Annotated in this window: 137 protein-coding genes and 4 tRNA genes (1 of these 141 cut by a window edge); 99 read left to right on the forward strand and 42 right to left on the reverse strand. The window is 39.6% G+C overall.

What is annotated here, in order from left to right; all coding sequences use genetic code 11:
* Positions 1-44 precede the first annotated feature (44 nt).
* The 5 genes from putP to BKK52_RS00700 form a co-directional block, all read right to left on the reverse strand.
* Entirely contained in the window at positions 45-1,535 is a 1,491-nt protein-coding gene (gene putP, locus BKK52_RS00680; protein ID WP_077420369.1) for a sodium/proline symporter PutP, read from the reverse strand.
* 130 nt (positions 1,536-1,665) lie between these two features.
* A complete protein-coding gene (gene putA / locus BKK52_RS00685) occupies positions 1,666-5,118 on the reverse strand; it encodes a bifunctional proline dehydrogenase/L-glutamate gamma-semialdehyde dehydrogenase PutA (protein WP_077420367.1) in 3,453 nt (1,150 codons plus the stop codon).
* Between the two features lie 204 nt (positions 5,119-5,322).
* The gene (trxA, locus tag BKK52_RS00690) at positions 5,323-5,646 is read right to left on the reverse strand and encodes a thioredoxin TrxA (RefSeq protein ID WP_077420365.1); all 324 of its coding nucleotides are present in this window, start codon (positions 5,644-5,646) and stop codon (positions 5,323-5,325) included.
* A gap of 118 nt (positions 5,647-5,764) precedes the next feature.
* Positions 5,765-6,760, reverse strand: a complete 996-nt coding sequence (locus BKK52_RS00695) for a 2-hydroxyacid dehydrogenase (protein ID WP_077420363.1) — start codon at positions 6,758-6,760, stop codon at positions 5,765-5,767.
* Positions 6,761-6,774: 14 nt separating this feature from the next.
* Positions 6,775-7,887 carry a methionine biosynthesis PLP-dependent protein gene (locus BKK52_RS00700; protein ID WP_077420361.1) on the reverse strand — a complete coding sequence of 371 codons (1,113 nt, stop codon included), beginning with the start codon at positions 7,885-7,887 and terminating at the stop codon, positions 6,775-6,777.
* 246 nt (positions 7,888-8,133) lie between these two features.
* Between BKK52_RS00700 and BKK52_RS00705 the strand changes: the two genes are divergently transcribed.
* The 4 genes from BKK52_RS00705 (at position 8,134) to BKK52_RS00720 (ending at position 8,523) form a co-directional block, all read left to right on the forward strand.
* Positions 8,134-8,209 (forward strand) — tRNA-Gly (locus BKK52_RS00705).
* A gap of 4 nt (positions 8,210-8,213) precedes the next feature.
* A tRNA-Cys gene (locus tag BKK52_RS00710) sits at positions 8,214-8,287 on the forward strand.
* Positions 8,288-8,311: 24 nt separating this feature from the next.
* A tRNA-Leu gene (locus BKK52_RS00715) sits at positions 8,312-8,398 on the forward strand.
* Positions 8,399-8,447: 49 nt separating this feature from the next.
* Positions 8,448-8,523: transfer RNA gene (locus BKK52_RS00720), tRNA-Lys, on the forward strand.
* Positions 8,524-8,563: 40 nt separating this feature from the next.
* Here the strand turns inward: BKK52_RS00720 and BKK52_RS00725 are convergent.
* The 4 genes from BKK52_RS00725 to BKK52_RS00735 form a co-directional block, all read right to left on the reverse strand.
* Positions 8,564-9,655: a tyrosine-type recombinase/integrase gene (locus BKK52_RS00725; protein WP_077420359.1), complete on the reverse strand. Its 1,092-nt coding sequence runs from the start codon at positions 9,653-9,655 to the stop codon at positions 8,564-8,566.
* On the reverse strand, positions 9,553-9,864 hold the full coding sequence (locus BKK52_RS00730) for a helix-turn-helix domain-containing protein (RefSeq protein ID WP_077420357.1): 312 nt from the start codon (positions 9,862-9,864) through the stop codon (positions 9,553-9,555). The genes BKK52_RS00725 and BKK52_RS00730 overlap by 103 nt, the downstream gene beginning before the upstream one ends.
* A 30-nt stretch (positions 9,865-9,894) precedes the next feature.
* Positions 9,895-10,026, reverse strand: a complete 132-nt coding sequence (locus BKK52_RS14035; protein ID WP_279626509.1) for a hypothetical protein — start codon at positions 10,024-10,026, stop codon at positions 9,895-9,897.
* An 85-nt stretch (positions 10,027-10,111) separates the two neighbouring features.
* Positions 10,112-10,726, reverse strand: coding sequence for a BRO-N domain-containing protein (locus tag BKK52_RS00735; RefSeq protein ID WP_077477486.1), 615 nt, complete (start codon positions 10,724-10,726; stop codon positions 10,112-10,114).
* A gap of 608 nt (positions 10,727-11,334) precedes the next feature.
* Between BKK52_RS00735 and BKK52_RS00740 the strand changes: the two genes are divergently transcribed.
* Positions 11,335-11,541: a ribbon-helix-helix protein, CopG family gene (locus BKK52_RS00740; protein WP_077477487.1), complete on the forward strand. Its 207-nt coding sequence runs from the start codon at positions 11,335-11,337 to the stop codon at positions 11,539-11,541.
* 165 nt (positions 11,542-11,706) lie between these two features.
* Here BKK52_RS00740 and BKK52_RS00745 read toward each other — a convergent pair whose 3' ends face one another.
* From BKK52_RS00745 to BKK52_RS00795, 11 genes are all read right to left on the reverse strand, one after another.
* A complete protein-coding gene (locus BKK52_RS00745; RefSeq protein ID WP_077477488.1) occupies positions 11,707-11,922 on the reverse strand; it encodes a DUF551 domain-containing protein in 216 nt (71 codons plus the stop codon).
* The gene (locus BKK52_RS00750; protein ID WP_077477489.1) at positions 11,915-12,427 is read right to left on the reverse strand and encodes a MazG-like family protein; all 513 of its coding nucleotides are present in this window, start codon (positions 12,425-12,427) and stop codon (positions 11,915-11,917) included. Before BKK52_RS00750 ends, BKK52_RS00745 begins: the two co-directional genes overlap by 8 nt.
* Before the next feature lie 45 nt (positions 12,428-12,472).
* Positions 12,473-13,384 (reverse strand): recombination-associated protein RdgC, encoded by a 912-nt coding sequence (gene rdgC / locus BKK52_RS00755; RefSeq protein WP_077477490.1) that lies wholly within the window; start codon positions 13,382-13,384, stop codon positions 12,473-12,475.
* A 2-nt stretch (positions 13,385-13,386) separates the two neighbouring features.
* Positions 13,387-13,707, reverse strand: a complete 321-nt coding sequence (locus tag BKK52_RS00760; RefSeq protein ID WP_077477491.1) for a hypothetical protein — start codon at positions 13,705-13,707, stop codon at positions 13,387-13,389.
* A 108-nt stretch (positions 13,708-13,815) separates the two neighbouring features.
* Positions 13,816-14,652, reverse strand: coding sequence for a hypothetical protein (locus tag BKK52_RS00765; RefSeq protein WP_077477492.1), 837 nt, complete (start codon positions 14,650-14,652; stop codon positions 13,816-13,818).
* Between the two features lie 10 nt (positions 14,653-14,662).
* Positions 14,663-15,451 (reverse strand): PD-(D/E)XK nuclease-like domain-containing protein, encoded by a 789-nt coding sequence (locus tag BKK52_RS00770; RefSeq protein WP_077477493.1) that lies wholly within the window; start codon positions 15,449-15,451, stop codon positions 14,663-14,665.
* 12 nt (positions 15,452-15,463) lie between these two features.
* Positions 15,464-15,757, reverse strand: coding sequence for a hypothetical protein (locus tag BKK52_RS00775; RefSeq protein ID WP_077477494.1), 294 nt, complete (start codon positions 15,755-15,757; stop codon positions 15,464-15,466).
* On the reverse strand, positions 15,754-15,939 hold the full coding sequence (locus tag BKK52_RS00780) for a hypothetical protein (RefSeq protein WP_077477495.1): 186 nt from the start codon (positions 15,937-15,939) through the stop codon (positions 15,754-15,756). The genes BKK52_RS00775 and BKK52_RS00780 overlap by 4 nt, the downstream gene beginning before the upstream one ends.
* A complete protein-coding gene (locus tag BKK52_RS13720) occupies positions 15,939-16,247 on the reverse strand; it encodes a hypothetical protein (RefSeq protein WP_077477673.1) in 309 nt (102 codons plus the stop codon). The genes BKK52_RS00780 and BKK52_RS13720 overlap by 1 nt, the downstream gene beginning before the upstream one ends.
* A 197-nt stretch (positions 16,248-16,444) precedes the next feature.
* Positions 16,445-17,134, reverse strand: a complete 690-nt coding sequence (locus tag BKK52_RS00790) for a BRO family protein (RefSeq protein ID WP_077477496.1) — start codon at positions 17,132-17,134, stop codon at positions 16,445-16,447.
* Between the two features lie 413 nt (positions 17,135-17,547).
* Positions 17,548-17,730, reverse strand: a complete 183-nt coding sequence (locus BKK52_RS00795) for a hypothetical protein (protein ID WP_077477497.1) — start codon at positions 17,728-17,730, stop codon at positions 17,548-17,550.
* Between the two features lies 1 nt (position 17,731).
* On the opposite strand from BKK52_RS00795, the gene BKK52_RS00800 reads away from it, so the two are divergent.
* On the forward strand, positions 17,732-18,421 hold the full coding sequence (locus BKK52_RS00800) for a DUF4145 domain-containing protein (protein WP_077477498.1): 690 nt from the start codon (positions 17,732-17,734) through the stop codon (positions 18,419-18,421).
* Positions 18,422-18,605: 184 nt separating this feature from the next.
* Here the strand turns inward: BKK52_RS00800 and BKK52_RS00805 are convergent, their stop codons facing one another.
* Positions 18,606-18,905, reverse strand: a complete 300-nt coding sequence (locus tag BKK52_RS00805) for a hypothetical protein (RefSeq protein WP_077477499.1) — start codon at positions 18,903-18,905, stop codon at positions 18,606-18,608.
* A gap of 552 nt (positions 18,906-19,457) precedes the next feature.
* Here BKK52_RS00805 and BKK52_RS00810 point away from each other — a divergent pair.
* Positions 19,458-19,667 carry a hypothetical protein gene (locus tag BKK52_RS00810; protein ID WP_077477500.1) on the forward strand — a complete coding sequence of 70 codons (210 nt, stop codon included), beginning with the start codon at positions 19,458-19,460 and terminating at the stop codon, positions 19,665-19,667.
* A gap of 36 nt (positions 19,668-19,703) precedes the next feature.
* Here BKK52_RS00810 and BKK52_RS00815 read toward each other — a convergent pair whose 3' ends face one another.
* The 3 genes from BKK52_RS00815 to BKK52_RS00825 all read right to left on the reverse strand — a co-directional run bounded on the left by BKK52_RS00815 (position 19,704) and on the right by BKK52_RS00825 (position 21,648).
* Positions 19,704-20,063, reverse strand: a complete 360-nt coding sequence (locus BKK52_RS00815; RefSeq protein WP_077477501.1) for a hypothetical protein — start codon at positions 20,061-20,063, stop codon at positions 19,704-19,706.
* Positions 20,063-20,842 carry a tetratricopeptide repeat protein gene (locus tag BKK52_RS00820; RefSeq protein ID WP_077477502.1) on the reverse strand — a complete coding sequence of 260 codons (780 nt, stop codon included), beginning with the start codon at positions 20,840-20,842 and terminating at the stop codon, positions 20,063-20,065. Before BKK52_RS00820 ends, BKK52_RS00815 begins: the two co-directional genes overlap by 1 nt.
* 62 nt (positions 20,843-20,904) lie before the next feature.
* Positions 20,905-21,648 carry a LexA family transcriptional regulator gene (locus BKK52_RS00825; RefSeq protein WP_077477503.1) on the reverse strand — a complete coding sequence of 248 codons (744 nt, stop codon included), beginning with the start codon at positions 21,646-21,648 and terminating at the stop codon, positions 20,905-20,907.
* Positions 21,649-21,766: 118 nt separating this feature from the next.
* On the opposite strand from BKK52_RS00825, the gene BKK52_RS00830 reads away from it, so the two are divergent.
* On the forward strand, positions 21,767-22,000 hold the full coding sequence (locus BKK52_RS00830; protein WP_077477504.1) for a helix-turn-helix domain-containing protein: 234 nt from the start codon (positions 21,767-21,769) through the stop codon (positions 21,998-22,000).
* Between the two features lie 20 nt (positions 22,001-22,020).
* Entirely contained in the window at positions 22,021-22,317 is a 297-nt protein-coding gene (locus BKK52_RS00835) for a hypothetical protein (RefSeq protein WP_077477505.1), read from the forward strand.
* A gap of 2 nt (positions 22,318-22,319) precedes the next feature.
* Here BKK52_RS00835 and BKK52_RS00840 read toward each other — a convergent pair whose 3' ends face one another.
* The gene (locus tag BKK52_RS00840; RefSeq protein ID WP_244160200.1) at positions 22,320-22,778 is read right to left on the reverse strand and encodes a hypothetical protein; all 459 of its coding nucleotides are present in this window, start codon (positions 22,776-22,778) and stop codon (positions 22,320-22,322) included.
* Between the two features lie 257 nt (positions 22,779-23,035).
* Here BKK52_RS00840 and BKK52_RS13805 point away from each other — a divergent pair, with 257 nt between their 5' ends.
* The 31 genes from BKK52_RS13805 to BKK52_RS13475 all read left to right on the forward strand — a co-directional run bounded on the left by BKK52_RS13805 (position 23,036) and on the right by BKK52_RS13475 (position 49,626).
* A complete protein-coding gene (locus BKK52_RS13805) occupies positions 23,036-24,190 on the forward strand; it encodes a replication protein (protein ID WP_244160201.1) in 1,155 nt (384 codons plus the stop codon).
* Positions 24,190-25,653, forward strand: coding sequence for a replicative DNA helicase (locus BKK52_RS00850; RefSeq protein ID WP_077477508.1), 1,464 nt, complete (start codon positions 24,190-24,192; stop codon positions 25,651-25,653). Before BKK52_RS13805 ends, BKK52_RS00850 begins: the two co-directional genes overlap by 1 nt.
* 2 nt (positions 25,654-25,655) lie before the next feature.
* Entirely contained in the window at positions 25,656-26,153 is a 498-nt protein-coding gene (locus BKK52_RS00855) for a phage N-6-adenine-methyltransferase (RefSeq protein WP_077477509.1), read from the forward strand.
* Positions 26,143-26,571, forward strand: a complete 429-nt coding sequence (locus BKK52_RS00860; RefSeq protein WP_244160202.1) for a recombination protein NinB — start codon at positions 26,143-26,145, stop codon at positions 26,569-26,571. The genes BKK52_RS00855 and BKK52_RS00860 overlap by 11 nt, the downstream gene beginning before the upstream one ends.
* Positions 26,568-27,125, forward strand: coding sequence for a recombination protein NinG (locus BKK52_RS00865; RefSeq protein ID WP_077477510.1), 558 nt, complete (start codon positions 26,568-26,570; stop codon positions 27,123-27,125). The genes BKK52_RS00860 and BKK52_RS00865 overlap by 4 nt, the downstream gene beginning before the upstream one ends.
* Positions 27,118-27,624, forward strand: coding sequence for an antiterminator Q family protein (locus tag BKK52_RS00870; RefSeq protein ID WP_077477511.1), 507 nt, complete (start codon positions 27,118-27,120; stop codon positions 27,622-27,624). The genes BKK52_RS00865 and BKK52_RS00870 overlap by 8 nt, the downstream gene beginning before the upstream one ends.
* A 189-nt stretch (positions 27,625-27,813) precedes the next feature.
* The gene (locus BKK52_RS00875) at positions 27,814-28,059 is read left to right on the forward strand and encodes a hypothetical protein (protein ID WP_077477512.1); all 246 of its coding nucleotides are present in this window, start codon (positions 27,814-27,816) and stop codon (positions 28,057-28,059) included.
* Complete coding sequence (locus BKK52_RS00880) at positions 28,052-28,594, forward strand: lysozyme (RefSeq protein ID WP_077477513.1); 543 nt, start codon at positions 28,052-28,054, stop codon at positions 28,592-28,594. The genes BKK52_RS00875 and BKK52_RS00880 overlap by 8 nt, the downstream gene beginning before the upstream one ends.
* A 112-nt stretch (positions 28,595-28,706) precedes the next feature.
* Entirely contained in the window at positions 28,707-29,066 is a 360-nt protein-coding gene (locus BKK52_RS00885; RefSeq protein ID WP_143531369.1) for a DUF2570 family protein, read from the forward strand.
* Entirely contained in the window at positions 28,969-29,253 is a 285-nt protein-coding gene (gene lysC, locus BKK52_RS14195) for an Rz1-like lysis system protein LysC (RefSeq protein WP_425272075.1), read from the forward strand. Before BKK52_RS00885 ends, lysC begins: the two co-directional genes overlap by 98 nt.
* Before the next feature lie 121 nt (positions 29,254-29,374).
* Positions 29,375-29,698: an HNH endonuclease gene (locus tag BKK52_RS00895; RefSeq protein ID WP_077477515.1), complete on the forward strand. Its 324-nt coding sequence runs from the start codon at positions 29,375-29,377 to the stop codon at positions 29,696-29,698.
* A gap of 98 nt (positions 29,699-29,796) precedes the next feature.
* Positions 29,797-30,261 (forward strand): hypothetical protein, encoded by a 465-nt coding sequence (locus BKK52_RS00900; protein WP_077477516.1) that lies wholly within the window; start codon positions 29,797-29,799, stop codon positions 30,259-30,261.
* The gene (locus tag BKK52_RS00905) at positions 30,261-31,772 is read left to right on the forward strand and encodes a terminase large subunit (RefSeq protein WP_077477517.1); all 1,512 of its coding nucleotides are present in this window, start codon (positions 30,261-30,263) and stop codon (positions 31,770-31,772) included. The genes BKK52_RS00900 and BKK52_RS00905 overlap by 1 nt, the downstream gene beginning before the upstream one ends.
* Positions 31,769-33,013, forward strand: coding sequence for a phage portal protein (locus BKK52_RS00910; protein ID WP_077477518.1), 1,245 nt, complete (start codon positions 31,769-31,771; stop codon positions 33,011-33,013). The genes BKK52_RS00905 and BKK52_RS00910 overlap by 4 nt, the downstream gene beginning before the upstream one ends.
* Positions 32,997-33,650 (forward strand): HK97 family phage prohead protease, encoded by a 654-nt coding sequence (locus tag BKK52_RS00915; protein WP_077477519.1) that lies wholly within the window; start codon positions 32,997-32,999, stop codon positions 33,648-33,650. The genes BKK52_RS00910 and BKK52_RS00915 overlap by 17 nt, the downstream gene beginning before the upstream one ends.
* A 2-nt stretch (positions 33,651-33,652) precedes the next feature.
* Positions 33,653-34,846 (forward strand): phage major capsid protein, encoded by a 1,194-nt coding sequence (locus BKK52_RS00920; protein ID WP_077477520.1) that lies wholly within the window; start codon positions 33,653-33,655, stop codon positions 34,844-34,846.
* 43 nt (positions 34,847-34,889) lie between these two features.
* Positions 34,890-35,204: a head-tail connector protein gene (locus tag BKK52_RS00925; protein WP_077477521.1), complete on the forward strand. Its 315-nt coding sequence runs from the start codon at positions 34,890-34,892 to the stop codon at positions 35,202-35,204.
* Positions 35,205-35,528 carry a phage head closure protein gene (locus BKK52_RS00930; protein WP_077477522.1) on the forward strand — a complete coding sequence of 108 codons (324 nt, stop codon included), beginning with the start codon at positions 35,205-35,207 and terminating at the stop codon, positions 35,526-35,528.
* Positions 35,521-36,003, forward strand: coding sequence for an HK97-gp10 family putative phage morphogenesis protein (locus tag BKK52_RS00935; protein ID WP_077477523.1), 483 nt, complete (start codon positions 35,521-35,523; stop codon positions 36,001-36,003). Before BKK52_RS00930 ends, BKK52_RS00935 begins: the two co-directional genes overlap by 8 nt.
* Positions 36,000-36,344, forward strand: coding sequence for a DUF3168 domain-containing protein (locus BKK52_RS00940; protein WP_077477524.1), 345 nt, complete (start codon positions 36,000-36,002; stop codon positions 36,342-36,344). Before BKK52_RS00935 ends, BKK52_RS00940 begins: the two co-directional genes overlap by 4 nt.
* A gap of 5 nt (positions 36,345-36,349) precedes the next feature.
* The gene (locus tag BKK52_RS00945) at positions 36,350-37,006 is read left to right on the forward strand and encodes a hypothetical protein (protein WP_077477525.1); all 657 of its coding nucleotides are present in this window, start codon (positions 36,350-36,352) and stop codon (positions 37,004-37,006) included.
* Between the two features lie 55 nt (positions 37,007-37,061).
* Positions 37,062-37,469, forward strand: a complete 408-nt coding sequence (locus tag BKK52_RS00950) for a hypothetical protein (RefSeq protein ID WP_077477526.1) — start codon at positions 37,062-37,064, stop codon at positions 37,467-37,469.
* Between the two features lie 44 nt (positions 37,470-37,513).
* Positions 37,514-37,741, forward strand: a complete 228-nt coding sequence (locus tag BKK52_RS00955; protein WP_077477527.1) for a DUF4035 domain-containing protein — start codon at positions 37,514-37,516, stop codon at positions 37,739-37,741.
* Positions 37,742-37,807: 66 nt separating this feature from the next.
* A complete protein-coding gene (locus tag BKK52_RS00960; protein ID WP_077477528.1) occupies positions 37,808-38,014 on the forward strand; it encodes a hypothetical protein in 207 nt (68 codons plus the stop codon).
* A gap of 55 nt (positions 38,015-38,069) precedes the next feature.
* Entirely contained in the window at positions 38,070-41,327 is a 3,258-nt protein-coding gene (locus BKK52_RS00965) for a tape measure protein (RefSeq protein ID WP_077477529.1), read from the forward strand.
* 249 nt (positions 41,328-41,576) lie between these two features.
* On the forward strand, positions 41,577-41,903 hold the full coding sequence (locus tag BKK52_RS00970) for a phage tail protein (protein WP_077477530.1): 327 nt from the start codon (positions 41,577-41,579) through the stop codon (positions 41,901-41,903).
* On the forward strand, positions 41,903-42,616 hold the full coding sequence (locus BKK52_RS00975; RefSeq protein WP_077477531.1) for a phage minor tail protein L: 714 nt from the start codon (positions 41,903-41,905) through the stop codon (positions 42,614-42,616). Before BKK52_RS00970 ends, BKK52_RS00975 begins: the two co-directional genes overlap by 1 nt.
* Before the next feature lie 5 nt (positions 42,617-42,621).
* Positions 42,622-43,371 carry a C40 family peptidase gene (locus BKK52_RS00980; protein ID WP_077477532.1) on the forward strand — a complete coding sequence of 250 codons (750 nt, stop codon included), beginning with the start codon at positions 42,622-42,624 and terminating at the stop codon, positions 43,369-43,371.
* Positions 43,314-43,982, forward strand: coding sequence for a tail assembly protein (locus tag BKK52_RS00985; RefSeq protein ID WP_077477678.1), 669 nt, complete (start codon positions 43,314-43,316; stop codon positions 43,980-43,982). Before BKK52_RS00980 ends, BKK52_RS00985 begins: the two co-directional genes overlap by 58 nt.
* The gene (locus BKK52_RS00990) at positions 43,982-49,444 is read left to right on the forward strand and encodes a TipJ family phage tail tip protein (RefSeq protein ID WP_077477533.1); all 5,463 of its coding nucleotides are present in this window, start codon (positions 43,982-43,984) and stop codon (positions 49,442-49,444) included. The genes BKK52_RS00985 and BKK52_RS00990 overlap by 1 nt, the downstream gene beginning before the upstream one ends.
* A gap of 17 nt (positions 49,445-49,461) precedes the next feature.
* A complete protein-coding gene (locus tag BKK52_RS13475; RefSeq protein WP_158074680.1) occupies positions 49,462-49,626 on the forward strand; it encodes a hypothetical protein in 165 nt (54 codons plus the stop codon).
* 29 nt (positions 49,627-49,655) lie between these two features.
* Here the strand turns inward: BKK52_RS13475 and BKK52_RS00995 are convergent, their stop codons facing one another.
* Both BKK52_RS00995 and BKK52_RS01000 read right to left on the reverse strand, forming a co-directional pair.
* The gene (locus BKK52_RS00995; RefSeq protein WP_077477680.1) at positions 49,656-49,952 is read right to left on the reverse strand and encodes a HigA family addiction module antitoxin; all 297 of its coding nucleotides are present in this window, start codon (positions 49,950-49,952) and stop codon (positions 49,656-49,658) included.
* A gap of 17 nt (positions 49,953-49,969) precedes the next feature.
* Positions 49,970-50,248: a type II toxin-antitoxin system RelE/ParE family toxin gene (locus BKK52_RS01000; RefSeq protein ID WP_077477534.1), complete on the reverse strand. Its 279-nt coding sequence runs from the start codon at positions 50,246-50,248 to the stop codon at positions 49,970-49,972.
* Between the two features lie 89 nt (positions 50,249-50,337).
* Here BKK52_RS01000 and BKK52_RS01005 point away from each other — a divergent pair, with 89 nt between their 5' ends.
* The 12 genes from BKK52_RS01005 to BKK52_RS01060 all read left to right on the forward strand — a co-directional run bounded on the left by BKK52_RS01005 (position 50,338) and on the right by BKK52_RS01060 (position 60,751).
* On the forward strand, positions 50,338-50,631 hold the full coding sequence (locus tag BKK52_RS01005) for a hypothetical protein (RefSeq protein WP_077477535.1): 294 nt from the start codon (positions 50,338-50,340) through the stop codon (positions 50,629-50,631).
* Positions 50,632-50,961: 330 nt separating this feature from the next.
* Positions 50,962-51,780, forward strand: a complete 819-nt coding sequence (locus tag BKK52_RS01010; protein WP_059366973.1) for a ParA family protein — start codon at positions 50,962-50,964, stop codon at positions 51,778-51,780.
* A gap of 13 nt (positions 51,781-51,793) precedes the next feature.
* The gene (gene dnaB, locus BKK52_RS01015) at positions 51,794-53,173 is read left to right on the forward strand and encodes a replicative DNA helicase (protein ID WP_077477536.1); all 1,380 of its coding nucleotides are present in this window, start codon (positions 51,794-51,796) and stop codon (positions 53,171-53,173) included.
* Positions 53,174-53,175: 2 nt separating this feature from the next.
* Positions 53,176-54,936, forward strand: coding sequence for a ParB family protein (locus tag BKK52_RS01020; protein WP_077477537.1), 1,761 nt, complete (start codon positions 53,176-53,178; stop codon positions 54,934-54,936).
* The gene (locus tag BKK52_RS01025) at positions 54,929-55,492 is read left to right on the forward strand and encodes a DUF2857 domain-containing protein (RefSeq protein ID WP_059366961.1); all 564 of its coding nucleotides are present in this window, start codon (positions 54,929-54,931) and stop codon (positions 55,490-55,492) included. Before BKK52_RS01020 ends, BKK52_RS01025 begins: the two co-directional genes overlap by 8 nt.
* Positions 55,493-55,660: 168 nt before the next feature.
* The gene (locus BKK52_RS13725; protein WP_208606133.1) at positions 55,661-56,893 is read left to right on the forward strand and encodes an STY4528 family pathogenicity island replication protein; all 1,233 of its coding nucleotides are present in this window, start codon (positions 55,661-55,663) and stop codon (positions 56,891-56,893) included.
* 275 nt (positions 56,894-57,168) lie between these two features.
* Complete coding sequence (locus tag BKK52_RS01035; RefSeq protein WP_077477538.1) at positions 57,169-57,915, forward strand: PFL_4669 family integrating conjugative element protein; 747 nt, start codon at positions 57,169-57,171, stop codon at positions 57,913-57,915.
* Positions 57,916-57,924: 9 nt separating this feature from the next.
* A complete protein-coding gene (locus BKK52_RS01040; protein WP_077477539.1) occupies positions 57,925-58,419 on the forward strand; it encodes a DUF3158 family protein in 495 nt (164 codons plus the stop codon).
* A gap of 207 nt (positions 58,420-58,626) precedes the next feature.
* Positions 58,627-59,184 (forward strand): hypothetical protein, encoded by a 558-nt coding sequence (locus tag BKK52_RS01045; protein ID WP_077476117.1) that lies wholly within the window; start codon positions 58,627-58,629, stop codon positions 59,182-59,184.
* Positions 59,185-59,265: 81 nt separating this feature from the next.
* A complete protein-coding gene (locus BKK52_RS01050; RefSeq protein WP_077477540.1) occupies positions 59,266-59,748 on the forward strand; it encodes a hypothetical protein in 483 nt (160 codons plus the stop codon).
* The gene (locus BKK52_RS01055; protein WP_077477541.1) at positions 59,738-60,532 is read left to right on the forward strand and encodes a hypothetical protein; all 795 of its coding nucleotides are present in this window, start codon (positions 59,738-59,740) and stop codon (positions 60,530-60,532) included. The genes BKK52_RS01050 and BKK52_RS01055 overlap by 11 nt, the downstream gene beginning before the upstream one ends.
* 3 nt (positions 60,533-60,535) lie before the next feature.
* Complete coding sequence (locus tag BKK52_RS01060; protein WP_077477542.1) at positions 60,536-60,751, forward strand: hypothetical protein; 216 nt, start codon at positions 60,536-60,538, stop codon at positions 60,749-60,751.
* A gap of 3 nt (positions 60,752-60,754) precedes the next feature.
* Here BKK52_RS01060 and BKK52_RS01065 read toward each other — a convergent pair whose 3' ends face one another.
* Positions 60,755-60,949 carry a hypothetical protein gene (locus BKK52_RS01065; protein ID WP_077477543.1) on the reverse strand — a complete coding sequence of 65 codons (195 nt, stop codon included), beginning with the start codon at positions 60,947-60,949 and terminating at the stop codon, positions 60,755-60,757.
* Between the two features lie 183 nt (positions 60,950-61,132).
* Between BKK52_RS01065 and BKK52_RS01070 the strand changes: the two genes are divergently transcribed.
* The 3 genes from BKK52_RS01070 to BKK52_RS01080 are packed head-to-tail and all read left to right on the forward strand — an operon-like array spanning position 61,133 to position 62,309.
* Complete coding sequence (locus BKK52_RS01070; RefSeq protein ID WP_059366941.1) at positions 61,133-61,324, forward strand: hypothetical protein; 192 nt, start codon at positions 61,133-61,135, stop codon at positions 61,322-61,324.
* A 22-nt stretch (positions 61,325-61,346) separates the two neighbouring features.
* A complete protein-coding gene (locus tag BKK52_RS01075) occupies positions 61,347-61,793 on the forward strand; it encodes a single-stranded DNA-binding protein (RefSeq protein ID WP_077477545.1) in 447 nt (148 codons plus the stop codon).
* Between the two features lie 45 nt (positions 61,794-61,838).
* Complete coding sequence (locus BKK52_RS01080; protein ID WP_077477547.1) at positions 61,839-62,309, forward strand: hypothetical protein; 471 nt, start codon at positions 61,839-61,841, stop codon at positions 62,307-62,309.
* A gap of 171 nt (positions 62,310-62,480) precedes the next feature.
* Here the strand turns inward: BKK52_RS01080 and BKK52_RS01085 are convergent, their stop codons facing one another.
* The gene (locus tag BKK52_RS01085; RefSeq protein ID WP_077477549.1) at positions 62,481-63,215 is read right to left on the reverse strand and encodes a hypothetical protein; all 735 of its coding nucleotides are present in this window, start codon (positions 63,213-63,215) and stop codon (positions 62,481-62,483) included.
* 93 nt (positions 63,216-63,308) lie between these two features.
* Here BKK52_RS01085 and BKK52_RS01090 point away from each other — a divergent pair, with 93 nt between their 5' ends.
* The 35 genes from BKK52_RS01090 (at position 63,309) to BKK52_RS01255 (ending at position 92,880) form a co-directional block, all read left to right on the forward strand.
* A complete protein-coding gene (locus BKK52_RS01090; RefSeq protein WP_077477551.1) occupies positions 63,309-63,629 on the forward strand; it encodes a hypothetical protein in 321 nt (106 codons plus the stop codon).
* 75 nt (positions 63,630-63,704) lie between these two features.
* Positions 63,705-65,714, forward strand: a complete 2,010-nt coding sequence (locus BKK52_RS01095; protein WP_077477553.1) for a DNA topoisomerase III — start codon at positions 63,705-63,707, stop codon at positions 65,712-65,714.
* Positions 65,715-66,314: 600 nt separating this feature from the next.
* Positions 66,315-66,446 carry a hypothetical protein gene (locus BKK52_RS14040; protein WP_255204587.1) on the forward strand — a complete coding sequence of 44 codons (132 nt, stop codon included), beginning with the start codon at positions 66,315-66,317 and terminating at the stop codon, positions 66,444-66,446.
* Between the two features lie 10 nt (positions 66,447-66,456).
* Positions 66,457-66,900 (forward strand): STY4534 family ICE replication protein, encoded by a 444-nt coding sequence (locus BKK52_RS01100; protein WP_077477555.1) that lies wholly within the window; start codon positions 66,457-66,459, stop codon positions 66,898-66,900.
* Between the two features lie 153 nt (positions 66,901-67,053).
* Positions 67,054-67,359, forward strand: coding sequence for a CCDC90 family protein (locus BKK52_RS01105; protein WP_077477557.1), 306 nt, complete (start codon positions 67,054-67,056; stop codon positions 67,357-67,359).
* A gap of 124 nt (positions 67,360-67,483) precedes the next feature.
* On the forward strand, positions 67,484-67,747 hold the full coding sequence (locus BKK52_RS01110) for a hypothetical protein (RefSeq protein ID WP_077477559.1): 264 nt from the start codon (positions 67,484-67,486) through the stop codon (positions 67,745-67,747).
* 128 nt (positions 67,748-67,875) lie between these two features.
* The gene (locus BKK52_RS01115; protein ID WP_077477561.1) at positions 67,876-68,313 is read left to right on the forward strand and encodes a hypothetical protein; all 438 of its coding nucleotides are present in this window, start codon (positions 67,876-67,878) and stop codon (positions 68,311-68,313) included.
* A gap of 93 nt (positions 68,314-68,406) precedes the next feature.
* Positions 68,407-69,054 carry a DUF3560 domain-containing protein gene (locus tag BKK52_RS01120; protein ID WP_077477564.1) on the forward strand — a complete coding sequence of 216 codons (648 nt, stop codon included), beginning with the start codon at positions 68,407-68,409 and terminating at the stop codon, positions 69,052-69,054.
* Positions 69,055-69,158: 104 nt separating this feature from the next.
* Positions 69,159-69,584, forward strand: a complete 426-nt coding sequence (locus BKK52_RS13730) for a hypothetical protein (RefSeq protein WP_077477566.1) — start codon at positions 69,159-69,161, stop codon at positions 69,582-69,584.
* A gap of 102 nt (positions 69,585-69,686) precedes the next feature.
* Positions 69,687-70,163, forward strand: coding sequence for a JAB domain-containing protein (locus BKK52_RS01130; protein ID WP_077477568.1), 477 nt, complete (start codon positions 69,687-69,689; stop codon positions 70,161-70,163).
* 84 nt (positions 70,164-70,247) lie between these two features.
* A complete protein-coding gene (locus BKK52_RS01135) occupies positions 70,248-70,832 on the forward strand; it encodes a hypothetical protein (RefSeq protein ID WP_077477570.1) in 585 nt (194 codons plus the stop codon).
* 85 nt (positions 70,833-70,917) lie between these two features.
* Entirely contained in the window at positions 70,918-71,721 is an 804-nt protein-coding gene (locus BKK52_RS01140) for a TraX family protein (protein WP_077477572.1), read from the forward strand.
* 118 nt (positions 71,722-71,839) lie between these two features.
* Positions 71,840-73,414, forward strand: a complete 1,575-nt coding sequence (locus BKK52_RS01145; protein WP_077477574.1) for a PcfJ domain-containing protein — start codon at positions 71,840-71,842, stop codon at positions 73,412-73,414.
* A gap of 94 nt (positions 73,415-73,508) precedes the next feature.
* Positions 73,509-74,180 carry a PFGI-1 class ICE element type IV pilus protein PilL2 gene (gene pilL2, locus BKK52_RS01150; RefSeq protein ID WP_059366900.1) on the forward strand — a complete coding sequence of 224 codons (672 nt, stop codon included), beginning with the start codon at positions 73,509-73,511 and terminating at the stop codon, positions 74,178-74,180.
* 89 nt (positions 74,181-74,269) lie between these two features.
* On the forward strand, positions 74,270-75,025 hold the full coding sequence (locus BKK52_RS01155; RefSeq protein ID WP_244160203.1) for a TIGR03759 family integrating conjugative element protein: 756 nt from the start codon (positions 74,270-74,272) through the stop codon (positions 75,023-75,025).
* Positions 75,025-75,789, forward strand: a complete 765-nt coding sequence (locus BKK52_RS01160; RefSeq protein ID WP_244160205.1) for a hypothetical protein — start codon at positions 75,025-75,027, stop codon at positions 75,787-75,789. Before BKK52_RS01155 ends, BKK52_RS01160 begins: the two co-directional genes overlap by 1 nt.
* An 8-nt stretch (positions 75,790-75,797) precedes the next feature.
* Complete coding sequence (locus BKK52_RS01165) at positions 75,798-76,802, forward strand: hypothetical protein (protein WP_077477580.1); 1,005 nt, start codon at positions 75,798-75,800, stop codon at positions 76,800-76,802.
* A complete protein-coding gene (locus tag BKK52_RS01170) occupies positions 76,802-77,308 on the forward strand; it encodes an integrating conjugative element protein (protein ID WP_077477582.1) in 507 nt (168 codons plus the stop codon). Before BKK52_RS01165 ends, BKK52_RS01170 begins: the two co-directional genes overlap by 1 nt.
* A 14-nt stretch (positions 77,309-77,322) precedes the next feature.
* Positions 77,323-79,482 (forward strand): type IV conjugative transfer system coupling protein TraD, encoded by a 2,160-nt coding sequence (gene traD, locus BKK52_RS01175; RefSeq protein WP_077477584.1) that lies wholly within the window; start codon positions 77,323-77,325, stop codon positions 79,480-79,482.
* Complete coding sequence (locus tag BKK52_RS01180; RefSeq protein ID WP_136122894.1) at positions 79,463-79,819, forward strand: hypothetical protein; 357 nt, start codon at positions 79,463-79,465, stop codon at positions 79,817-79,819. The genes traD and BKK52_RS01180 overlap by 20 nt, the downstream gene beginning before the upstream one ends.
* Positions 79,819-80,514: a TIGR03747 family integrating conjugative element membrane protein gene (locus BKK52_RS01185; protein WP_059366887.1), complete on the forward strand. Its 696-nt coding sequence runs from the start codon at positions 79,819-79,821 to the stop codon at positions 80,512-80,514. Before BKK52_RS01180 ends, BKK52_RS01185 begins: the two co-directional genes overlap by 1 nt.
* Positions 80,515-80,588: 74 nt before the next feature.
* Positions 80,589-81,971, forward strand: a complete 1,383-nt coding sequence (locus BKK52_RS01190) for an AAA family ATPase (protein WP_077474529.1) — start codon at positions 80,589-80,591, stop codon at positions 81,969-81,971.
* A complete protein-coding gene (locus BKK52_RS01195) occupies positions 81,971-82,762 on the forward strand; it encodes a hypothetical protein (RefSeq protein ID WP_077474528.1) in 792 nt (263 codons plus the stop codon). The genes BKK52_RS01190 and BKK52_RS01195 overlap by 1 nt, the downstream gene beginning before the upstream one ends.
* Positions 82,763-82,903: 141 nt before the next feature.
* Entirely contained in the window at positions 82,904-83,215 is a 312-nt protein-coding gene (locus tag BKK52_RS01200; RefSeq protein ID WP_077477588.1) for an integrative conjugative element protein, RAQPRD family, read from the forward strand.
* Positions 83,216-83,217: 2 nt separating this feature from the next.
* Positions 83,218-83,460 carry a TIGR03758 family integrating conjugative element protein gene (locus tag BKK52_RS01205; RefSeq protein ID WP_077477590.1) on the forward strand — a complete coding sequence of 81 codons (243 nt, stop codon included), beginning with the start codon at positions 83,218-83,220 and terminating at the stop codon, positions 83,458-83,460.
* Positions 83,461-83,488: 28 nt separating this feature from the next.
* Positions 83,489-83,863 (forward strand): TIGR03745 family integrating conjugative element membrane protein, encoded by a 375-nt coding sequence (locus BKK52_RS01210; protein ID WP_143531371.1) that lies wholly within the window; start codon positions 83,489-83,491, stop codon positions 83,861-83,863.
* 9 nt (positions 83,864-83,872) lie between these two features.
* Positions 83,873-84,241 carry a TIGR03750 family conjugal transfer protein gene (locus BKK52_RS01215; RefSeq protein WP_077477592.1) on the forward strand — a complete coding sequence of 123 codons (369 nt, stop codon included), beginning with the start codon at positions 83,873-83,875 and terminating at the stop codon, positions 84,239-84,241.
* Positions 84,241-84,888 carry a PFL_4703 family integrating conjugative element protein gene (locus BKK52_RS01220; protein ID WP_174435483.1) on the forward strand — a complete coding sequence of 216 codons (648 nt, stop codon included), beginning with the start codon at positions 84,241-84,243 and terminating at the stop codon, positions 84,886-84,888. The genes BKK52_RS01215 and BKK52_RS01220 overlap by 1 nt, the downstream gene beginning before the upstream one ends.
* A 7-nt stretch (positions 84,889-84,895) precedes the next feature.
* A complete protein-coding gene (locus tag BKK52_RS01225) occupies positions 84,896-85,780 on the forward strand; it encodes a TIGR03749 family integrating conjugative element protein (protein ID WP_077477594.1) in 885 nt (294 codons plus the stop codon).
* A 10-nt stretch (positions 85,781-85,790) separates the two neighbouring features.
* Positions 85,791-87,242 carry a TIGR03752 family integrating conjugative element protein gene (locus tag BKK52_RS01230; RefSeq protein WP_077477596.1) on the forward strand — a complete coding sequence of 484 codons (1,452 nt, stop codon included), beginning with the start codon at positions 85,791-85,793 and terminating at the stop codon, positions 87,240-87,242.
* Between the two features lie 9 nt (positions 87,243-87,251).
* The gene (locus BKK52_RS01235) at positions 87,252-87,662 is read left to right on the forward strand and encodes a TIGR03751 family conjugal transfer lipoprotein (protein WP_077477598.1); all 411 of its coding nucleotides are present in this window, start codon (positions 87,252-87,254) and stop codon (positions 87,660-87,662) included.
* A gap of 11 nt (positions 87,663-87,673) precedes the next feature.
* A complete protein-coding gene (locus tag BKK52_RS01240) occupies positions 87,674-90,562 on the forward strand; it encodes a conjugative transfer ATPase (protein ID WP_077477600.1) in 2,889 nt (962 codons plus the stop codon).
* Entirely contained in the window at positions 90,552-90,974 is a 423-nt protein-coding gene (locus tag BKK52_RS01245; protein ID WP_077477602.1) for a hypothetical protein, read from the forward strand. Before BKK52_RS01240 ends, BKK52_RS01245 begins: the two co-directional genes overlap by 11 nt.
* The gene (locus tag BKK52_RS01250) at positions 90,967-91,302 is read left to right on the forward strand and encodes a hypothetical protein (RefSeq protein WP_077477603.1); all 336 of its coding nucleotides are present in this window, start codon (positions 90,967-90,969) and stop codon (positions 91,300-91,302) included. The genes BKK52_RS01245 and BKK52_RS01250 overlap by 8 nt, the downstream gene beginning before the upstream one ends.
* A gap of 6 nt (positions 91,303-91,308) precedes the next feature.
* Positions 91,309-92,880 carry a conjugal transfer protein TraG N-terminal domain-containing protein gene (locus BKK52_RS01255; RefSeq protein WP_077477604.1) on the forward strand — a complete coding sequence of 524 codons (1,572 nt, stop codon included), beginning with the start codon at positions 91,309-91,311 and terminating at the stop codon, positions 92,878-92,880.
* Between the two features lie 360 nt (positions 92,881-93,240).
* Here BKK52_RS01255 and BKK52_RS01265 read toward each other — a convergent pair whose 3' ends face one another.
* The 7 genes from BKK52_RS01265 to BKK52_RS01295 all read right to left on the reverse strand — a co-directional run bounded on the left by BKK52_RS01265 (position 93,241) and on the right by BKK52_RS01295 (position 98,225).
* Positions 93,241-93,564 carry a hypothetical protein gene (locus BKK52_RS01265; protein WP_077477608.1) on the reverse strand — a complete coding sequence of 108 codons (324 nt, stop codon included), beginning with the start codon at positions 93,562-93,564 and terminating at the stop codon, positions 93,241-93,243.
* Entirely contained in the window at positions 93,557-93,937 is a 381-nt protein-coding gene (locus BKK52_RS01270; RefSeq protein WP_077477610.1) for a hypothetical protein, read from the reverse strand. Before BKK52_RS01270 ends, BKK52_RS01265 begins: the two co-directional genes overlap by 8 nt.
* A 94-nt stretch (positions 93,938-94,031) precedes the next feature.
* Entirely contained in the window at positions 94,032-94,298 is a 267-nt protein-coding gene (locus BKK52_RS01275) for a type II toxin-antitoxin system TacA family antitoxin (protein WP_077477612.1), read from the reverse strand.
* A gap of 86 nt (positions 94,299-94,384) precedes the next feature.
* On the reverse strand, positions 94,385-94,798 hold the full coding sequence (locus BKK52_RS01280; protein ID WP_077477614.1) for a hypothetical protein: 414 nt from the start codon (positions 94,796-94,798) through the stop codon (positions 94,385-94,387).
* A gap of 11 nt (positions 94,799-94,809) precedes the next feature.
* Entirely contained in the window at positions 94,810-96,807 is a 1,998-nt protein-coding gene (locus tag BKK52_RS01285; RefSeq protein WP_077477616.1) for an integrating conjugative element protein, read from the reverse strand.
* Positions 96,808-96,825: 18 nt separating this feature from the next.
* Positions 96,826-97,788 (reverse strand): TIGR03756 family integrating conjugative element protein, encoded by a 963-nt coding sequence (locus BKK52_RS01290; RefSeq protein ID WP_077477618.1) that lies wholly within the window; start codon positions 97,786-97,788, stop codon positions 96,826-96,828.
* A gap of 5 nt (positions 97,789-97,793) precedes the next feature.
* Positions 97,794-98,225 carry a TIGR03757 family integrating conjugative element protein gene (locus BKK52_RS01295; protein ID WP_244160204.1) on the reverse strand — a complete coding sequence of 144 codons (432 nt, stop codon included), beginning with the start codon at positions 98,223-98,225 and terminating at the stop codon, positions 97,794-97,796.
* 377 nt (positions 98,226-98,602) lie between these two features.
* On the opposite strand from BKK52_RS01295, the gene BKK52_RS01300 reads away from it, so the two are divergent.
* From BKK52_RS01300 to BKK52_RS01325, 6 genes are all read left to right on the forward strand, one after another.
* Positions 98,603-98,941, forward strand: coding sequence for a hypothetical protein (locus BKK52_RS01300; protein ID WP_077477620.1), 339 nt, complete (start codon positions 98,603-98,605; stop codon positions 98,939-98,941).
* A gap of 84 nt (positions 98,942-99,025) precedes the next feature.
* A complete protein-coding gene (locus tag BKK52_RS01305; protein WP_077474510.1) occupies positions 99,026-99,271 on the forward strand; it encodes a hypothetical protein in 246 nt (81 codons plus the stop codon).
* Between the two features lie 401 nt (positions 99,272-99,672).
* On the forward strand, positions 99,673-100,611 hold the full coding sequence (locus BKK52_RS01310; protein ID WP_077477622.1) for an ArdC family protein: 939 nt from the start codon (positions 99,673-99,675) through the stop codon (positions 100,609-100,611).
* 147 nt (positions 100,612-100,758) lie between these two features.
* On the forward strand, positions 100,759-101,193 hold the full coding sequence (locus tag BKK52_RS01315; RefSeq protein WP_077474507.1) for a DUF29 domain-containing protein: 435 nt from the start codon (positions 100,759-100,761) through the stop codon (positions 101,191-101,193).
* A 104-nt stretch (positions 101,194-101,297) separates the two neighbouring features.
* Positions 101,298-102,056 (forward strand): N-6 DNA methylase, encoded by a 759-nt coding sequence (locus BKK52_RS01320; protein ID WP_077477624.1) that lies wholly within the window; start codon positions 101,298-101,300, stop codon positions 102,054-102,056.
* Positions 102,057-102,172: 116 nt separating this feature from the next.
* Positions 102,173-103,111, forward strand: coding sequence for a helix-turn-helix domain-containing protein (locus BKK52_RS01325; RefSeq protein WP_077474505.1), 939 nt, complete (start codon positions 102,173-102,175; stop codon positions 103,109-103,111).
* Here the strand turns inward: BKK52_RS01325 and BKK52_RS01330 are convergent.
* From BKK52_RS01330 to rdgC (BKK52_RS01340), 3 genes are all read right to left on the reverse strand, one after another.
* Positions 103,108-103,581: an nSTAND3 domain-containing NTPase gene (locus tag BKK52_RS01330; RefSeq protein ID WP_077477626.1), complete on the reverse strand. Its 474-nt coding sequence runs from the start codon at positions 103,579-103,581 to the stop codon at positions 103,108-103,110. The two genes, BKK52_RS01325 and BKK52_RS01330, sit on opposite strands and share 4 nt — an antisense overlap.
* Positions 103,582-103,682: 101 nt before the next feature.
* The gene (locus tag BKK52_RS01335; protein WP_077477628.1) at positions 103,683-103,904 is read right to left on the reverse strand and encodes a hypothetical protein; all 222 of its coding nucleotides are present in this window, start codon (positions 103,902-103,904) and stop codon (positions 103,683-103,685) included.
* Positions 103,904-104,815, reverse strand: coding sequence for a recombination-associated protein RdgC (gene rdgC / locus BKK52_RS01340; RefSeq protein WP_077477630.1), 912 nt, complete (start codon positions 104,813-104,815; stop codon positions 103,904-103,906). The genes BKK52_RS01335 and rdgC (BKK52_RS01340) overlap by 1 nt, the downstream gene beginning before the upstream one ends.
* Before the next feature lie 155 nt (positions 104,816-104,970).
* Between rdgC (BKK52_RS01340) and BKK52_RS01345 the strand changes: the two genes are divergently transcribed.
* Positions 104,971-105,279 carry a hypothetical protein gene (locus BKK52_RS01345; RefSeq protein ID WP_077477632.1) on the forward strand — a complete coding sequence of 103 codons (309 nt, stop codon included), beginning with the start codon at positions 104,971-104,973 and terminating at the stop codon, positions 105,277-105,279.
* A 193-nt stretch (positions 105,280-105,472) separates the two neighbouring features.
* On the opposite strand, the gene BKK52_RS01350 is transcribed toward BKK52_RS01345, so the two are convergent.
* Genes BKK52_RS01350 through BKK52_RS13735 form a run of 3 tightly spaced genes read right to left on the reverse strand, consistent with a single transcriptional unit; the run spans position 105,473 to position 107,066 of the window.
* The gene (locus BKK52_RS01350) at positions 105,473-105,928 is read right to left on the reverse strand and encodes a PIN domain-containing protein (RefSeq protein ID WP_158076033.1); all 456 of its coding nucleotides are present in this window, start codon (positions 105,926-105,928) and stop codon (positions 105,473-105,475) included.
* An 8-nt stretch (positions 105,929-105,936) separates the two neighbouring features.
* Entirely contained in the window at positions 105,937-106,659 is a 723-nt protein-coding gene (locus tag BKK52_RS01355; protein ID WP_425272076.1) for an AAA family ATPase, read from the reverse strand.
* Between the two features lie 5 nt (positions 106,660-106,664).
* The gene (locus tag BKK52_RS13735) at positions 106,665-107,066 is read right to left on the reverse strand and encodes a DUF2813 domain-containing protein (RefSeq protein ID WP_208606134.1); all 402 of its coding nucleotides are present in this window, start codon (positions 107,064-107,066) and stop codon (positions 106,665-106,667) included.
* A gap of 199 nt (positions 107,067-107,265) precedes the next feature.
* Here BKK52_RS13735 and mobH point away from each other — a divergent pair, with 199 nt between their 5' ends.
* Both mobH and BKK52_RS01365 read left to right on the forward strand, forming a co-directional pair.
* The gene (gene mobH, locus BKK52_RS01360; protein ID WP_077477636.1) at positions 107,266-109,242 is read left to right on the forward strand and encodes a MobH family relaxase; all 1,977 of its coding nucleotides are present in this window, start codon (positions 107,266-107,268) and stop codon (positions 109,240-109,242) included.
* A 31-nt stretch (positions 109,243-109,273) separates the two neighbouring features.
* A protein-coding gene (locus BKK52_RS01365; protein WP_238327066.1) for a tyrosine-type recombinase/integrase crosses the window boundary here: on the forward strand, positions 109,274-109,843 show its 5' portion. 306 nt of this gene lie beyond the right edge of the window; 570 of the gene's 876 nt are visible here — the first part of the coding sequence; it begins with the start codon at positions 109,274-109,276; its stop codon lies off the right edge, out of view.

A 109,843-nucleotide genomic window follows, 5' to 3' on the forward strand; every position in this document is an offset into this window, starting at 1 on the left:
CTTTTTGGGGTCAGATCACAAAATTCACCGCACTTTTTTCTTCGCTATTTTCTTGCTTCAAATTCTGCCAGTGCTTCGTCAAATTGTTCGGCTACAATTGGATGAACAGGGGCGAACACGGAAGAGGTGAGTGTGATAAATGAACAGACTAAGAAGCCGGGGATAATTTCATAAAGTTTGGATAAATCCTCCCAGCCTAAGAAGGTCATTAATGGACTCCAGATGACCACCGTGATTGCACCGGATAACATTCCCCATAGGGCTGCTTTAGAACTGATATTGCGGTTAAAGAGTGAAAGAATCACAACCGGCCCAAATGCCGCACCAAAACCTGCCCAAGCATAGGAGACTAACCCCATCACTTTAGAGTTAGGATCTTGAGCGATCACAATGGCGACAACAGAAATCACCAAGACCATTAAACGACCAATCCAGACAAGCTCTTTACTGGAGGCATTTTTACGGAAAAAGCCTTTATAGAAATCTTCGGTGATTGCCGCAGAACACATTAATAATTGGGCGGAAAGGGTACTCATCACCGCCGCTAAAATTGCCGATAACACAATGCCGACAATCCATGGATTGAATATCACTTTTGAAAGCTCAATGAAGACCGCTTCTGCATTGTCGAGTGGCATCGCTTGGTGGGTGAAATAGGCTAAACCGAAATAGCCTACAGCGACGGCGCCGCCTAAACAAAGGAGCATCCAAGCAATCCCAATACGACGGGCTTTATTGAGCGCTTGAACGGAATCTGCCGCCATGAAGCGGGCAAGAATATGGGGTTGTCCGAAATAGCCTAATCCCCAAGCGAGGGCTGAAATCACCCCAATGCCTGAAACATTATGTAGCCAGTTGCTATAAGGGATATGGGTGGCTTCCGATTTTATAGCTAATGCCATATTGATCTCTTCCCAACTGATATTAATGAGTACCATGACCGGTGCGAGGAGGAGGGCGAAAATCATCAACGTGGCTTGAATGGTATCGCTCCAAGACACCGCCAAATAGCCGCCAATGAAAGTGTAGGCGATGGTGGCTAAGGCACCCAGCCAAAGAGCTGTCCCATAATCTAATCCTAATAAACTTTGGAAAAGTTTTGCACCTGCCACAACGCCGGAAGCACAGTAAATAGTGAAAAAGAATAAAATAATTGAGGAAGAGATAATTTTTAGTGCTTTTTTCTGGCGGGGAAAACGCTGGGCGAAAAACTCCGGCAAGGTGAGTGCATTGCTGTATTTTTCCGTGAAGATACGTAAACGGCCTGCCACGATTTTATAGTTCAGAAATGCGCCGACAGTCAGCCCCACCGCTATCCAAGCCTCAGAAAGACCGGAAAGGAAAATGGCACCGGGCAAGCCCATTAAAAGCCAGCCCGACATATCGGAAGCCCCCGCTGACATGGCGGTGACAAAGCTTCCCATTTTACGACCACCAAGAATATAGTCGTCAAAATTTTGGGTAGAACGATAGGCATATAGCCCAATACCCAAAATAATCAATAAATATAAGCCAAATGTAATGTAAATCTGCATAGGTTTACTCCTGTTTTTACGTTCGAGGGTATGAATTTGAAAAATGCGTTCATGCTTTGCAAAAGGCTTAGAAAATTGACCGCTTGCATGCGTGAACGTTGTTTACATATCCTACCTATTAATGCATAGATTAGTGCTCTTCCGAGGCCATCAACGAGGTATTGCCACCTGCGGCGGTGGTGTTGTAGCTACGAGAGAATTCATCGTAAAGTGGCAATACATCTTGAGTGGTACACCAGTCAAAACATTTGAAAATCGCTTTACTGTTTTCAGCCAACCATTGGCGGCGTTCAGGCTCAAGTGTAGCCAAATACACGCCTTTTTGGCAACTTCCCAATAGGGTATCGACTCGAATACCTGTTTTGGTCACTTTCGCCAGTGGGTGACTTGGTTCAACCAAAATAGTAAATCCTGCTCTTAACAATTTATCTGCAGCTGTTTGAGCGGAGGCTAAATCGCCGTTAAGAATTGCTACTTCACACGGTAAATAAGCGAGACTATTGTGTTCACCTGTAATGCTTTCAAGCACCGGTTTAGCGCTGCTAAGGCTATTTTCATCACCGAATTGGCTGTAATAGCGAGGTGTGCGGGTTAAACGTTGGAGATAGAATTCACCACCGGCTTTCGGGCCTGTACCGGATAACCCATGTCCGCCAAAGGGCTGAACTCCAACTACGGCACCGACAATGTTGCGATTAATATAGAAATTGCCACAATTAAGGTGTTTTTCGACCAAATCCATTTGTTTACGGATACGGCTATGGCAACCCCCGGTGAGCGCATAACCTTTTTCGTTGACGCTTTCCAACAGGTTCACTAAATCATCTTTACAATAGCGAATGATGTGAAGAATTGGGCCGAACACTTCACGTTGCACTTGGTTGAGGTTATCAAGCAAGTAAATGGAAGGGGCAACAAAATGACCGCCTTCAGGCACAGGTAATTCGGTGTAGGCTCGGGCCACTTTACGCATCTTGGCTTGGTGGCTAAGTAAGTTTTGTTTTGCCTCTTCATCAATTACAGGACCAATATCCGTTGCCAGCAAGCGTGGATCGCCAAGGCTTAATTCTTTCATCGCTTCACTGATCATTCGATAGTATTGGTCGGCAATTTCTTCTTGTAACAACAAAATGCGAAGTGCCGAACAACGTTGACCTGCGGAGTCAAAGGCGGAACTTAGCACGTCTGCCGCTACTTGTTCCGGTAGGGCAGAGGTATCTACCACTAGCACATTTTGCCCGCCGGTTTCTGCAATCAAAACTGGATCGTTATCTGCAAGGGCTAAGCGTTTTTCAATCAATTTTGCCACTTCTGTCGAACCGGTAAAGACTACGCCATCAAAAGGCTGTTGGACAAGTGCCGCCCCCAGATCGCCTGCGCCTAATACAAGCTGTAAAGTTTCTCTCGGCACACCTGCTTGGTGCAGGAGTTTTACTGCCGCATAAGCGATAAGTGAGGTTTGTTCCGCAGGTTTGGCGATCACGGCATTACTTGCGGCAAGGGAAGCGGCAATTTGCCCTGTGAAGATCGCCAATGGGAAGTTCCAAGGAGAGATACAAAGCACTTTGCCACGGGCTTCACCAAGTTGGTTGTTATTCGCCAAATGTTCAAGCTGATTTGCATAATAGCGGAGGAAATCGACTGCTTCACGCAGTTCGGCAATGGCGTTTGGTAAGGTTTTACCCGCTTCGAGTATTGCTAGTTTCATTAGCAAACCATGATTTTCTTCATAAAGATCAGCTGCTTTTCGTAAAACATTGGCTTTTTCGACCGCACTTTTGGCATTCCACGTTTGGTTATTGGCAAAAGCAAATACCGCCCCTGCTTCATCTATGCCTAAGAAACGCACTTCGCCAATTATTTCTGTTAATTTTGCAGGATTTTTCACAAAATACACTGCCTGTTGAGTGGAATTGGTCGATAAGGTAAGGGAGGTGGCATTTTCTATTTTGGCTTCATTTAATGCCTGTTCAAGTTTCGCTAAAACCAATTCATTGGTTAAGTCAAAACCTGCGGAATTGCGGCGATCGTGGAAGATTTCTAGCGGTTTACGCACGAGTTTATTCGGCTCACCCTTTGATTTTGAATAGCCTTTCCAAGGTAATGTTACCAATTGAGACACGGGGATATTTTCATCAACTAATTGGTGAACGAAAGAAGAGTTAGCGCCGTTTTCGAGTAAACGACGCACGAGGTAGGCAAGCAGGGTTTCATGAGTGCCAACGGGGGCATAAACACGTACTTGTCGATCGAAATTTTCTTTGCCGACAATATTGTCGTAAAGGCTTTCCCCCATTCCGTGTAAGCATTGAAATTCAAATTGTTTGCCTTGCCCAAGTTCGTGAATGGTACACATTGTGAGAACATTGTGGGTGGCAAATTGTGGATAAATCACATCTTGGGCTGCAAATAATTTTTTCGCACAAGCAACATAGGCAATGTCGGTGTGATTTTTGCGCGTGTAGAGTGGGAAATCGTCTAAGCCATCGGTTTGCGCCCATTTGATTTCACTATCCCAGTATGCACCTTTTACCAAACGAATCATCAAATAGCCCTGTTTTTCACGGGCAAGGTTGATTAAATAATCCAACACATAAGGACAGCGTTTGGAATAGGCTTGTACCACAAAGCCAATGCCTTTGTAGCCTTTGAGTTCTGGTTCATCAAGTAATTTTTCGATTAAATCCAAAGAAAGCTCAAGGCGGTTCGCCTCTTCAGCATCAATGTTGACGCTGATGTTATATTTTTGAGCCAGTAAAAAGAGCTGTTTTACACGAGGGTAAAGCTCATTCATTGTGCGGTCATATTTCGCACGGCTATATTTAGGGTGAATGGCAGAAAGTTTGACGGAAACGCTATTGCCGTTGTAAATAGTGCGGTCTTTAGCGTTTTTCCCTACCTCTTCAATGGCGTGCAGATAGTCGTTGAAATAGCGATCAGCATCAGCGGCTGTCATCGCCGCTTCGCCCAGCATATCAAATGAGAAGGTAAAGCCTTTGTTGTAGCGCGGTTGAATATGTTTGAGTGCCTCCTCCATTGTTACGCCGGCGACGAATTGTCTCCCCATAATACGCATTGATTTCACCATTGCTTGACGCATAACAGGTGCGGCAAGGCGAGAAAACATATTTTTGATGCTATTGGTAAGTTGTTCTTCGGTAAGATTTTCACTGATTTTTTTACCGAACACCAAGCCATAGCTGGCTGCGTTGATAAAGATAGATTTTGAATTGCCAAGATGTGATTGCCAATTGCCATCTTTCAATTTTTCGTAGATAAGCTCATCACGGGTTTTGGCATCAGGGATACGTAGTAATGCTTCAGCCAAACACATTAAGGCGACCCCTTCTTCAGAGCTTAATGAAAATTCTTCCATTAACGCATCGGCACCATACTGCTTTTGTTTTAAGAGGCGCAATTTGTTAATCAATTTGGTGGCATTATCCGTAATGTGTTTTTCTTGTGTTTCGGTGAAATCAAGCGTTGCCATTAAACGATCTACAGCCGTTTTTTCATCTAAACGATAATTTTTAGTAATGATTTTACGTTCAGGGCAGTAAGTTTTGGAAAGAGAAATAGACATCTGAAAACCCCTTGTGTTTAATGTGTTACAAGATTGTTAATGAAGTTAAGTCTATTTGTGTAAAAAGTAAACGGGATTTTTTTGAATTTGTGAGTAATATCACAGAAAAAATGTGGATTAGCTTAGAAAATTTGTTGATGAAAGGGAGAATAAAGAGAAAAAATCCTCTTATTTGGGGAAAAATAAGAGGATTTTAGAAATAAATTAAAGATGTTGATTGATAAATGCTGCAAGTTGACCTTTTGGTAATGCACCGACCTGTGTTGCTGCCACTTCACCGTTTTTTACTAAAAGTAAGGTTGGGATACTGCGTACACCAAATTGACCGGCCACAAGCTGATTTTCATCAACATTGATTTTAACGATTTTGGCTTTGCCGGCAAATTCCGGCGCAAGTTCGTCCAATACCGGTGCAATCATTTTACAAGGTCCGCACCATGGAGCCCAAAAATCAACTAATACAGGGACTTCTGAACGTAGCACATCTGCTTCAAATGTTGCATCTGTTGTATGTAATACTTGGCTCATTTTTATTTCCTTTGTTTGTGAATAATGCCCTTATGTAAGGGCATTTTATTGAATTACAAGTGCGGTCAGAATAGCACGATTTTTTTTAAAGTACAGTTATTGATTTAATTACCAAAAACTAAGAGGAGAAAACCAAATTTTCGCAAGGTTTTCCGGATTTTAATTTATATACATTAGAAAGCGTGACATCCGCAATATTGGTTAACGCATCCTCCGTTAAGAAAGCTTGGTGGCCGGTAAGCAATACGTTATGGCACGAAGAAAGGCGACGGAATACATCGTCCAAAATGACCTCATTTGATTTATCTTCAAAGAATAAATCCCGTTCATTTTCATAGACATCCATACCCAATGCACCGATTTTACGCTGTTTTAACGCATCAATTGCCGCGGGGGTATCAATCAGCGAACCACGGCTTGTATTGATGATCATCACACCATCCTTCATTTTTGCAAAGGCTTCTCGGTTGAGTAAATGATAGTTTTCCGGTGTCGCCGGACAGTGTAGGGTGATAACGTGAGATTTGGCATAAAGCTCGTCAAGTTCCACATATTTTGCCCCAAGTTCTTCCGCCACAGGATTTTTAAAAGGATCATAGGCAAGAATATTCATTCCGAATCCTTTTAAAATTCGCATCACAGCAATGCCGATTTTACCCGTACCGATCACGCCAACGGTGCGTCCGTGCATATTAAAGCCGATTAATCCTTCAAGGGAGAAATTGGCTTCACGGGTGCGTTGGTAAGCTCGGTGAATGCGGCGGTTTAATGTCATCATCAAGCCAACCGTATGTTCAGCCACCGCTTCCGGTGAATAAGCCGGCACGCGGACGACTTGAATGCCGAGATCTTGTGCGGCTTTTAAATCTACATTATTAAAACCGGCACAACGGAGGGCGACAATTTTCACACCAAGTGCGGCTAATTTTTCCAATACTTTTCGACTACCGTCATCGTTCACGAAAATACAAACAGCTTCACAATGTTCGGCTAAACGCGCTGTACTTTCATTCAACATAAAATCAAAAAACTCAAGATCAAAACAGTATTTTGCATTGATTAATTCAAAGTATTTACGGTCGTAATTTTTTGTGCTGTAAACTGCAATTTTCATATTTTCTCCGAGATTTATTTCAAATTGGCAAAGGCTTGGAGCAAGTCAGCTTTGATATCTTCCACATCTTCAATCCCCACGGAAAAACGAAGGAGGGTATTGGTGATGCCTCGAGCAACACGCTCTGTCTCCGGAATATCCATATGGGTTTGTGTTGCCGGATAGGTGATAAAACTTTCTGTACCGCCAAGACTTTCCGCAAAGGTAATGAGTTTGATGGATTTCAAAAATGTATTGATCCAAGTTTCATTTTTTAATCGGAAAGACAGCATTCCCCCTTTATTTGGATAAAGCACGGAATCTACCTGTGATTGGGATTGCAAGAACTCGGCGATGGCTTTAGCGTTTTCTTGGTGACGCTTCATTCGTAACGAGAGGGTTTTCATACCACGAATCGTCAACCACGAATCGAATGGGGAAAGCACCGCACCGGCACCGTTTTGAATATAGGCGATGCGTTCACAAAGAGCTTGCCCTTTTGCCACGATTAATCCCACTAATGCATCATTATGACCGGCGATATATTTTGTTCCGCTGTGGATCACAATATCAGCCCCGAGATCTAATGGGCGGGAAAGCACCGGCGTTAAAAAGGTGTTATCCACAATCAACATTAATTGATGTTTTTTAGCGAGTTTGGCGATTTCAACCACATCGCATTCTTCCATGAGTGGATTGGAAGGCGTTTCGATAAAAATGGCTTTGGTGTTTGGTGTTATCGCTGTTTCGATCTCATTCACGGATGCTGTATTAACATAAATCGGTTTGACCGCATGATTATTTTTATAAGAAAAATCTAAAAGACGGTAGGTTCCACCATAGACATCACTGGAAACAATCCATTCATCGGGGGCGGTAAAAAGGCTCATTAGCACTTGAATTGCCGCCATACCGGATGAAAATGCAAACCCCTGATCACCATTTTCTAATTGTGCAATCGTGTTTTCTAATACCGTTCTGGTTGGGTTTTTAGTACGGGTATAATCAAAACCGGTGCTTTCACCAATACCGTGGTGACCATAGGCGGTGGACAGAAAAATCGGCGTGGAAACCGCACCGGTACGTTCATCACTGCGATTGCCGGCTTGAGCGAGTAGAGTATCAATTGCGTATGGTTGTGTTGTCATAATATCCTCTAAAAAAATAACCTAAAAAGTGACCGCACTTTTTCGTTGAAAACGGCAAACATTTTGGCATAAAGCCTAAAGTGATAAAAGGAGAAATTCAAAAATAACGGGGAAATTCGATTTTTCATCATTTATTGATAATAATTTAAACGAAGTGCATTTTTTTTAAACGGTTGAGAATTTTTTTTTAATCTGTAATTGACAGATTTTCAAATTTACGTAAAATGCACGCCACTAACAGCAAATGCGGGAATAGCTCAGTTGGTAGAGCACGACCTTGCCAAGGTCGGGGTCGCGAGTTCGAGCCTCGTTTCCCGCTCCAAAACGGCGTGTTAGCAAAGCGGTTATGCACTGGATTGCAAATCCATGTAGCTCGGTTCGACTCCGGGACACGCCTCCATAATACGTTGTCAGTTAGTGTTTTGCCCGAGTGGTGGAATCGGTAGACACAAGGGATTTAAAATCCCTCGCCTTTCGAGGCGTGCCAGTTCAAGTCTGGCTTCGGGCACCATTTTATAAAATCTTAATTTTGTAAAAAACTCCTTTAAAATCCTACATTTGGGTCGTTAGCTCAGTCGGTAGAGCAGCGGACTTTTAATCCGTTGGTCGAAGGTTCGAATCCTTCACGACCCACCAAATATCGAATTTCTAAGAGCTGTAAGTTATCCCTTCAAATTCAATAGCTTACGGCTTTTTTCTTGCCTGAAATATCCTCCTGTTCGTCATTTTTCGCCTCGCAGTTTGGGCGGATTAAAAACGAGTTTGACGTAAGTTTGACGTGGTTCACGTAGTCCAATAAATGCCCAGCATCAAGGTGAGCATATTTTTGCACCATTTCAATGGTTTCCCATCCGCCCAATTCTTTCAGAACCATAAGCGGTGTGCCGTTTTGTACGTGCCAACTTGCCCAAGTATGCCGTAAGTCGTGAAACCGAAAATCTTTAATATTAGATCTTTCTAAAGCCCGGCTAAAATCCTTTCGTGAAATATCCTTGAGCTTTAAGCCTTTTCCGCTATGAAAGACATAATCTGAACAACGTTTGGATTGCCGTTGCCTCAAGAAATCCATTGCTTCTTGGCTTAATGGGAGCGATCTTGCTCGCCCTGATTTGGCAATATCGCCGGTAACGATGGCAATTTGCCGCTCAAAATCAACTTTGTTCCACGTGAGTGTGAGAATTTCGCTCATTCGTGCGCCGGTGAGTAAGGCAAATCGGCATATATCACGCATCCAGTCTAAGTTTAGATTTTCCAATAATCGTTTAACTTCCGATTTTGTGAGCCATCGAATCCGTTTTTTCGCCTCGGTATTTTTGGAAATATAAGGAATGTTATCAATCCATCCCGCTTGCTTGGCAAGATTTAACGCCCGCATAATAGATGAACGATAGCGATTTTGTGTCGCCGGTGATAATTCTTTCCCTGTGCGATTTACGTGTGTTGGTAAATACGCTTGAATATCATCACTTGTTAAAGAACGAATTAATTTATGACCAAGGGTTTCTCGCCAGTATTGGGCGTGGCGAATTTTGGTGGCGACATCTTTTCTATGTTCCGCTTCCCTCAGCATTAAAATTAAGGCATCTTCCACGGTTCTTTCAGGTTTCTTATTAAGCCTTTCAACCTGCCAAGCCTCGTGCTTGAGTTTGTCGTGGAGCTGTTGCGCTAATTTTTTTTCAGTCGTTTGACTACTGCATCGAATTCGCTCGCCGCTTGGCGTGGTGAAATCGATCTGCCATACGCCGAATTTATTTTTTCTGATCGACATTTTCTTTTCTCCGAATCGCCGACCTTCACACATAGACGGCGCATATTATTTTCTTCTCTGCGATTTTTTTCAAGATCCGATGGGTAAACCCGCCAAATTTTCGATCCTGCCATTCTAAAAAATCCCCAGTTGAGGAGATTTTTACGTATCGTGGTTTCGCCGATGTTGAGTTCTTTCGCGACCTCTTTTATTGTAAGAGTTTGTTCCATATTTCCTCCTATATTTGAGAAATAAAAAACCTAGCTTTCGCTAGGCTGTGTGGTTTGTGGTTGAATAATTTTACCGTCATAGTCGTGACTGAGTTCTAAATGCCAAGCCAACCCGATAAACACGAAGGCGAGCAGGGCGATTTTTATTCTCTTGATGCTCATATTTTGTTCCTTTTTCTGAATTTAGGGTGCAAGAAACCGCCACACAATTTTCAAGGGGAAAAGTGCGGTCGGTTTTAATTAAGTTTTAGTCTAGTAACTGGTGAAAGGCTTTGACTAATGCCAATCGTTCGGTGTTGGATTGAATAAACTGTTTGGCTTTTGCCATTGTTTGTTCAAGTGGATATTTGAAATTGTAGAGATACTGCCCGCCAATTTCATTTTCCATTTGTTTTGGAATATTGGTGCCACGTAGTTTTTCTTGCATTTCGTGAGCTTGGAAACAAAAGCTATACATTCTGATGAAAAGGGCTAATGCTTCTTCGCTTTGGGAAATGTTATCAATACGGTAATCAGGCTCGGGTAGGGCAAGTTGTTTCGGTTGTGCGGTTTCTTTATCGAGAATATCCAGTACCCATTTTCTAAAGTCTTTGGCGACTTTGGTGTGGCTTAACATTCCGATTAGGTGGCAACCACGCAGGCTGAAAATCCGTACTTTTTGAACACCGCCGTTTGTCCGCATATCGATAAGTGCGGTCATATTTGGGGTAAATTCGTCTTGGTGGCGGTCGTAAAGTTTTGATACGTCGCCTAATGGATTACGATAGCCTAAAGCGGCTCCAATCTCACGAGCTGTAAAATAAGTTTGAGAATTATGGTTGATAACCGAAAGAGTTGTTGTTTGAAAAGTTAATGTAGTCATACGCTTGTTCTCATTTTGAATTTTCAAAACTCATCACGAGTAACGCCAATTACTGGTGATGAACTAGACAAGGTTGGCGTCCCGTTTGAACAAGCGGTTAAACTTACGGTGGTCTTTCGACCCCTCATCTAGCCCATCATTGACTACTTTTAAAAGGGGGTGGCAATTTGCCACTACCTTTGAAAGGTTTGATTTGCTAGTTTTCGGCTATAAAAAAATCGCCGTATGGCGACTATTATTTCCGCCACTTGTTCATATTCAGGAACGCCAATTCCCGACTTTCTGTTGAAAGTGGGGATAGTCTAGTCTGAATTGGGGGCGGTGTCAAATAAAAAATAAATAGGATTACTTAAGAAATTACTTGTATTATTTATTAGGTTAACCTATAATAATCTTGTTTTCGCAATAGGGCGGAAATAAGAAGAGCGGCTTTCACCGCTCAATCTACTAGGGAAAAAGATATGAATATCCGACTATTCATTATCCTAATTATCCTGCTGTTGGTAAGCTCTAACGCTTACTAAGGATAACGTAAGTCCTAGCGGTTGCCCCCGCTAGGCAGTCCCTAAACTATATGATAAGTAAAAATAAAAATCAAGGAGTATGTTATGGCTCGTGGTCGCCCAAAATCTGATTTAACCCTTACTGAAATTCAAAAACGCTCTGAAGAAAAACGTGGGATTAAACTCAAAGGGTTTAAGCTCCCGATTACGGTAATTGCGGAAATTGAGCAATTGAGCCATCAATTAAATATCCCTCAAAACCAACTGATTATTCAGGCGGTTGAATTATTCAAATCTCAAAAAGGGGCGTAATGCCCTTTTTTAATCCGAAAGGGCGGTGGGTGTCAAATTTTTCCAAAACAAAACCCACTGCATTGAGTGGGTTAGCTTTTAATAATTAACACAACGTAAGCAATGATTGCGACTATTGCTATTACCGCATCAGCTGTTTCCATTCCTAAATCAGTTAGCATTGGTTTAATCCTCTTTAGGCGGTTCGGGAAGTGGTTGCCAGTGGGTAATTTCATCTATTAACCCATAATCACCATTTTCATCAGTAAAGCACGTATTATCTTCACAACTAAGCCAAGCAACAAAAACAGCCTTTGCATAGTCGCTATATACGATGACATCAACACCTTCTTCGGGCAATCTGTCTATAACACTAATCCAACCGTTGTTTTCTTTAGTCATTTTCTAAATCCCCCTCTTTCACAAACACCCCATCAATCATTTTTCCCTTGCGGTCTTTGATTTGGTCGTAGGCGTGCCAGACGCATTCTTGAATATCCATACCATTAAGATTGGCTATGTTTTGTAATGCCTCAACAGAATTGTGAATATCCCAATCCATAGGTAGCCAGCCTCCTTTATAACACGCTGAAAAATGACTAAGCGCAATCATCATTGCATCATCAATATGCTTAGAATTGTAAAGCCAATTCGGTATTAGCATATTTGGGTGAAAATCATTCTCTGGATTGGCGGCTCTTCTACGGTATTGAGTATTTAATATGACCAGCACCACAAAACAATCACCAATACTGTCTTTAATTACTTCTGGTTTATTTTTCGCTATACCGCCACATAATTCGCCAAATTCTTCCATCAGTTTTAGCATTTGCTTTTGTGGCGTAGAGCCGTTAATTAAATTTCGATCTTCTGCCCATTGCTCAATGTTTTTGATTAGCTCTTTCATTTTCTTTCTCCAAAATAAAACCGCCCATAAGAGCGGTTTGGTTAATTATTCTCTGCGCTTTTCGCCGCCAAATTCGGCTAATAAATTTTCAGTGAGTTTGCTAAGAATCCCGGTCATTAAAACAAAATCTGCATCAAAACGTTGAGCGAAATCTTCTTTCAAAATATCGTCATTTTTCTCTCGTACAACATCGGCAAATTTTAAGCGTTTGAGCGTGCAATCTTCATGAAAGACAAAGGTGAGGGTGTCTTCCCATTCTAAGGCTAACTTACTCACTGCCTTTCTGTCGCATTGTAGCAATTCAAGGATTTCTTCGTTTTCAAGAGGTTGCTTTTTGCAACGAATCACACTGTCTTCTTGAGTGCCACGTAACTCCGCTTCTTCTAGTGCGATTAACCAATCCGGCAAGCTATCTTGAGAAATCCAATTTGTCATCACCGTGCTAGGCTCATTGGCAAAAGCTAACGGTACGACAGGCAAAGAACTAAGGGATTTTCGCAATAATGCCAACACATCTTCTGCTCGTTTATGAGAGGCAGAATCTACATAAATTAAGCCTTGTTCCGTATCAATCCATAAAGCGGTATGTTGATTTTTACTGAATGCACGAGGCAATAAATTCATCACAACATCATCTTTTAAGATTTGTTTTTCCGTTTTCTTCAGCTTGCGTTGTTCTTTTTCTTCTAATGCGGTTATGCGCTTGTTTAACTCGGTATCAACTACTTGCGCCGGCAAGATTTTCTCTTCTTTTTGAGCGACTAATAGAATTTGATTGCCCACCGAAAAATGCAATAAATCAGAACATCGTAATGGTGATACCCAACCAAATTTACTCATATCCTGTGCACTGCAAGGAACATAAGCACAATCACTAAGTTGATTCTGTAATTGTGTTAAATCCCAATCAAGTGACTTGGTTAAACGATAAATAATGGCGTTTTTGAACCAAAACATGATTAATTCTCCTTATTTTGTTTTGTATCAACAACCGGCAACTCAACAAAAGCATTAAGCGGTTGTGATGTTGGTTGATATTGATTACGGCGTACTTCTATCCAGTCCAACAATTCTTTAAATTCATCATAGTAACGGGCTTGTTTTGTCGCTTGTTTGGTGATGAACTCTCGTTGTTCGCTATCTAAGAGTAGCCAGTATTTTCTGACTTGCTCAATGGCTTGCAGTCTATTCGGTTTTCTGTGATTAAAATTGTCGTGGATGTACTTTCCAAACAATTCAGCGAAAAATGAATAGGGTAGGCTGATGTGTATTTCGTTCACGTTTTCTTTCTCCTAAAGTCATTTTTGGCATACTGGGAATACACGCTTGATAATATGCTTTTGTCGCATTCACGCGTGCTTGGACTTTTTCAGGTAATAAAAAAGCCACTATGATGTGGCTTGTGATTCGTTTTGCTCTTTGGCATTCACCAATTCATTTAATTTCTCTGCTTGACTACCGGCATTCATATCGAACCAATCAGCAGCGCTGCTCATTCCGTCTTTTAGACTCGTATAAACTTTTCTGAGTTGGATAATTTGGGCTGGACGAATTGAATCAAATCGACATTGGCAACGTGTTTCAATCATTTTTTGAGTGACACCAAATTCACTAAATTTTTCTAGCATTTTCTTTAGTGCTTCTGGGCTAGTATCTGCATTAGCTTGTAAGGTGAGAGAGCATTGGTGAACAGCTGCTTCTGCCACATCGCCTGGTATCACGCCAAGGATACAAGCCCGTAATCTTCTTGCACCATTGTTGGCAACAAGTTCATAAATATCTCTCGGATCGGTGAGTACCGTTTTCCCTTTTTTACTGTAGCGGATATGCGGCACTTGAAAGACTTTGACTTGTCTTGTGTTAGTTTGTAAATCCCACGCAAAGGCTTCAACGGTACTTTCACCATTCTCTTGACTAAGCTCCCTAATACCATATTGAATATTTCCCCATTCTTGGGCGAGTGTTTCTGCTAATCGAATTGATGGACCTTCAACGTTTTGTCCGCCTCTTGGATAAGAATAAACGGCTGTTTCAGCTAACGTTTGGCGTGTGCAAGATCTCAAAATACGATCCATCGCCTCTACCGGGTCACGAGGAAACCTTTTCGCAATGACCATCATCGCTTGGACCTCTTGACTTTCGCGGGCAGATTGTGTAGCGATAAGAGCATTTTGTGGTGTGGTTTTATCTTGGTTTGGGGCGAAGATATTTACTGCATTTGTCATTTTTATTCTCCTAAGATTGGTAAGCCCAGTGAGGTAGGCTTAGGGTTTCAATTTGTGGACTAAAGGCGTGCCATTGATTGGTTTCTAACGCATTCTTATAAGTTTCGAGATTGGCTTTAAAGCGGTTTTCCCCCTCTATTTTTGCCATATCATCAAGGGTATAAACACCAACGGCATAGGGTGGTTCTTTTTCAATAGCGATAAACACAAAACCTTTCGGCAGCTCACCAAAAGCGTGAAAATAACCATTTGAGTAATAAGCATCCTGAACGTGATAACGAAAATTAGCGATAGATTTAGCAAATCCGGTCGGACTTGCATCAGTTGTCGTTTTTAAATCAACAATAATACCGCTATTGTTTAAGAAATCTGGACGACAGCGGCATTCAACGCCGATACTATCACGCCAAAAAATAGAGATTTCAGGTCTCCCTTGCGCTAATAGTTTGTCAGCCATTGGGTGATTAAGTAGGCTTTCTTTCATTTTCTCAATATGCTGATAGTCAGTGTAAGAAAGTGCGGTCAAATTTTCGCTTTCTACTTTCTCTTTGAATGCTTTTCCTTCTTTTGTTCTCAAGTTTAGCTCTTCCGGCATCACACAATAAAGCTGTGTGAATTTATCAGGCAGCAAAACTAAATCGTGAAAAGCTGATCCAAATATCATTGCCGGTGTGCTTTTTTTCTCACGATAGAAATAATGAGCCGGACTTTTATCTATTAAATCTAGACCTGATTTACTGATTGCTGAATGATCGTGATACTCAGCATTTGACATATTTTCAAGAACTGTGGCTGTCATTTTTCACCTCACTTAATCAGGGTCATAATCATTCATTCGTTTTTCGAGCCGTTGTTTTGCTACATAAGCAATGGCTCGATCTCGTTGTTCAATTAGCTTGTCAAATGCACCGGAACCGTAGGCTAAATCGTGCAATTCAAGCTCTTCACTATTATCAAGATGGTATTGATTAATCGCATAGATAACGTCGGCATCTTCATCCTCCGCATCGGCTTTAACGGCTTCTATTTCCTCTTCAAGGGCAATTTCATAGCCGGCGAGGTCGTCTAGGTGCTTTTGATGAGCTGCAGCGAGAAAAGGGTTCATTTTGATTGCTCCTCTTTTTTTCGTATGAAGGCTTTGCGTAAATTAACCTCTGTTTCACAAAGCTCTTGGCTGCAATGGTTTTGGCTTTTCCAACCTGTTTTCTTTGTGCGTGCAGAGTCTTTATATTCAATGGCGATGTAACCAAGTCCTTGCGGGTGAGATTGAATATCGTAGTAACGCATTAATGTTTCCCCCTCAAAGTGCGGTCAATTTCCACTTGTTTTTGTGCGGTGTAGTGGAGTAGCTCCTGTTCCGCTTGTGGGGTTAAATTAGGCGGTAGGCAAAGCCCATTTTCATACACACCGCCTTTTAGCTCGCAACGGGTTTCATTACTGATTTTCTCGCTGACTTCGTTGTTGTGCCAATCAGTAGGGTGAGCGTAAGCAGGACGGCATTGCCATAAGCCAAAAATGGCAATTAAGACAAGCGTGAGTGCAATCAAAAAGGTTTTGCCAAGAAAGGCTAAAAATTCAAGAGTGGATTTGTGCATCGTGTTTTCCTTTTGCGGTGGTTCGTTAATCAATACGGTTTTTGCTCTTATAGCAGTTTGGTTTCGTTGTTGCCGTTTACGGCGTTTTTGTCGTTTGTTCATGTTGTTTCCTTTTTAATCCATTTACTGAATTTAGGGTGCAAGAAACCGCCACACGATTTTCAACAGGGAAAAGTGCGGTCGGTTTTAATTAAGTTTTAGAATAAGTGGACTAATCCGCCACTTCGGATGATGGCGTTCGGGTGTCGCACATTGTAGATAATACGGTTCCAGCCGTTGCCGTGTGTAATATCTTGATTAAATTCGGTTGTTATCCGCTGCAACGTTGGCAACATCTCTTGTGGAAGATTGGCGTAGCGTTCGTTTAATTGGCGAATGGCTCGGGCATAATCACCACCAAAGCCCCCGAATTGTTTTTGCAATTTGTCAGTAAGCTCAATGTAGTTACGCAATGCGTACCACGCCCAGCAGAAATCTTGCATTTCCTTTTCGGTGAGTTCACGCTGATACATTTTTGGTGGCTCGGGTAGGGCGAGTTGTTTGGGTTCTAACTGGTATTTCCCAGTCTTGCGGATTTGCGGTAGCACTTCTTCAAATACCCACGCTTCAAAAGGTTCGGCTTCGGGTTTTCTGCTTTTAATAATCAAGCGGTATAAATTGGGTTCGTTGATGAAGATCATTTCTTGATCTCCGCTTTGGGTAGGGGTATATCGTTTCGATATACCCCCTTGTTTGCAATGTTTTTGAACGGTTAAAGGTGCGTTTTGGTAACCTAAAATATCGCAAACATCAGTCGCACAAAACCAAGGTTCTTGATTTGAGTCTGTGATTACACGAACTGAATTTGAATTAAAATTGAATGCTGAGAATTGAACTTGATTTGACATAGTCGTAATCCTTAGAGTCTATTTGTTAAAACAAGCCATTTTCGACAATGGCGTCGGGAGGTTCGAAAACCCACTCTAAGGTAAGGGCTGGACGTATTTCCTTGCGGTATTGTATTAGTCGCCCTCCCGACATAGTCAGGATTACGGATACAAAAAAAATCGCCTTGTGGCGATTAGTGAACTATCCGCCTTAGAGTATTAGGTTTCGACACCTTGGGGCTGATAGTAGTATAAAGTTTTGGGGTTGTCAATATCGGGGATCAACTTACCACTCAACAGCCCCGATGAAAGACGCGGTTAGCTCTTTCTATTTGCTGTTTACAGTATGGGCTTATTTCCTTTACGGTATTGTATTACACCTATCTCTCCCCGATGAAAAAATCTTAATCCGAAAGGGCGGTGGGTGTCAAATATCATTTCATTTTAAGCCGCAATAATTTATGACTTGTTACGGCGTGTCCTATCAATGCGAGAACAAATTTTTCCTGATCTTCTTTGCTGTTTTCCATTGCTTGATATGTATCAAAAAGTAATGACATTGCGTGTTCATCGTTGATAAAATCGTCAATAAGTTTTGTGTGTTTTTGGAATTCCATTATGATTACCTTTGGTTATGATTGTCCCTATTGTGCAAAGAGAGATGTGGCATTTACTGTTAAACATATTACAAGCCACATTAAGGAAAAAGCACGCTATCAAGGCGTGAGTTTTCATACAGTTTTCGCTACCTGTAATCATTGTTTGAACGGCATTTCTGCGTTGCATTATGTTGCCGATAGCGATGTTTATGTGAATGGTGCGCCGCTTGCTAATGGGTTAATTAGCGCAGTAACGGATACGGTTCCTCATTTCTTTGATGAAATCTTTGGTAGGGAATTGGATTGGTTTCCTAAAGCACCAAAACCCGATATTCCACAATATTTGCCTGTTAATGTTGAGCGGAAATTCGCAGCAGGAGAAAAAATTTATTTTCAAACTAAGCATGATGAAAGTTTGGTTGAATTTGCCGGCACTGCGTATCGGTCAGCGTTAGAACTTGCTTTAAAACACCTTGATGATAATACTGATAAGAACTTAAATTGGCGTATCAATCACCTTGTAAAAACTCAAGTGTTGGTTAAATCAATGGGGGATTTTGCGCATTCTATTCGTTCATTAGGTAACGACGCAACACATAATGAGATTTCCTTAGTGGAACTTGAGCAGTTACGCTTGTTTACTCAGTTGTTTTTGCAATATACCTTTACGCTTCCTGCAATGATACCCGCTGTAGAGAAGCAAGGTTAAAGGTGGTTGCCTTTCTTTATGCTTGCAAGGCTCAAGAAGAAATACGAATTGAAGTCGGGTCGTCATCCCAAGTCAGACAGTCATCATTGACTATGCTCGCTGTGACTAACTCATTGAGCTAACTTTCACATCCTGCGAAAGTCCATAGCGATTGATTCTTTATTTTGTGGCTCAATCGTAAGCCCTAAATTCTCACCAACTCCCGGCAACCCATTTGTCGGCGTTCTTTGGCTCGGACGGTGTTTGTTGTTGCTTTGCCTTTTACGCAGTGGTAGTTGGCAATATCAACGGGTTTCTTTTCTCTGCCGGCAAGGCTGATTGCACTATCAACCTTGCTTGGTTTTACGACCGCCTTTTCCCAAAGTGCGGTCATTTTTCGGGACTTTTCAAACATTCTTTCGAGCCGTCCTGCTTTTCCGTCATTACGGATTTCAGGGTTGTTGCTGTATTTTTTTGCGTTACGTCTAACGATGATTGCTGCCATTTCTGACCCCTTTTCTCTCTTTTCCATTGTTTACCACACTTAATGTGATAATCCACTTAATCCGTCAAATTGCATTACGTTGTAATGGTCGAATCAGTTTCAGCCAAATTAAAAGAAAATGCGGTAAACAATGAAAAACATTGTGCTTGTTACCTCAGCCACTCACGCCTAGCTTGCGTACCCGTTAGGGTTAAAGAGTGTTATTCAATCTGTTAAAGAACAATCCCTTTCGGGTTCCCACCGTCTCTGCTAACTCTCAGCCGTTTGGCTTGCTAGGTGGGTGTTTTGTTTTGATGTGGGTATAATAGCTTAACTAATATTTAATGTAAATAGTTTAACTAATAAATTTTAATATTTTTACTATTTGAAACTAATAAATAATTGATTTTACTAATATAAAGAGTTTAAAAAGTTTGTTTGATTGCTTGGTTTTTAACCAAAAAAGTAAGACGTAACGACAAATTTTCGTAAAAAGGGCAATATTTTTCCCTCTTGGGGTAATTTTTTTCCGGTAAAAAGGTGTAGAATCGATCAAACCCGACTGGAGGTAGTATGGAAAAGCAAAAACTTAATACAAAAGAAGAATTTGATATTGCCGTCAAGATGTTCATCAACCGCTTTTTGGCTGAAAATCCTATTTATGATATGTTAAAGCTCAGTGAAGAGCAGATGATGATTTTAGTTGAAAACTTGATTATGCCCGAATTTAAGAAAAAGTATGACTATGAGATGAAAGTGATGGGGCGATGGAGTAGGGGATAAAGAAAACCGCCACGGGGCGGTTGGCTTAATAAAAATTTACTTGTCTAATAAATACCAACATTTTTCTGCAAATGAAATTTGGTATTGAACATCCTTGCTATTTATATTAAGTGATAACGAATAATCGGCATCTACTCTTTTTTTCTTCATTTTTTTAGCATAAGTTACAATTTGCTTTTCTGTTGGTAAATTATTGACATTAATTCGTTCTATCATACTTTCATGCGTCCCCATATTTCCTGAACGAGTTTTGGGGAGTGATTTTGTATCACAAACTTCTTGGATTCTGTGCAGAACAGCATAATACAATGTCTTAATGCATTCTCTTTGTTCTACTTCACAAGTAGAGGTGGCAAGTTGTTTGGCTCGTGTATAAATATCATCAGCACTAATCATTATCTTGCCTCATACATCATTACGAAATTATTAAAATGGACATTATTTCTCGTTTCGAAATCAATAAGATAATCAGAAAGTTGTTCATCAAATTTAAGAGCGGTGCTGACATCTGATTTTTCGTCAATAAATGAATAAACGATAGTTTTATCATCCTCGTTATAAAAGTGTTCTATATACAAACTTTTTGGGTGATTCGGTGAGAGATCTGAGTGAACACCATCAATCAGCTTTGATAGCAGAGGCAAATTAATATTAAGGTCTCGATAGGCTTTTAATAGAGATTTTTTATCCTTAATCCAGACCGCATAATGATCACGCTGTTTTGACGGTAACTTTTCTATCATACCCATCACTTTTTCACACTCACTAATTTTAATTAAATTGTCTAATAATAGATAAGTTGCATGCAACATCACAATATCTCTTATTTCATACCCTAACATTTCGCACACTTGATCACGGGCAGCTACGGGGCGATGCGTGTAGTATAAATCAATAGCGTAATTAAATCTAATTCGGACATCACTTGAATTAAATCTCAATGCCGTGCGGTAGTTAAAATCCATATTGTCTATATCACCAAGTAAAGCATAAAGAGTACCAAGTAGTGAGAATGCCTGTGCTTTATCTTTAGTTTTAGTGAGTGGCTTTAGTTCATCAATAAAAGAAATCGTTTTTACCTTATCCACATAATTGGTATTTAAAGTATCATTACGAAACTTTACGATTTCCGATGAAATGACGTTAAACTTAGTTAATATTGCTGCATTAGCCATTTTCTTTCCCTTAGTTACCCCACAAAATTCAACTTCTGGCTTTGGTGTGCTTTCATTTGTGTTTATAAGTCAAACATTTCCATTGGCATTTTTTTAATCAGTTGTCCAATAAAATGAATTTGTTCAACTTGATCTTTCTCTAAAATTTCCGTTTCGTAGGTAGGGTTATCTGAAATGACTTTTAAGCGATAGCCGCTCAAGTATTGCAAACGTTTAATTCTCGCTTTCCCTTCAAAGACAAATGCGTAAATTCCATCGTTTTTAAACTCTTGTATTGAAGTGTCAATAAACACAATATCGCCGTGTTTTAAGCTCATTTCTTCATTGTTTGGGTCATACATACTATTCCCATCAATGATTGCCATTGAAAGATTGTTCGCTGTTTTACGTTGGAAAATTTCCATAAATTTATCCGGCGAAAACTCAATAGATCTGACGGTATCTGGATAGTCGAGATTAATATAGCCATCTCCGGCAGCAAGTCTGTTATCAAGTAATGTTAATTTTATCGAGTCTCCAGTAGATTGAGAACTTTCATTGATTTTTGAGACGATAGTCGTAAATTCAGTAGATATGTCGGGATCTATCTCGGTAGGCTCTACTTTTAAAAGAGTGGCAAATTTTAGAATAGTTTCTTTGCTAATCGCTTGTGAACTATTGGGGTTCATGTAATGGCTCACAGCACCTTGTGTCAAAAATCCTAAAGCTTCGGCAATCTTATTTTGCGTCAAACCTAGCTCTTTCTTCTTAGATTCGTAAATCATTTTTAGTCTTGTTTTGATCTCAAAAGTCTTGTTCTCAGTCATCCTGCTTCTCCTATGGCTTATTTTAAATTATATGAGTTGTACTAATAAAACTCAAAATAGTAAAAATATTGATAAATAAAAATAGTTTTGCTAATATAAATATTATTTTGGAGGATTTATGCAATTAAACCAGTATTTGGTGCAAAACAATCTTACTCAGTGCGAGTTTGCCAAATTGGTAAATAAAACTCAGGGATTCATTAGTCATTACCTTACCGGACGATACAAATTAAGTGCTATCACGACATTAAATTGGGCTGCTGTAACTGAATATGCTGTTACACCCCACGAATTAAGCCCGCATTTGTATCCAAATCCAAATGATGGCTTACCTAATCACCTTAGAACCTAATTTACCCAAAGGTATTCGCAATGGCACGCAATAAGTTATTGGGATCGGCAAGAGAACTTTCCGATCCTGTTATGGAGAAATACTACCGTCAGAAACAAATTGAGGTGGCAGGACGAATGGATTGCGATCCGTCCACATTAAGTAGATTTGTGGCGAACAATGAGATGGTGAAAACCTTGAATTTTTTGACCGCACTTGATTTCGGGCTATTTGATAAAGAAACGCATATTGCGGTTGAGAAAAGTGAATTTGAAATGTTACTTCTCGCATCGCAAGGCTTTGATAAGCGACTACGCGAGAAGTATCTGGATAAATAAATTTAATCTTTTTTGGAAAGTTTATCTATTACGACAGGAAGCAAAGTAAGGCTCCAGAAGAAGAAAGATAATTTTAGTGAAAAGTAAGCCCACATTGGTTCAGTGAGTAAAAAACGAAAACCAAAGTCAATGAGTTCTTCTTTGCTAAATGATCCAAAAGTAGCGAATACAGTAATACACATAATGGCAGAAATATAAGCAGAATTATCAAAATCTCGCTGAAATTTTCGAGTGCCCACTTTGTGAATAAAAAGTAGAAACAAAGGTATGCCATTTATCAATACACCTGTTAGCCAATAAGGTATTTCAGATAGTGAGAAAAATCGAGGAAGGGCTAAAAAAGTGAAAAAGCATAAAGCGACAAACAACTCTCTCAAATTAAAAAAGGACATAAGCAATGATAAGTAAAGTGAAAAAACACTTAAGTATTCTCGCACAAATCTTGCGAGAAGATCAGGCATTTCGTCAGATTTTTATTATTGCCATTGTTTTTATGATGGTTTGGTTTATTTGGCAATAAAAAACCACGGCGTCAACCGTGGTTAGCATAAGGAGATTACTGTGTGTAGGAGTAAACCCCAATCAGAGCGTAATTATACCCATCATTCTCCTTTTTGGCAAACATTGGAATATCGAAAACGATTAAAGCAGTTAATTGAGCAAGGGTTTTCAATTGATGAACTTGATAAACAATCCAAAAGGCTTTTTAAGGAGTTGAATGATGAGTAACGTTGTGAGAATTGAAGAGCTACGTTTACAACAAGTAGAAAAAGAAAAAACAGAACGGCAAGGTGCGAAGAAAGTGAGTGTTGATGATGGGTTCACGGCAATTCCGAATGAGCTTTTAAAAGCTATCTTACGCTCAAAAGTGTTGGGGTGGAAAGGTTCTTACTTATTAGCCACTATTCTTAAAACACTTTCTTGGCACAAAGAAAGCGATTGGTTTACGCATTCACAAGTTTGCGAAATGATGAATATTGAACCGACAAAATATCATATCAATCAACTTTCGGCAGCAAGAAAAGAATTGATTAAAGAACGGGTTTTATTTGAGTCCGGCAAGAAAACCGGTGTAAATCTAGATGTTTTTAAGTGGGAAATGATTAATCCCGAAAAAGTAGGGAGTTCCCGAAATAATAGGGATTTAGTTCCCGAAAAAGTAGGGAGTTCCCGAAATAATAGGGATTTAGTTCCCGAAAAAGTAGGGAATGGGTATCCCGAAAAAGTAGGGAACACAAAAGAAACTATTACAAAAGAAAAAATAAATACCCCCCATACCCCCCAAGGGGAAAATGGTGAATCGGCTGGAAAAAATATTTTTGATGTAGCGCAATCATCCCTTAGTGAAAAAAATTCGTATGTCGAACAAGCCGAAAATGCTTTGGCGTATTACAACGAAATTTCAAAATCCCACTGTCAGGATAATTCCCCGTTTTTAAAAATCCTTGAACCGCAGAAATCCCGTAAGGGTTGGACGCTTGATGAAATTAAATTGGTTATTCGGTGGGTATTTGCCACTTGGCGAACACACAGTACACCAAAACCACAAAATATTTGCCGTGTAACACGTTTTGATGGGTATTTATCTGATGCGGTGAATTGGGTTGAAACGCAAGGCGATTTGAATTTTGAAGATGTCATTGAGGCGTTTAATCGCATTTTTAAACACCGATATGAACCGGTGGAATTAAATATTATCACGAAGCGAAACATTCTGAATTTACTTCCACACTTGAAAAATAAATCCATTGATGGATTCGAGAATTATTTCAATTTCTACAACGAAACAGTAAGCGAATATTACGATAAGTTCGGATTTAGTTTTGTGATGAAGCCGGAAACCTTACAAAAAGTTCGTGAAGGAGCGTTGTAATGACTACCGAAACTTTAAAAATCATTCCGCACGATACTATGGCAGAACAAATGGTTTTAGGTGCGTTAATGCTTAACGGCGTGAATGCGAGAACGGAAACGGTTCTTACCATGCTTAAACCGGAAAGTTTTTACACCTCAGCCCATCAGCGTATTTTTGGGGAAATTAAATCTTTGGCTCAAGCCAATAAACCCATTGATTTGCTGACAGTTGAACATGCACTGAAAGCGAAAGGGATGAGTGAGGAAGTGGGTGGGTTTGTCTACCTTGCGGAACTCTCCAATAACACGGCAAGTGCGGGCAATGTGAAAGCCTATGCGGAGATTGTTCGCTCGGAAGCGGTAAAGCGTTTTACCTTGGCGAAATTGCAAGATTGCGAGGCGTTAATTTTTGAACAAAACGGTGCGCCTGTTGAAGAGCGTTTGGATGCAATTAGCCGTTTAATGTCGGAGATTGCTGATTATTCTCGTGTTGGGAAGTCTGTCGGATTACGCAGAGCTCGTGATGTGGGGTTAGATTGGTTTTCAGATTATCAAGCTCGATTGAATAATCCTGAGGGCGTGAGAGGTTTAAGTACGGGGATTGCAGAGCTTGATTCTCTGCTTGGTTCTAAAGGGTTGGTTAAACAATCTCTTGTAGCTGTTGGTGCTCGCCCTAAATGCGGTAAAACAGCATTTTATTCGTTGATGGCGGAAAACTGTATTTTGAATGAAAAGAAACCAGTTTTGCTATTTAGCCTTGAAATGTCCGGTAAAGCTATTTTTGAACGCATGATTAGTAAACGAGCGAATGTGAATAGCAATGCGTTTTATGAATCACAACAAAATCACGATGCATTTGAGCATAAATACCATATGCACCCTGAAACCTTTAATCATCGTGTAACAGACGCTGTATCTGACTTAGTGGATGGGGATTTGCTTTACATTGATGACACCCCCGGCGTATCAATGGCACATATTCGCAATGAGTGCAGACGTATTAAGCGTGAATGTGGAAGTATTGGGTTAATCGGTGTGGATTATCTCACATTGATGAAAACAGAAAAGGCGGAGCGTAATGATTTAGCTTACGGACAGATTACGAAAGAGTTGAAACAACTTGCCCGAGAAATGGATTGTATCGTGTTGTTACTGACTCAGCTAAATCGAGGTTTAGAAAGCCGAGCAGATAAACGACCTTTACCAAGTGACAGCCGTGATACAGGACAAATTGAGCAAGAATGTGATTATTGGTTCGGTTTATATAAAGAATCCGTTTACAACGAAAGTGCAGATCCTAATTTAACTGAAATTTTAGTGCGACTCAATCGCCATGGTGGAACAGGGAAGGTTTATGTCGATCAGAAATTTGGCGCAATGTTTGAATGTGATCAACTAGATGCTGAACGTAGAGCGCAAATAGGACGAAAAGAAACAAAACAAGAATCAAGAAAATACGCTAAAGGTAACGGAGAATTTTAAAGATGACCGAATTTAACAAAGACCACTATCGCACAGCAAGATATGTGTTCAATTGGCTTAATTTACGATTCCGTTTCAACGTGGACGGTTGCGCCAATAGTCGCAATGCATTGTGTTCATATTTTGTTACTGAGGCAATGGATTTTCTTGAGTTTAATTGCTACACGGTAAACAGCCGAATTTTCGTCAATCCCCCTTATAGCGACCCAATGCCTTTTGTAAAACGTGCAGCCGAATTAATGGCCCAAGGGCATTTAGTGGTGATGTTATTACCGGCAGACAAAAGCACCAAGTGGTACAAAGTGATTCAAGAAAACGCCACAGAAGTGATCGACATCATCGGCGGGCGGATTAATTTCCTACACCCGGTCACGGGCCAAGAAGTTAAAGGCAACAACAAAGGTTCTATGATGGCGGTGTTCGATCCGTTTATGCAGGGTTTTGTTACCCGTCAAGTGGAGTTGGGTTTTGTGAAAAAGGTCGGTGGGTATGGAGCATAATTATCCTCCAATGTATTTAGTCAATGAATCGGTAAGAAATAGAGTGATTGAGACTATCCGCCAGTTACCGATTAACGACTCAGATCCGCTTGTAGTGGAAATTAAAGTTAAAACCCGTTCAATGGAACAAAACGATAAGTTTCATGCCATGTTGGGTGATATATCAAAACAGGCGTTATGGCAGGGTGATAAGTACGATTTATACGGCTGGAAAAACCTTTTAGTGAGCGGGCATACGATAGCGACTAAACTTCCTTATAAATTGGTTGTTGGTATTGAGGGGGAGTTGGTTAATGTACGAGAGCAAACATCTAAAATGAGTGTTAAGCGTATGGCAAGCCTTATCGAATATACGACCGCTTGGGGCGTGCAAAACGGTGTGAAATTTAACGACAGATGGGGATTTTGGGGAAGATGAGAACTAAATCACTCAAACCAAAGAAGTGTAAATCCTGTGGCAAATCGTTTACCCCGTTTAACTCACTACAAAAGGCTTGTTCACCTAAATGTGCTATTGAGTTAGTCAGAAATAACGCACAGAAAGCACGACATAAAGCCGAAAAACAAAAACTAAAGGAACGTAAGGCGAAATTAAAAAGCCGTTCAGAATGGCTGAAAGAGGCGCAATCGGTATTTAATAAATTCATTCGTTTGAGGGATAAAGACGAACCCTGTATCAGTTGCGGTCGCTATCATCAAGGGCAATGGCACGCCGGGCATTACCGCAGTGTCGGTGCCGCACCTGAATTAAGATTTTGTGAGTTGAATGTTCATAAGCAATGCCAACCTTGTAATAACCACAAAAGCGGCAATGCTATTGAATATCGGATTAATCTCGTGAAAAAAATCGGTGTGGATAAAGTCGAGTGGCTGGAACGCCAAGACCACGATCCGAAAAAATACACGATTGAAGATTGCAAAGAAATTATCAAGTATTACAAAGAAAAGACTAAAGGGATGACTGATGCGTAAATTTAGCGATTTAACTTTAACGAGTGAACAAGAACGATTTGTTGATGAATGGATGTATAAATGGGGAGCTTGGGTACGTTCCGGTAGGCTTGATAAGGCTCAAGTGAATATTATCGCTAGATTAATGCAATCTGTAATTCCAGCCGAACCAAGTGAACCGATTTGTAATGATGATGAAGGGTTTATGATTAGTCAGGTCGTGGAACAGTTCTTTGTAAAAAATGACCGCACTTTGCATTTTATTTTATTTGCTTACTACGTAAATAAACGTACTGTAAATTTTATTTCCAATAAGCTACGTGAAAATTGTGGAGAAATTCAAATGCAGCCCTGCGCAGGTAAACCAACTATTCGAGTGCCTAGTGTACTTACTATGCGCAGAAAAATTGAAAAAGAATTGATGTTTGCAAAATCAATAATTCACGAATTGCTTGTAACTGGCTTTGTAGTGCTGCGAACTGGTCGAGAAAATGCAAAAAATATCAAAATTACTTATTGACTACCTTGATAACTTGATATACTATTCCAGTATATGGTGGTCGTTGTGTAACTGATTTTCACCGAATGAATTTTAGTAGCCCTGATTGGTTTCCAGTCGGGGCTTTTTTATTCCAAACTTACAAGATAATTTACAAGCTCAGTCTTAATGGACTGGGCTTTTTTATTGCCTCAATAAAGGAGGCGGAGTATGAAAATGTTTAAAGACCCGGGAAACCAAAGTTATTTCTGGTCTAGCTTTTCCGGTTTACTTGCTTGGTTAAGCGACCAGCAAAATCTAATGTTGATCAGTCTTGCCATCGGTATTGTGACGGCATTAGTTAATCTTTATTCAAAATGTTCTGAAGGTCGAGCAAGAGAGCGAGCGGAGGAACGAGAAGAAGAAATCCACGCACTTAAAGTGCAGCAACTCAAGCGAGGATTAAGAGATGAGTAGATTAAAAATTGCCGGTACTGTTAGTGGTGTGGTGGTATGTAGTGTCGCTGCCATTATTGGTATCGTGCAGACGGATCACTCCGATTTACGCATTAGTGAAAAGGGAATGGAAATTATCGGTAATGCGGAAGGTTGCCGCCGTGATCCGTATCAATGCCCGGCAGATGTTTTGACCGTTGGGATTGGTTCAACAGAAGTAAGCGGTGGAGCCATCAATCCTAATAAACGTTACACGGACAAAGAGATTGCAGACCGCTGGGCGAATGACTTGCGAATTGCCGAGCGTTGTGTGAATCAATATGCCAAGGGGAGAATCTTGCCACAAGGTGCCTTTGATGCGATGACTTCCATTGTCTTTAATGTGGGCTGTGGTGCGATGCGAAAATCAACGATGTTCCGCAAAGCCAATGCCAGTGACTATGTCGGAGCTTGTAATGAGTTTCCGAAATGGGTTTATGCTGGTGGTAAAAGATTGCATGGGTTGGAAGTTAGACGAGAGAAAGAGCGGCAGCTATGCCTAACGGAGTTGAAATGAGATATTTACCAAGTACCTGTTTATTTATTGCGGCAGGTTTCCTTGCTTTTCACGGCATTAGCGGTTGGGGTTGGTTTCTCTTTTTAGGACTACTCACATTCTAGGAGTCGAAATGTTAAACATCTTTACAGGCGCTATAACGAAATTATTTGTGTTGATTGCATTCATTGCACTTACGGCAATATTTGGATTAAGTGGTTGGGCTTGGCATCAATCGAATGTAATTGATGAATTAAAAGCCGAGAACCAAACGCAAGCCCAAACTATTACACAACAAAGTGCGGTCATTTCTCAACTTAAATCGACAGCGGAAGAAAACCAAAGGCTCACGCTTGAATTAAGTAAAGCAGAGTCAGAGGCAAGGAGTAAATCAGATGAAGTCATTAGAACTATCCCAAAACAAATTAAAGAGAGCGAGGCTTATAATAGCAACGCTCCTCGCAGTGTTATCGACTTCTTGCGCCAAGAATGAGCCAATCACAACGGCTTGCCCTACGCTCCCTGCGGCTTTTATCTCTCATTTGGACAGAACGCCATTTAACGGCCACACCTACGGTGATGTCACGCAGTATGCCGTCATTCTCAAACGTGAGCGTGATATGTGTCTAAATAGGATAGATAAAATCAGAGAGTGGCAAACAGAAGATTTAAATAAGTAGGTATCAGTATGATTGGTGGTGATAACTGCGGTTGATATTAGCTTTTGATTGTACGTGATACATCAAAGTTATTAGGGACACTAAGGTGGGCAATGCTCACCTTTTTTATTTTAGGTGATATATGAGTCGTGAATCTTGGCATTATCTTTATGGGCGTAAGGCTTGGAAGCAATTACGCTTAGATCATTTAGCTAAAGAACCGCTGTGTGTGTTTTGCAAGAAAGAAGGGAAACTGACACCGGCAACGGTGGTAGATCATATAACACCTCACAAAGGCAACTTAGATTTGTTCTTTGATGCTGATAATCTGCAATCACTTTGTAAGCTACATCATGACAGTGCAAAGCAAAAAGCAGAAATAAAACAAATTAATGATATTGGTTGTGATGAAAACGGATTACCGATTGATCCTGAACATCCTTTTAATAGGGGGAGGGGCGGGTAAAAAGTTCAGGGGAAAAGTCTCAAATACCGCACTGGGAACTCCGTTTTATCGCTATTACAGTTTTTATAGCCTTTTTTTATGGTTTATGAGGTAGTTTTATGGGCGTACGCAAAATAAGAAGCGACAGCACAGAAAAGAAAGTTTTAGCCTCCAAAGCCGCACAAACTAAGCTGGAGCCTCCGCAAAAGCTCACAAAGGCAGAAATGCGGTACTGGGAAAGCATTACTACAAGTCGGGCTTTGGATAGCTGGACTCCTATTGATTTGGAGCGGGCGGCAAAACTCGCAAAATTATATGTAGAACTTGATGATTACGAAAATGAATTAGCGACTTCTGCCCGCCGTTGGGTAAAAACTGACTCTGGCACAATGAAAATGCATCCGTTGCATTATGTCATTGAGGATTTGTATAAACGTGAAACCCAAATGTGCCGTAGTTTACAAATTCATAGTAGGGCAACAAATGGTGAAAGTCGTGATCAGGTTAAAACAAATCAACTCTATCAAGACGCACGAAATGCCATCAATGACGATGACGGTCTAATAGCGAGGGTAATTAACTGATGACAACGGCTGAAAAAGTCATTGCATTCATCGAACGTTATTGCTTTGTACCGGAAGGGGCGCTTGTCGGTCAGCCAATCAAACTCGAAGAATTTCAAAAGAACTATATTTTTGATGTTTACGATAATCAACATGGTACAAGCCATGGCATTTTATCTATTGGGCGTAAGAATGGTAAAACAGCGTTGATCGCTTGTCTTTTATTAGCTCATTTAGTTGGGCCTGTCGCTATTCAAAACAGCCAAATTGTAAGCGGTGCTTTAAGCCGGGAACAAGCCGCATTAGTATTCAACCTAGCAGTAAAAATGATTCAGTTAAATCCGAAGTTGAATCAGATAATTTCTATTAAACCAAGTGGAAAACGCCTGATTGGTTTGCCGATGAATGTTGAATATAAGGCGTTAGCCGCTGATGGTAAAACAGCGCAAGGTTTATCACCCGTCTTAGCCATTCTTGATGAAGTAGGGCAAGTACAAGGTCCACAGTCTGCATTTGTTGATGCAATTACAACCGCACAAGGTGCACACAAGAATCCGCTTTTACTCACAATCAGTACTCAGGCGGCAAATGATGGCGATTTACTATCAATTTGGATTGACGATGCAAAAAACAGTAACGATCCTCATACAGTTTGCCACGTTTACAGTGCAGATAAAGATTTAAAAATTACTGATCCGCAAGCGTGGAAACAAGCTAATCCGGCTCTAGGCGTATTTCGTAGTGAAGACGACATCCGCAAACTTGCTGATAAGGCAAATCGTATGCCAAGTTTTGAAAATACATTCCGCAATCTGAATTTGAATCAGCGGGTAAGTACAGTTTCGACTTTCGTCAGTATTGATGTTTGGAAAGAGAGCGGGGAAGAACCGCAAAGCCCAAGTGGTTTAACGGCGTACGGTGGATTGGATTTATCCGCCCGTACCGACTTAACCGCACTTGTATTGAGTGCAAAAGATTATGATAGCAAAACAAATGTGTATGCATTCTTTTGGACACCTGAGATTGGGCTTGAAGAACGTTCTAAGCGAGACAGATCACCGTATGATGTGTGGGTTAAACAAGGGTTTATTCGTACAACACCGGGTGCAACTGTCGATTATGCCTATGTTGTGCGTGATATTGCTGAAATTCTCAGTGATTTTGATATTGCGGCTATCGCTTTTGACCGTTGGAGAATTGATCTTTTCAAAAAAGAAATGGAAGCACAAGGGATTAATCTACCTCTCGTGCCATTTGGTCAGGGATTTAAAGATATGTCGCCGGCAATTGATACATTAGAAAGTGATTTACTTAATGGTCAGCTACGTCATGGAATGCATCCGGTTTTGACGATGTGTGCGGCTAATGCGGTATTGACAAAAGACCCTGCCGGTAATCGTAAATTTGAAAAACATAAGGCTACGGGGCGTATTGATGGCATGGTGGCGTTGGCAATGGCACGCGGTATTTCGGAAATGGCAGAAGCGCCACAAGATATAGAGGCATTTTTACAGGATATAGTTATCGCATGAATACTTTAAATGATAAAGGCTGGTGGTCTCGTTTCTATGACCGCTTATTTAGCGGTGGTAAACGATTGGATAAAGGAGATACGGCAGAGCCTTTCATCTCTGAATCAAGCGGTTCAGGAAGTCAAGTGACCGCAGATAAAGCCTTAAAGCTCAGTGCGGTTTGGGCTTGCGTACGGCTACGTAGTCAAGCGATTTCATCGTTACCGCTACACTTAAAAGATAGTCATCGGAAAATTGCAGGTGGACATCCACTCTACAAAATCATACACGATGCCCCTAATGCAGATATGTGTGCAAGTGAGTTTTGGGAAGCGATTATCTCTAACCTAGATTTATGGGGAAATGCATATTGCCGAATTAATCGTATTGGTGATCGGGTGGTATCGCTTGATTTGTTCGATCCTCAATATATGAGTGTTGGGCGTAGTGATAGTGGTGAAATTATTTATAAATACACCAAAAACAATGTAGATGGCGGAGAATACTCGGAAAAAGATGTTTTGCATTTTCGTGGTTTTACGCTTGATGGATTGATAGGGTTGTCACCTATTGGCTATCAAGCTCAAGTGATGGGATTGCAAATGGATGCCAATAATGCCGCCTCAAAAGCATTTAAGAATAACCTTAAAGCAGGTGGATTCTTAAAAACAGGTGAACGGGTTTTAAATGAAGAGCAACGTAAGCGTGTACGAGAGGGGCTGAGTGAGTTCGGTAAACCTGAGAATGCAGGTAAATGGATGGTGCTTGAGGCGGGAATGGAACCGGCAAATATGTCGGGTGCATGGATCAACCCACAAGATGCACAACTATTAGAAAGTCGTTATTTTGGTATTGAAGAGATTTGCCGTGCGTTTGGCGTACCGCCACAACTTATCTATAGCACGGATAAATCATCATCTTGGGCATCTAGTGCAGAACAAATTGATCTCAATTTTCTCACCTATTCCCTTACACCTGTTTTACGACGTATTGAACAAACTATCGCACGTAAGTTATTAAAACCTGAAGAGCGGTCAAAATTTTATCCCCGTTTTAGTGTTGAAGGATTATTGCGTGCTGATAGTGCGGGACGAGCAAGTTTTTATACCGCCATGTTGCAAAATGGTGTAATGACTCGAAATGAGGTGCGAGAACTTGAAAATTTACCACCGATTGCGGGCGCAGATCAGCTTACGGTGCAAATCAATCTCACGTCAATCGACAAAATCGGAAAGGAAAAAAGCGATGACAATCAAAGTTAAAGATCTTTATTTTAAAGCAGAAGCCGTCAAAGAAGACGGCTTTTTTTCTGGCTATTGCAACGTATTTGATATACCGGATGGTTACGATGAAGTTGTACGTAAGGGGGCGTTTGCCGATTCTCTCAAAGGTTGGAATGCTCAAAATAAAATGCCGCCGGTGTTGTGGAATCATGATCGCAGTCAGCCAATCGGTGTTTGGACTTTATTGAAAGAAGATGAACACGGTTTATATGGTGAAGGACGATTGCTCATTAATGATGTGGTACGGGCAAAAGAAATTCACGCTCTTTTACTTGCTGGGGCGATTGATGGACTGTCAATTGGTTATCGTCTAAATAAGTGGATGTATAACGAAAAAGACAAGGTTCTCGAATTACTTGAAATAGACTTAAAGGAAATTTCAATCGTTACATTTCCGGCTAATGAAGAAAGTCGGGTTGAAGTAGTGAAATCCGCTTTAGCGAAAGGAAGTTTGCCGACTTTATCGGAATTTGAAAAAGCCCTGAGAGATTTAGGGTTCTCAAAAGCGCAAGCGACAATCGTTGCCGGTCATGGCTTGCGAAAACTGCTTCAGGGTGAGCCTGAAGATCAATTAGGCAATGCACTAACAATCTTAAAATCTATCAATGAGGACTAATTATGTCACAAGAAAATATTGAAAAACTCGCCACCGAGTTAAAAAAAGCGACAGATCAAGTGAAAGGCTTGGGTGAAGAGCTAAAAGGCAAAATGGAAAACAATGAGAAAGGCTTAGACGGTTTGAAAGAACAAGTTGATGAAGCCTTAACGCTCATGAATGATGCCAAAAACCGTTTAGATGATTTGGAACAGAAGGCTACCCGCCGTGGTAATGGTGCTGAAATTGCAGAGAAATCTTGGGTGGAACAACTTTCTGAATCGGAGAGTTTCCAAAAATTCGTTCAAGATCCTCGCAAAGGTAATTCTGCTCACTTATCTATTAAAGCGACGATCACGAGTGCAACGACCGATGCTGCCGGTTCAGCCGGTGTACTCATTCCTGAACATAAATTACCGGGTATTTTAACGCCGCCAACGCAAAAATTAACCTTGCGTGATTTATTAGCGAAAGGGACAACGCAAAGCAATTCAATTACCTATATTCGTGAAACAGGCTTTACGAACAATGCCGCCTATCAAATCAATGAAGGGGATAAAAAAGCACAATCCGATATTAAATTTGACGAAGTGACACTCGGTGTGAAAACTATCGCACACTATATGAAAGCCTCTCGTCAAATTTTAGATGATGCTCAAATGTTACAGAGCTATATTAACGGACGGTTAATTTATGGCTTAAAACTATTTGAAGATCGCCAATTATTAAATGGGGATGGTTCAAGCGGTGCATTGCATGGTATTTTACCACAGGCGACAGCATTTGCTGATCCGGCAAAACTTGCCACCTATACTGTCATTGATCAACTTCGTTTGGTGCAATTACAGACTTTAATTGCAGAATATCCTGCAACAGGTTATGTATTAAACCCAATCGACTGGACAAAAATCGAATTGGAAAAAGATGGAATGGGGCGCAATATTATTGGTAATCCACAAGGTACGGCACAGCCTACTTTATGGGGATTGCCGGTGGTACAAACGCAAGCAATGGCAGCCGGTACTTTCTTAGCCGGTGCATTTAGCCTTGGCGCACAAGTTTTTGATCGTCAAGCATCTGCGATAGCGGTAGCGACTGAAAATGAAGACGACTTTGTTCGTAACTTGGTGACAATCCTTGCGGAAGAACGCTTAGCTTTAGCAGTATATCGTCCGGAAGCCTTTGTTAAAGGAACATTGGCAGCTAAAACGAAATAACCTTCAATAGCCCCTCAATAGGGGCTTTCTTTTGGGAAAAACTATGTTAATTACACTCGATTTAATCAAATTGCATTGTCGTATCGATCACGATGACGAAGATAAATTACTCGAACAGTACGAAAGCGCAGCACATGAATATGTTCAGCGTCAAATTGACCGCACTTTATATGCGGAAAAAGTACCGGAAGATGAATCAAACGGTTTAGTGATCAATGCGGCAATTAAGCAAGCAATGTTAATGACGATTGCTCATTGGTATGAACATCGGGAAAGTGTTGTGGTTGGCGTAGTCTCAAAAGAAATTGAAGAGGGTGTTTGGCGGCTCATTCAGCCTTATCGAATTATGGGGGTGTAAATGCAAATCGGCAAATTACGTCATCGTGTGACAATCCAAAAGCAGGTTAATTCTCAAACTGATTATGGGGCAGTCGTCACCAAATGGCGCAATATTGCAACCGTGTGGGCGGAAGTGAAACCTCTTTCAGGTCGAGAATATTTCTCAGCCCAACAAGTGCAGTCGGAAGTCACTACTCAAATTTGGATTCGGTACCAAAAGGGCATTGAACCTACAATGAGGGTGGTTCATAACGATAAACACTACGAAATTTTAGCCGTGCTCAACCATAATGGGCTTGGTACATCGCTCCAACTCATGTGTAAGGAGCTGTTTAATGGCTAATTTAACGGTGAAAATTAATGGGCTGAATGAACTACAAAAAGCGATGAATGCGCTTGGGCGGAAAGCATCTAACCGTATAGCGGTAAAAGCGATGAGAAAAGGCGGCGCAATTATACGTGATAAAGCACGGGCAAATGCACCAGTCTTAAAAGAAACTGTACCGCACAGAAAAGCAGGTACATTAAAAAAAGCCATTCATTCTCGAACTAAAGTGGGGAGAAATGGCAAAACCAACACTTATGTTTGGGTAAAAGGGCTTTCAACCAAGCAAATTCTAAAATTTAAAGATAAAACGGGCAAGGGGGGCGCTTACAATCCACGAGATCCGTTTTATTGGCGATTTATTGAGTTTGGTACCAGTAAAATGCCGGCACGTCCATTTCTACGTCCCGCTTTTGAGCAATCGAAAGCGAAAGCGGCAGAAGAAATCATTATAACATTACGTGATGAAATTATTCGAGAAGGTCATAAATGATCCAACAAACACTTTTTAGCGCCCTGAAACCTTTGGTTTCGGGGCGTTGTTTTTATGAGTTCGTTCCTGATACGAACAAAGAATATCCGGTCATCGTATATCAATTTCCGACTATTTCGCCTAATTCCGCCTTAGAAGATGGGGATTTAGATGATTTTACGGTGCAAATTGATATTTATAGCCGAAATCCTGATGACATTTTTGCACTTCGCAAGCCGATTTTTAATGCGCTTGAGACCGCATTTGAGTATGCGGAGCGTGAGAGTGATTTCAGTGATTACGAGACTGAAACCAAGTTACACAGACGGGTCATTACTTATCAAATTGCTTATGGAGAATAATCAATATGGCAACACAAACTACCCCATTTCAGGGGACAAAATTTTATTTAGGCACAGGCTTAATGACTGAAAAAGCGATCACTGCTTGTACGGTTACGCCAAATGCTACAATTACAGCAACGGGTCATGGTGCAAAAGTCGGTGACTTGGTAAAAGTTACAGGCTTAGGTTCATTAGATGGTTACTATCCGGTGAAAGCCGTTGCGAGCGATGTATTAACATTTGCTGATGAAGTGGATTGGTTAGGGCAAGATAAACCAACTGACTTTAGTAAAGCAAAGGTGGCTGTGGTGAAGTGGTCATCTAATTTCTGTGCAATTAAACAGATTGAAGGTGACGGCGATACACTCACGGAAGAAGACATTACCACGATGTGTTCTGAAGGTACGGAAACAGAAGCGGGCGAAATTGAATATGGTTCAATTAAATTAACTTTCCACTATGCGCCGGGAACCGCAATGCAACAAGATTTGCGTAAAAAATTCTACGCAAAAGAAACCTTCCCGTGGATGATGATTTTGAAAAATAACCAAGGTTCACTTTATGGCACTGGATTTATTCAAACCTCACCCAATTTCAGCGGTGAAGTAAAAGGCAAATTTGAATCAGGTGTAACGATTAAAAAATCGAAACGGGATTATTTATTGCCGGTAAGTGCTTAATTTATGTGACCGTACCTTAAAAGTGCGGTCAAATTTTATAAAAAAGGAAAAGAAAATGGATCTACGTGAAAAATTATTAGCCAATAAACCTAAAGTAAACAAAATCAAAATTAATGGCGATGATTATTATATTCGTGAGTTTACTGTAGGTGAAATGAATCAAGCTCTCTATGGTCAGCAACAAGAACTGATTCAATTAGCTGAACGGCAAGGAATTGAACTTGATTTTAACGATGAAAGCAAATTAACGGAACAACTCAATAAGGTGCAAGATCCGTACCGATTAGCCCGTATTTTAGCCATCCGTTTATGCGATGAAAAAGGGCAAAATCTATTTGATGTAAAAAATCAAGAAGATTTAGCCGCACTTTCCCAATTAGATAAAAGTGTTTTTGAACAACTCTCGCAGGGTATTACGGAACTCGAACCAAAAAACTCACCCACCGAAGAAAGTTCCAAATAAACCTCTCGCTTTCTCTCGGTAAAACCCTTGAGGAAATTGAGCAAATGCCGGAACGCCATTTGGCAGAATATGAGCTTTTTTATCAAGAACAGCCTTTTGGTTTATGGCGTGAAGATTATCGTACGGCTCAAATATCCCATTTATTAGCCATGATAAACCGTGATCCAAAATCAAAACCACCTGAGTTGTCAGGTTTTATGCCGTTTTATCGAGATAAAAGTGCGGTCGAAAATGAAGATGATGGCACGGCAGAATATTTAGCAAATCGGTAAGAAATGCCTTGAAATAAAATGTCAATTTGATATGTTGTAATCAATTAAACCAATGGGAGAGAAGCCATGTTCAATAAACTTTTTGAGGCAATATTTGATACGGTTTGGACGATTATCGTTGGAGGATTCATTCTTTTTGTCATTGCGGTTATTGTAATAGGTTTTTGGGATAAATTGGTTGATTCTCATCCTATTTGGTGGATTGTTTTTGCTTGCACGCCGATTCCGTCTCTGATTATTTTATACAGGGATTGGAAACGAAAAAATAGTTAAAAGTTAAAAAAATAAAAAATGGCGCACTTCTGTGCGCTTTTTTTATGGAGTCATTATGAGCGGAAATTTAGGGCGGTTAAATATTGAGCTTGCACTCAACCAAGTCAATTTTCAAGAAAATTTGACCAAGGCACAAAATCGTGCACGCAAATTTTCAGATCGAACCGTTGAATATTTAAATAATATTGAAAAAGCGGCAAATTCACTCAATAAAATTAATTCCCGCTTATTTAATTTTAATGTCGCCAAGAGTAGTATCACAACGCTTATTCAATATGCAGACGCCAATACCGAACTACGAAATCGTATTAAACTGGTGACGGAAAGTTCAACGGAGCAAGCCAAAGCAATTGCCGATGTTTATGATATTTCATTGAAAACATTCCAATCCAGTCAGGCGACTGCGAGTGTTTATAGTAAGTTCTCAAGCAGTGCAAAGGAATTGGGGTTAAATCTCAATGATGTGGCAGCTTTAACGGAAACTGTCAATAAAAGTATTGCACTTTCAGGTGTGAGTGCAGCAAGTGCGGAAGCCGGTTTATTACAATTTGGGCAAGCGCTGGATAAAGGACGTTTAAATGGGCAAGAGCTTGCTTCGGTGATGACTCAAACCCCAGCACTTGCTAAAGCGATTGCAGATGGTCTAGGCGTACCTACATCGGCACTTAAGGAAATGGGCGAAAAAGGTGAACTGACTACCGAAAAAATTATTTCTGCTTTGCAGAAAATGAATATGGAAATTAATCGTCAATTTGCTTCTACTGATGTTACGGTGAGCAATGCACTAACTAATTTACGTACACAAGCAGAAAAGTGGATCGGGGAAACGAATAAAGGTATTCGAAGCACCCAAAGTTTAGCCCAAGGTATCAATGCTCTTGCCAATAATTTTGATTATTTGGCAAAAGCTGCCGGAGGGTTGGCGGTACTGGGAATTTATGCCAAATACTTGCGCCCACAATTAAATAATTATGTCGACTACCGTAATCAATTAAGAGCGGCTGAGGAGCGTAAACGTAGTGAACAGCAACAAGCTCTTGCCATTTCACAAACCACTCAAGCAAATTTTGCAAAAATAAAATCTGAGTATGAACTAGCCAAAGCTGAAATAGCCAATATCGGCTATGCTCGGCAGCAGATCGTCGCAGAACGAGAATTACTTGTTGCTAAAATGCAATCTGCAACAAGTAACTCAGAGAGGGCAGCTATTACTGCGCAAATTCTCGCTTTACGTCAGCAAGAAATTGCGATGACCAAATTACAAACCCAAGCAGAGCAACAACTTATTGCGGTTAAATCCAGTATGAAAGTTGCTTATGCGGAAAATGCGATAGCACAGAGTGCTTATGCAGCAAGCACGGTAAAGGTTACAGCTGCAAGTCAAACATTTGCAGCTATATCCAAAGCAGTCCGAGCAGAGCTTACTATGCTAAAAACCGCTTTATTAACCAGTCCATTAGGGGCGTTAATGGGGGCTGTTATGTTGGCTGGCACAGCTTGGTCTATGTTTAGCTCAAATACAGATAGCGCAAAGCAAGCGTTAGAAAACTTTAATGCTGAGGTTGAACTTTCCAAAGAAAAATTGGAACAGATGAATAAGGCGCAATTAGATGCGGCTAAAATCAAAGTTCAACAACAGATAGAGGAACAAGAGCAAAAAATAGCGGGTTTGCGCAAAGAGTATGAAAAACTTGAGTACCAAATAAAACACCATAACGATCCTGTTTATGATGCGTTTGGCGGTGTCGTTTATAACGCTGGTCTTTCCCAAGAAGAATTAGCAAAAAAATCAGATGAAGCCAAATTAAAATTAGGCGAAGTGAGTGATGAAACAGAAAAACTGACTAACCTAATGCAGATACTTGGTAGAGTGAATGCACAAGTAGCTGGAGCGGGTTTAGATGGAGGTGCAAAATCATCACAGAAAGTACTTGATATTATAGGAAATGCACAGCTTAAAATTCAGCGTAGCAAATTAAAGGGGAAAGATCTTGCAGCCTTTAATGCAGATCAGGCATTAAAAGGATTAGAAAGCGATCCTCGCTATAAAGAAGCAAGAGACTTGTTCATTCAGGCTGAGTTAGCAGGGATGGGGAAGACCGGTGGACGTGGAAAAAAATCGGGTGGATCTAAAACCGACTACGTAAAACAGTACACCGAGCAAATCACCCAAATGCAGCAACGTTTGGCAGAATTAAAAGCTAATGCGCAAGACATTGTATTATTCGGTCAATCAAGCCAATATCAAGAGGTGAATAAGCTCACACAAGATATTGCTGCCAACGCTGAAAAATACGCCCACTTTGGCAAAGAGGGGTTAGCCAAACTAAAAGAGATGGCTACCCAAATTGACTCTGCAAATCAACAAGTCGCTATTAGTCAGTTTACTTTTGATAACACCGAAAAATTAGAAGCGATGGAGTTTGAATTAACCTTGCTTGGCAGAACCCGACAAGAGCAAGAGTTAATGCAATATAACCATCAACTCGATCTTGAAGCGGCAAAGTTAAAGATCGGTATGACCGAAGAGAACATTGCAAAACTTGATGAGGAAATCGCAAAATTAAAAGAACGTCGTGCGGAGATTCAAAAGCAGAGTGAAGAAGTGAAAGGGAATGCAATGCTTGGATTCCAACAAGGAATGCAAACTATTGAAGACCAAGTTTCCAATGTTGCCGGCAATATTAGCAACCTCACGGTAAGTGCTTTTGGAACAATGTCCGATGCGCTCACAGATTTTGTGATGACAGGTAAAGCTGATTTCAGTGCAATGGCAAAATCAATCATCAGAGATATTGTTCAGATGACAGTACGGATGTTATTTTTCCGTGCAATCTCTTCTGCCTTTGGTGGTTTTTCCAGCGTTGATATTGGAAGTGCTCCTGTTGCCGGTGCAGCGACTAATCTGTTTGGCACATTTGATTCAGGCGGCTATACCGGTGACGGTGGCAAGTATCAACCAGCCGGTATTGTACATCGTGGAGAATACGTCATTACAAAAGAAGCCACGGCCCGATTAGGTCGTGGCTTTTTAGATCAGTTGAATTATGGTGCGGTTCGCCGTGGCTTCGCAAATGGAGGCGGCGTTGGTGTTCCTCGCTTACCTTCTATCAATTATGATGCAAGTCGTTCTTCCGGCAATATCTCGGTGAAGGTTATTAATAACGGTGAGCCGATGGAAGCGAACGTAACGCAGAAACAGAGAAACGGACAGATGGAAATCACCGTAGAGTTAATGCGACAAATCGCCCGAGTCGAATCAAATGAGGTGATTCAACAAAATATGCGTGCCGGTGGGATATTTGCTCGCTAATTTCACAAGAAAAAAACAAGCCCCGAGTAACCGTTAATTACTTGGGGCTTTTTATTTACCCATTAGTAGGAATGAGTAATAAATTACAATGAAGTATATCAAAACAAAGTTAAAAATTCATCTTTTAAAAGGATTGGATATGGAAACACAAACAACCCCTTTAATCCGCTTTGCGATTGCTTTTGCTATCGTTTGCTTAGGTCTATCGATTCTTACTCCATTTATTAATGCAATTCGTTGGTGGTAAAAATGGAAACATTCAAATGGTGTATTCGCCCTAATTACAGTATTGATAATGAACCGGATATTAGCGAAATTACGTTTGGTGATGGCTATACCCAACGCCGATTAAACGGCATTAATTCTCTACTCAACACTTATTCGGTTTCTATCAAAGTGAAGAATAAAAGTGCGGTCGAAATTCAACGTTTTTTCGAAAATCATAAAGGCATTATGCCGTTTTACTTTGTTGAACCGCTCACCAAACAGCGTAAGAAAGTGATTTGTAAAAAGTGGCCGATGAAAATCGGTCAAACTTACACTGAATTTAGTTGTGATTTTAACGAGGAACCCTAATGCCAAGCCTTATCAGCAATCAATTTAAACTCGATCTTGCCAAACTAGAACAAAATGCGTTGATTGAATTATTTGAAGTCGATCTACGAGGCTTGAAAGATTCAGATGGTATGAATGGTGAGTTGTATCGTTTTTATGCCGGCAAAAATGAACGCTCGCAGCCGATAGTATGGCAAGAAAAAACTTACGATCCGTTCGGTGTGAAAGCGGAAGGATTTGAAATGTCGGGGCAAGGACCAAGTAATCGCCCCACACTGACCCTTGCCAATATCAATGGATTTTTGACCGCACTTTGTAACCGATTCGATCAATGCTTAGGCGGCATTGTGCGCCGTCGTTTGGTGTATATGCATTATCTTGATGCGGTAAATTTTAAGGGTGGCAACAAACAAGCCGATCCCACGCAAGAGGCATTAAGCTATTTTGTTATTGAGCAGCTATCCTCCCTTAAACGTGATGTGGCGCAATTTACCCTTGCTTTGCCAAGCGAGACGGATAATGCCCTTATTGGTGCACGAATGATTACCACGACTTGTTGTTGGGTCTATCGTGGCGTTGAATGCGGTTACACAGGTGGGGCAGTGGCAGATGAAAAAGATCAGCCCACCATAGATCTAAAGAAAGACAAATGCAGTGGGCTATTGCCGGGGTGCCAGATGAGAAATAACACGCACAACTATGGCGGATTTGTGTCGGTCAATAAATTGGGGTAGAGACGATGGATGAAAAATTAAAAAATGAAATTATCGCTTACGCAAAATTGACAGAACCGCACGAATGTTGCGGTTTTGTTGTTTTAAAACAGGGTGAAAATCAACCGCACTTTTTGCCTTGTGAGAATGTCGCGGAAGACAAAGAAAACCATTTTGAAATTTCGCCTGAAGATTATTTGAAAGCGGAAGAAATGGGCAAAATTCTGGCATTGGTGCATTCTCACCCTAACGGCAAGCCCGTGCTATCGGCTACGGATCTACAAACTCAACTTTATAGCCAGTTGGATTTTTGGTTGGTATGCGATGAGCAAATTCACGTTTTCCCCAAAATCCCGATGCTGATCGGACGTGATTTTGAACACGGCAAAATGGATTGCTATACCCTTTTACGGGATTTTTACCGCCTTGCCGGTTATGAAATGCCGAATTACGAACGGGACGATTATTGGTGGGAAGATGGCTTTAATCTTTATCTCGACAACATTGAAAAAGAAGGCTTTGAACGGGTTATTGACCAACACGAATTACAAGTTGGTGATGTGATTTTAATTCAAGTGGGCGCAAATGTACCGAATCACGCTGCCATTTATATTGGCGATCAAATGGTCTTACACCACGCCCCGAAACGCCTATCAAAACGTGATCTTTATGATGGGTATTGGCTTAAACATACGCACAGTATTTGGAGGCAGAAAGAATGGTCAAAGTTAGATTTTACGGTGCCCTTAAACAGTTTGGCACTGAGTTTGATTTAGAGGTGAACAACACGGCGGAAATTGTCCGTGCATTAACCAGTCAAATTCCGAATTTACGTCAATTTTTACAACAAGGCTTATTTAAAGTTCGTATCGGCAAAGATTATCTCGACAGCCGTTATTTAGAAAAAGGGATGTTTTACCAATTAAAAGACAAAATGACAGTGTGTTTCACTCCTGTACTGAAAGGGGCAAAGCGAGGCGGTTTATTTCAAGTCTTAGTTGGTGCCGCTCTGATTGGTGCGGCATTTCTTACCGGTGGTGCATCTATTGCAGCTTGGGGAATAGGTGCAAAAATGATGGGGTTAATGGGGGCTTCATTGTTACTTGGCGGTGTGGCACAAATGCTGACACCTATGCCGAAAATGTCGGGGATAAGTGATGATAAAGAGAAAAAACAATCCACGGCATTTTCAAACTTAGGGAATTTAGTAGCACAGGGTCGTCCGATGCCCCTCGCTTATGGGCGAATTAGAACGGGTTCATTGATTATTTCACAGGGCGTTGAAACGATGGATGCTGATATGGATGCAGAGATGGGCACGGAAGTGGATACGGTTGAAGGAAAACCAGCATACTGGGGATTGTTGCGAAATAATAGAGGTCAATAATGGGTAAAGGTGGCGGCGGTGGTGGACATACACCGGTTGAAGCAAAAGAAAGCGGGCGTAGTAAACAGCTTGTCAAAATTGTGGAGATTATTTCGGAAGGGGAAATTGTCGGTTTAGCGGATGGGATGAAATCCGTGTATCTGGATAATACGCCGATTCTAAATCACGATAATTCTTACAATTTTAGCAATGTTCAACTTGAAGGGCGGATAGGTTCGCAAGTTCAGCCTATTATTGCAGGGTTCAATACTTCAGAAAAAGAAATCAATGTTGGCACTCAGGTGCGAAAAACAACGCCGATTACCCGAACAGTGACGGATAGTAAAGTCTCCCGTTTACGTTTAACGCTGGGTGTGCAGTCTTTGTTTAAACAAGAAGATAATGGCGATACTAACGAGACAAGCGTGAATTTAATGGTTCACATTGGGGATAGTTCTTATCCAATTACTATCAACGGTAAATACAGCTCGCAGTATTTACAACAGCACACCTTTTCTAATTTGCCTGATGTGCCCTTTACTGTTCGTGTGGAGCGCAATACGGATGACAGCAAATCACAGCGTTTACAAAATAACACGGTGTGGGCAAGTTACACGGAAATTATTGATACACAGTTTACTTATCCTAATACCGCATTAATTGGCGTGAAATTTGATTCGGAATATTTCTCAAGCATTCCTAACCGCACTTATGACGTGAAAGGGATCAAGGTGAAAGTGCCATCAAATTACAATCCTCAAACCCGACAATATCAGGGAATGTGGGACGGTACATTTAAATTGGCATGGTCGGATAATCCGGCTTGGGTGCTTTATGACATCGTAACCAACAAACGCTATGGATTAGGGCAAAGACTAGGCGATTTTGGGGCGGATAAATGGGCGTTGTATCAAGCGGCGCAATATTGCGATCAGCTTGTTCCTGACGGTTTCGGCGGCAAAGAACCCCGTTTTACCTGTAATGCGTGGCTCACCGACCAACGACCGGCTTATGATGTGATCAATGATATTTGTTCGATTTTCCGTGCAATGCCGGTGTGGAATGGACGAGAACTCACCGTAGTAATGGATCGCCCATCCGATCCGGTGTGGACTTATACCAACGCCAATGTAGAAAATGGCGAATTTACTTACACGTTTTCAGCGAAAAAAGCCCGTCATAATGCGATCCAAGTGGAATATGCGGATAAAGACAATGCTTACGAAAAAACAATTGAATATGTTTCCGATGATGAATCAATTCGCAGAAATGGGCTGAACGTGAAAAAAATTACCGCCTTTGGTTGTACTTCACGAGGACAGGCTCACCGTACCGGGTTGTGGTTGTTGCAAACGGAAAAACTGGAAACCAAAACTGTCACCTTTACCGTCGGGGCGGAAGGTTTAATGCATGTTCCCGGTGATATTATCAACGTGGCGGATATTGATTATGCTGGTACGAATATCGGTGGTCGTGCGTTAAAAATTGCGGGAAGGAAAGTGACATTAGATCGTGAAATCGACATCACTGCAAATAGCTACTTTACCTACATCAACGCCCAAGCCAAACACCAAGATATTAAAATTCTATCGGTGAAGGGGGCTGAAATTACCCTTGATGCTGAGCCTGTGGGCTTGGCGGAATATGGCGTTTGGTCGCTCACCACGCAACGAATCAATACACAATTATTCCGTGCATTGAGCGTGAAAGAAGACGCCAAAGGCAAATACACCATTGTGGCGTTGCAGCACGAACCGCAGAAAGAAGCGATCGTTGATAACGGGGCAGTGTTTGAACCGAAAGCGACAAGCATTCTTACCGTGCCGAAAGTGAACGATATTCAAATCATCACTAATCCGGATGGAAGTATTTCCATTAATGCGGATGTGAGTGGTGGAAATGGGTTAGTGATATACGATATTCTCATCTACAAGGGAAATAATCTCCTTGAAGCCAGATTGGGACTTAAATCACCGGAGCTTGATTTGAGTCAGCTCTCCAATGGTGAATATATTGTGGTGATTCGTGCTAAAAATGAGAAAGGACAATTGCTTAATGAAAGGGCGACCTCTTTCATTATAGACCGCCCTCCGGCACCAACGGGGGTTCGTGCTACCGGTGGTTTAGGCAGCATTACCCTTGAGTGGGATTGGATTAATGAAGCGACCGCTACGGAAATTTTTGCTTCGGAAAAGGACGATATTAAAACCGCAAAACGCATTGCCAAAGTCACAGCCAGAATGTACGCCCACGAAGTGGGGGCAAAACAAGTGCGGTATTATTGGTTGCGTCATACCCGTGGCATTAATGTCGGACCATTTTATCAGCAATCCGGCTTGCGGGCGGAAAGTGCGGTCGATATTGACGCAGAATTAGCCCTACTCAATGAAAAACTGTCACAAAATATCGTCAATGAAGTGATTGATACGGCATTGCCGGCACGCAATCTTGAGTTAATTCAGACGGTGGCTGGGCTGGATGTGAATACCTTTACCGGCTATAACCAAGTGCACAACACGGCAGATGGCAAGCTCTATACTTGGAATGGCAAGGCTTACACCCACAAAGTTAGCACGAATGACTTAGAGGGGCAAATTACCGCCAATCAGCTTGATTCTGAGCTGATGGCGCAATTAGATTCTACGCAAAATACCGCTAATGCAGCGAATATCAGCGTTCAGCAATTGCAAGGAAGTCTCACTCAAGAAGTCCATCGTCTGACACAGTCCATTCGGTCAGAAAGTGCAAATCTGACGAAAAAAGTGCAAGATGAAGCAAAAGCACGAGGAACCGCCATCACTCAATTGCAAAATACGGACAGACAGCAAGCCCAACAAATCACGACGCTGACAACCCAAACCAACCAAGCACTGACAGGATTAACGGAAGAGCGCAACGCCCGCATTGCCGGGGATAATGTCGAATCAACGGAAAGAACAGCGCTCACAGCAAGGGTCACGGCAGCGGAAAGCGGCATTACCCAATTACAACGGAGTGTGGCAAATCAAACCACGGCATTAAGTGAGGTGAGCCAACATCTTAGTGCTAAGATTGATGGGATGCATGTTGGGGGGAGGAACTATTTAAGGAATACGGCTAATCCAGCGACAGCGAATAGTATTTTTCCTGTGGGGTTGAAATATCCGAATTATGTTTATGGTGCGACATCAACTTGGGGAGAAAATAGCGAACTTACGGCAACGAGTGCTAACGGGGTTGTTTCTTATTTCAGATTGATGAATTTAACAACCGATACCGGGTTGTTAGAAAAAGGATATTGGACGCTTTCAGTAGAGTGTAAAAGTACAAGCACCAGTAATATTAAATTGCGTTTTGTTCAATCTGTAAATGGTAGAGTGGATTATTCTACAGAGAAAGGCGTTTTACCCTCTCAAGAATGGGTAAAACTCTCTGCAACGATTCAAGTTACCGCAGAAACGACAGGTATTATCGGGTCTTTGCTTATTGAAAAGTCAAATGTTGGCGATAAGCTCACATTTCGTCGGCTTAAATTAGAAAAAGGCACGACGGCGACAGATTGGACACCCGCACCGGAAGATGTGGAGGGCGAGGTTGCTAAGGTATCGGCGGAGTTAGTCGCTCACCGTCAAGCTCAAGCCACAACCGATAGCGCACAAGCCACTCAACTTAACGCTCTCACCACTCGAATGACGGGAGCAGAAAGCAATATCAGCGCAGAACAAACCGCTCGGACTAACGGAGATAAATCCCTCGCCAGCCGTATTGATACGGTCAATGCCTCGGTAAATAATGCTAAAGCGCAAATTACCACGGTAAGTCAAGCGGTTGCGGATGTCAACGGCAAACTGAGTGCCACCCATACGATTAAAACCCAGACTATTTCAGGCGGAAAAACGGCAATAGCCGGAATTACCCTTGGGGCGAATCGGGAAGAAAGCTCGGTAATTGTGATGGCAGACCGTTTTCAAGTGGTGAAAAACGCACAAGATGGCTCACCAAAGCCGATGTTGCGTGTAGAAAATGGGAAAACGGTATTCAATGGCGAACTTATCGCCGATGGCGGCATCACCGCCCGAAAAATGGCGGCGGATTCTATCAGTGCCGCTGCTTTACAAGCCGGTGCAGTGCGTGCAAACCACGTGGCGGCAGGTGAGCTGACTGCGGATAAGTTAGCGATTGGGTTGGGTGGGAATCTCTTGTATAACCCGATTTTTGCGAATAATGGTAACGGCTGGACGCTGTATGTTGATTCCACAAATATTGATAATGCTAATTGGGGGTTCAATAATGCCACAGGGAGTTATCACGGAGGCGCATATTTACCCACCGAGCTTAAGTTTTGGTGGCAAAGAAACCGTAAAAATACCAATACGGGGAATGTTAGGTTAGGTGGGCTTTATCAAGATCTCAGATTGGGGAAAGACAAATATTATTGTTTTTCTGCCTATGTTGGCGCACATAGAGCTTTTATTGATTTGAATATTGAAGGTTCAGTGCAAATTATTAAAAAATCGTGGGTAGGACGCGGTAAAAATGGAGGGTACGGCAATAACAATACTGACACAGGTATTGAGAACGACAGACGTATTTATGTGATATTCAAAGCGACGGGTGATAATGCCAATTATCGTATGATTATCAATATGTGGGCAGATGGTACTCAAGATAGCCCAGCTTTAAGAATCCGCAGACCAATGCTTGAAGAATGCACCGAACATACCCGAGAGCCAAGCCCTTGGCAAAACGCAGGGGTAACAGCGATTCACGGCGGATCGATTGTTACACGCTCAATTACAGCGGATAGATTGCTTGCCAACAGCATTACAACCAATGAAATCGCAACCGGTACGATTGCGGCACGAAATATCGCAGCAAATAGTATCAATACCTCTCATATTGTGTCTAAGTCATTGACGGCGGATAAATTGAGTATTTCAGATTTATCGGCGATTAGTGCAAATCTAGGACGAGTAACAGCCGGAACCATCACCGGGACAACCATTGAGGGAAATGCTATTCGTGGAGGTAGTGTGAGCGGTACAACGGTGTCAGGCTCGACAATTAATGGAGGCACGATAAAAGGTACGAGATTGGAAGGGGTTACAGGCGTATTTTCAGGAAATATCTACGCTAAAAACCTTATTGATGATACAGCTCAGGCATTTACACTGGTTCATGGTAAAACACTTGTTATACCTGCTTTTGGTAAAAAACGTACTATTTTTATTCCGGCTTGTTTCTGTAGTATTTATGTCAATTCAGCTTCAGGTGGTCAAGCTGGATCTATTAGTGTGACAGCCACTGTGGAAATTACCAGTTCTGATGGAGGGAATATTAGAGGATCAAATACTGTAAAAGGAAGCAATGCAATAGGAAGTGTGTTTTTATCTGGTTTCTTTGTGGTTAATGCAAATACAGAAGTAAGAATAAACTACACATCTTCCGTATTGGGTAGTGGGAGGGTATCTTGCCCTGATATTTCTATTGTAGCAATTTGTTAATTTATAGAGGAAATATGATGAAAAAAACATTTTTAATATTACTTATTTCAAATCTGTTAATGGCTTGTTCAACTCAATACAAAGCCGATTACACAACTAAACCGGTTTTCTGCTATCAATTATCCCCTAAAGATATGCAACCGGGTAAAAACTGTATTGGTTCAGGAGGGCATGGAGGATAAAACAAAACCGCACAAAAGTGCGGTTAAATTTAGGCGAGTTTTACCGAGTGAGCGGATTCTTCAAATAACGGCATAATTGAAAAGGTTTTCGTGTTTTCAATTTGCCAGAGATCATAATCCGCTTGCATATTGAGCCAAAAGTTTGGCGTAGTATTGGAAAGTAATTTACTTAATCGCACAGCCATTTCAGCAGAAATGCCTGCTTGAGCATTCACGATGCGGGAAAGCGCAACACGACTTACCCCTAAGCGTTTGGCGATATCGGTAATACTCATTCCCTCAATATATTCTTTCAAAATTAACCCCGGATGCGCTGGATTGTACATTCTCATATTATTTCTCCTTAGTGATAATCTTGATAATCAACCACTTCTGCGTGACCGTTTTCAAACTTAAAGGTCAAACGCCAATTTCCATTAATTTTAACCGACCAATGGTTAGCTAGATTACCTTTCAATGGGTGTAGATTCCAACTGGGAACAGCCATTGCTTGAGGTGTTTCTGCACTATTCAAGGCGGTTAATAACAGCGTTAATTTATTGGCGTGTTTGGGCTGAATACCTGCGGTTGAACCTGTTGTGAAAAACAACTCAAGCCCTTTATGTTTGAAAGATAAAATCATTTTAACCTCACTGTATAGCCATACGATACATTAAAATCGGTTTAATGTAAAGAGTGGCTATACAATTATTTAACAACAAGGAGTCTTTTATGACAACATTCAACAAAATTTTAAACCCAATGTACTCAGCAATTGCGGCTTACAGCACGCAAGAGGACGGCTCAATTAACGCCAAATATGTGATTGGCACCGGCACAGACAATGACGGTGTCGTGACCGATTTCACGCCAATTATTAGCGAATACAAATGGATTGATGTAGAAGGGGCGAAAGCGATTAATGAAGCACCGTTTACCAAAGAAGATATTGGCAAAACCCCGACACAAATTATGTTGTCGCGTATTTATGCTTATCTTAAAGAAAACGGGCAAATCGTGGTGTAACTTGTCGAAAATATGGGATAAAAGTGCGGTAGTTTTGCCGTGCTTTTTTTCATCATTTAGGGTGGGAAAAGTGAATTGGTAGTTTGACGTAAATTTGACGTAACAGGTGCTAAAAGGTGTGAAAAGTTGATAGGTTGATGGGATGTGATTATAATGTCTATGTGTGTAGGTGTTTGATTTATAAAGTGTTTATAATTATTACCTATTGATATAGGTTCGGACTTTTAATCCGTTGGTCGAAGGTTCGAATCCTTCACGACCCACCAATGCTATCTTAATCACTTACCTCTAGGCTTTTCATTAGTTTGCTCTTGACAAGAGAGTTTGACTATGGAAAATTTATCCCAAAATTCAGCATTTATCGTTACGGTTATGTCCACTAAAGGGGGCGTAACGAAATCAACGAATGTTGCCAATATCGGTGCGTTTTGTGCAGACTGTGGTTTGCGCACTTTGATGATAGACACCGATGTTCAACCAACTTTATCTACCTACTACAATTTAAACTACACAGCACCTCAGGGATTATTTGAATTCCTTATTCAAAGTAATACAAACCCTGAGCAAGTCATTTCAAAAACCGAGTATACTCATCTCGATATTATCCAATCTAATGATCCTACGGATGCGATTACCACACATTTACGTAATTCTCCGGATGGGATGTTGCGTTTCAATGATCTTGTCCGTTCCTTAGAAAACTATGATTTAATTCTCGTTGATACAAGAGGAACAAAAGGGATTACGGTCGATATGTCTGTATTGGCAAGTGATTTGGTCATTTCGCCACTCAAACCTGAGTTGCTATCAGCCCGTGAATTTGTTCGGGGAACAATGGGGCTTTATCAGCAACTTCAAGTCTTTACCAAACATGGTTTCAAATTACCTCAATTAAAAGCAGTCATTAACTGCTTAGACAAAACCAACGACGCAAAATCAGTGGTTGAAAGTCTGCGTAAACTCTTCATTGAAAGCAATGATAGCTATATGGAATTGCTTGAATTAGCGATTCCGGCACGTGTGGCTTATCGTGAAGCAGCCAGTCTTGCCCTTCCCGTTCACCGCCATAACAAGGATGAAAAAGAGAATATCCGCAAGCTCTGTATTTCACTTTTCCCGCAATGGGCGGATAAATTCCAAACTCGTTAATTGGAGGTGAAAGATGAGTCAACAGCCTCCAATGATTTGCAATATTGAAGCAGAGCAATCCGTGATTGGCGGATTGCTTCTTGATAATAATAAATGGGATGAATTGAGTTCTATTATAACGGCAGATAATTTCTATCTCAGTCATCATCGATTGATGTTTACCGTTATCAGTCAGCTTCTTATGAATAATGAACCGGCTGACATGGTGACGGTAGAACATGCGTTAAAACAACAGAACTGGCTTGAAGAGTGCGGTGGGCTTGCGTATTTGGCTGAAATTACACATAAGACACCAAGTGCAACCAATGTTGAAGCCTATGCCAAGATTGTACGGACCGATAGTCAAGCCCGCCAACTTTATGCGTTAGGCGATTTTCTAAGAAAGGAAACCGGAAAAGTGAATTCCCAGGATTCACTTGATGCACTGATTTCTAATACAGAAAAGCGATTGACGGAGTTGACTCTGAATCGTTCAGATAAAGAAACAAATGTCAATTTATCTGAAGTACTCAATCTCATTGTAACAAGAATGGATGAAAGCAAAAAAAATCTTTCCCCTGTTACCGGTACATCGTTTGGTATTGATCGTCTTGATGTGAATACAACCGGTTCACAACCCGGTGATTTGATTTTACTTGCTGCTCGCCCTTCAATGGGTAAAACCGCACTTTCACTAACCTTTGCCAAAGCAGCGCTTGAACAGAAAGAAGGAAGTACTGTTCAGTATTACAGTCTTGAGATGCCGGCAGAGCAAATTATGCAACGTTTCCTGGCACTCCTTGCCCGAGTTCCCTTACAAAGAATACGTCAAGCCATTCAAATTGATGAAACAGAGTGGGCAAGGATTGGTAACGCTTTTGGCATGATTGCACATCAGTGGAAAGACCGATTGTTATTAGATGATAACAGTTACCTCACGCCACAACTCCTACGGACGAAAGTTCGTCGTAATGTTCGTAAATATGGCATACCTTCGGTCATTATTATTGATTATTTACAGTTAATGTCTGACCCGACTTATAAAGACGGTAAAAATCGAAACTTAGAAATTAGCAGTATTTCAACGCAGCTGAAACAGTTAGCAAAAGAAATAGGCTGCCCAATTATCGCCCTGTCCCAGTTAAACCGAAATTTGGAACAACGTGCGGATAAACGACCTATCTCATCGGATTTACGGGATTCAGGCTCCCTGGAGCAGGATGCCGATATGATTTTCTTTATCTATCGGGATGAAGTGTATAACGACAATTCGGAAATGCCGGGTATTGCTGAAATCATTATAGCCAAGCAACGTAATGGTCCGATTGGCACGGTATTAAGTCAGTTTAGAGGGGAATTGTCACTTTTTGAGAATATCCCGGATGAAGAGTATGAACGATTAGCGAGATTATAAAAATGAGTGTGAAAAATCCTTTTGTTCCTTCTAAAGATAAAGAAGAACGTGCAAAAAAAATGTTGGCTGCCTTATCCACACCGGCAATTATGAATCATTCGCCGGAATATGAAAAAATGGTACAAAGCCAATCTCTCAATCCCTATCAGTCTGTTTCATCAGAAACGGAAATGCAAAGTGGTAATCGTTTAATTACGGTTACCTTAGATCAGTTACGTCCTTATGAAGGTAATCCCCGTCGTACTAAAAACCCGGCCTACGAAGAAATTAAGGCATCAATAAAATCCCGTGGATTGGATCATTCACCCAATATTACCCAACGTCCCGGAGATAGTTTTTATACGATTTTAGATGGCGGTAATACCCGTTTACAGGCACTTAATGAGCTCTTTAAAGAAACGAAAGATCTTCGTTTTTGGTCGATTGAGTGCGTTTTTAAACCTTGGCAAGGCGAAGCGGATGACATCAATTCACAACTTAATATTTTGATTGGGCATTTGGCTGAAAATGATGTGCGGGGTGAGCTTTCTTTTATTGAAAAAGCCCTAGGGATTCGTGAGGTGAAAAAGTTATATGAGCAAAAATATGGCGAATATTTTTCACATCGTAAGCTCAGTGAAAAACTGGGTGAGAATGGTTATCCGATTTCATATTCCTTAATAGCCAAAATGGAGCAATGTTTAACATACTTATATCCGCATATTCCAAATGTGTTGTTAAATGGAATGGGAAAACATCAGATTGAAAAACTTCTAACGATTCGCCGTAATGCCCAGCTTTCGTGGGAAAAACATTCCGAAGACCATCCTACAAATAAGGACTTTGATGTGGTTTGGATGCATTCGCTTACCGGATTTGATGAAGAGCCGACAGAGTTTGTTATCAATGATTTTCAAGATCAATTGATTGGTCATATCACCGAAGCATTCAGTTATCAAATTCCCTATGAAACCTTTAAATTTGAAATAGATCTTGCCGAACAAAAACTGAAGAAGTTAGCTGAAAAGCAACCGGAAATTTTACAACGAACGCAAGATAGCGAGAGCCGAATTAAAGAGGCAATATCCCAACAGGTTGAGCAATCCCAGCGAAATATAACACGTCATGAACAGAAGAAATTGGCACAGTCCGAGCTCCCCCAGGTTAAAGAACAAGATGATGAAATCATTCCTTCAATGATGACCTATCAAACGACTTCATCGGGTATTTCTTCTGTGCCGGACTCTGATAACGGGGATTCGCTACCTCATTTAGGCATTTCAGAGACTGATTTTTCCTCTGCGGTTATTCAACATTTTAATGATCTGGGGTTTACCCCGGGTGTCAATCCGGAAAAACAACGTCAAGAAGAAGCGGCACTTAATGGATTGGAATTTGCGAATTGTGGTAAACAGCCGGTTACCAACATTTGGAAAATCTACCCAAACCGCAAACATAAAATGGAAGCCTATTCTCTCGTCCTTGATATTGCAGAAGAAGTGGGATTAGGGCAGTTTGTGGAACATGTACAACATGATCCGATTGATTATAGCTACCGTATGCGTCCGCTCGATGGAGAGGAGTATTCAGAATTTACCTTGTTTGTCTATCACCTATTAACCACATTGGCGACAGAGCCACAACTCTCACCACAAGCTGATTTATTAAATTTAGATTATTTAATCGGTAATACGATGTCGGATTTAATGCTCGTTCGTTTATTCCGTTTAATTCGTTTACACCGTTATATCAACGCACAACATATTGGAGGTCAAAATGCTTAATACGAATTTGAATCAAGCGTTGATTTCAGAAATCATCGCCCACATTCGCCGTGGCGAACTTAATTATTGCTATCAGTTAGGTTTTGATGAATCTGAGTTGGCCGCCATTATGAATTTGAAAACGGAGGAAATTTGTGAGCTATGTGATAGTAGCAGTTCTTTTGCCTCTATTCAGATCAATCATTCCGTTTTTTGGAATCTTATCGAGTCAGTCCGTGTAAATTCACAAGAGCGTAACATTATTGATCGTGCGTTGAACCTGGGGATTTCCGGTGAAATGCTACGTTCTCGATTTGGGTGGAGCTCTTCAGAAGTATCGGCACGTCGAAAATTATTGGGGATTAAAGAACATATCGGTCGCAAGAAAAACGCAGATGAACAAGATGAGTTAAAAGTGTGGGAACTTTGGCAAGAGAATAAGCATTCAGTTTCATCAAATGAAATTGAACAGTCTACAGAAGGATTAGATTTGCTGATGTATATCGCCGAGGAAACGGAGTTAAGTTTAACAGAAGTCTGGCGTCTTGTTTCGCAATGGATAAAAGAAGGGAAATAATTTTCCAAATAAAAAGCGAGTTGGGGAACTCGCTTAGGGATTGTTGTTTAATGCGGAGCACCTTGGGTTAGAAGGGACAGTACTCATTTCATTGCATTAGGTGCTCCATAATATAGAAATTATTCAACATGGCAATAGAAAAACTAAATAGAAAGTATGGAGTAAAAAATGTTACCGGAAAATAAAGACTTTCAAGGTTTATTGTTTGTCGGGAATCGACATGAGACCGTACCGGTAAGGTTGTTGCTGGATAAATACCTCACCTCAAGAGCAAAGATGGCTTGGCAGCTTATTAAGCTGCATTCAATGCAATTTAAGGGGGCGATGTTTCCTTCTTATGACACTTTAGCGTTGTGGTTGTCAGATCGAAGCTATCAACAAAAACCGATATCACGTAAAGTGGTCAGCCAAACGGTTATGTTACTGCGTTTAACCCGTTGGCTGACATTATGTGAAACCGTACGAAATAGTCACGGACAAATATTGGGTAATGTCTATGTCATGAACGATGAACCTTTTAGTATTGCAGATAGTTTAGTGATTAATGATGACTATCTTCGTTTTGTCGAAAAGATGGCAAAACATCGTGATCCTATATTACGCGATGTCGCGCTTTCTATTGTTGATGAGGTTGTGCAAAGTTCGGATACCGTATGGCATTTAGTTTCCCATATTGAAATTATCCGTGAGCGTTATTTAGCATTTGTTGAGCAACAAACGCCTGAATCAGTATCTCCATCCTTACCATCAAACTTGGCTCAGGCTATCGAAAAAACACAACAAAAATTACTGAGTTCCAATAGGGAACTCTGTAAAGAAGAAATGGAACTGAGTCAAAAAACAAACAATTTACCAAGTTCCAAAATGGAACTCAGTAAAAATTCGCTGAGTTCCAATAGGGAACTGAGTCACCAAAATAACGATAAGTCATTGATTTTAGGCTTAGTTCCATTAGGGAACTCAGTAAAAGCACAGTACAGTACTAGTACTATAAATACTCAGTACAGTACTAGTACTGAACGTACCGAATTTATTTATTCACAATTAGGGCAATTTAAATTGAGTGCGTTGGAAAAACAGTCTATCGCAAATGAGATGATGAAATTAGATCAAGAGACCCTACAAGCCGTCATTTTTGAAGCAATACAACGTATTCAAGACGGGAAAGTACTCAAGCCCGCCGGCTACTTGTTTAATTTGGTTAAGCGAGCCAACAGTGGGGAATTTAAACCTTATTTGTTGAATAAAAACCGTCAAACTTCGACCGTTCAAGTCGATGAAGCAGGAGGGGATAAACCCGGCTCTAAACGAATATTACCCGGTTTAACTGATTTATCACACCAAACGCATTATGTTGATTTTGATGACATTCGGAAACTTGCCGGTTTAATGCGGGTATAGTCTGGTACAGGTTAAAGTTTAGTAGTTAGTACAAAAAACAGACAAAGTGTTTCCAGTGGAAACAGTTAGTACAAAAAATAGACAAAGTGTTTCCCCGGGAAACAGTTAGTACGAAAAATAGACAAAGTGTTTCCCCGGGAAACAGTTAGTACGAAAAATAGACAAAGTGTTTCCCCGGGAAACAGTTAGTACAAAAAATAGACAAAGTGCCACCCAGGGTGGCAGTTAGTACGAAAAATAGACATTAAATTCTTTACATAAAAAGAGGTAATACCATGATCGCAGAAAATACATTACATGAACCACAATCAACGCAACCGCAAATGGGCGCACTTCGTAGCGAGATTACATTAACATTGCATTCCCAATATGCAACACGAATGTGGCAAGGTCGCCCTATACTTCGTGAAGGAAAAAAAATTGTTCGTCCCGGGATTTTAAGCATACCGGGATGTCTATCACTTCTCTCTCAGCTCCAAAAAGATGCGGCAAATGACGATCCTTATGCGGATTATTATTTAGTCGAATTTGAAAATATGGTGCTCAATAATACAGAACAAATGAAAAAACTTATTGCAGATTTAGTTGAAATCCATGCAGAGCAGCTCCCTGATGGGATTGATATTCAACGCTGCAGTAACATTGAACCCGCTATTTATCAAATCTATGCCGACTCCCCTTTAGCGTATAAATTGATTTATTTACTTTGTGAGTTTGATACACTGGCAAAAACAACGATGACGGCTGCCTATATCGCCTTGCTGACAAAAGCCGAAGCCCGTGAATGGCTTGAAGCCGGTTCAATTTTATTACGTCGTTGTTTTGGGGTTATTGAAACGTACCGACATAGCGGAATTACCCGCCAAGATGTGCGCAATAATTCAGCGCGTTATCAAGAAGTGCGACAACGCTTTAAACTTGAACTGCCGCAGGACATTTTAGAAGGAACGCGTCGGGCACGTTTTGCACCGGATATTCATCCAAGTGCATCCGATAATAGTGATGCTTTAGAGAGGGAGTAAATTATCACAATGAAAATTTATGCGTTAATTCCGGAAAATATGTATCGAGATCTTGCCGCTAAACATAATATCAACGGGCTTATGCGAAATTTTTTCGGGGAGTTATCTTCACCGGAAGAAATTAATCTACTACTGGACCAGATTCGCATTGCACGTGATGGTATGATTGCAAATTATCCCACGATTGTTAGAAATATAACCGATACGCTCGTGGGGACGCTTCCTCTTTTACTTTATCGTGATTCAGCCAGTAGTGCCGGCTCAGTTTATTTACGTTGGCGCAATGTAGAAAATAATAAAAGCGGACAAAAAGCTTGGGAAAATATTGTCAGTGATGTGAGCTATTCCGATGAAGTCAGAAAATCGTTGGTGCAGATAGAAAAAGAGCGTCTGGTGCTGAATATGCAAGTTTCTATATTAACCTCTATTATGCGCCAGTTATCGGAGTGTGCGGAGAAAATGGAAAAAATTGATGAGCTATTTCAAGGTGGGGAACATATTTGATCCCTGATCCTTGTTGCCTGTATAGCCTTTTTTTCATTGCTTGTAATCCCTTGAAAAGGGTTGCTTGTAAAGGTTTAAATAAAAGGCCTTTAAAGGTAAGGGAACAAGCCCCTTACCTTTGACGAGGAAAAGGCAATGATAATTTAAGTGAAGTGTGATATTTTCAAGTGTGAATACATAGCAGTACATCACTTTTAAGGAGCAATTATGTCTGAGCCTGATAAAATGAATCTCGCATTTCTGATTGTGTTTGATCTAATTGGTTTTGCGATAATTTGGGGATTTTATAAATATCACCAGCAAGCTCGTATGACGGAGTTGAAGAAAATCATTAGGAATGCATTGCTAAGAGATTTTTTTAACGATGACTCATTGGATATTTATATTGCTAAAACTAAGCTTAAATATGATGAAGTTTGTACCACATTATTTGGGTTACTTGTTGAGTTAGAGGATGATAGTGATTTTGATGATGAAGCTAAGTTAGCTTATTTACGGAAAATTTCTCTACGTTATCAAAATATGGGGTTTCTATCTGACTTACCTGTCACTTTGCGAAATAAGATGAGAGCACTTGTAAAAATGAATGAGTCTTCTTCAGAGCTAGTATTTCAAATTGCCCAAGAAATTCAAACCTTAAATACTAAAAATCAGTTTAAGTTATGTTGTACCGTAGTTATCGGTATCATTACAACATCAATCAGTATATTTCAAATTATTCCTGAAGGACTTATTCTTATTAATAAAATAGGAAATATTTTTTAATTTTTTAAAGCATTTGATTAATAGTTGGTTTTTGTCGGTTTATAAGTAATATCTCTACCAAATTTATTTGTAGAGGTAATCATGAAATTGCCATATTCTCAACGTTTACGTTACCTATATATCCGCTGGAGATTAAAAAAATTTCTGTTAAAAGCGCAAGAAAGCCAATTGGAAGTATTTTTGAAACATATTTCTTCTAACCGATGCTATATCAATATCGACCTTTTTGAATCTTTTCGCTCTCAACATAAATTATCTCTTGGTGAAATGGGTATATTATTGAGAGAAATTCTTTGGAATCCCTATAAATTTTTTAGTTTGGAATCTGATCTTGTATTAGATTGGTTATATCCGTCGCTGGACTATTATTCGGATTATGAAATTTTAAAGGTAGTTTTTAAACCTACTCTTCTCAGTCAAATTGACAATTCTTTAAAGAATGAAAAGCGGGATGAATTGGAGATCGTTCAGGATTTTTATCGTAGTCTTGTGGAGTATATTATTAGAAAACGTTTGTATCTTTATTCGAATATTGAAAAGAGAGATATTGTTTATGGAATTTGATATAGAGTCGTTGTCAAATGATAAGATTTACGAGGGAATGAGAACGCCTCTTTTCTTGAGAATAATAAAAAATCCGCCGCCTTGGGCTTTTGATACGATTCAGACTTGGGACGCTCAGTATCTTTCTCAAGCAAGGATATTTCTTCACCGTCATTATTGGACTTCTCAAGGTTCTTTGAATGTGTTTCGAGTTGTAGGAACAGATTGTCAACGATATCAAAATTGTTCTTGGTTAGATTTCCTTGCATCGGATAAAAAGATGGATATCAACCTTTCATTGCAGAACAAGCAACCTGAATATTATCGCAATACAGCAGTGAAACTTCCGACCATGTATTTCAATACCTTTGATGGAATAGATTACTATATTGGTTCAGATGGGAATCATCGAACCTGTCTTGCTAAATTTATGTTTTATGAAACAGGAGAAACTCAACTGCATGGTGTGACAATCAACCATTATGATATTGATGAGTCGTTTTATCGGCTATACCGTGAGTTAAGTGAGAAAATTAGCCAACTTGGTTTATCAGTTATTCTCACACCAGAATCAAAACAGATAAAACGAGAAGATACGGCAGGCTGGATGATTGATTATTTTCAACCTTATTTAATTTGGAAAGAATATGGTAAGGAAAGTTATCATGAATTACAAGAAGAGCTAAATTTTGAGCAAGCAGAGAGAAAACTTTTTGAGCTCACCACTCAATTATCTGTTAAACAACAATCTAAAAACAAGCAAAAATCTTGGTTGTCGCAATTAATATCACTATTTAGGAGATAAAAAATGGCAAATGTAAAAATGACATTTATGGTAGAAGTTGATGGGGAGACGGTAATTCGTCATCAAGTTGAAGAAGAAATCACTAAAAAAGGTTTTTACTTTTCTCAAGAGCGTCAATTGACGAAAGAAATTATAAATAAGATGAATGAATTCCATTTTGAAAGATGGGTCGAGCTACAAGCTTGGTCCACCGTAGGAACTGATCATGATAAACCGTAAATACTATCTATTACAGATTTCATAAATAGATTCTGCTAGCTCGTTTAATTTCATAGCAATAAAATCTTCCTGCTTATATGAAAGTTTATTCCATTCATCTATTAAATTATTGGGATTTACATCTCCTAAATCAATCGTTAAAAGATTGGATGCTGCGATAACTGCTTCACCATAAGTGATGCGCGTTTTTTCTGACATATTGAGTCTCCTATTTTTGTTGTGGTAGATAAAAATGGAGATATCAATATACCACATAGAGTCGGTGTGGCTAAATAAACGACTCAAAATTCTCTTATTTATCAAGTGAATTTCCTCTTAAGTATTCTTCATAATGTATGCACAATCTCTATCAGTTCATTAATTACATATGGGACCAATGTTATGGGAAAAGTGAATATTCATTTCAGTATCAGTATTGATGGAAAGTCGGTGGTTGATTCGTCAGTAGAGTACGAAAAAATTAAATCTCCCTTTAATGAGGATGATGAGAAAAGATTAGCGATTGATGTACTTAACCAATTAAATCAGCTTGAAACTCGAAATCATATCTATGCGGAAAACTGGGAAGAATAATATTTAAAAATAAGGAGTTATTATGGCTGGAGTAAATAAAGTAATTATTGTTGGGCACCTTGGAAATGATCCCGAAATTCGGACTATGCCAAACGGGGACGCAGTTGCGAATATTAGTGTGGCAACCAGTGAAAGTTGGACGGATAAAAATACCGGTGAACGCCGTGAATTAACAGAATGGCATCGTATTGTTTTCTATCGTCGTCAAGCCGAAATCTGCGGTGAATATTTGAAAAAAGGTTCGCAAGTTTATGTTGAAGGTCGCTTGCGTACACGTAAGTGGCAAGATCAGAATGGTCAAGATCGCTACATAACCGAAATCCAGGGTGATGTGATGCAGATGTTAGGTTCTCGTCCGCAAAATTCAAATTCAGCAACGGGTCAACATCAACCTTCTCAACAACAGGGGCATCAACCTCAGCCAGAGCAGTCTACAATGGATAACTTTGATGATGATATTCCGTTCTGAATTCCATAAATATAAAATATGTCAGATTGAATGGAGATATTCTTGATGAAAAACGTTTTTCTTATTTCATTAATAGCATTAAGTTTGAATGGATGTGCCGAACTTACTGCTATTAACAATAAAGTGGGTGAGTTTGCAGGCCAACTCAATAAAACATTGGGAATTGGGAGTATTCAGTCTTTTGATGACGAAGCCACTTCTAAGCGTGATATTGATACTCTATATGTTCGTTTAAAACGAGAATTTAATTTTCCAACGAAAGATGAATATTTAGGGCGAGCATATGGTGATGTGCGTAAATGGAAAACACATCAAATGGAACAAGATGGCATTATTCATGAAACCAATCCGGGTGTTTATTATCGTATGGCTAGGGCACTTGGTGAGAAGAATCAATATTACCTTGATATTAGCCTTGAAAAAGATGGGAGAAATAGTAAAGTATACTGGAAAGTCCGTGGTACGCCTGAATTGGCCACAGAAATTAAACAAGATATTTTAAAAACTATAAAATAATAAATGGTGAATTCTCCTTATTTGCTCCAACATCTGTTGGAGCTTTTTTTTGAAAAATTCTTTTTATCTTTTTTCTCTTTTTGTTCAATTGACAAATTTTTATAATATTTTTGTATCTTATAACAATAACTTTCCTTGAGATCCTACCGGTCAATCCTTTGACCATTCATCTCATCTAAACTCTCGCCCCATGATGAAAAGGGGCTTTTTTTGCCCAAAAGAATTTGTTTTTAGTGTGATTTTCATTCCTTTTACTTCAGTAAAACATTCATTTAGTTTTTCCATTTGAGGTTTGCTTAAGCTTAAGTTCTGATGAAGTTGTTCAAGTAAACTTTTAATGAATTTATGTTCTGGTTTCTTTTCTAGGAAGACCCTTAACCAGAAATCAGTGGCATAGAGTGATTGTAATGATTTATAGGTAAACTCTGGATATTTCTTACCATGCATGACCATACTAAGGTATTTTTCATCATCCAGTGATATTTTGTTCTCAATTACATATTTTTGATAAATACTGTTTAACTTTTTTGACTTAAAATCTGAAATTTTTTGAATGTGAGCAAGTTTTTCAAATCTTAACAACAAGTAAGCCTTAGCAGCATTTTCGTCAAAGTAGTTATCAAAATCTAATGATGTAGGCAAGTTTTCATCTTGCTCTGTATTGATTGCTATTTTTACCTCCTTTTTAGTGGAGATATGTTCTTCTACACACCCTTTTGTTACATCTATAATTTTTTCTTTAGGGTTATCCACTTTATTTGGATCTTTCGCACAGCTTGGCCCAGCATAACTTAGCATCCCATTATCGTGTTGGACAATCACGGCCTTACCCGATGTAATATGTCGAGGACAAAATTGACATTTTACTGTTGTAGCAAAATCAATTCTAATTTTCTTCCATCCCATAAATACTCTCCTTTATTTACAATTGAATTATTGATTGTTTAGGTTTCATTGATTCGATTTAATTGTAGGAAATATAATTAAAAAGGATTTCTCATGTCATCATCGATCTTTCCTCGAACGATTGAACAAGTTATGTCAGATTATCAAGAAGAATTAGAGAACTGGGTTATGTCTGCGCCAATAGAAGATATTCGGGATTTTTTTATCACCATTCATGGTGGCGTATATCCTGATGATTGGGAAGACTTTGTCAGTCGCCATCAAAGTAATTCTAGCTTAGAACTAGAGACTATTTCTTCTTGTAAAGCATGTCGACCGCTACTTCTTGCTATTCAAACAACAGATCTTTATCGAAAAGAATTAAAATCGTTCTTCATAAAGAATGGCAGTAAAAAATTCTCTAAACATTCATAACAATTAATCGTTACTTTTACCTTAAAACCGATTTAACTTCAATATAATTAATTAACATGAGTCAATTTGGTAACGATGAAACTATTTCTTTGTGAAAAACCTTCTCAAGGTAATGATATTGCCAAAGTATTAGGGGCAACAAAACGTGGTGAGGGTTGTTTATCAACACCGGATGGTCAATTGGTTGTGACCTGGGGAATTGGGCATTTGGTTGAGCAGTTTAATCCGGAACAATACGATCCCGCTTTTAAAAAATGGGCATTTGAAACCTTACCCATTATTCCGTCACAGTGGGGGCTTTCACCTAAAAAAGAAACGAAGAAACAGTACAATGTTGTGATAAAACTCATTAAGCAAGCACAATTGGTTGTGATTGCCACCGATATTGACCGAGAAGGGGAAACGATAGCCCGGGAGCTGCTTGATTTAGCGAAGTTTCGAGGTCAAATAAAACGCCTTTGGTTGTCTGCATTAGATGATGCCAGTATTCGTAAAGCATTAGGGGCATTAAAGAATAACGAAGACACTTTACCACTTTACTATGCGGGACTTGCCCGTAGCCGAGCTGATTGGCTTATCGGGATGAATTTCTCCCGCCTTTTTACGCTGCTTGCCCAACAAAAAGGTTATCAAGGTAAACCATTAAGTGTGGGGCGTGTACAAAGTCCTACGTTAAGTCTTGTCGTTAATCGTGACCGCGAAATTAAAAATTTCATTCCAAAGCAGCACTTTACATTACAGGTTATGCTTTCTGAGGGAACGCAACCTTTTGCTACACAATATGTTATCCCTGAACAATATTGTGATACAGATGGGCTTTGTTTATCCGCTCAAGTGATACAGGCTGCTAATCAGCAAATTCGTCAAATCGGTCAAGCGAAAGTTGAATCGGTTGAGACAAAACGGGAAAAACAAAGTGCGCCGCTTTTATTTGCCTTGAGCGATTTACAATCTGAAGCAAACCGCCTCTATGGACTTGGGGCACAACAAGTGCTTGATATTGCTCAATCACTTTATGAAACCCACAAAGCTACGACCTATCCACGTACTGATTGCGGTTACTTGCCTGAATCCCAGTTAGTGGAAGCACCGAGGGTAATTCAGTGTCTCATTCAATCTGACAGCAGATTACAACCTATTGCCTCAAAGTTAAATCTAAGTCAAAAATCCCGAGCATGGAACGACAAAAAAATTACCGCTCACCATGGCATTATTCCGACTATGGTAAAAGCGGACATCAGTAAAATGTCGGAAGATGAGTTTAGGATCTACGATTTGATTCGCCGTCGTTATTTAGCTCAGTTCCTACCGGTGAGTGAAACCGATAAAACCCAAATTGTGTTGAAGTGCGGCCAACATGTGTTGGCTGCACGGGGGAATGTGTTGATTGCTCCCGGCTGGAAAATCTTATTTGGCAAAACGCTTGATGAAGAAGATGAATCTAAACAAGCGCTCCCGACCTTAACGCAAGGACAAACTTGCCGGGTCATCGATACGGAAATGAAAACCCAACAAACCACACCGCCAAACCATTTCACTGAAGGGACGCTACTCAGTGCAATGAAAAATGCGGCTAGATTTGTTACGGATGAGAGATTAAAACAACGGTTACGTGAAACGGAAGGGCTTGGCACGGAGGCAACGCGGGCCGGAACAATTCAGGGGTTGATTGATAAAGGTTTCTTAGCCAAAAAAGGGAAATCATTGATTGCGACAAATGAAGCCGTTTCTTTGATTGATAACTTGCCGGTATTACTCAAAGATCCGGGTTTAACCGCGCTTTGGGAGCAAGCCCTGAATCAGATTGCAGAAAAAACGCTTTCACTTGATGTTTTTATGCAGAGACAAGAGCAGTTTATTCGGCAATTGATGAAAGAGTGTCTTGCAAAAGGGATCTCTTTAGGAAGTATTGAAATTAAAAAGTGTTCTAAATGTGGTTCCCCGATGAGCAAGCGGAAGGGAAAAAACGGTTTATTTTGGGGATGCAGCCAATACCCTAAATGTGATGGATTAGAAAGTATTGGCGGAAAACGAACAAGAAAGAAAAAAGTTGTGAGAGAAAGGGGAAATCAGATCCTCGTTTGATGTTGTTTTGTAGATTTGCTACAATTTGATTTGCAAAACCGCTTTGTATTGTCGGTCATCAATACAGAAAAATGTTCCTCAGCATTCTGAAAAGGACTCTGCTGTTGGCAGGAATGCAAACTAAACCATGCGATACGATTTTTTGTCGCTACCTTACAAATTGATTTACTGTAAGGACAAAAGAGTATTGAGGTATTTTTTTGTCCTTGCAGTAATGCTTATTTATCCAAACCGGAGCTCACCGGTGAAACATTGAGTGCCCTTTGCATTGTAATAATGCGCGTTGTATCGGTAAGAGGCTGCTTTGTTACCGAATAATAGAAGAATGTCGTTGTATTATGTTTTGACGAGGATGATACAGCACCACTTGTATTATATAGCCTGACTTATCAAATTTGTTCTTATCTGTGTAGCCCCTGGTGTGTTTGCCTAGGGGCTATTTTATTGTCTAAACAGAATATTCAATTAAATGTATTTATTTTATACAAAAAATTTTACATTAAGCCCATCTTTAAATATTAAGCAGCTATCGTTGATAGCACTTAAACATTGCCATCCCTTGAAAGAGCAATGCCTCGTCGTTGATGAGTGGGGAGTTCAATGTCTCTCAGCGTTCTGAAAAGAGCTCCAATGATATTGGGAACGCTTATTTTACTTATCAATTTAACCCTTGGCGGGAAACATTTTTCCCGTGCATTGGGTAAGGATGTTTCTCCGCTTTTTTACAATTAGGAGAAACATTATGTCTACTCAAACTAACGCTAAAACTTATTTTAACTTACACACCACAGGCATCGGCTATTTAAGCGATATTCGCACGGTAACGCCTAAAAAAGGTTCACCTTTCTTAGCTTGCCGTATTGCCGCTTTAGTCGGTGATAACAATGATGTGGAGTATCGTTATTTCGATACCAACGTTGTTGGTAAAGAAGCCGAGAGTTTAATTAAACGTTGTGAACAAGCCGTGGATGAAAAGAGAAAAGTGCTCATTTCATTTAATATCTCTGATATATGGACTGATACCTTTACTTATACAAAGGATACTCAGTACCATAAAAAAGGAGATGTTGGCGTGTCCTTAAAAGGGCGTTTAATTCGCATCGATATGATTAAAGTTGATGGTGACGTTAAATATCAGCGAGAACAAAAATCTCAAAAATCGGCTGAACAAGGTGAAAACCAATAGTCAGCATGATCTTAAACAATAAAGACCAGCAATGTTGTTGGTCTTTGTTTTACCGAAATAATGGTGATTTTTTCCATTACCCACAAAGGGAAGTTTTCCCTTCGTGGTGAATTTCTCTTTGTGTTATGATTAATCAATCTTAGGAGAAATTGTATGGGGAATGCTATGGCAACCATTCGCTTTGATAAACTACGTTTTGTTAAAAAACTGACAGAAGGTGGGCAATCGCAAGAACAGGCGGAGATATTAGCCGAAGCTCTTGATGGGGCTTTGGAACAAAGTCAAGCTACTCTTGTAACGAAACAGGACATTTTAATTCTTGAACAAAAACTTCAGCGTGAAATATTAACAATGAAGCAAGAATTAACGGCAGAATTTAATACCTCTATTTATAAAATGGCAGGATTGATTATTGCCGGTGTTGGTCTGCTTATGACATTAGTGAAATTTTTCAATTAATTTCATCTTTTCTTTATCTATTTAAAAGTGCGTTCAAATTTGACCGCACTTTTATCTTTCATTTACCCGTTGGGGAAACCTCCCCACGGACGTTTCCCCTTATTTTTCTATGAGGAGAAACAAAATGGAAATTAAACTCAACAAGAAAATGTGGGGTGCTTGGCTTGAAACATCAGGCAATCAAGCACGATTAGCCTTAGATTTAATCACCGGCTTTTGTCCCGCAGTCTTTTCACTAAAAAAAGAAACCCGCTCCGATTTTGTGCTAACCAACTGCTCAACCGCAGATGCAGAATTGATTGCGGGCATCTCACCAAATGGACTTCAAATTAAAAGCCGACATAGTAAAAAATTTGTCGACTTTGATGATCCCATCTGGCGGGGCTAGTCTTTTTTATTCTTTGACGTTAAACAGAAAAGTGCACTCAAATTTGAGCGCACTTTTACCTCTCATTTACCCGTTGGGGAAATCTCCCCGCGGATGTTTCCCCTTTGTTTTCTATGAGGAGAAACAAAATGATGACAACGCATTTACCTTTACCAACTTTATCCCGTAAAACGACTTATGAAGACGTGATGGAGAGCGTTTATCTCCTGAGAATCTATCACTATGATTTGCTAGATCTAAGGGACTATCTTCATCAACGGATTCAGTCTTCACCGGGATGGAAGGATATTTTACATCGGTTAAATACCGAGATTGCCGTGGCATCAGAGAAAGCCGATCAAGATGCGGCTTACTTAGATACCGTTGATGCGTTTAATATGGCAGAAAAATACGATGCGGGTTACTGTGCCATACCTTGGTACTTTTTTAGAGCCCCTTCTCTTTGCCGTCGCGTATTAAATCGGACACATCCTTTGGTTAAACTTTACGACAAATATGAATATTTATTTGTCGATATTGAAAAAGCCGAAGGCTATATCAGCTATTCACCTAGAAAGCTGTTTTAGATTAATTTTCTTTTACATTTTACACCCCTAAAGGGAAATAGGTTTCCCTTTGGGTGACGTATTTCCCTTACTTTTACATCGAGGAGAAATACGATGATAACTAATACTTATGCTAAGTTTGCCCCAAACGTCTTTGTTGCAAAATGCCAGGAACCCCATAAAAAGGGCGATATTATCGTTCTTACCAGCAGACATGGTAAAGAAGTTGAAGTAGAAATTCACAATTTGGTTAAACAAAGTGCGGATCACTACTTTTATTCTTTTACCCGCTGTGATGGGATGGATTGCCAAAAACGTGCTGAGCAAAGAGCGCAACGCTATCAAGATGCGGCGCATAATGCGATGAAACGTAGCCATCAGTATTTTGAGGCAGCCCAGGAAGGACGGGAATTTTTGAGTATGGGGGAGCCGATTAAAATCGGTCACCACAGCGAAAAGCGTCATCGGGCACTGATTGATCGTAATCATCGACGGATGGAAAAATCCGTTGAGGAAATGAGAAAAGCAGAAAGTTACGATGACAAAATCGCATATTGGGAAAGTCGAGCAGGAAAAATTGATTTATCTATGCCGGAAAGTCTTGAATTCTTTCAGTTTGAATTGGCAAAAGCTAAGGAAAAACATCAGAAATTGAAAGATAATCCCGAAAAACGTGCGCATCCTTTTTCGCTCACCTATGCCAAAAAAGCCGTGAATGAGCTTGAGAAAAAAGTGAAATTAGCGGAAGTACTTTGGGCATAATATTGACACTCAAGTGCGGTCAATTTTGACTGCACTTTTACCCATAGGGGAAAATCGCCTCTATGGAGGGTTTTCCCTTTGATTTATCATTTAGGGAGAACACGATGAATACTTTACCTTATAGCCATATGAATAGCACCAAATTTGGCATGCTTTCACTGAATTTTATTCCGTCGTTTTACATGAACGCAATCAGTCCCGCCTTAACCGGTTGGGAAAATGTGCTTTATCAATACGATTGCTGTGTGGAAGATGAGGAAATTTGGGCATTAGTACGAGGCAGTGAAGTAATACCGCACTTTGGTAACCTTTATCAAAGTCTCGTTTTAAATCGTTTGGAATCACTCTTTTTTGAGCTGACCGGGCTAGAAGAAGACGATGTAAACATATTCATTTTTATCAATGGTTTTGACACGCATTTTTGTATTAATGGTATTGCCGTTAATGATGAAAGTAGGTTTCAAGACACGGTAAAAATGTTTAAAAAATTACAACGTCATAAACAACGCATGCAGAAAAAAACTACATGAGTTGGGTTTACTTTAACGTGCGCTCAGATTTGACCGCACTTTACCCCATAAAGGGAATATTTTCCTTATGGGGATATTCCCTCTTTTTAGAAGGAATATCAAATGTATAAATTAGACGCAAATGAACAAACTATCTTAAATCAGGCGAAAGCAATTTTGACGAAAATAATGGAGAATACTCCAATATATCGTTCTGAAAAACAATTAACTGCACCGGAAATGATCGCGTTTCACTTCCAAACCCTAATAGGTTATGAAGAAAGAGAAATGTGTGCGGTGTTGTTTTTAGATCGTAGTCATCGTTTGGTTAAAGCTGAAATATTGTTTCAGGGTGATGTGACCTCTGTATCAATATCACCTCGTGAAATCATTAAGCGGGCATTACAGCTAAACGCGGTTTCAATTGTAATTGGGCACAATCATCCATCCGGAGATGTGGTACCCAGTTATCAAGACCAGAAGTTTACAGAGGGAATGATGAGAGCCTGTAGATTAATGGAAGTGAATTTACTTGATCACATCATTGTATCCGGTAGTGAATACTACAGTTTTTCAGAAAATAGCTTACTGATAGATTAGTTTGTACAGCCCATTGAGGGATAACATCCCCCAATGGTGATGTTATCCCCTTTACGTTTACATTAAAAAATTGAGGAGAACATCATGTGTCAAAAAAATTACCATTTAGAACTGGGTAAAACCGTTATTTCCCGTCGTATTTTAGCGGAATTAACGGTAGAGCAAATTAATCGGTTCATATCGTATCATCAATGTGGTTATGTGATGCTGGGAAGCGGTGAATGGGTTCAAACACCTTGTGATCCCAATGCACAAGTCATTGTCAGTTTCTACCAAGTAGGCAATGACACGGTCGTTATTGGCACCGATTTAGCATCAAAAAACTATCGGACGGAAGTTTTCTTCTTTGATGAAAGTGATGACTTGCAAAAGGGTTATTTTGATTGGGCGTTGTATCAGTCAAGAAAGACGCCTTTTACCCTTGGTAGGGTGGTATGCACCGCTGAAGTCAAGAAATCATTGGGTATGCAACATATCCATAGATTAATTGAAAAGCAACTGAGCTATGACTGGGGTATCATTTACCGAAGTGCTTGGGCGCACAACGATCAGGCTGTGGAAAACGGCGGACGGGTATTAAGTCACCATTATATTGGTGATGAATACGTTTATGTGCTCACCGAAGCTGACCGAAGTTCTACAACCATTATGCTCGAATACGAGTATTGATTTTAATTTATAAACTATTAAGCCTATCTACTTTTTGTGGATAGGCTTTACTTTTTTTGCGATACAATAGGGAAAGGAAGGATAAATGACCGTGAAAGACATAACGAATACGCAACGAAATTTATTAAAATGGCTCGCACTTTGTACGATGGTTTTTGATCATGTTGGGGCCATATTTGGCGGATATACCCCCGAACTTATATTATTTCGATTAATTGGTCGATTTTCTTTCCTGACATTTGGTTTTTTAATGGCATTTAATCTGGCAAGTCGAGAGTTAAACACACGTCGCACACTCAGTTATCTGTTAAAACTGAGTCTATTTGGCATACCGGCTCAATATGCTTACGTTTTTTTTATTCCTGATGCCGGATTAAATATTTATGGGCAATTTATTGGGTTTATTTTAGTTATTTTTTCTTTTTCCCGCTTAATTCATTTTCAAACTATCCGATCTCAACGAGAGCAAATCGTTTTTGTCATAAAATATGCGGTACTAGGTGGAGTAGGGGGAATTTTATCTTATTATTCGGACTATCATTTAGGTGGGCTCTCGTATTGTGTGGCGTGTTATTTTTTTGTTCGTTATCGGCCAATGACAAAAATAAGCCGTCAATTATGGTTTATTGGATTAGTGGGATTTGCATTTTTAGCGAATGAGGAAATGATGTCGGCATATTATGACACCACGATTGGCTTTCCAATGATATTGGCTATTGTTATGTCTGTCTATTTTATCCTGTCCCCGCCTCAAGAACGTAACATTCCTGCTTGGTTTAATATGGGTAGGAGAAAACCCTCAAAATTTCAGATGTACTTTTTCTATGCGTTTTATCCCGCTCATCTTTGGTTATTAGCTGGGATGAAAATGTTACTGGATAACCTATAAGGTGATTAAAAAGCATATTTGATTGGAAGATTGAATATGTTTTTTTATTTTAAGTTCAAGTTTATTTCTTTGTTAAAAGTGCAGGGTAATTAGTAGATGATACGACTATGATATCCTTATGGTTGTACACAAAATGAACAGGCTTTTATTTGGTAGCGAAGAATTAACGCAATATTATAGAACGATGAGAGAGAAAATTTTTGAATATAAACTCTATCGAGCTTATCAGTTGGAGGAAAATAGTCAGTTTATTTCAATGACTTTTTTTAATTTCTATCGTTATAAGAGAAATTTAAAGACCGGTAAAATTTCAGCTTATTATTTCAATCTAAAATCAAATAAATGGTATAAGGCAAGACTTAATGAAGCAATTTATCATTTTGCCCGGTTTTCATCATTGCCCGATTTAATGCCATTAAAAAATCATAATATGTTGATGGCTATGATTGATATGATGTTGCCTAAACTGCAAAAATTTGTCGATTATGATAAACGCTATTCTACTTATGATCGCCTGGCTTGGAGAATGAATCGCCTGGGTACATCTACAGTGAATAAGGCTTTGCAACGACTCATATTAAAGTACGCCCAACTTAACAATCAGTTAGCTGGACATTCAAAGTATATTACTAAATTCATTTGGCGGCATTTTATTGATAAATCGGTGTTTTCCTATTTAATAAAAATAAAAGGATTCACCACTTATTTTCATTTTTCAGATTATATTTATATCCACAATCATCTAGAAAAAGTTAAGCGTGTTGAAACGGAATACCCTAATCTTCTTCCATTATTAAAATATTTTCCGGCAAAACATTGGGATGACCCCAATTTATTTAGTTTTGATTATTGGACAAATGAATGCGCTATCCGTGAGCTTAATCGAATTGCGAAAATACATTTACCCGGTATGACCAAAAAGCAATGGCGTTGGTTAAAAAAGCAATCGCCGAAGTTTATCGCGCAATGGTCTGGACAAGAACTTTCCTGTTTAGTCGAATGTGGTATTCAAGAGAAAATTCCGGTTTGTGTCAAAATTTTCGTCATAAGGTTGAGCGATAGTTTTGATACATTTGGTGCGCAAAAAATTCGCATTATTCGATTGTTTATTTTGCATATGCTGAATGTTTGGCAAGAACAAGGATTTCGTGCATTGCAACATTGTCTTAAAAACGTAGCGAACCAAGTCATTGATATGGCTGATTACTGGCGGGCTATTGGATATCGAGGGGGAATACCTCAATCATGGGAAAGGATAGTAGAGCGTAGTAACGCCTGGCATAGACAATACCTTCTTGAACAACAACAGGCTCAAGATGAAGAACATCAAGCTCAATTGGCCTTGCAATGGGAAAGCCCGATTATGGTTTGGGAAGAGGCGAATGTTTTAGTCACAGCCTTAAATAATGGAAAAGCCTTATTTGATGAAGGACAAATAATGCGACATTGTATTTTCTCCTATGCACATCGTTGTGCGGAAGGGAAGTACCTTGCTTTTTCGGTGATAGAACGGGATGAAAATCAAATTGAGATTGCTCGTTCCACCTTGGGGATTTACCGAGATATTCATCATCATACTTGGGAAATTGAACAACATCGCGGGGTGTGTAATGGTTATATCTCTCAAAAGCTAATGAAAATAGGCAAAAAATTTTGTCAGCAGTTAAATTTGTTATCAATATCTAATCATTGAAAATTGTTTCAATCTTTTTTTTGTTTTTTCCTTAAAAACAACAATCGTTTTTTGCATAGTAACAGTATCTTTTTACTATAAACTTGAGGTGACTATGAAAAAAGCGGTTTTAACCCTAGCCGTTGTAACCACATCTTTGATACTCTCCGGGTGTGCCCAAAATGCCACTTCCGATGAGTCGGCGCTTTCTCCCGGTATTCCAATGCCGACACAACAACCTATCACCACGACACAATCTACGACAATTCCGAATACGACGATTCGGCTAACAGAACAAACCATAGGGAGTGTAAAAGAGGTAAATTCCTACCGCAAGGTCAGCGAGGATATTTATATCAATACCACCTATGAAGAATATCCCGAAGTGATTCGTTATGGTCGTTATACGCTCGTCACCAGTGCACCAATCGGCGGACAAAAATATCTGTTGGAGCAATTAGTCGATGTCAATGTACCGGTTAAGAAAAAACAATATACGGCGACAGTACGTCAAGGGTTGCACACCACTTTAAATAATACCGGTTATAATTTATGTAGTTTGCCGGCTGATGAAGATGTGCGTCAGTTATTTGGACGTCCGTTACCAAAAGTTCATTATCAATTTGGCTCAATGCGGTTACGGGATGCGTTACAAATGCTTGTTGGTGAGGCATTTGAATTGATTGTCGATGATACACGTCGTCAAGTCTGTTTTGAAAAACGTGCCTCCATTCCACTATCGCCTCAGCCTAAAGAACGGGTAGATGTGGATATCGGCATGAAGTAAATTATTTCCAATCACGATAGAATTTTTCATTACGATTTTCCGGTCTTTTTGGCATAGTCGCCTCAATGATTTTATTTATTGGAGCGACTATGAAATTTTTTAAGCCCCTCGCGTTATTGACTCCACTTGTCTTGAGTTTCCCTACTTTCGCTACTTCCGTTTCTCAAAATGAAAATTTAACTAAGCAGGTGTTTTCTCAATCCAACACCTCTACCCAACAGCAGAATCATACTCAGACGTTGACTGAAAATAAATGGTCTGAGTGGGGATTGACCGAGCGTGATTGGCAACAATATGAAATGGTGATGAAACACGGTGCACGTGGTATTTGGACACCGAATATTGACCCATTGACAGCGTTAGGTGTAGAGGCCACAACAGAGGAAGAACGGCGACGTTATGCGAGATTACTTGCCAAAAAAGAGTTTGAACGGGCAGAAAAAGAAATCGCCTTTCAAATTGCTTATACGCAAGCATTTAATGAATTGTACCCGAATATCTTGCCATTTAATGTAGGCGATAGCCAAATTCAATCCGGCAATATTCGCCGTATTATTTATTTTACCCGTATTAATGACTGTCAAGAATGTGGTCGCGATATGATGAAACTATTGAATTATGCCGGAGACACACAAGTTAACATCTATGTTGTCGATAGTCGAAAAGATGATAACAAGATTCGTGATTGGGCATTAGCGAATCATATTAATGTGGAGAAAGTCAAAAAACGTCAAATTACCTTAAACCACGATCTCAACTTGAGTTGGGCAAAATATGCAAAGGGGAAAATGCCGGCTGCATTTGGCATTGATGGAGAAGGGCAGTGGATAAATCTCACTTATTAATCAAATTGGGTTGTATCTTACTTACCTTACCTTTGGTTACACAAGCTCGGTTTAACGGATTTGGGCGTGAAATTGATACGTATATCAAAGAATCGGCAAATCGTTATCAAGTCAGTGAAACAATGTTGCGCGGGTTGGTTAAGATGGAAGATGGTTGGTATGGAAAAATCTCACCAACAGGCCCTATCGGCGTCGGACAATTTACTATGGGAACCTGGAATTTTTTGGCCAATACGGTTGAAGGATATCGTATAGGAATGCGTCCGGTAACGGCAAAAAATCGTAATACGCGATTCGATCCCCGTCATAATAAATACATCAACACTTTGGCAACCGCACTTTATGCCCGGTGGCATATAGAGCAATTTGTAGAAAGAGGAATAAAACCAACCGATGAGAATTTGTATTTAGCTCATAATATTGGTTTAGAGGGATTGCATCGTGCCATTTTAGGGCGTTCAACGGCTGAAGATATTCGCAATATGCGTCTAAATGGTATGAAACGGGGAATGTCGGTAAAACAATTTATCGCTTACCAAACAGGGCGATATAACAGCCATAAATCTATAGCAAATTTTGTATCGAAGACAGGAAAGCAAACTGAAATCGTGTGGATTAAGCCACAGACTCATAAAAAACGACCTTCAACTACAGAGACAGAATCGTCGTTGTCAACAGGTCAAAGTGCGGTAAAAAACGCAATGATTTGGATTGAGCCTAGCGATAATAATGTGCTCTGGATTGATAACACCGTCAAGATGTAGGAACTAAAATGTTTGGAATATCATTATCTTCTAACCCCATTCGTACTATTTTTTCGTTTATACGACAACTTATTTTTATGATGGCAAATGCGTTATTTTTGGCATTAGCTATCTATGGTATCTTTTGGTTCTATCTACTTTTACCAACCGATTTTGATACAACATTAGCTCAACTTATCGAAATAAAACCTAATACACCGGAGTATCGACGGTTTTTTAGCGATTTGTATAGTTTCAGTTTATCTTTTGGCGTGTTTTTTGTCCTTGCCGAAAAAGTGGTGCGCTTCGTTTGCGGTATTTTCTCTCCAAAAAGCAATGAACAAGGTAGGTTACCCAGCGGGGTATCTGTTATCCATAGAAAAATGACACCGCAAGATATTCGATATGTCGGTGCCCATGAGGCCGGTCATCTTCTTGTTTATGGTGCATTAGGTCAATTGCCCCCTTATATGAAAGTTGAAGTGAAAGAACACACGGATAGTACAACAAGTTTAGGCTATGTTTCCGCTTTTACTTCTAAACGGGTCACACAAAGTCGGTTATTTATTGAATGGCAAATGCTCGCCTCCCTTGCCGGTCGTGAGGGCGAAAGTATCTTGTTACAGGATAATTCGCTGGGCTCTATCTATGATAATCATGAATGGTTTGAGCTTGCCCGCCTTTATTTAAAAAACCATTTTAAGGGTATTTTTTATATTGAGCCGCTCTCTGAGTTTGAATTTAATGCCAATGAAGCAAAATTAAATGCCTTAAAAGAGAAACAAACGCAGCTATTACAAGCATTTTTTAGCTTAAATTTATCCGTCTATAAGCAGCTCACTTCCATGCTCATTGAAAAGAAGATTTTGTATGGTCACGAGATTATTCCATTTTTCCAGCAAGCAGACATTACCTTTCCGCAAGGTTTTCCTTTCCCATTTGGTCGCTTTGAAAAATTTAGTGATGAATGGCATCTCGAGGAGGAATATGGCGGAGTGGGTGATATTGTAGATAAAATTTTGGAGCAAAAATAATGAAGAAATTAAATCATTTTTTATGGCTTGGATTACTCCTTTCCGCACACTCCTTCGCAGAATTAAAGGTCATTGCAGATTTAGGGGGGGAAAGTGCGGTACGTTTTTATGAATCTATTCAGCCTGTCCATACAGAAAATGCGCCTCAGCATCCTAATGCCGTACCGGGGGAGATGTCTGAAAATATGTTACTTCCTGTGGTATCACATAAGTGGACGGTAGGGCAGGTTGAGTCAAAACAGATTAATTTACCCGGCGCAATGCCTATTTTCTTAATTGGTTTTGATGAAACGTCAAAACAATGGTTGAAAGCAAATTATCAGGAATTGGTTCAGCAACAAGCAACCGGATTGGTGATTAATGTCAATACGGCGGAAGAACTGGCTGAATTACGCCATTTAGCTCCGGAATTATCGTTAATGCCGGTTGCCGCAGATACCTTATCTGATCGTCTCGGTATTTATCATTATCCATTACTGATGACAGATTCGTTGATTAGTCAGTAACACTTAGGTGAACTATGAGTAATAAATATCTTGTTGAAGCATTATTGCGTCCTCCCGTCGAATTTTATACGACGGCGATTTGCACGATGGCCGCCGGTCTTTGCGCTTATGCACCTTGGGCGGTAGCGTTAAAACCGCATGTAGGGTATGGCATGGCAGTAGGATTTGGTTTAATTGGTGCAAAACGGGCACACGAAGGTTGGCAGATTTTACGTTATCACCGGAATTTAAAACGTTTACCGCACTATGCCTTAACCAGTAAACAAATACCGGTATTAAAACGTGATCTTTTTTTGGGTAAAGGATTTCGTTGGCAACAAAAACATACACAACGATTACATGATTGCTTTCAGCAATCTGCCGAAAAATACACACTTCCTTCCAAGTCTTTTACCTGGGTGCGTGAATTTGAGAAGAAACATAGCGATAGCTTTATTGCTAAGTTGACGTCAAAAGACAGTCCTTTTAATCCTTTTAGACCGTTACCCCCGGTTGAGGGCATTCCGGCAATTCATGGCATTGAATTAAATGAAGTGAATGTGACGGTTCCCCTAAGCAGCCGTGTGGGTCATACGTTGGTATTGGGGACAACCCGTGTTGGAAAAACACGACTTGCTGAGACATTAATTACACAAGATATCAATCGAGGTAGCCGCTTTGAAGAGCGTGAAGTCGTGATATTTATCGATCCTAAAGGGGATGCCGATATTCTCAAAAGAATGTATGCTGAAGCGAAGAGGGCCGGTCGGGAAAAAGAATTCTATGTTTTTCATTTAGGCTGGCCGGATATTTCTGCCCGCTATAATGCCGTTGGGCGTTTTAATAAAATCACCGAAGTGGCGTCTCGAATTTCCGGTCAATTAAGCGGTGCGGGGAATTCGGCAGCATTTAAAGAGTTTGCCTGGCGATTTGTGAATATTATTTCCCGGGCATTAGTTGAACTTGGACGTCGCCCTAATTATGAACAAATTGCACGCTATGTTCGAAGTATAGAGTCACTTTTCTTGGATTATGCTAGATTCTATTTCGATCGGAAAGATAAAAAAATCTGGTTGACGATTCTGGAAGCAGCAGTCAAAGTCGATCCGAATAAATCCTCGCTTGCAATGAGAGGGCGTAGTCCGGAGGTCATTGCCGTCGATCAATATATTCGTGATGAACAAATTTTTGATCCCGTATTGGATGGATTATGTAGTGCGGTACGTTATGACAAAACTTACTTTGATAAGATTGTGGCCTCACTTTTGCCGTTATTGGAAAAATTAACATCGGGTAAAGTCGCTGAATTACTTTCTCCGGATTATTCCGATATTACAGATACGCGCCCTATTTTTGATTGGGAAGAAGTCATCCGTAAGCGTGGGATTGTTTATATTGGGCTTGATGCACTCTCTGATTTGACAGTCGCCTCTGCTGTGGGCAATTCCATGTTTGCTGATTTGGTCTCGATGGCTGGGCATATTTATAAATTTGGGGTCAATGAAGGATTACCTCAGCAAGCCAATACGAAACAAGGTAAGATTGCTATCAATGTACATTGTGACGAATTTAACGAATTAATTGGTGATGAATTTATCCCATTAATCAATAAAGGCGGTGGGGCAGGTATTCAAGTTACGGCATACACGCAAACCATTTCTGATATTCAAGCAAGGACGCAAGATAGAGCAAAAGCCGGGCAAATCATTGGTAACTTTAATACGCTTGTGATGCTTAGGGTTAAAGAACAAGCGACAGCAGAAGTCATGACGAAAAATTTACATGAAGTAAATATATTGGAAGTGATGGCGCTTTCCGGCACAAGTGATAATACGAACCCTAATTCATATGAGGATTTCGGCTCTAATACGAGCGATAGGGTGACAGTAAAATCAAAACCGATGCTTTCTGCTGCGGATATTACGAATTTACCCAAGGGACAGGCCTTTGCCCTAATAGAAGGCTCTCAATTGTGGAAGATTAGGATGCCATTACCGGTTGAAGATAAAGACGATATGATGCCCTCATCTTTACAGCAACTTGCCGACTATATGCGAAATAACTATCGAACAACAGACTCTTGGTGGGAAGGTGTACACTATTATCACCCCAATAAAGAGGCGGTAGAAGCCTTTGAGGCGTTGTCTCAAAAAACATTAAGGGAATCATATGACAATGAAAAAAACAAAGATTGAGATGCGAATTACCGATACACCGGATTGCTACGTGAACCTAGATATTGATATGGGCGCACCTTTAGGTGCCTCTTCAGCCGGTAAATTCGATAACGAGCGACTTGTCTTTTTTGTCGAAACGATTTTTCCGGAGTGGGAAAAACATCAGTGGTCATTACATCAACTGGATAATTATCTTGCTCAATATGGGATTGAAGTATGGAGTCATGATGAGGAAATTAAATTCGGTACGGTACTCCCGGAAGGTTATTTTAGTTTTTGGTTGCGTTTTACACAACAATATCCCGGTGACGTGCTTGTGCAGTGTCAGCGTTTATCACAACAAAAGGTGAATTAATGGCAGGAAACGAACAAGATAAAAGCCAACCGGAAAAGAAGAAAAAGGAATTCTTACCTTGCAAAGTGATTGGCACACTCATTTTCTCGTTATTACTCAGTATCGTCATTGAATGGGTGGGTATTGCGTTTCAATATTGGGAGCCACCCGGTTATCTACACAGTAAACTGGTGATGAAAAATGAGTTCGGTTGGTTTTCCACTGAATTTCAAAAAAGTCTTCTTTATAGTACGCCCGTGGAATTTGTGGAGTGGGCAATTTTACAAACACATCATTGGTTATTTGTGCGAACCGGGATTCAGGCTTGGCTTAATGATCCCTCAAGCTCTGAATGGGGGGCATGGATTTATCATTATCTACGCGATTACGTTGAATCTGCACTTTATGTCATCATCACGTTCATTATTCGATTAATGATCATTGTGCTGACCAGCCCATTGTTTTTACTTGCGGCTTTAGTGGGTATTGTAGATGGATTGGTTCAGCGGGATTTACGTCGTTTTGGCGTAGGACGGGAATCCGCATTTAAATACCATCATGCTAAAAGAGCGATTTTTCCGGTCATGCTTGTTGCTTGGATATTGTATTTATCTATTCCTTTTTCCATTCACCCTAACTGGATTTTAATCCCCTCTGCCGTTTTCTTTGGACTGACGATTTCTTTTACGCTGTCAAACTTTAAGAAACATTTGTAATAGAGTGTGCCGTCTTTACTTAAAGACTTTACAAGCATAGAATAGGGGAGCTAAATTATTTATATTGAGAAAAGATGAAAACTGATTTACATATCCAAAATTTTGGCAAGGTGAAATCCGCAGATATTCGCCTTCGCCCTTTTACTGTCATCGTTGGACCTAATTCGAGCGGTAAAAGTTTTATTACAAAATCGTTATATAGCATCTTTCATTCGATGAATAAGGATTTGGCTACCGATTTTCTTATTAACAATATTACTGATGCAATAGGTTTGATTTATGAAATTCAAGATAAAGTATCTCGAATTTCACAACAAGATATTTCATTTTTTGAAGAACTACATTTCAAATTAACTAACCTAGAATTTTCGATTAGTGAAATTTATGAGGAGCTCACTATACTCGATACCCATCGTATCGTAAAAGTAATTAATGAACTTTTTCCCTCAATTGAATCTACTTATTCTCTAATAAGAGAACGCTTAAATGCTGGCTTGGGTTCAAAACTTAATGCTGTAGAGAATGAAATGATTCTTTTGGGATTGAAGATTAGAAATATAAAAAAATTTGTTGATGAGGAAAGATACATATATGTGTCTCATTTTACAAATGACTTAAGACAAGAATTCTTAAAAAACTTCCAAGTTCAGTCACTTTCATCGTTGTATTCCCAAAGTGAAGACAATATGTTTGATTTTTCTGACTTAGGTCGCATTCAATTAAAAAATCAGACAGTTAGTTTTTCCTTGCATAGAGAGGGTATTGCTAAATTACAACAACTCTACAATGTAGTTTATTTAGAGTCGCCTATTTATTTTAAATTAAAAAATGCGCTAAGAAGTGTTCGATTATCAAATGCAACTTTTAGAAGAAAAGGTTTTCTTAATCAGGTTCCTAAATATTTTTATGATTTAGATCAATTGCTTGATGCTACAATATCAGGTAGTAATAGTGAACTTTTGCCTATTTTAGAACTTATCGAAAAGCGTATTAATGGTTCATTAAGTATTAGTAATGGAGATATTATATTTACCGATAACAATCAAAAAGATATAGAGATTCCATTAAATATGGTTTCTTCTGGTATTTCTAATTTGGGGTTAATTGCGTTATTGATTAAGCAAAATATCCTTTCCAGAGGAAGTTATTTATTCATTGATGAGCCTGAAGTGAACTTACATACCGAATGGCAACATGTCATGCTTGATGTGCTGGTTGAACTTAGTAAACGTGGAGTAATGGTTGTTATCGCAACACATAGTCTTGATATGATATATCGTTTTGAAAATGTTGTAAGTCAGGAAAAACAACTTGTAGAAAAAGATCACTTTAGCTTAAATCGTTTAACTCAAGAAGGTACATCAATACCTTCAGAAGGATTGATTACTGATATCCGTCGAGCGAAAGAAGATTTGGGACGTCCTTATGTTGAATTATTAAAAGCGAGACTTCCTTAATGACAGTAAGAGATTGGGATTCTTTTAGAGAAATATTAGAGCATGAGATCAATTCATGCTCTATTTCTTTAGATGCGCAGGGATATCGAGTTGATGCTAAGAAGGGTAAGCCGGAAGGTATTCGAGATCATTGTTGCCCTGAAACGAAAAATAATCCTAGACTAAAAAGTTGTGATTATTTTTATTTACATGAACAAAAATTTTTCTGCATTGAGTTTTCAGATCTACACCGTCAATACATTGACCGAGATGTTAAGTTTCAAAAAATAAATAGCTTGGCAAACCGATTGCTTATTGAACAACTGCCTCGTAAAGAGCGGAGAGAGCTTCTAAAAGAAGTGAAAGGACTAAAAGTTTTTACTCAAGTAAAAAGTGTAATAAAGCAATTACGTAGCGTTCCATTATCAAAGGAAGATGGATATTTGTTTTTGCAAGGAATTAGAGAAGCGGAACCTTTAGCGATCATTCTAAATGAAATTGTTAAAAAATTTCAGGATACAGATTCACTATTAAAAACGATTTATCATCCTGAATGTGACAGGATTTGTAATTTACCAGACCGCACTATGTCTCGCTATTTCTTCGTCGTTTGGCATCCTCACAGTCAAACTGAACTTAAGGAACTGTACGATAGCGATGTTCTGTCAGAAATTGATATCGGTAGATTATTTGATCCGATTCAGGATAATCTTAGGGAGGCACTTCGTCAAAAATCATTTGAATTATTAAATAGTGAGCAGATTTTTTTACTTCCTTTACTTATGTTTAAAACAAGGTATTGTTCTCATTAATCTTATCTTAAGGTCGGTATCTCACACTATCGACCTTTGTCATAAACTCTCCAATTCCTCAATAGGATTTCTCATTACAATCCCTTCCTAAATTTTGCATTATTTCTTTGCAATAAAATTAACCTTTGGAGCAAGAAATTCATGCGTAACGCTGCCTTCGTTTTTCTCTTTTCATTCGTGTGCTCAACGGTTGCTTATGCCGATGAAACCAGTGAATTAGAACAAGCCATGAGACAACTAGAATCGGCTAAACAAGCCTTGATTCGCGCCCAGAAAAGTGCGAATGCCGGGCTGAAAAGTCGCCTCTATTTTGATTATCAAAAAGCGCATCAAGATATTAATACCGTTAAACAAGGGATTAATTTCTACATTAACGGTGATCGCGCCCAACCACGCGACCCTCGCAAACTTAAAAGCCTTTCCGGTTACTACGATAAAGTCCGGAAAAACTAACTATGTCGGACAAGCCATCTGTAGTACAAAATGCCTTTAAAGCCGGTTCGGGTGCGACGCCTGGCGAACTTCATATCCTCATCATAGGCTTGATTTTTGTTAGCGTTTTCCTGGTCTTGGCGTATATCTGGGTAAATGCATTTAAAGATTTGCGGGAAGGTAACATGAAGATGAGTACCTTTGGCGGATTGATTGTGCGTGGCGTCTTGTTTCTTTGCATTATGGGTTATTTTTTATTGCGTTAGGTTTATTTTCAATATTAAGGAACATCCAATGAAAACATTCGTGAAATTGAAACAATACGGTAAACAAGCTGCACTTGCCATTCCATTATTGGCGTTACAGACCGGAAATGCATTAGCTACCGGCGGCGGTAAAGGTATTCCTAAAATGGAAGCGCCGAGCCGTGGTGAAGGCGGTGGTATTATAGAAACTATAAAAAACTATGGTTTTGATATTGCTACATTAATTGGTTTATTAGTGTGTTGCTGGGGATTTTTTGTCGTAGCAGGTTCAGCGATTGAAACCTTCAGAGAAGTGCGTGCCGGTAAAAAAACATGGGGCGAATTCGGTATGATTTGTGCTGTTGGTATAGGACTTCTTGTTATTATCATTTGGTTAATTACCAAAGCGATTGATATGTTATAAGGATATTCCATGCAAGAGCATTCTCACTCAACTATTACCTTTCTTCCTGAACGTATCAATCGCTCACCGACCGTCTTTCGGGGAATGACCATGATGGAACTTTTTGTTGTTGTAGGCATGGGGGCCGTTGTCGGAGCAGTAATCGGCTTATTGGTGGTGCTCTTATTTGGTCTTGGCTTATACATTATACCTTTGGTTGCTCTCCTTTTAGGTTGGGTGAGCATCCGTTTTGGCGGGGGATATATCGCCCGCTTAAAACGGGGAAAACCTGATGCGTGGTTTGAGCGATATATCCAGTTTAAACGCTCTCCATCAAAATTCATTACAGAAGAAACCCACTGGTCAATTCATCGTTCCCGCAAAAAAGGGCATTTCTAATGAGTATATTGAGTCGATTTAAAAACGCGTTAAGTAATGAGCGCGCCCATGTTAATTCCTTACGTTTGGTGATTGTGGGGCTTTTTATAACCTGTCTAGGATTAGGTTATGGTTGGCATAAATCACCGGATAACTTGACTATCCATGTTCCGCCTGATTTACGCTCGGGCTCAACAAAAGCTTGGTGGGAAATTCCTCCGGCTTCCGTTTATTCTTTTTCTTTCTACATCTTTCAACAATTAAATCGTTGGCCAACAGATGGTCGGGTCGATTACAAAAAAAATATTGAGGTGCTTAGTGCCTATTTCACACCGCAGTGCAAAAACTTTTTATTGGAAGATTATGCTAAGCGGGATGCACTGGGCGAACTTCGTGATCGCGTTCGGGGTGTCTATGAGATACCCGGACGAGGATTTTCAGAAAATCGGGTCACCGTTAATAGCGCCGATGACTGGGATGTCACCCTTGATTTAAGTACCGATGAATACTTTTTAGACAATCCGGTAAAACGCGTTTTAGTTCGTTATCCCTTGCATGTTGTGCGCTATGACGTGAATCCGGAAGCGAATCCTTGGGGACTTGCCATTGATTGTTACCGTAGCTCTCCAAAACTCATTGAATACCGTGAAAACAAAGAACAACAGTAGGTTTTGTATGAAAAAATCAACACGTTTACTTAAAACACTCACCGTTTCGACCGCACTTTTTTCTGCCTTTTCCATTCAGGCTGAGATTTTAATGAAGTGGGATAGAACGCCATTGGCGATTGATCTCGCTACAAATAAAGAACGGATTATCTTTGTAGACAAAAATGTGAAAGTCGGCATACCTCAAAATCTACAAGGAAAATTGCGCGTACAAAGCGTGGGAGGGGCTGTTTATTTTACTGCACTAGAGCCTTTTGAGTTAAATCGAATTCAATTGCGAGAAATTGGGACGGGACAAAATATCTTGCTTGATATGAAAGCAGTACAAAGCCAACGTAAACCTGATCATATTCGATTGGTCTTTGATGAGGATGTGCAATCTAATCAGCCCGGCGTGGAACAAACCCGTGTTTCTGATTCGGTTGACAATGAAGTCAGTCAAGTGCGTAGCGCTTTACCTGTTCCCGCCGCACTGGTGCGTTATGCCGCACAGTCGCTTTATGCGCCACTACGAACGGTTGAGCCACTCCCCGGTGTTCGCCGTGTTGCAATGAAATTACCAAGCTCATTACCGACATTACTTCCGAATTTAAAAGTTCGTGCAACACCGCTTGAAAGCTGGGGATTAGATGGCATGGTTGTGACAGCGGTCAAAATACAACACTTAGAGCCATTTCGAGTGAATTTGGATCCTCGCTATCTCCAAGGAAACTTTTATGCGGCCAGTTTCCAACATGGATGGATCGGGGAATATGGTTCGCTTAACGATACAACAACCGTTTATTTGGTGACGGAGGGCGATGTGAGTAAAGCCATCATTCCAAGCAACCTCAAAACAAAATCAAGTACGAAAAAACTTGTGAAGAAAACCGTCACGGTGCCCGCGCAATAGGAGGTAGAAGATGGCCGAAGTCAAATCAAATAAATTACTTAAATATGGCGTACCTGTCGCAATATTCTTCTTTATTGCGGTAGCTGTCATTATTACCAAAAAAGCAAAACAAGAAGAAATCTCTGCAACACCGGACAATTCAGTGGTTTTTGATTTAACGGATGAAGAACGACGAGATTTAAATCTGAAAGATGGAGATACCCCTCATGACACGCTTAAAACGCTCCTGAGTGAAGTGAAAAAAGCAAAATCGGAAATGGAAAAAACACGTCGTGAAAATGCGGCTTTAAAAGGTAATTCCGCCGAGATAAATGCACGAATTAATGAAGCCGTGCAAATACGTCAAAATGAGATTGAAGCGTCATTCCAAGCTCAACTTAATAGTATGCAACAGAAACTTGAATCCATGATGTCCGGTTCAGCGCAAACTACAAACCCGATGAACGCAGGGAATCAAAATAATAGTGACTTACCCATTGGTTTAGGAAGTGAAGGAAAAAATATTGCACCGGTGATGAACAATGACGCAGTCGGTGCAGATGGGATGCTCTGGGTCGATCCGGATGATATGCAATATAAAGATCAAAGTGGTAAGACGGTTGATGCGAGTGCAACTGGCGCAATTCCTTCCTTTCCTAATCTTTTCAAAAAACTTGATGGCTCTCTTGTGGGGAAAGCGGCGGATGATTTAACAGGGAAAAAACGGGTTTATACCAATGAAGCTAAAGTGACGCCTTATTATACCATTCCGGCTAATGCCACGCTTGTCGATGCGGTGGCAATGACGGCATTGATTGGACGTGTGCCTATTGGTGGTGCGCTCACGGATCCGTTCCCTTTTAAAGCCATCATTGGACGTGAAAACTTATTAGCAAATGGCATTGAATTGCCAGATGTGCAAGAAGCGGTGGTATCCGGCACGGTTTCCGGGGATTGGACACTTTCTTGTGTTCGGGGAAAAGTCACTTCAATGACCTTTATTTTCCAAGATGGACGTATTGTCTCATTGTCTAATTCTCAACGTGAAAATGGCACGATAAGAGAAAATTCAGAGGAAGGATTAGGTTGGTTATCCGATCCTCAAGGGGTAACTTGTATTCCCGGAGAACGAAAAACGAATGCACCGGAGTATCTCAGTACGCATTTTTTATTATCCGGGGCAAGTGCAGCAGCACAGAGTTTAGCGCAAGGTCAAACAACAACTATCGTTGATGGCGGTTCTGTTGTCGGTGCAGTGACAGGGCAACAAGGTAAATATATTTTGGGACAAGGGCTTGCAGGCGGATTAAATGAAACGGCAACCTGGGTTAAAGAACGTTTTGGCCAAATGTTTGATGCGATTTATGTTCCACCGGGTAAAACCGTTGGAATTCATATTACCAAAGAATTAGCGATTGATTACAACGAGGCGGCACGTAAAGTGAAATATAACGGCTCTTCCACTCGTAAGCATTTAGATTAAGGAGACAACATGAAAATGCGTTATTTACTCCCATTTTTGACCGCACTTTTAATGACAGGATGTTCAACCTCTCAAGAGAAATTATTACCGGCAGGTGATCGCTCGATGGCCGAGATTTGGAAAAATGGCGGAGGTAGTTCGCAAAGTGGCATTAATGAAGCACGTGATACGCTTGATTCATCACGTTCTTTGGAAGGGCGTGACGTTGTAGGTGATGAGAATATTCGTTATACCCGGATAGCAGAAAATGAGGTCACAAACCTTTTTCCTCGTCTTCCAAATCCGGATATGACGCTCTATGTGTTTCCTCATTTAACGAATTCAGCCGAGCAATTGCCTGTGCCTGGCTATACGACGGTATTCCCTTTTTACGGACGTATTCAATACGCACAACCCGGCGAAAGAACGCGTGATTATTAGGAGGAATTGAGATGCTCAATCTTTTTAAATCATCAAAATCCTCCCGACGTCCGGTGAAGCGCCATGTCGTTCAAGGCAATACTGAATTGGTTGAACCGGTAGATGCCATCACGCAAGATCAGGACGAGGTGATAGAAAGTGTACCGGTCTTTATCAAACGTCAAGGCGACTACACAGTGGCCGAACATTTAAAGCAATATCATCCCATGTCCTCTTTTGTCGATAAGATACCTTATGTGGAATATTTAGACGATCGAAAAATCCTGTTATTAGAAGATGGTCGTTCTGTGGGGGCAATATTTGAATTAAATGCACTTGGTACGGAAGGGCGTTCTAAAAGCTATTTAGATGAAGTGCGTACAAAGGTTTGTCATGCGATTCAAGACAGTTTTGACGAACTTGATCATCATCCTTGGGTTGTCCAATTTTATTGCCAAGATGATGAAGTCTCGATGGATTATGTTGATATTTTACGTAGTTATATTCGTCCTGATGCGCAAGGTAGTGAGTTTTCAGAGCAATGGCTCAAAATTATGACCAAGCATCTTAAAGATGTTTCTAAAGAGGAAGGATTATTTGAAGACAAGGCAGTAACCGGTACGATGTGGCGTGGGAAACAACGTCGCACACGTATGGTTATTTATCGCTATGTGGAAAGCAACTATGAGCTGGATATGGCGATTGAGGATTTAGATGCGACTTGTGAAAATGCAACCAACGCATTATTGAGTGCCGGAATTACGGCAAAACGCTTAGATGGTCACGCAGTACACCAATGGCTATTACGTTGGTTTAATCCAAAACCGGACTTATTTGATGATAAAGAAGCATTTTATCGGTCTTGTGGCTATACGCAAAAACAGACTGATGACCCGGGTGATTTGTATTTAGCCAATGACTTTGCGGAAACCTTATTAGTGAAATCTCCCCGTACGGAAGAACACTACTGGTATTTTGATGATATTCCTCATGAAGTCGTGGTTGTCGATTCATTACGCCGAGCACCGGAGGTTGGGCATTTAACCGGTGAAGTAAAGCGTGGGGATAACATTAATGCGTTATTTGACTTGTTACCGGAAAATTCGGTGATGGCAATGACCGTTGTTATTTACCCTCAAGATTTACTGGAAAATCATTTGGTGGCCATCAGTAACAATGCACTTGGTGATAATACCGAATCAAAATATACCAAGTTAGACTGTGAAGAAGTCAAACGTTATATCAAAGATAAACATAAGCTATATCTTTCCTCTCTCGCGTTTTATTTACGTGCGGATGATAAAACCGAATTAAAACGCCGGAGCCGTAAGTTACGCTCAATTTTACAAAGTACCGGTTTAGTGCCGATACGTGAAGGCAATGAAATCGCACCATTAAGCACGTATTTACGCTGGCTCCCAATGTGTTTTAATCCGGAAGATGATGCTAAACGTCTTTATACGAAATTTAATTTTGTGCAACACCTTGCCAATTTAATGCCGGTATTAGGTCGTTCAATTGGCACGCGTCACCCAGGTATTACCTATTTCAATCGAGGTGGTGCACCACTGGATTTTGACCCATTAAATAAAGATGACCGAGCTAAGAGTGGCCATTGTTTGATCCTTGGCCCGACGGGGGCGGGGAAGTCGGCTACCTTGAACGGCAAATTTGCCCAGCTGATGGCCATTTACCGTCCTCGATTATTTATTATCGAAGCCGGTAACTCTTTTGGGCTGATTTGTGAATATTTTCAACGCTATGGTATCACTGTAAATAAGGTCTCCTTAAAACCCGGTGCAGGGGTTTCTCTCCCATTGTTTGCCGATTGCAATAAATTAGTTGCCGATCCGGAAATCCAACAAAAACAACGTGAGTTATCTGAACAAGTATTGTCCCCTGAAGGTGACTTGCCGGCATTTAAAGAGAGCGATCTGGAAAACGATGATGAGGCTGAAGAAGGCGATGCACAACGTGATATTTTGGGCGAAATGGAGATGATTGCGCGCATTATGATTACCGGAGGAAAAGTCAAAGAAGACGAGAATATGACACGTGCCGATGAAGCAATGATTCGTAAAGCGATTATCTTGGCTGCAGAAACGACCGTCGCAGAAGGAAGAACAACGCTCACGCAAGATATTCGAGATGCCTTTTATACATTAAGTAAAGATGAGAATTTGCCGGAAAGACGGCGTGAACGTGCTTACGATATGGGAGAAGCAATCGGGTTGTTTTGTCAACCGGGGAGTTTTGATGCTGAATTATTTAATCGAGAAGGGGAGATTTGGCCCGAAGCAGATGTGACCTTGGTCGATTTGGCAACGCTTGCCCGTGAGGGGTATGAAGCACAGTTATCTATTGCTTATATTTCCTTAATTAACCATATCAATAACCTCGGTGAGAAATATCAATTCTCCGGTCGCCCAATCGTGAATGCAACAGATGAAGCCCATATCATCACCGTCAATGCTATGCTTGCCCGTTATAAAGCTAAAGCGGGGAAAATGTGGCGTAAATTAGGGATTTGGCTGTGGCTCGCCACGCAAAATATGAAGGACTTTCCAAATGATGCGGCGAAATTACTTTCTATGATTGAATGGTGGGAGCTGCTTTGTTTAGAAAAAGATGAAGTAGAGCAGGTAAGTCGCTTTAAAGACCTGACACCGGAACAGCAGTTTTTATTACTTTCAACAAAAAAAGAGAATCGCAAATACACTGAAGGGGTCGTTCTTGCCACAAAAATGGAAGCCCTTTTTAGGGTTGTACCGCCTAGTTTGTATTTAGCTTTAGCGATGACCGAACCTGAAGAGAAAAAAGAACGTGCCGATATCATGAAAGAATACGGCATTTCAGAATTGGATGCTGCTTTAAAAGTCGCCGAAAACATTGATAAAGCAAGAGGTATTTATGCTAGCTAAATCTAAAACTATTTTTCAATTATCCGCCTATCAAACGGATATTCAGGTATTAAAAGAGACATTAGTTGAGCCTCATTTAAGTCAAATTAATGCCTTATTAGCGCATTGCAGAAAAAAAGTGGGGGGGTTACAAGATCTTTTCATTCATCCCTATCGAGTCAGTCAGACGAATTACGTTAAAGTCACATTGATTGGTGAACAGGGAAAGTTGACATTTACTTTTGTCATCGCAGGTTATACCGAATATCCGGCTATTGCAGAAAATGCGCTTCGTATTTATCTGTATGTGGTTGATACCGCAGATTGTTATTGGTTTATCGAATTATTGAAATTTGAGCTATCCACAAAATCTGTGGATAATGCTGTGAAAAATAACCAAGAACCGGGGACTAATAAGGAATACCATGAGTGATAAAAAAACAATCAAATCCTCCTCTTGGATAAAAAGTGCGGTGAAATGGCTATTCATTTTATTCGTCACCCTGGCACTTTTTATAGGATTTGCCGCCTTTTCTATGAACCATAGCGAAGGTGTGTTAGCACTTCTTTCCAATATCCGTAGCCATCGCTTTATATGGTTAGGTATTCGAGGGGTGATTTATGCCGTTTGTGCGTATTATCTCTATCGAATTTATCGCCTAGCGAAAAATGAAGAGGATAGGATTGCTTATAAGCGTCTTATTCGTGCGATGGTGATTTTATTTGGAACAGTCGAGCTGTTTAATCTATATCGTGGGTAAATCAATATGTTCATCAATTTAACGGTCGATAGCTATTATGAATATTTTTTAACATTACTTGGTTGGATTATTAGTAATGGTATTTGGGATTTGATGGTTGATACCGGTGCATTCGCAATTCCTTTTCTCGCTCACCTCATTCGTTTATTTGCCAAAGCACGTGAACAAGGTGACGATGAAGGAAATAAAGGGAAGTTACTTGCCGCTTGGTTGGAAAATGCGGTTTATGGTAGCTTTATCGTTATGGTCTTTACCTGTTTACCCCTTTTTAATGTCTCTTATAACACGCTGCAGTTTGATACGGCGAGAATGAAAGAATGCGGTTATACGGTACGTAAGCCAACAGATTTAGGTATGAAAGGACTTTCATCCGAATTAGCCGGGCAAAGTGCCTCTTTACCGCTTTGGTGGGCATTTATTTATACTGCGGGGAAAGGTTTTACCCATGGGGCTGTCGCTACTATTCCTTGTAAACCGGATTTACGTCAATTACGTTTTGATGTTCAGCATACTCGAATTAAAAGCCCGGTGTTGCGTCAGGAAATTCAACAATTTGCTGAAGACTGTTTTTTACCTTCAAGAGCAAAGATTAGACGCCAAAAAATTGACTTAGATGAGGCGCAATCTCGAGATTTAGATTGGATTGGTTCAAGTCTTTTAGTGAATACTCCCGGTTTTTATGACATATATAGAGCCAAAACACCTCAACCATTTTGGGCATATGAACTGCCTCGAGATGATGCTTTACCCAATACCGGCAACGGTGGGTATCCGAGCTGCAAAGTTTGGTGGGCCGATCCTAATGTCGGATTACGTCAACGAATTATTGATACGGTGGATGATGATATCTTTTTACAACTTAGAAAAGCAATTTCTTCTGAGCTTTACAATAGTGGGGTAGAAACGATTGTTCGGAGTGTAGTTCGTCCATCAAATCTCTATGTTTCGGGCGGTGAACCTATTTATCAAGGTTATGGCGGAAATATTGTTGGTGCTGGTGGGGAATATGCGCCGGTGCAATGGGTTAAAAATGCACTTGCCGGCACAATTTCTGCTGCGGGTATTGCGGTAGCTGATGTGGCGGCATTACCCGGGTTTGATGCAATGCGAGAAGCATTACCTATGGTACAAGGGCTTCTATCTCTCGCAATCATTATTGCTATGCCTATTGTGATGATTATGGGGTTATATAGTGTAAAAGTGATGATGACATTAACTTTCGTTCAATTTGGTCTCTTCTTTCTATCTTTCTGGTGGGAGCTTGCACGGTGGTTAGATACCTGGCTGATTGATACATTGTATAACAGCAATACATATTCAAGTTCAGAAACTTGGCGTGAAGCGGCATTGAACTGGAATTTTTCCGGAATACTTAATGAAAAAGACGGTTTGATTGTGAAATTGGTGATTGCAACAATGTTCTTTATTTTACCCGCACTTTGGTTTGGTATGATGTCTTGGGCGGGATTAAAAGTCGGTGGGGAGTTGGCCGGCGCAATATCTAAAAGCGGTAATAGTACTGTAAATCAACAAACTCAGAAGGGAGTTGATAAAGGAATAAACGAAATTAGAAAATAAGAAAATAAGCCACTTGTTCTTAAGTGGCTTATTTTCATTTAGTGTTATTTTAGCTAATTATTTTTATTATAGTGGTAATACACATTGAAGTAATATGACTCAAAGTTTCTGTAACCTGCGAATTTGAGTACCAGAAATGCTAATCCTAAAATAAACGCAAATACAGCAATAATAAAAGAAAAATATAAAGCTATAAGAACAATAGAAGCAACTATCACACCATAAACAACTTTTAGAGGTTTAGGATGCTGCCATTTTTTAAAACGATAAATCAAGTATTTAATCGTGTAGTATGCAAGAAGATAGTACCGCCAAATTTGTCTTTTTCGAGGAAATTTCATAGCCCCTCCACATTATCAATTAATAACGTTTTTCTCGCTCTTCTTTGTCAATGAGAAAAATACTTTCTACTGTTTTAAAGTGAGATTTTTTCCTTCCCGTCAAATAATCACTTTTTCCAAATTTGTATCCTTTAATAACAAATTTACCACTTTCAAATCTTAGGTATGCCAATACTTGCTGTGGTTTTCGTTTTAAGAATACTTTTACGATAGTTTTATTTTTTCTATAAGTTGAATTTATCGGATCTGAGAGCTGTTCGTCAAGCTTTTGCTTGCTTTCTATACTTAAAACAGAATGATAAATAAATTTAACCAAATTATTTTGGAAACCAATGTTAATCATGTTCAATCATATTTTCCATGTCAAGCAGCTTACTGAGTTCGCCACCTTTTATGACTTGGTGTGCGACATTTTCTAATTCTGCCATACTCATAGTTTGCTTAGATTGTGGATGATTATCCCAATATTTTTCTTCGTTATTAAAGAATTGCTCTTCTTTGGGTGTAAGAGGTTGCATAGCGGTTAAAGTCCCATTGTTTTCTAACGTAGCTTCTTGCTCAACCCCAAATTTACTATTTAAAAATTCATCAAAAAAATCTTTAATCGAAATACCTTTGAGTGATGTATAGGTTTTTATCTGCTTTTTACGCAATTCAGAGACTTCAAAATTTAGTCTTACTTTTTTCTTTGATGATACTGTTGTAATAGCAACCATAATTTATAATACTCCTTAACTTTATGGGGTCATAGTATCATGCTTAAATTTTATTATCAAATTATCATTTGATAATTGGTTGTTAGCAAAAAAACTATTCTCTTAGAAGTTCATCACTTAGATGTAAAGCCTCTTTCATCGTTAGATTTAGGTCAGGAGGCTCTATTAATGAGGTTGCAAACAGCATTTGATCATTGATGGTCAAATGAAGTATATCATTCTGCTCAACCGTCTTTTTCGCGACAGATAATGCAGAATTGATAATAAAGTCACTCAGATTACACCCTTCAATAGATGCAGCTTGTTTTAGTCGTGAATGAATCTCTTGGTTAATCTGAATTGTAAATTTTACTATTGTCATACATTTATTTTATGGAAATAATTTCAACTAAAAAAATAAGCGGATAGTTACCGCTTATTTTATCAGGGAGCGATTCACTTCGAGAGTTAAGGAGAAGTGGTCATACTACGTTGTTCAAAGTTATGTACTAAGCCATTTGTTTTACAGGAAACAGTGTCCATTTTATCTCCTTTAAACACATAAAGCGTTGGCTCTTCTACTGATTTTGAGCCACGTGGCTGTACAAATTCAACCACATAGCGCATACCATTGTTTTTTAGCTCTAATGAACTTGTGATAAAACTGGAACCGGTGGCAATGTAAGAATTTTCACTTGATAGCACTTGTTTCGCTGGGTTTTTAAAGGTCGTTTTTCCATAAGTGAATTCGTAATCATTACCGACTTTAATAATTTTCACCGGCGTACCATTTTGGGTATTGCAAGAGAAAATCGTATTGTCGGCTGCAAAAGCAGGGAGGGTAAATACACTGAGAGCAGTGATAGCTAGTAGTTTTTTCATAATTACTCCTTCTATAATCCTAAAATGTAGTCGGCTTCTTGATTACGGCGGCGTGCGTTGACACCATTATTGTTTGTTTGACGATTTCTTACGGCATTGGCTAAATCATTCATGTTGCCTGATTGTACCGAACGTCTTGCTGCTTCTGCAACATCTTGTGTCACATGACCATAATTATACGCATAAGAAGTCAATGCAGCCTGTGCATTTGGTGTGAGTTTATTCCAGACATCAGGGGTGACATTGCGTCGTGCTGTATTGGCAAATTCTTGGGTGCGACGGGCTAAATCACGCTCTGCATCTGCACGATCAATTTTCATGCCTTCCGTCACTCGAACGACAGTACCATCCGCTTTGGTAATAGTATCAGAACCATAGCCGACTCGGTGTGCATTCACATCCCAGTAGGCGTTATCGCGATACCCTTCAAAATGTTTAAGAAGTCCTGTCGCTTGTTCTAGTGCATTTCCGGTGATGGCCGGAACACGATTATAGCTCCCTGATGAGATATTTCCCGTATTGGCTAATGAGCCGGTTCCGTTATAACGGCCGTTAATGTTGCCTAAACCCCCGGAGGTACGGTCAGGTATAGGGAGAACAATTTCTTTATCTTTGGCATTGAAATTGCGGCCATTGCGATTATTGATGTTATTTGCGCCGTCTTCTTTAGTCAGATTTCTGAATTTACTATCCGAATCGTCCGAACTATTACTTTCAACCGCACTTTGTGTGTCATTGATTCGGTTATTTAAGATGGCCATTGCCGTGTTATTAGTAAGAGATTTTTGAATATCCATTTCCAATTTGACCTGTTCAATCTCACGATCAAGTGCGGTCAAATTCGCCATTAATTCTTCCTGGGCAAGCGTATTTGCACTCACATTCGGCTCTCGCATACCGGCAAGAATCATTCGGCGGGCAACAAGTGCTTTTTCAATGGTTCTTGAAATAGCGACTTCTTGAGAGAGTCGGGTTGCAAGTACAACCACATCCGGATCTTCTCGAAGGGATTCAACCAGGCTACGTGTAATTGGCATCGTTGTTGAACTAATATTAGCTAATTGTGCACCGGTAATATTGTCACTATTTAATACACCTTGGAAATGAGTCATTACATTGACGGTTTCATCTTCAATTTTAGGGGCTAATCCTGTACCGGCTTTTGTCGAGGTAGGTGGGGTACCGCAGCTTTCACAGGTTGAGAGCGATTTATCCCCCAATACATCACGCACCCATTCAGCCGCTTGTTCAGGCGAATTCCATTCTGTGCAGAGCATACCATCACATTGTGTTTCCGGTACTTTGGTTTTATCTAATACGCTCCGACCTTGCATGATATTAAAACCGGCTTTAACTACATCTTTTAGGACTTCAATACGATCTTGACCTTCTCCTCCTTTCTTTTCTCCGCCAATCCAAGTTTGTCCTTTTTTACCAAGTTCCTGTTCTGATTTTTTCTTCGCTTTTTTGGCATCCGTTTCGGACGACACGATATTTTTGTAGTTCTCGAGTTTTGCGAACTCCAACCATTTATTATCCATGACATGATCGGCAAGCTTACTCGACATTTCTTCGCAGCTTGTTTTTAATGAATCAAAGTCGATTTTTGCTTGATACAACCCATTTGAGAGAATATCGTAAAGTTGAGGGTTAGCCCGCTGGATGATCATTGCCGGAAGGCTTGCAACCGCACCGGTAGCCGATTCAATCACGTTGCTATAAAGATCTTTGAAACCTTCTGTAATACCGTTTAATTGGTTTTTTACGGTCGTTTTCATATCAAAATTACCGCACATCAGGTTTGTTTTCCATCCAAGTCCAACAGAATATTCATGCATTCTTTTTTTAGAAGGGGGCGGCATGATGGCTGATCCTCCGCCAATTTGATAGAACACTTTATCGGATAATACCGAACCTTGAGCGTAGCCTGTTGCGTATACCACATTTGAGCTTGAGCTGAGTACACCGAGAAATAAACTAAAAGCAATAGGGGTTAATTTCATTTTCATAGGTTAGTTCCTTAATAATTAATAACTCATCCAATCAACACTACCTAAAAAAGTTTGTCCACGTCGTTTACAGCAAGCATAAGGTCGCCATAATGCCCAGCTGTAGCTTTCTTGATTAGATAACTTGTCACCATAAGCATCAGTTGTAAAACCGTCGGGAAATATGGCACAAGTATTTTGTGTTTTAGGGCTTAACATTTGCCATTTATGTGTCTTTTTATTGCCTTCTTTAACTTCTTTCGGTGGCCAATAACCATCACGTTGTTTTGCTGTTGCCGGGAGATAAACGTGTAATTGTCCATCACGGCTTACGATATCTGCGATACGTTGCGCAACAACTGCAGAGGCTTTGTAGTCGTGAACTTGTGAAACATAACCGCCACGTGGGAAGAGGTTTCCCCACATATCCCCGCTTTTACTCACTTCTCTCATACCGGGCGTAAGTGCTTCCGGATAAAACATTTCCGGCATGTTATAACGCCAAGCAAAGTAATCGAGTGCACTTAGAAAGTATGGAACATAAGGTGTTGTTTGGCTTTCGCAGGAATACCCCATAGAGCTAATCATGTTTAAAAATAACCCGCCGGGATGCCCGATTGCTTCCGCATTTTTAAAAGTAAGCTGAGTATATTTTCCCTGTGTCAGAGATTGATAGCCGCCGCCTTTTGCACCTTGATTCAGCATTTTCATTTCAGTCCAAGGACTTTGATTATCATGGTTATAGGTTGAAACAACCATTTCAGGGATAAAATGATGTACTTTTGTTGAAGTGCGTACTTTACAGCCGAACTGAGTACAAAAAAGCCAATAGCACATTCCCACAACCTTATAGTCCGCACAATTTGGCGAAGCGGAGGATGAGGCAATGGTTGCCGTATCAATTGAGCTGCCTTCTATAGCGTAAGAGATTGGCGGAAGGCTTACACCGGCGATAGTAGAGGCTAATCCATATATAACTAATGATGAATATCGTTTTTTCATTGCGCTTATCTATTTTCATGTTGTTGGTAAAATTGAAGTGCTTTGGCGATATCTGTTTCGCCATAAATAACCGCACTTTGTCCGGTCTCAGGATGGGTAAATAAGATGGCTGGGACTTTAGTGATACCGTTTTTCCAACCCTCTGTCACACCGATATAAGCCTCAGCCAGGGCTTGTTCTGTTTGTTTCCATGCTGAAGATTGCATTTTTTGCCGAATTTGAGTTTCAGCAATTTGAGGATTTGTACTCAAATGATGACTGAGCTGTTCTTCGAGCAGTTCGACTTGATCGAGATGGTAAACATGTGTGGCTAATTGACGATTCTTGATTGGGTAATAACTTGTGGTATAAGCATTTACCTCAATATGAGCAGGTAAAGAAGCCGATGTACTCATCGTAAAAGATAAAGTCAGCAGAAAAAGAATATTTTTTCGCATAGGATTAAGCGATTGAATGTGGTTTTAGGTAGGGTAAAGTTAAGAATTTTAATCAAAAAAAGAAACGGGAAACTCTATTCAAAATAAGGAGAATTAAATTCTCCTTGAGAAAAATTTAATTAAAAATTGAAGCAAAAAATAAAATACTGATAATCAGCATTAACTTTCGCTATCGTTGGTAGCAAAGAAGGCAACCGGAATCTAAAAGGTTGTGTATTCACTGCGGTGAATAGGATTCAAAAATGATCCTCAGCATTCTGAAAAGGACTCTGCCGTTGGCAGGAATGCATTTTATACTCATTTTAACCGTCCATTAGGGAGCGCGATTCCTAATAGGACGCGTCTTCTCTTTGGACTTCTTTGACCAGGAGTTCATTATGAACAATTCACCATCTATTGAAACCTTTAATCCATTTTCCGAACCAAAACCTAAATCAAATTTTTTAGGGCGGTTACTGGGTAAGGTTGTTGTTTCTGCACGTCATAAAATTTCAGGCGTATCTCAAAGTATTCATCAAAGTATTGAGGATGATGTTGAAAGACGTCTTCATGAACAAGGTGAACACTTTGAAGCAATGTATCATTCACGTGAAATTGAGCATGAGCAGGAATGTTTACGTCTTAAACGGAGCAGAATCAAATTTGCAATCATGATGTTATTGATAGGGGTTGCTATCGGTATGTCGATGATGGGATATTGGTTCTTCATTCGTTAATTCATTAACCTTTCGGTTTTTCCTTAGAGGAAATAGATTTCCTCAAGGAAATGTATTTCCTCATATCCTTTAGGGGAAATACAAATGAAAATTTCACTCCATCATTCTTGCCTGGATTTGTTTAAAAGTGCAAAGATGCAACCTCATCGTAATTCATCATTTATAAATGAATTTTCTGAACAGGCTCGTCTTGCTTGGGAATCAAGAGATGAAGGTAGTGACGTTGCACGTTTTGCTTTCTCGATTCCAAATGAGTATGGGCAGCAATTTCACTTTTTTACAGTCTCGCTATATCGTCAAGGTAGCAATATTTTAACGGTAAGAGGGTAAAGCTGATAAGTAGGCATTAAATCATACTTGATTTAATTTTTGTACTTTTTACTAAAGCCTTTGATCCCGCTATATGGAGGGATAGAGGCTTTTTTCATACTAGCAGTAGGAGAATACAATGACGACTCGAAATGAACAACTCGAAACGTTGCTTAAAGCAAGTATTGAACTCAAATAGGCTTTTTTAAATAAGGTCAATTATGGTGCAAGTTTTTTGGATACGGAGAGTATTTCTGTGCTCAATAATTTTTATATAGCATTAAATGACCTTCAAGAAAAAGAATCGGATTAACCTTTATTCATAACGAATTTTGACCGCACTTTTTAAGTTCGGGCGAATTTTTACCCTGATGGGAACAGTTCCCATCGGGAGGCTGTTCCCTTTATTTTGGAGAACAGCCATGAAAAAACAAACTCAACCTAAAGATTTATACCAACAAATCACTGATCAAATTGTGGAAGGCCTAGAACAAGGTACGATGCCTTGGCAGAAACCTTGGGATAGCGGTTGGCCACAAATGGCTATTCCATGTAACGGTGAAAGTGGACGTCAATATTCCGGTATTAATGTCTTACTGCTATGGATGAGTGCAATCCGGAAAGGTTTTACCCAACGCAAGTGGGTAACCTTCCAGGGGGCAAACCATCTAGGTGGGCAAGTCCGAACCGGTGAGAAAAGTACCGTCATCATCTTCTACAAACAAAATCTGTTTGAAGAAAAAGATGATTCCGGCAATGTTATCTTCGATGAAAACGGTGAACCGAAAATGAAATCTTCAGTGTTCATTCGCGGTCATCATGTGTTCAATATTGAGCAGTGTGATGGGCTAGAAGAATACTATGAAGATTTTCCGGCACCGGAAACTTCATCAGAGATGAGCCCACGCCCGGATTTAGACGTGTTACCTGCTAAAATGGGGATTCCGCTATATAACAAAGCACAAGACAGGGCTTGTTATATGCCAAAACGGGATTGCATTGTGATGCCGGATTTTGAAAAGTTTCACTCTGCCGATGATTACTATGCCACATTACTACATGAATGTGGCCACGCAACCGGGCATAAAGACCGGTTGAATCGAGAGGGGATTGTCAATTTTGATAAATTTGGTTCTGAACGTTACGCCTTTGAAGAATTAATTGCTGAACTGACCAGCGCATTTACTTGTGCGCATATGAATGTTTGCAATAACATTTCGCAAAATGCGGCGTATATCGATCATTGGATTCAAGCATTGAAATCTGATAAAAAAGCGATTTTTCGTGCCTCATCACAGGCACGGGAAGCAACGCAATATTTGATTGATAAATTCAATCAAGAAACGCGTCTTGCTGCTTAATCCTTTTTACTTTCTGAAAGTGCGGGCAAATTTGACCGCACTTTTGCATGATCATTAACAATTCTGTAGGGATAATTTGACTTGAATGACCGAATATTCATAGAATATTCAATGTCGAGTGAATACCGGTATCACAGGAGGTAAACTATGTCGATTGCTTATGCATCAGATTTATATGGTTGGGCAAATGAACAGGCTCGCTATTTAAGCCTTGGTGCCTTTGACCAAGTAGATATAAAACATTTAACAGAGGAATTGGAAACGATGGGGAATTCCGAATTGTCTGAGTTGGAAAGTCGATTAGAATTGCTGATTATGCACCTACTAAAGTGGCAATATCAGCCTAACCGTCAAGGACGTAGCTGGTTACTGACTATCAAGGAGCAACGAACTCGGATTGAAAGACGTCTGAAACGTTCCCCTTCCCTGAAATCCAAACTCAATGGTGAAGGATTCTTACAGGATATTTGGGAATTAGCCGTTTTGTCAGCGGCAAGAGAAACCGGGCTTGATGAAAATAACTTTCCTGAAATACCAAGTTGGACATTGGATGATATATTAAATCCTCAATTCCTACCATAACCACTAAAATGCGGTCAAATTTGACCGCACTTTTCATCCCATAGGGACAAGTTCCTTATGGGGGATTTGCTCCCTATTCAATAATTGATAAGGAGCAATCCACGATGGATTTTGAACAAAAATTTACCGCACTTTTTAAATCAATTGCACCTCATTACCGGCGTTCTGAAGTGTTCTATGACTTTATAACGATTTTGGGACTTGAGTTTTATCTTGTTTTGTATGGTGAGTCAGCGGATGAAACGCTGAAACAGCGTTATCAGACGGCGGTAGGTCACTACACAGATGAGGAAAAGCAAAAGTTAGTTGAGCTGAGTGTGATTGTTGTAGAAGCCCTTGAAAACAAGACCTATGATTTTTTAGGTTCAGTGTTTATGGGCTTAGAGCTCGGCGATAGATATAAAGCACAGCATTTCACCCCCGGTTACGTTGCGCAGGCAATGGCCACAATGACACTATCCAATTGTCATGAGTTAATTCAACGACGTGGATTTATCCGATTGCAAGAGCCGACCTGTGGCTCCGGTGTGATGATTATTGAAGCATATAATTATTTACGCCAGGAAGCATTTAATCCTCAACAACAGATGTGGGTACAAGCTCGAGATTTGGATTTTACCGCTGCGATGATGTGTTATATTCAGATGACTCTTTTACACATACCGGGCGAAGTGATAATTGGGGATACCCTAAAAAATGAGGTTCATCATCATTTATACACAACCGCTCATCTATGGGGGAACTGGGACAATAAATTAGCATGCGCAGATTTAGATACTGAACCAGAAATTCAACAAATTGAATCTGAACCAGTAGAAGAATTACCTGAAATTGATTGGGAAAGTGAACCGATGTTTTATTAATAAAATACGCTTGCCACTAGGTAAGCGTATTTTTATAGGCATCAGTAATAGATTTAAATTGAAACAAAATGAATCTAAATGTATCATTGGTTGTCGTTTAAAAATTGGAGTCTAATATGTTTGTAAAATCAATCAATGTAAGAGGACTAGAGCCGAGTATTATTGAGGAATTTCAGGCCCTTGCTCAAAAAAATGATCGATCTATGGAAGGTGAAGCAAGAGTTGCGATTCGTCATTGGTGCAACGAAAACACACCAGAAAGAACGTCGATAAATGAGGAAAATAAGTATGGTATAGCATTGTTGCAACGCCTTAATTCAGCATTAGCTATGGTCAACCGGATTCCACATCGAGCACTTAGTTATTCCCTCATTGCAGAAAAATTGGGACACTCTACACCTTCACTTGTACAAAAGTGGTTTGATGGCAGGGTTATTCCTACATTTGATGAGCTTGCACACCTAGCCTCTTTGTTTGGTTGTAATGTGCGATGGCTTCAACATGGTATTGGTTCGCCTTATTCTGTTCATTTTTACCATATACGAAGACAATCTCCTCTTTCTTTTGCCAAAGAATTCTTGAATACGACATTGGATGGTAATCCAGTTTTCCGATTACACATAATCCTAAATGAAAGTAGTGGTTATGTATATATCATCCAAGAATTTGAAAATAGCAATATTTGCTATACCTATTTTTCATCTGATTTTTACCTAAAAGGTGACTATGGCTCAGATGGGTTAAATAATACAGCTCGATTTGTTTTAATGCTGCTTGCATTTGATAGACTTGATTCAAAAGTAAATATCAAGGGATACACAATTAAGGATACATTAGCGACTCCATTTTTTAGAGATTGTGAAAAACATCCTCTTCTATTTATGCTTGAAGCTAGAGAATCCCCATGGAATGAAGATATTATTGATGTTAATTATCCTATGAGCTATTGGGAAGGATATAAACCTTTACAACAGAAATTACATAATTGTATCAATAAGGATACCTTACTTTCCAAGTTTAAATCAGAAATAAAATCTCCACTTATAGATTGTTAAAAAATATTCTCAGCAAGAATGTCTTCCCTAGTTAATCTCAAGTGAACCGGGGAGGTTCTCATTTTTGCTCTAATTCTTTGAATCTCCATAAATTTTGGCCAAGTTTTATACTGTTCTAGATATCCGAGAGCAATAGTAGTAAAAACAACTTTATTTTGTATCTTCATTAAATCGGATAAAACAGATTCGAGTTCTTCATCACCAATTGACTCAATGCACAAAATATCATTATTTGATAGATTCTCTAAACATTTTTTAAAGTCTGATATACTCTCAATTATTCTATAATTATCACATTGCTTTTTTAGCATTCTAATTAATGTGGATTTCCCAACAGCAATTTCTCCTGAAATAATGATGAGGTTACGATTGGTGAAAATTTCTATTTTATTTTTTGTATAGTTTTCAAGTCTTTCATCAAATTTTAATTTTGGGTCAAATCTTTCATTGAATAATGATATATCGAGCATGCTATATCCTTCTTAAATATGTTATTTATGGATTAATGAATGTTGAGGTTAGATAAATTAACATTTTTGATGGCGAATTCATTTTTCAGTAGGATAGCCATCTACCTTGGTGAGGTTTTATCTATTATCTCTTTTAATTTATTTTCTAATTCTTTTCTCTGGTTATTCTTCTGTAAGGTCATAGTAAAAACAATAATCTGTATTATTAAAGTAGATAATGCTATATAGGTATATACATTAATTCCTTCTTTTATGAAGTTTAGTATTAATGCTATAAAAAGCATTGTTATTGTCATTAAAGTAAAAATTGTTGTATTTTTCATTATTGTTCTCTCTTTTTTTCACCGCCAAATTCATTCAATAAATATTGAGTTAATTTGGCAAGAATTCCTGTCATTAGTACAAAATCTGCATCAAAACGTTGAGCAAAATCCTCTTTCAAAATGTCATCATTTTTTTCTAACACAACATCGGCAAATCTTAAGCGTTTAAGCGTGCAATCTTCATGAATGACAAAATTCAAGTGGTCTTCCCAATCTAAAGAGAGTTTTGTGACGGTTTTTCCCTTCTGGAAATGAGAGAGCATTTCCTCATTTTCAAGCGGTTGCTTTTTACAACGAATTACACTGTCTTCTTGACTGCCACGCAATTCTGCTTCATCCAACATAGTCAACCAATCAGGTAAGCTATTTTGTGTAATCCAATTTGTTAAAACAGTGCTTGGTTCATTAGTAAAAGCAAGCGGCACAACAGGTAGTGAACCTAACGATTTACGCAGCAACGCCAAGGAATCTTCCGCACTTTTATTTGATGTGGCATCTACATAAATAAGGTTATTTTCCGTATCAATCCATAATGCAGTATGTTGGTTTCTACTGAATGCACGAGGCAATAAATTCATCACTACATCATCTTTTAAGGCTTGCTTTTCAGTTTTTTTCAGTTTGCGGTTTTCTTTTTGCTCCAGGCTTTTAATACGTTTCTCCAATTCTTGGTTTACTACATTTGCCGGTAGCATTTTTTCTTCCTTGTTTGCCGTCAATAAAATCTGCTTTCCTACGGAAAAATACAGTAAATTTGAATCTCGCAACGGTGAAACCCAACCAAATTTACTCATATCTAGCGCACCGCAAGGAACATAAGCACAATCGTTCAGTTGATTTTGTAATTGTGTTAAATCCCAATTAAGAGATTTTGTTAAACGATAAATAATTGCATTTTTAAACCAAAACATAATCAGCTCCCATATTTTGCTATTATCAGAATCATAGCGGTTTGTATAAAAATAGCAGTGATAAATTATCTCGAAGTTGTAGAGAGTTTTTTATTTAATTGGATGGGTCGATGAGTAACATTGAATTGAAGCAAATTTCTTAAATTGTAGAGATAATGAAGCTGCATATATTCTTTTTAAGCATTCTATTGATACCGGTTAGTCTCGTTGCAAATATTCGTGATCCGCATGAAGGGGGGATTTGTCACGTTGAGGCAGAATATTTTTACCCTGGTATTTGGGAAAAATATGGGGAAAATGAACTCATTTGTAACTATTGGCAGTTTCTGAGTGAAATAGATAAAGAAATGCTTGAATCTGAGTTAAATGAGGATACTAATGAAGTTGGGTATGATGAAACTGAAGTTGATAATAGCGATTATGATTCTGTAGATGAAATGGATGGGAAAGATACGGAAGATTAACTGTTCGATCTTCCAATTCAGAGTTTTTCAAGACATTTCACAAAACTATTTGCTCAGACTGCCAAATTTAGGTTTGTAAAAGGAAAAAGCCAAGGGAGGCCCTATCGGGCCAAGGGGAAATTTTCAAGGGTAAATCCGTTTCCAGGGGAAACGGGCTTACCCGAAAAGGCAAAAGGGCTAAAGAGCCTTTTTCCTATACCTCACTAGACATCATCTCGTCATATAGTGATAAAATGTTAGGTATATCTCCATCATTTGATGATATATCTAACTTAAAACATTTCGCCGTAGCAACATACATGGTATCAAAATTATATTTATCTAAACGTTTTTCTGTTCCATCAGATTTTGGTTGATAGCGTTTAGAATGTTTTTCTTTCTCATGTCTAAAAATATTGGTCGCTATATCTGTAATCGCCTTATCAATGTTAATAATTTCCAGTCCGGATAAAAATTTTTCTGCTTTCTCATATTCCGCCTTACTTTCTTTGGAATAATCATAAAATCGTAAAACTTCATGTCGAATTAATGGCGTAGTAAAGAAAATAACATCACCAAATTTATATTGTTGTTTAAACCATTCAATATCGTTAGGATTACCTTTTAGAATATTAATGATTTTATTGGTATCTAATAAGATTTTCTTCATATCCATACCTAATTAGTTATTCCTAGAGTATCAAATAAATTATTTTGTTGTTTTTCAGAACGTTCGGATTGAATGTTATCTAGTTTAATTTTATTCAAATTGACGTTAAATGCAGTAGAGAGTAAATCAACAAATGCCTCATTACTTGGGTTGGAAATTTCTTTATTTTTAACAATGCCATTTTCATTAACTAATTGATATGCTTTACCGTTGTATAACTGAGATAATACTAATGACGAATGCGTAGCAACAATAAAGACGGTATTAGGGAAGATTTTATTAAGTATAGGCAATATCCTTGTTTGCCAACTAATATGTAAATGACTTTCAATTTCATCAATTAACACAACGCCTATTTCATTTTCAATATCCGTTGAATTTGTGAAAAATGAATAACCTGATACTATGGATTGTACGATTCTAATTAAGGAGGTAAACCCGGTGCTGAGTTCTTTTAAATTTCTTTTTTGACCATCTATCGTAAATTCAACAGAGTTTCCACCCGGTATGGAAAAAGATCTTTTATCGTTACTAATGCGTTCATCAATTTTATTTAAAATATTAAGAACGGATAGTAGCTCAATCTCTCTATTATCAATTCCAGTTTGGTATTCATTAGTAGACATGGCTCGTTGAATAAACCATTCTGTAATAGAAGTATTATTAGGATTATTCATGTTTTTATATATATTTTCAAAATACTCTCTTTTTCTTTCTTGATATTTTCCCAAGGGTTTTATACTTTCAATGTTTTTATCATTAATATATCCTCTTTCTTGTGCTGGAATATAGATAATAGGAAAGGATACAATCTTCTTGATTTTGTCAAATTCATTATAGGAATTTTTTTATGAGGCTCATCTTTCCAAAAGGAAAGATTATCAATTTTTGCTTTTTCAAATACTAGTTTTGGTTTTATTTCATGAAAAAGAACACTATCTTTAAGAAAGTATTGGTCATTTGAAAATAATAAGGATTGATATAAGCATTCTAATGCTTTTGTTTTACCAACCCCATTATTACCAATAAAAACATTTATTTTACTATTTGGGTCAAGATTAATAGATAATCGTTCAATTCCTTTTACTCCCCAAAACTCATAGGTTGAAGGAATTTTATTTACTTTTAGGTTGCTCATATTAACCTCTGTCTTTATCTATAAGCTAGATTTTGGTTTATTAAAGGTAATTTTCCCAATAGGGATACACTATATTATTGCTTGTAAAGCCTTTAGATTAGTATAAAAAAATCAAAATGAAATTGCATTAACTTTCTGCTTTACCTCATTATTGCGTTCTTGTTGTAATAGGCAAAATATTAACAGGCTATCATCAAAAATGCTCAAAAAGCTCATCACCGCATTGCGTATAACGCCCCCTCAAAAAACACAGACTGAGAAAAATACATCTATTTCTAAAGGGTGGAACAAGCCATTATCTGCTTCAGAACTACTTAATACACCTCTAAGAGAACGGTATTTAACTGATATTTGGCAGAATGTATCCATGACTCCCAAAATGTTTGATACGCTTTATCGTAAGCCAATAGAGCGGTATGCCGAAATTGTTCAATTACTTCCTGCATCAGAAAGTCATCATCATGCCCATAATGGGGGGATGCTTGATCATGGATTGGAAGTATTGTCTATTGCTGCAAAATTAAGACAAAATTATGTTCTACCGCCAAACTCTCCTCCCGAAGAACAAGCTAAACAAAGAGATGTATGGACTGCTGTTGTCATTTATGCAGCATTATTACATGACCTAGGGAAAACAGCGGTCGATGTCGAAGTTATTTTAGAAGATCAAAGACGTTGGTTTCCTTGGCAAGGGAAAATAGATAGCCCATATCGTTTCCGTTATATTAAATCCCGAGATTATTCACTTCATCCTGTCATAGGGGGGGTATTTGCACAGCAATTTATTCCTCAAGAAGCATTGGATTGGTTAGCTGAATTTCCGGTAGCTTTTTCCACATTAATGTACTTTATTAGTGGACATTCAGATAAAGCCGGTGTTTTAGCAGATATTATTCAAAAAGCAGATCAAATTAGCGTGACAATGGCACTTGGTGGAGATATTCAAAAAATTGGAGAAAAAGCACCGGTTTCTTTTGCGAAACAGTTACATATCGCATTGAAAGAAGTTATCAGCAATATGAAACTTAATGCGCCTAAAGGTGGCGGGGAAGGATGGCTAACCAATGAAGGGCTATGGGTGTTAAGCAAAAGTACAACGGATAAAGTCAGAGCTTATTTAATGCAACAAGGTATCTCTGTTCCGGCTCAAAATAGCCGTGTATTTGATGAATTACAGGCACATAAATTAATTGAAGCAACGCCTGAAAATACAGCGATATGGTATGGAAAAATTGCCTCTAACAGTGGATGGCAGCCATCTGCTCCATTTACATTACTCAAGATATCTCCCAATGTTATATGGGAAGGCATTGATAGTCGCCCACCTTTATTTGATGGACTTGTCACAGTAACGGATAAAGAAGGTAACAATAAAATACAAGATGTTTCATTAGGAATTAATGAGACAACTGAAATATTGAGTAAAAATCATGATGAAACCAGTAATGAGTTTTTGTTGAGTGATATTAATATCACACCAGATATTACATTAAATACTGGCACAAATGATAACAATATAAAACCTGAATCAGAATCTGATCCATTTGGCTCTTACTTAGACTTATTTCCCACACTGGGTGAAAATAGTTCATCAGTGACGTTATCTTCCCATGAATCCGATAATATAAGTATTGAAACAGTAGAAGAACAATTATCTGAAACAGAGCAGGGTATAACATTGTTGAAAGAGGAAATAAGTAGCGTAGGGAGTGAGCAAAAGCCAAAAAGTCAAAAAAGTCCTATTTCAGAAGTAAAAATTAAGAACAAGGTAATAGACAGTGGCGACTTATTAACAACTGAAAAATTTATCAAATGGGTAAAAGAGGGTATTATAGCTAAGTCCATTCACATTAATAAACCTGATGCAAAATTGCATTTTGTGGAAAACCACTTGTTTATGGTTACACCGGCTATATTTCAGTTATATACACGAGAGAAGTTGGGGAGTGATAAGCAAGAGGATTGGGAATTCCTACAAAAAGAATTTCAAGATTTAGGTATCCATAAACGCTTCTATGCTGATGGAGACTCTTGGAACATCTGGTCTTGTGATGTGGTTGGGCAGAAAAAAACATCTTTATTGAGTGGATATCTTATTGAAGATGTAAAACTCTTTGTCGGAAATAAACCGGTATTCAATAATCACTGGTTAAAACTAAAAGGAAATATTCAATGACAGTTTCAAATTTTGATGAATTATTAACTCAATTTTTTTATTTCGTGAATTAAGGCCCGATACAGAGAAAGCCTATCAAAAAGTCGTCAATCAGCTATTAAAGTTTTATCCTGATAAATCACCTCAAGCTCTAACAAAAGCTGATATAGTCCATTGGAGAGCTGAGGTTTTGTTTAGAATTAAGCCGGTTACATGGAATAATTATTGTCGACATTTGAAAAGCCTTTATAACTTTGCAATTGAGCAAAATTTTATAAAAAATAAGGATAACCCATTTAGAAAAATGATGGTAAGAGAAGGTAATACTTCTCGAAAAGTCTTGGATGAAACTATCTTTAGGAAGATAGATTTACTTTTCAAAAGTGAAGAAAATCTACCTTCTCGCTTAAGACCTAAGTGGTTTATTCTATGTTTGATTAATGTATTAAAATACACAGGAATTCGACGTGCTCAGCTTGTAAAGTTGAGAATCAAGGATATCAATTTATCAAGAAAAATGATTTGTATCCCATCACACATAAACAAAAATCACAAATATCACGAAATTCCTATTCCGCAGATACTTTTTAATGACTTTCAGAAGATTGCTGAGGAGTTAAGA

The organism is Rodentibacter trehalosifermentans, from assembly GCF_002000545.1.
Lineage (GTDB): Bacteria > Pseudomonadota > Gammaproteobacteria > Enterobacterales > Pasteurellaceae > Rodentibacter > Rodentibacter trehalosifermentans.

What these genes read in the sequence shown, in the direction of transcription:
- putP (WP_077420369.1), bottom strand. Translation starts at nt 1,535, where the DNA reads ATGCAGATTTACATTACATTTGGCTTATATTTATTGATTATTTTGGGT.
- putA (WP_077420367.1), bottom strand. Translation starts at nt 5,118, where the DNA reads ATGTCTATTTCTCTTTCCAAAACTTACTGCCCTGAACGTAAAATCATT.
- trxA (WP_077420365.1), bottom strand. Translation starts at nt 5,646, where the DNA reads ATGAGCCAAGTATTACATACAACAGATGCAACATTTGAAGCAGATGTG.
- BKK52_RS00695 (WP_077420363.1), bottom strand. Translation starts at nt 6,760, where the DNA reads ATGAAAATTGCAGTTTACAGCACAAAAAATTACGACCGTAAATACTTT.
- BKK52_RS00700 (WP_077420361.1), bottom strand. Translation starts at nt 7,887, where the DNA reads ATGACAACACAACCATACGCAATTGATACTCTACTCGCTCAAGCCGGC.
- BKK52_RS00725 (WP_077420359.1), bottom strand. Translation starts at nt 9,655, where the DNA reads ATGTCGATCAGAAAAAATAAATTCGGCGTATGGCAGATCGATTTCACC.
- BKK52_RS00730 (WP_077420357.1), bottom strand. Translation starts at nt 9,864, where the DNA reads ATGGAACAAACTCTTACAATAAAAGAGGTCGCGAAAGAACTCAACATC.
- BKK52_RS14035 (WP_279626509.1), bottom strand. Translation starts at nt 10,026, where the DNA reads ATGAGCATCAAGAGAATAAAAATCGCCCTGCTCGCCTTCGTGTTTATC.
- BKK52_RS00735 (WP_077477486.1), bottom strand. Translation starts at nt 10,726, where the DNA reads ATGACTACATTAACTTTTCAAACAACAACTCTTTCGGTTATCAACCAT.
- BKK52_RS00740 (WP_077477487.1), top strand. Translation starts at nt 11,335, where the DNA reads ATGGCTCGTGGTCGCCCAAAATCTGATTTAACCCTTACTGAAATTCAA.
- BKK52_RS00745 (WP_077477488.1), bottom strand. Translation starts at nt 11,922, where the DNA reads ATGACTAAAGAAAACAACGGTTGGATTAGTGTTATAGACAGATTGCCC.
- BKK52_RS00750 (WP_077477489.1), bottom strand. Translation starts at nt 12,427, where the DNA reads ATGAAAGAGCTAATCAAAAACATTGAGCAATGGGCAGAAGATCGAAAT.
- rdgC (WP_077477490.1), bottom strand. Translation starts at nt 13,384, where the DNA reads ATGTTTTGGTTCAAAAACGCCATTATTTATCGTTTAACCAAGTCACTT.
- BKK52_RS00765 (WP_077477492.1), bottom strand. Translation starts at nt 14,652, where the DNA reads ATGACAAATGCAGTAAATATCTTCGCCCCAAACCAAGATAAAACCACA.
- BKK52_RS00770 (WP_077477493.1), bottom strand. Translation starts at nt 15,451, where the DNA reads ATGACAGCCACAGTTCTTGAAAATATGTCAAATGCTGAGTATCACGAT.
- BKK52_RS00775 (WP_077477494.1), bottom strand. Translation starts at nt 15,757, where the DNA reads ATGAACCCTTTTCTCGCTGCAGCTCATCAAAAGCACCTAGACGACCTC.
- BKK52_RS00780 (WP_077477495.1), bottom strand. Translation starts at nt 15,939, where the DNA reads ATGCGTTACTACGATATTCAATCTCACCCGCAAGGACTTGGTTACATC.
- BKK52_RS13720 (WP_077477673.1), bottom strand. Translation starts at nt 16,247, where the DNA reads ATGCACAAATCCACTCTTGAATTTTTAGCCTTTCTTGGCAAAACCTTT.
- BKK52_RS00790 (WP_077477496.1), bottom strand. Translation starts at nt 17,134, where the DNA reads ATGTCAAATCAAGTTCAATTCTCAGCATTCAATTTTAATTCAAATTCA.
- BKK52_RS00795 (WP_077477497.1), bottom strand. Translation starts at nt 17,730, where the DNA reads ATGGAATTCCAAAAACACACAAAACTTATTGACGATTTTATCAACGAT.
- BKK52_RS00800 (WP_077477498.1), top strand. Translation starts at nt 17,732, where the DNA reads ATGATTACCTTTGGTTATGATTGTCCCTATTGTGCAAAGAGAGATGTG.
- BKK52_RS00805 (WP_077477499.1), bottom strand. Translation starts at nt 18,905, where the DNA reads ATGGCAGCAATCATCGTTAGACGTAACGCAAAAAAATACAGCAACAAC.
- BKK52_RS00810 (WP_077477500.1), top strand. Translation starts at nt 19,458, where the DNA reads ATGGAAAAGCAAAAACTTAATACAAAAGAAGAATTTGATATTGCCGTC.
- BKK52_RS00815 (WP_077477501.1), bottom strand. Translation starts at nt 20,063, where the DNA reads ATGATTAGTGCTGATGATATTTATACACGAGCCAAACAACTTGCCACC.
- BKK52_RS00820 (WP_077477502.1), bottom strand. Translation starts at nt 20,842, where the DNA reads ATGGCTAATGCAGCAATATTAACTAAGTTTAACGTCATTTCATCGGAA.
- BKK52_RS00825 (WP_077477503.1), bottom strand. Translation starts at nt 21,648, where the DNA reads ATGACTGAGAACAAGACTTTTGAGATCAAAACAAGACTAAAAATGATT.
- BKK52_RS00830 (WP_077477504.1), top strand. Translation starts at nt 21,767, where the DNA reads ATGCAATTAAACCAGTATTTGGTGCAAAACAATCTTACTCAGTGCGAG.
- BKK52_RS00835 (WP_077477505.1), top strand. Translation starts at nt 22,021, where the DNA reads ATGGCACGCAATAAGTTATTGGGATCGGCAAGAGAACTTTCCGATCCT.
- BKK52_RS00840 (WP_244160200.1), bottom strand. Translation starts at nt 22,778, where the DNA reads ATGCCTGATCTTCTCGCAAGATTTGTGCGAGAATACTTAAGTGTTTTT.
- BKK52_RS13805 (WP_244160201.1), top strand. Translation starts at nt 23,036, where the DNA reads ATGATGAGTAACGTTGTGAGAATTGAAGAGCTACGTTTACAACAAGTA.
- BKK52_RS00850 (WP_077477508.1), top strand. Translation starts at nt 24,190, where the DNA reads ATGACTACCGAAACTTTAAAAATCATTCCGCACGATACTATGGCAGAA.
- BKK52_RS00855 (WP_077477509.1), top strand. Translation starts at nt 25,656, where the DNA reads ATGACCGAATTTAACAAAGACCACTATCGCACAGCAAGATATGTGTTC.
- BKK52_RS00860 (WP_244160202.1), top strand. Translation starts at nt 26,143, where the DNA reads ATGGAGCATAATTATCCTCCAATGTATTTAGTCAATGAATCGGTAAGA.
- BKK52_RS00865 (WP_077477510.1), top strand. Translation starts at nt 26,568, where the DNA reads ATGAGAACTAAATCACTCAAACCAAAGAAGTGTAAATCCTGTGGCAAA.
- BKK52_RS00870 (WP_077477511.1), top strand. Translation starts at nt 27,118, where the DNA reads ATGCGTAAATTTAGCGATTTAACTTTAACGAGTGAACAAGAACGATTT.
- BKK52_RS00875 (WP_077477512.1), top strand. Translation starts at nt 27,814, where the DNA reads ATGAAAATGTTTAAAGACCCGGGAAACCAAAGTTATTTCTGGTCTAGC.
- BKK52_RS00880 (WP_077477513.1), top strand. Translation starts at nt 28,052, where the DNA reads ATGAGTAGATTAAAAATTGCCGGTACTGTTAGTGGTGTGGTGGTATGT.
- BKK52_RS00885 (WP_143531369.1), top strand. Translation starts at nt 28,707, where the DNA reads ATGTTAAACATCTTTACAGGCGCTATAACGAAATTATTTGTGTTGATT.
- lysC (WP_425272075.1), top strand. Translation starts at nt 28,969, where the DNA reads ATGAAGTCATTAGAACTATCCCAAAACAAATTAAAGAGAGCGAGGCTT.
- BKK52_RS00895 (WP_077477515.1), top strand. Translation starts at nt 29,375, where the DNA reads ATGAGTCGTGAATCTTGGCATTATCTTTATGGGCGTAAGGCTTGGAAG.
- BKK52_RS00900 (WP_077477516.1), top strand. Translation starts at nt 29,797, where the DNA reads ATGGGCGTACGCAAAATAAGAAGCGACAGCACAGAAAAGAAAGTTTTA.
- BKK52_RS00905 (WP_077477517.1), top strand. Translation starts at nt 30,261, where the DNA reads ATGACAACGGCTGAAAAAGTCATTGCATTCATCGAACGTTATTGCTTT.
- BKK52_RS00910 (WP_077477518.1), top strand. Translation starts at nt 31,769, where the DNA reads ATGAATACTTTAAATGATAAAGGCTGGTGGTCTCGTTTCTATGACCGC.
- BKK52_RS00915 (WP_077477519.1), top strand. Translation starts at nt 32,997, where the DNA reads ATGACAATCAAAGTTAAAGATCTTTATTTTAAAGCAGAAGCCGTCAAA.
- BKK52_RS00920 (WP_077477520.1), top strand. Translation starts at nt 33,653, where the DNA reads ATGTCACAAGAAAATATTGAAAAACTCGCCACCGAGTTAAAAAAAGCG.
- BKK52_RS00925 (WP_077477521.1), top strand. Translation starts at nt 34,890, where the DNA reads ATGTTAATTACACTCGATTTAATCAAATTGCATTGTCGTATCGATCAC.
- BKK52_RS00930 (WP_077477522.1), top strand. Translation starts at nt 35,205, where the DNA reads ATGCAAATCGGCAAATTACGTCATCGTGTGACAATCCAAAAGCAGGTT.
- BKK52_RS00935 (WP_077477523.1), top strand. Translation starts at nt 35,521, where the DNA reads ATGGCTAATTTAACGGTGAAAATTAATGGGCTGAATGAACTACAAAAA.
- BKK52_RS00940 (WP_077477524.1), top strand. Translation starts at nt 36,000, where the DNA reads ATGATCCAACAAACACTTTTTAGCGCCCTGAAACCTTTGGTTTCGGGG.
- BKK52_RS00945 (WP_077477525.1), top strand. Translation starts at nt 36,350, where the DNA reads ATGGCAACACAAACTACCCCATTTCAGGGGACAAAATTTTATTTAGGC.
- BKK52_RS00950 (WP_077477526.1), top strand. Translation starts at nt 37,062, where the DNA reads ATGGATCTACGTGAAAAATTATTAGCCAATAAACCTAAAGTAAACAAA.
- BKK52_RS00955 (WP_077477527.1), top strand. Translation starts at nt 37,514, where the DNA reads ATGCCGGAACGCCATTTGGCAGAATATGAGCTTTTTTATCAAGAACAG.
- BKK52_RS00960 (WP_077477528.1), top strand. Translation starts at nt 37,808, where the DNA reads ATGTTCAATAAACTTTTTGAGGCAATATTTGATACGGTTTGGACGATT.
- BKK52_RS00965 (WP_077477529.1), top strand. Translation starts at nt 38,070, where the DNA reads ATGAGCGGAAATTTAGGGCGGTTAAATATTGAGCTTGCACTCAACCAA.
- BKK52_RS00970 (WP_077477530.1), top strand. Translation starts at nt 41,577, where the DNA reads ATGGAAACATTCAAATGGTGTATTCGCCCTAATTACAGTATTGATAAT.
- BKK52_RS00975 (WP_077477531.1), top strand. Translation starts at nt 41,903, where the DNA reads ATGCCAAGCCTTATCAGCAATCAATTTAAACTCGATCTTGCCAAACTA.
- BKK52_RS00980 (WP_077477532.1), top strand. Translation starts at nt 42,622, where the DNA reads ATGGATGAAAAATTAAAAAATGAAATTATCGCTTACGCAAAATTGACA.
- BKK52_RS00985 (WP_077477678.1), top strand. Translation starts at nt 43,314, where the DNA reads ATGGTCAAAGTTAGATTTTACGGTGCCCTTAAACAGTTTGGCACTGAG.
- BKK52_RS00990 (WP_077477533.1), top strand. Translation starts at nt 43,982, where the DNA reads ATGGGTAAAGGTGGCGGCGGTGGTGGACATACACCGGTTGAAGCAAAA.
- BKK52_RS13475 (WP_158074680.1), top strand. Translation starts at nt 49,462, where the DNA reads ATGAAAAAAACATTTTTAATATTACTTATTTCAAATCTGTTAATGGCT.
- BKK52_RS00995 (WP_077477680.1), bottom strand. Translation starts at nt 49,952, where the DNA reads ATGTACAATCCAGCGCATCCGGGGTTAATTTTGAAAGAATATATTGAG.
- BKK52_RS01000 (WP_077477534.1), bottom strand. Translation starts at nt 50,248, where the DNA reads ATGATTTTATCTTTCAAACATAAAGGGCTTGAGTTGTTTTTCACAACA.
- BKK52_RS01005 (WP_077477535.1), top strand. Translation starts at nt 50,338, where the DNA reads ATGACAACATTCAACAAAATTTTAAACCCAATGTACTCAGCAATTGCG.
- BKK52_RS01010 (WP_059366973.1), top strand. Translation starts at nt 50,962, where the DNA reads ATGGAAAATTTATCCCAAAATTCAGCATTTATCGTTACGGTTATGTCC.
- dnaB (WP_077477536.1), top strand. Translation starts at nt 51,794, where the DNA reads ATGAGTCAACAGCCTCCAATGATTTGCAATATTGAAGCAGAGCAATCC.
- BKK52_RS01020 (WP_077477537.1), top strand. Translation starts at nt 53,176, where the DNA reads ATGAGTGTGAAAAATCCTTTTGTTCCTTCTAAAGATAAAGAAGAACGT.
- BKK52_RS01025 (WP_059366961.1), top strand. Translation starts at nt 54,929, where the DNA reads ATGCTTAATACGAATTTGAATCAAGCGTTGATTTCAGAAATCATCGCC.
- BKK52_RS13725 (WP_208606133.1), top strand. Translation starts at nt 55,661, where the DNA reads ATGTTACCGGAAAATAAAGACTTTCAAGGTTTATTGTTTGTCGGGAAT.
- BKK52_RS01035 (WP_077477538.1), top strand. Translation starts at nt 57,169, where the DNA reads ATGATCGCAGAAAATACATTACATGAACCACAATCAACGCAACCGCAA.
- BKK52_RS01040 (WP_077477539.1), top strand. Translation starts at nt 57,925, where the DNA reads ATGAAAATTTATGCGTTAATTCCGGAAAATATGTATCGAGATCTTGCC.
- BKK52_RS01045 (WP_077476117.1), top strand. Translation starts at nt 58,627, where the DNA reads ATGTCTGAGCCTGATAAAATGAATCTCGCATTTCTGATTGTGTTTGAT.
- BKK52_RS01050 (WP_077477540.1), top strand. Translation starts at nt 59,266, where the DNA reads ATGAAATTGCCATATTCTCAACGTTTACGTTACCTATATATCCGCTGG.
- BKK52_RS01055 (WP_077477541.1), top strand. Translation starts at nt 59,738, where the DNA reads ATGGAATTTGATATAGAGTCGTTGTCAAATGATAAGATTTACGAGGGA.
- BKK52_RS01060 (WP_077477542.1), top strand. Translation starts at nt 60,536, where the DNA reads ATGGCAAATGTAAAAATGACATTTATGGTAGAAGTTGATGGGGAGACG.
- BKK52_RS01065 (WP_077477543.1), bottom strand. Translation starts at nt 60,949, where the DNA reads ATGTCAGAAAAAACGCGCATCACTTATGGTGAAGCAGTTATCGCAGCA.
- BKK52_RS01070 (WP_059366941.1), top strand. Translation starts at nt 61,133, where the DNA reads ATGGGAAAAGTGAATATTCATTTCAGTATCAGTATTGATGGAAAGTCG.
- BKK52_RS01075 (WP_077477545.1), top strand. Translation starts at nt 61,347, where the DNA reads ATGGCTGGAGTAAATAAAGTAATTATTGTTGGGCACCTTGGAAATGAT.
- BKK52_RS01080 (WP_077477547.1), top strand. Translation starts at nt 61,839, where the DNA reads ATGAAAAACGTTTTTCTTATTTCATTAATAGCATTAAGTTTGAATGGA.
- BKK52_RS01085 (WP_077477549.1), bottom strand. Translation starts at nt 63,215, where the DNA reads ATGGGATGGAAGAAAATTAGAATTGATTTTGCTACAACAGTAAAATGT.
- BKK52_RS01090 (WP_077477551.1), top strand. Translation starts at nt 63,309, where the DNA reads ATGTCATCATCGATCTTTCCTCGAACGATTGAACAAGTTATGTCAGAT.
- BKK52_RS01095 (WP_077477553.1), top strand. Translation starts at nt 63,705, where the DNA reads ATGAAACTATTTCTTTGTGAAAAACCTTCTCAAGGTAATGATATTGCC.
- BKK52_RS14040 (WP_255204587.1), top strand. Translation starts at nt 66,315, where the DNA reads ATGTCTCTCAGCGTTCTGAAAAGAGCTCCAATGATATTGGGAACGCTT.
- BKK52_RS01100 (WP_077477555.1), top strand. Translation starts at nt 66,457, where the DNA reads ATGTCTACTCAAACTAACGCTAAAACTTATTTTAACTTACACACCACA.
- BKK52_RS01105 (WP_077477557.1), top strand. Translation starts at nt 67,054, where the DNA reads ATGGGGAATGCTATGGCAACCATTCGCTTTGATAAACTACGTTTTGTT.
- BKK52_RS01110 (WP_077477559.1), top strand. Translation starts at nt 67,484, where the DNA reads ATGGAAATTAAACTCAACAAGAAAATGTGGGGTGCTTGGCTTGAAACA.
- BKK52_RS01115 (WP_077477561.1), top strand. Translation starts at nt 67,876, where the DNA reads ATGATGACAACGCATTTACCTTTACCAACTTTATCCCGTAAAACGACT.
- BKK52_RS01120 (WP_077477564.1), top strand. Translation starts at nt 68,407, where the DNA reads ATGATAACTAATACTTATGCTAAGTTTGCCCCAAACGTCTTTGTTGCA.
- BKK52_RS13730 (WP_077477566.1), top strand. Translation starts at nt 69,159, where the DNA reads ATGAATACTTTACCTTATAGCCATATGAATAGCACCAAATTTGGCATG.
- BKK52_RS01130 (WP_077477568.1), top strand. Translation starts at nt 69,687, where the DNA reads ATGTATAAATTAGACGCAAATGAACAAACTATCTTAAATCAGGCGAAA.
- BKK52_RS01135 (WP_077477570.1), top strand. Translation starts at nt 70,248, where the DNA reads ATGTGTCAAAAAAATTACCATTTAGAACTGGGTAAAACCGTTATTTCC.
- BKK52_RS01140 (WP_077477572.1), top strand. Translation starts at nt 70,918, where the DNA reads ATGACCGTGAAAGACATAACGAATACGCAACGAAATTTATTAAAATGG.
- BKK52_RS01145 (WP_077477574.1), top strand. Translation starts at nt 71,840, where the DNA reads ATGGTTGTACACAAAATGAACAGGCTTTTATTTGGTAGCGAAGAATTA.
- pilL2 (WP_059366900.1), top strand. Translation starts at nt 73,509, where the DNA reads ATGAAAAAAGCGGTTTTAACCCTAGCCGTTGTAACCACATCTTTGATA.
- BKK52_RS01155 (WP_244160203.1), top strand. Translation starts at nt 74,270, where the DNA reads ATGAAATTTTTTAAGCCCCTCGCGTTATTGACTCCACTTGTCTTGAGT.
- BKK52_RS01165 (WP_077477580.1), top strand. Translation starts at nt 75,798, where the DNA reads ATGTTTGGAATATCATTATCTTCTAACCCCATTCGTACTATTTTTTCG.
- BKK52_RS01170 (WP_077477582.1), top strand. Translation starts at nt 76,802, where the DNA reads ATGAAGAAATTAAATCATTTTTTATGGCTTGGATTACTCCTTTCCGCA.
- traD (WP_077477584.1), top strand. Translation starts at nt 77,323, where the DNA reads ATGAGTAATAAATATCTTGTTGAAGCATTATTGCGTCCTCCCGTCGAA.
- BKK52_RS01180 (WP_136122894.1), top strand. Translation starts at nt 79,463, where the DNA reads ATGAAAAAAACAAAGATTGAGATGCGAATTACCGATACACCGGATTGC.
- BKK52_RS01185 (WP_059366887.1), top strand. Translation starts at nt 79,819, where the DNA reads ATGGCAGGAAACGAACAAGATAAAAGCCAACCGGAAAAGAAGAAAAAG.
- BKK52_RS01190 (WP_077474529.1), top strand. Translation starts at nt 80,589, where the DNA reads ATGAAAACTGATTTACATATCCAAAATTTTGGCAAGGTGAAATCCGCA.
- BKK52_RS01195 (WP_077474528.1), top strand. Translation starts at nt 81,971, where the DNA reads ATGACAGTAAGAGATTGGGATTCTTTTAGAGAAATATTAGAGCATGAG.
- BKK52_RS01200 (WP_077477588.1), top strand. Translation starts at nt 82,904, where the DNA reads ATGCGTAACGCTGCCTTCGTTTTTCTCTTTTCATTCGTGTGCTCAACG.
- BKK52_RS01205 (WP_077477590.1), top strand. Translation starts at nt 83,218, where the DNA reads ATGTCGGACAAGCCATCTGTAGTACAAAATGCCTTTAAAGCCGGTTCG.
- BKK52_RS01210 (WP_143531371.1), top strand. Translation starts at nt 83,489, where the DNA reads ATGAAAACATTCGTGAAATTGAAACAATACGGTAAACAAGCTGCACTT.
- BKK52_RS01215 (WP_077477592.1), top strand. Translation starts at nt 83,873, where the DNA reads ATGCAAGAGCATTCTCACTCAACTATTACCTTTCTTCCTGAACGTATC.
- BKK52_RS01220 (WP_174435483.1), top strand. Translation starts at nt 84,241, where the DNA reads ATGAGTATATTGAGTCGATTTAAAAACGCGTTAAGTAATGAGCGCGCC.
- BKK52_RS01225 (WP_077477594.1), top strand. Translation starts at nt 84,896, where the DNA reads ATGAAAAAATCAACACGTTTACTTAAAACACTCACCGTTTCGACCGCA.
- BKK52_RS01230 (WP_077477596.1), top strand. Translation starts at nt 85,791, where the DNA reads ATGGCCGAAGTCAAATCAAATAAATTACTTAAATATGGCGTACCTGTC.
- BKK52_RS01235 (WP_077477598.1), top strand. Translation starts at nt 87,252, where the DNA reads ATGAAAATGCGTTATTTACTCCCATTTTTGACCGCACTTTTAATGACA.
- BKK52_RS01240 (WP_077477600.1), top strand. Translation starts at nt 87,674, where the DNA reads ATGCTCAATCTTTTTAAATCATCAAAATCCTCCCGACGTCCGGTGAAG.
- BKK52_RS01245 (WP_077477602.1), top strand. Translation starts at nt 90,552, where the DNA reads ATGCTAGCTAAATCTAAAACTATTTTTCAATTATCCGCCTATCAAACG.
- BKK52_RS01250 (WP_077477603.1), top strand. Translation starts at nt 90,967, where the DNA reads ATGAGTGATAAAAAAACAATCAAATCCTCCTCTTGGATAAAAAGTGCG.
- BKK52_RS01255 (WP_077477604.1), top strand. Translation starts at nt 91,309, where the DNA reads ATGTTCATCAATTTAACGGTCGATAGCTATTATGAATATTTTTTAACA.
- BKK52_RS01265 (WP_077477608.1), bottom strand. Translation starts at nt 93,564, where the DNA reads ATGATTAACATTGGTTTCCAAAATAATTTGGTTAAATTTATTTATCAT.
- BKK52_RS01270 (WP_077477610.1), bottom strand. Translation starts at nt 93,937, where the DNA reads ATGGTTGCTATTACAACAGTATCATCAAAGAAAAAAGTAAGACTAAAT.
- BKK52_RS01275 (WP_077477612.1), bottom strand. Translation starts at nt 94,298, where the DNA reads ATGACAATAGTAAAATTTACAATTCAGATTAACCAAGAGATTCATTCA.
- BKK52_RS01280 (WP_077477614.1), bottom strand. Translation starts at nt 94,798, where the DNA reads ATGAAAAAACTACTAGCTATCACTGCTCTCAGTGTATTTACCCTCCCT.
- BKK52_RS01285 (WP_077477616.1), bottom strand. Translation starts at nt 96,807, where the DNA reads ATGAAAATGAAATTAACCCCTATTGCTTTTAGTTTATTTCTCGGTGTA.
- BKK52_RS01290 (WP_077477618.1), bottom strand. Translation starts at nt 97,788, where the DNA reads ATGAAAAAACGATATTCATCATTAGTTATATATGGATTAGCCTCTACT.
- BKK52_RS01295 (WP_244160204.1), bottom strand. Translation starts at nt 98,225, where the DNA reads ATGCGAAAAAATATTCTTTTTCTGCTGACTTTATCTTTTACGATGAGT.
- BKK52_RS01300 (WP_077477620.1), top strand. Translation starts at nt 98,603, where the DNA reads ATGAACAATTCACCATCTATTGAAACCTTTAATCCATTTTCCGAACCA.
- BKK52_RS01305 (WP_077474510.1), top strand. Translation starts at nt 99,026, where the DNA reads ATGAAAATTTCACTCCATCATTCTTGCCTGGATTTGTTTAAAAGTGCA.
- BKK52_RS01310 (WP_077477622.1), top strand. Translation starts at nt 99,673, where the DNA reads ATGAAAAAACAAACTCAACCTAAAGATTTATACCAACAAATCACTGAT.
- BKK52_RS01315 (WP_077474507.1), top strand. Translation starts at nt 100,759, where the DNA reads ATGTCGATTGCTTATGCATCAGATTTATATGGTTGGGCAAATGAACAG.
- BKK52_RS01320 (WP_077477624.1), top strand. Translation starts at nt 101,298, where the DNA reads ATGGATTTTGAACAAAAATTTACCGCACTTTTTAAATCAATTGCACCT.
- BKK52_RS01325 (WP_077474505.1), top strand. Translation starts at nt 102,173, where the DNA reads ATGTTTGTAAAATCAATCAATGTAAGAGGACTAGAGCCGAGTATTATT.
- BKK52_RS01330 (WP_077477626.1), bottom strand. Translation starts at nt 103,581, where the DNA reads ATGCTCGATATATCATTATTCAATGAAAGATTTGACCCAAAATTAAAA.
- BKK52_RS01335 (WP_077477628.1), bottom strand. Translation starts at nt 103,904, where the DNA reads ATGAAAAATACAACAATTTTTACTTTAATGACAATAACAATGCTTTTT.
- rdgC (WP_077477630.1), bottom strand. Translation starts at nt 104,815, where the DNA reads ATGTTTTGGTTTAAAAATGCAATTATTTATCGTTTAACAAAATCTCTT.
- BKK52_RS01345 (WP_077477632.1), top strand. Translation starts at nt 104,971, where the DNA reads ATGAAGCTGCATATATTCTTTTTAAGCATTCTATTGATACCGGTTAGT.
- BKK52_RS01350 (WP_158076033.1), bottom strand. Translation starts at nt 105,928, where the DNA reads ATGAAGAAAATCTTATTAGATACCAATAAAATCATTAATATTCTAAAA.
- BKK52_RS13735 (WP_208606134.1), bottom strand. Translation starts at nt 107,066, where the DNA reads ATGAGCAACCTAAAAGTAAATAAAATTCCTTCAACCTATGAGTTTTGG.
- mobH (WP_077477636.1), top strand. Translation starts at nt 107,266, where the DNA reads ATGCTCAAAAAGCTCATCACCGCATTGCGTATAACGCCCCCTCAAAAA.